Annotated in this window: 110 protein-coding genes and 2 tRNA genes (1 of these 112 only partly in view); 66 read left to right on the top strand and 46 right to left on the bottom strand. The window is 61.1% G+C overall.

What is annotated here, in order from left to right:
* On the bottom strand, nt 1-788 hold the 5' portion of the coding sequence (locus V7650_RS13695) for a putative DNA modification/repair radical SAM protein (RefSeq protein WP_335656793.1). It extends 454 nt beyond the left edge of the window; the window shows 788 of its 1,242 coding nt (coding positions 1-788); the start codon lies at nt 786-788; its stop codon lies beyond the left edge, outside the window.
* 160 nt (nt 789-948) lie between these two features.
* Between V7650_RS13695 and V7650_RS13690 the strand changes: the two genes are divergently transcribed.
* Complete coding sequence (locus V7650_RS13690) at nt 949-2,175, top strand: DUF3419 family protein (protein ID WP_335656792.1); 1,227 nt, start codon at nt 949-951, stop codon at nt 2,173-2,175.
* Nucleotides 2,176-2,180: 5 nt separating this feature from the next.
* Entirely contained in the window at nt 2,181-2,855 is a 675-nt protein-coding gene (locus V7650_RS13685; protein WP_335656791.1) for a class I SAM-dependent methyltransferase, read from the top strand.
* An 18-nt stretch (nt 2,856-2,873) separates the two neighbouring features.
* Here V7650_RS13685 and V7650_RS13680 read toward each other — a convergent pair whose 3' ends face one another.
* Nucleotides 2,874-4,322: a M20/M25/M40 family metallo-hydrolase gene (locus V7650_RS13680; RefSeq protein WP_335656790.1), complete on the bottom strand. Its 1,449-nt coding sequence runs from the start codon at nt 4,320-4,322 to the stop codon at nt 2,874-2,876.
* A 284-nt stretch (nt 4,323-4,606) separates the two neighbouring features.
* On the opposite strand from V7650_RS13680, the gene V7650_RS13675 reads away from it, so the two are divergent.
* Together V7650_RS13675 and V7650_RS13670 are read left to right on the top strand one after the other, a co-directional pair.
* Nucleotides 4,607-5,362 carry an OmpA family protein gene (locus V7650_RS13675; protein ID WP_335656789.1) on the top strand — a complete coding sequence of 252 codons (756 nt, stop codon included), beginning with the start codon at nt 4,607-4,609 and terminating at the stop codon, nt 5,360-5,362.
* Between the two features lie 149 nt (nt 5,363-5,511).
* Nucleotides 5,512-6,105: a hypothetical protein gene (locus V7650_RS13670; protein WP_335656788.1), complete on the top strand. Its 594-nt coding sequence runs from the start codon at nt 5,512-5,514 to the stop codon at nt 6,103-6,105.
* A gap of 6 nt (nt 6,106-6,111) precedes the next feature.
* Here V7650_RS13670 and V7650_RS13665 read toward each other — a convergent pair whose 3' ends face one another.
* Complete coding sequence (locus V7650_RS13665) at nt 6,112-7,428, bottom strand: hemolysin family protein (RefSeq protein WP_335656787.1); 1,317 nt, start codon at nt 7,426-7,428, stop codon at nt 6,112-6,114.
* Nucleotides 7,429-7,584: 156 nt separating this feature from the next.
* Here V7650_RS13665 and V7650_RS13660 point away from each other — a divergent pair, with 156 nt between their 5' ends.
* Together V7650_RS13660 and V7650_RS13655 are read left to right on the top strand one after the other, a co-directional pair.
* Nucleotides 7,585-8,262 (top strand): OmpA family protein, encoded by a 678-nt coding sequence (locus V7650_RS13660; protein ID WP_335656786.1) that lies wholly within the window; start codon nt 7,585-7,587, stop codon nt 8,260-8,262.
* Nucleotides 8,263-8,329: 67 nt separating this feature from the next.
* The gene (locus V7650_RS13655; RefSeq protein WP_335656785.1) at nt 8,330-9,097 is read left to right on the top strand and encodes an SDR family NAD(P)-dependent oxidoreductase; all 768 of its coding nucleotides are present in this window, start codon (nt 8,330-8,332) and stop codon (nt 9,095-9,097) included.
* Between the two features lie 3 nt (nt 9,098-9,100).
* Here the strand turns inward: V7650_RS13655 and V7650_RS13650 are convergent, their stop codons facing one another.
* Complete coding sequence (locus V7650_RS13650) at nt 9,101-10,333, bottom strand: UbiH/UbiF/VisC/COQ6 family ubiquinone biosynthesis hydroxylase (RefSeq protein ID WP_335656784.1); 1,233 nt, start codon at nt 10,331-10,333, stop codon at nt 9,101-9,103.
* A gap of 174 nt (nt 10,334-10,507) precedes the next feature.
* Between V7650_RS13650 and V7650_RS13645 the strand changes: the two genes are divergently transcribed.
* From V7650_RS13645 to V7650_RS13625, 5 genes are all read left to right on the top strand, one after another.
* Entirely contained in the window at nt 10,508-12,817 is a 2,310-nt protein-coding gene (locus V7650_RS13645) for an FtsK/SpoIIIE family DNA translocase (protein ID WP_335656783.1), read from the top strand.
* 92 nt (nt 12,818-12,909) lie between these two features.
* On the top strand, nt 12,910-13,539 hold the full coding sequence (locus V7650_RS13640; protein ID WP_335656782.1) for a LolA family protein: 630 nt from the start codon (nt 12,910-12,912) through the stop codon (nt 13,537-13,539).
* 289 nt (nt 13,540-13,828) lie between these two features.
* The gene (gene xth, locus V7650_RS13635; RefSeq protein WP_335656781.1) at nt 13,829-14,623 is read left to right on the top strand and encodes an exodeoxyribonuclease III; all 795 of its coding nucleotides are present in this window, start codon (nt 13,829-13,831) and stop codon (nt 14,621-14,623) included.
* Entirely contained in the window at nt 14,620-15,699 is a 1,080-nt protein-coding gene (gene ribA, locus V7650_RS13630) for a GTP cyclohydrolase II (protein WP_335656780.1), read from the top strand. The genes xth and ribA overlap by 4 nt, the downstream gene beginning before the upstream one ends.
* Nucleotides 15,700-15,703: 4 nt before the next feature.
* The gene (locus V7650_RS13625; RefSeq protein ID WP_335656779.1) at nt 15,704-16,177 is read left to right on the top strand and encodes an SRPBCC family protein; all 474 of its coding nucleotides are present in this window, start codon (nt 15,704-15,706) and stop codon (nt 16,175-16,177) included.
* An 82-nt stretch (nt 16,178-16,259) separates the two neighbouring features.
* Here the strand turns inward: V7650_RS13625 and ssb are convergent, their stop codons facing one another.
* From ssb to V7650_RS13605, 4 genes are all read right to left on the bottom strand, one after another.
* Nucleotides 16,260-16,772: a single-stranded DNA-binding protein gene (gene ssb, locus V7650_RS13620; RefSeq protein ID WP_335656778.1), complete on the bottom strand. Its 513-nt coding sequence runs from the start codon at nt 16,770-16,772 to the stop codon at nt 16,260-16,262.
* 45 nt (nt 16,773-16,817) lie between these two features.
* On the bottom strand, nt 16,818-18,677 hold the full coding sequence (feoB, locus tag V7650_RS13615) for a ferrous iron transporter B (RefSeq protein ID WP_335656777.1): 1,860 nt from the start codon (nt 18,675-18,677) through the stop codon (nt 16,818-16,820).
* A gap of 3 nt (nt 18,678-18,680) precedes the next feature.
* Nucleotides 18,681-18,950 carry a FeoA family protein gene (locus V7650_RS13610; protein WP_335656776.1) on the bottom strand — a complete coding sequence of 90 codons (270 nt, stop codon included), beginning with the start codon at nt 18,948-18,950 and terminating at the stop codon, nt 18,681-18,683.
* A gap of 123 nt (nt 18,951-19,073) precedes the next feature.
* Nucleotides 19,074-19,739 carry a COQ9 family protein gene (locus V7650_RS13605; protein WP_335656775.1) on the bottom strand — a complete coding sequence of 222 codons (666 nt, stop codon included), beginning with the start codon at nt 19,737-19,739 and terminating at the stop codon, nt 19,074-19,076.
* A gap of 130 nt (nt 19,740-19,869) precedes the next feature.
* Between V7650_RS13605 and V7650_RS13600 the strand changes: the two genes are divergently transcribed.
* Nucleotides 19,870-20,970 carry an alkene reductase gene (locus V7650_RS13600; RefSeq protein WP_335656774.1) on the top strand — a complete coding sequence of 367 codons (1,101 nt, stop codon included), beginning with the start codon at nt 19,870-19,872 and terminating at the stop codon, nt 20,968-20,970.
* A gap of 12 nt (nt 20,971-20,982) precedes the next feature.
* On the opposite strand, the gene V7650_RS13595 is transcribed toward V7650_RS13600, so the two are convergent.
* Both V7650_RS13595 and V7650_RS13590 read right to left on the bottom strand, forming a co-directional pair.
* Nucleotides 20,983-21,438 carry a DUF1465 family protein gene (locus V7650_RS13595; RefSeq protein WP_335656773.1) on the bottom strand — a complete coding sequence of 152 codons (456 nt, stop codon included), beginning with the start codon at nt 21,436-21,438 and terminating at the stop codon, nt 20,983-20,985.
* A 158-nt stretch (nt 21,439-21,596) separates the two neighbouring features.
* On the bottom strand, nt 21,597-21,794 hold the full coding sequence (locus V7650_RS13590) for a YdcH family protein (RefSeq protein WP_335656772.1): 198 nt from the start codon (nt 21,792-21,794) through the stop codon (nt 21,597-21,599).
* Nucleotides 21,795-21,912: 118 nt separating this feature from the next.
* Between V7650_RS13590 and V7650_RS13585 the strand changes: the two genes are divergently transcribed.
* The 6 genes from V7650_RS13585 to ftsH all read left to right on the top strand — a co-directional run bounded on the left by V7650_RS13585 (nt 21,913) and on the right by ftsH (nt 29,613).
* The gene (locus V7650_RS13585) at nt 21,913-22,137 is read left to right on the top strand and encodes a YdcH family protein (protein ID WP_335656771.1); all 225 of its coding nucleotides are present in this window, start codon (nt 21,913-21,915) and stop codon (nt 22,135-22,137) included.
* A gap of 111 nt (nt 22,138-22,248) precedes the next feature.
* The gene (ptsP, locus tag V7650_RS13580; RefSeq protein ID WP_335656770.1) at nt 22,249-24,531 is read left to right on the top strand and encodes a phosphoenolpyruvate--protein phosphotransferase; all 2,283 of its coding nucleotides are present in this window, start codon (nt 22,249-22,251) and stop codon (nt 24,529-24,531) included.
* Between the two features lie 173 nt (nt 24,532-24,704).
* Complete coding sequence (locus V7650_RS13575) at nt 24,705-25,541, top strand: helix-turn-helix domain-containing protein (RefSeq protein ID WP_335656769.1); 837 nt, start codon at nt 24,705-24,707, stop codon at nt 25,539-25,541.
* Between the two features lie 122 nt (nt 25,542-25,663).
* Entirely contained in the window at nt 25,664-26,539 is an 876-nt protein-coding gene (locus V7650_RS13570; RefSeq protein ID WP_335656768.1) for a hypothetical protein, read from the top strand.
* Nucleotides 26,540-26,542: 3 nt separating this feature from the next.
* Nucleotides 26,543-27,496 (top strand): tRNA lysidine(34) synthetase TilS, encoded by a 954-nt coding sequence (gene tilS / locus V7650_RS13565; RefSeq protein ID WP_335656767.1) that lies wholly within the window; start codon nt 26,543-26,545, stop codon nt 27,494-27,496.
* 164 nt (nt 27,497-27,660) lie between these two features.
* Nucleotides 27,661-29,613, top strand: coding sequence for an ATP-dependent zinc metalloprotease FtsH (gene ftsH / locus V7650_RS13560; RefSeq protein WP_335656766.1), 1,953 nt, complete (start codon nt 27,661-27,663; stop codon nt 29,611-29,613).
* A 99-nt stretch (nt 29,614-29,712) separates the two neighbouring features.
* Here the strand turns inward: ftsH and rpoZ are convergent, their stop codons facing one another.
* A complete protein-coding gene (rpoZ, locus tag V7650_RS13555) occupies nt 29,713-30,060 on the bottom strand; it encodes a DNA-directed RNA polymerase subunit omega (protein ID WP_335656765.1) in 348 nt (115 codons plus the stop codon).
* Nucleotides 30,061-30,206: 146 nt separating this feature from the next.
* On the opposite strand from rpoZ, the gene V7650_RS13550 reads away from it, so the two are divergent.
* The gene (locus tag V7650_RS13550; protein ID WP_335656764.1) at nt 30,207-31,445 is read left to right on the top strand and encodes a phospholipase D-like domain-containing protein; all 1,239 of its coding nucleotides are present in this window, start codon (nt 30,207-30,209) and stop codon (nt 31,443-31,445) included.
* 132 nt (nt 31,446-31,577) lie between these two features.
* Entirely contained in the window at nt 31,578-32,669 is a 1,092-nt protein-coding gene (locus tag V7650_RS13545; protein ID WP_335656763.1) for a serine hydrolase, read from the top strand.
* A gap of 3 nt (nt 32,670-32,672) precedes the next feature.
* On the opposite strand, the gene V7650_RS13540 is transcribed toward V7650_RS13545, so the two are convergent.
* Nucleotides 32,673-32,867 (bottom strand): hypothetical protein, encoded by a 195-nt coding sequence (locus V7650_RS13540; RefSeq protein WP_335656762.1) that lies wholly within the window; start codon nt 32,865-32,867, stop codon nt 32,673-32,675.
* Nucleotides 32,868-32,951: 84 nt separating this feature from the next.
* Nucleotides 32,952-33,230 carry a hypothetical protein gene (locus tag V7650_RS13535; RefSeq protein ID WP_335656761.1) on the bottom strand — a complete coding sequence of 93 codons (279 nt, stop codon included), beginning with the start codon at nt 33,228-33,230 and terminating at the stop codon, nt 32,952-32,954.
* Nucleotides 33,231-33,474: 244 nt separating this feature from the next.
* Here V7650_RS13535 and V7650_RS13530 point away from each other — a divergent pair, with 244 nt between their 5' ends.
* From V7650_RS13530 to V7650_RS13505, 6 genes are all read left to right on the top strand, one after another.
* Nucleotides 33,475-34,494 carry an ArsR/SmtB family transcription factor gene (locus V7650_RS13530; protein WP_335656760.1) on the top strand — a complete coding sequence of 340 codons (1,020 nt, stop codon included), beginning with the start codon at nt 33,475-33,477 and terminating at the stop codon, nt 34,492-34,494.
* Nucleotides 34,491-35,447 (top strand): methylenetetrahydrofolate reductase [NAD(P)H], encoded by a 957-nt coding sequence (gene metF / locus V7650_RS13525; RefSeq protein ID WP_335656759.1) that lies wholly within the window; start codon nt 34,491-34,493, stop codon nt 35,445-35,447. The genes V7650_RS13530 and metF overlap by 4 nt, the downstream gene beginning before the upstream one ends.
* Entirely contained in the window at nt 35,444-36,493 is a 1,050-nt protein-coding gene (locus V7650_RS13520) for a homocysteine S-methyltransferase family protein (RefSeq protein WP_335656758.1), read from the top strand. The genes metF and V7650_RS13520 overlap by 4 nt, the downstream gene beginning before the upstream one ends.
* Nucleotides 36,490-36,771: a hypothetical protein gene (locus V7650_RS13515; protein ID WP_335656757.1), complete on the top strand. Its 282-nt coding sequence runs from the start codon at nt 36,490-36,492 to the stop codon at nt 36,769-36,771. Before V7650_RS13520 ends, V7650_RS13515 begins: the two co-directional genes overlap by 4 nt.
* Before the next feature lie 16 nt (nt 36,772-36,787).
* Nucleotides 36,788-39,403 (top strand): methionine synthase, encoded by a 2,616-nt coding sequence (metH, locus tag V7650_RS13510; protein WP_335656756.1) that lies wholly within the window; start codon nt 36,788-36,790, stop codon nt 39,401-39,403.
* 133 nt (nt 39,404-39,536) lie between these two features.
* Nucleotides 39,537-40,481, top strand: coding sequence for a right-handed parallel beta-helix repeat-containing protein (locus tag V7650_RS13505; RefSeq protein ID WP_335656755.1), 945 nt, complete (start codon nt 39,537-39,539; stop codon nt 40,479-40,481).
* Between the two features lie 12 nt (nt 40,482-40,493).
* On the opposite strand, the gene V7650_RS13500 is transcribed toward V7650_RS13505, so the two are convergent.
* Nucleotides 40,494-42,167 (bottom strand): alkaline phosphatase family protein, encoded by a 1,674-nt coding sequence (locus tag V7650_RS13500; RefSeq protein WP_335656754.1) that lies wholly within the window; start codon nt 42,165-42,167, stop codon nt 40,494-40,496.
* Nucleotides 42,168-42,250: 83 nt separating this feature from the next.
* On the opposite strand from V7650_RS13500, the gene V7650_RS13495 reads away from it, so the two are divergent.
* Both V7650_RS13495 and V7650_RS13490 read left to right on the top strand, forming a co-directional pair.
* Nucleotides 42,251-44,368 carry a protein-disulfide reductase DsbD family protein gene (locus V7650_RS13495; RefSeq protein ID WP_335656753.1) on the top strand — a complete coding sequence of 706 codons (2,118 nt, stop codon included), beginning with the start codon at nt 42,251-42,253 and terminating at the stop codon, nt 44,366-44,368.
* A 14-nt stretch (nt 44,369-44,382) separates the two neighbouring features.
* Nucleotides 44,383-44,997: a thioredoxin family protein gene (locus V7650_RS13490; RefSeq protein WP_335656752.1), complete on the top strand. Its 615-nt coding sequence runs from the start codon at nt 44,383-44,385 to the stop codon at nt 44,995-44,997.
* A gap of 544 nt (nt 44,998-45,541) precedes the next feature.
* On the opposite strand, the gene V7650_RS13485 is transcribed toward V7650_RS13490, so the two are convergent.
* Together V7650_RS13485 and uvrB are read right to left on the bottom strand one after the other, a co-directional pair.
* Complete coding sequence (locus V7650_RS13485; RefSeq protein WP_335656751.1) at nt 45,542-46,339, bottom strand: class I SAM-dependent methyltransferase; 798 nt, start codon at nt 46,337-46,339, stop codon at nt 45,542-45,544.
* 113 nt (nt 46,340-46,452) lie between these two features.
* Entirely contained in the window at nt 46,453-48,630 is a 2,178-nt protein-coding gene (uvrB, locus tag V7650_RS13480; RefSeq protein ID WP_335656750.1) for an excinuclease ABC subunit UvrB, read from the bottom strand.
* A gap of 139 nt (nt 48,631-48,769) precedes the next feature.
* Between uvrB and V7650_RS13475 the strand changes: the two genes are divergently transcribed.
* From V7650_RS13475 to pal, 11 genes are all read left to right on the top strand, one after another.
* A complete protein-coding gene (locus tag V7650_RS13475) occupies nt 48,770-49,312 on the top strand; it encodes a DUF3617 domain-containing protein (RefSeq protein WP_335656749.1) in 543 nt (180 codons plus the stop codon).
* Between the two features lie 176 nt (nt 49,313-49,488).
* A complete protein-coding gene (locus tag V7650_RS13470; protein WP_335656748.1) occupies nt 49,489-49,902 on the top strand; it encodes a VOC family protein in 414 nt (137 codons plus the stop codon).
* On the top strand, nt 49,899-50,291 hold the full coding sequence (locus tag V7650_RS13465; RefSeq protein ID WP_335656747.1) for a VOC family protein: 393 nt from the start codon (nt 49,899-49,901) through the stop codon (nt 50,289-50,291). Before V7650_RS13470 ends, V7650_RS13465 begins: the two co-directional genes overlap by 4 nt.
* A 23-nt stretch (nt 50,292-50,314) precedes the next feature.
* Nucleotides 50,315-51,658 carry an amidohydrolase gene (locus tag V7650_RS13460; protein ID WP_335656746.1) on the top strand — a complete coding sequence of 448 codons (1,344 nt, stop codon included), beginning with the start codon at nt 50,315-50,317 and terminating at the stop codon, nt 51,656-51,658.
* Nucleotides 51,651-53,393: an N-acyl-D-amino-acid deacylase family protein gene (locus tag V7650_RS13455; protein WP_335656745.1), complete on the top strand. Its 1,743-nt coding sequence runs from the start codon at nt 51,651-51,653 to the stop codon at nt 53,391-53,393. Before V7650_RS13460 ends, V7650_RS13455 begins: the two co-directional genes overlap by 8 nt.
* Before the next feature lie 186 nt (nt 53,394-53,579).
* Entirely contained in the window at nt 53,580-54,056 is a 477-nt protein-coding gene (locus tag V7650_RS13450; protein ID WP_335656744.1) for a YbgC/FadM family acyl-CoA thioesterase, read from the top strand.
* A gap of 64 nt (nt 54,057-54,120) precedes the next feature.
* A complete protein-coding gene (gene tolQ / locus V7650_RS13445; protein WP_335656849.1) occupies nt 54,121-54,768 on the top strand; it encodes a protein TolQ in 648 nt (215 codons plus the stop codon).
* 2 nt (nt 54,769-54,770) lie between these two features.
* Entirely contained in the window at nt 54,771-55,223 is a 453-nt protein-coding gene (gene tolR / locus V7650_RS13440; RefSeq protein ID WP_335656743.1) for a protein TolR, read from the top strand.
* A 15-nt stretch (nt 55,224-55,238) separates the two neighbouring features.
* Complete coding sequence (locus tag V7650_RS13435) at nt 55,239-56,027, top strand: cell envelope biogenesis protein TolA (RefSeq protein ID WP_335656742.1); 789 nt, start codon at nt 55,239-55,241, stop codon at nt 56,025-56,027.
* A gap of 10 nt (nt 56,028-56,037) precedes the next feature.
* Nucleotides 56,038-57,378: a Tol-Pal system beta propeller repeat protein TolB gene (gene tolB / locus V7650_RS13430; RefSeq protein WP_335656741.1), complete on the top strand. Its 1,341-nt coding sequence runs from the start codon at nt 56,038-56,040 to the stop codon at nt 57,376-57,378.
* A gap of 76 nt (nt 57,379-57,454) precedes the next feature.
* Complete coding sequence (gene pal, locus V7650_RS13425; RefSeq protein ID WP_335656848.1) at nt 57,455-57,961, top strand: peptidoglycan-associated lipoprotein Pal; 507 nt, start codon at nt 57,455-57,457, stop codon at nt 57,959-57,961.
* A gap of 75 nt (nt 57,962-58,036) precedes the next feature.
* Here the strand turns inward: pal and V7650_RS13420 are convergent, their stop codons facing one another.
* The 3 genes from V7650_RS13420 to V7650_RS13410 form a co-directional block, all read right to left on the bottom strand.
* Nucleotides 58,037-58,333 carry a hypothetical protein gene (locus tag V7650_RS13420; protein ID WP_335656740.1) on the bottom strand — a complete coding sequence of 99 codons (297 nt, stop codon included), beginning with the start codon at nt 58,331-58,333 and terminating at the stop codon, nt 58,037-58,039.
* Between the two features lie 47 nt (nt 58,334-58,380).
* A complete protein-coding gene (locus V7650_RS13415) occupies nt 58,381-61,290 on the bottom strand; it encodes a M16 family metallopeptidase (RefSeq protein ID WP_335656739.1) in 2,910 nt (969 codons plus the stop codon).
* Between the two features lie 108 nt (nt 61,291-61,398).
* Nucleotides 61,399-61,998, bottom strand: coding sequence for a class I SAM-dependent methyltransferase (locus V7650_RS13410; RefSeq protein WP_335656847.1), 600 nt, complete (start codon nt 61,996-61,998; stop codon nt 61,399-61,401).
* 132 nt (nt 61,999-62,130) lie between these two features.
* Here V7650_RS13410 and V7650_RS13405 point away from each other — a divergent pair, with 132 nt between their 5' ends.
* The gene (locus tag V7650_RS13405; protein WP_335656738.1) at nt 62,131-62,451 is read left to right on the top strand and encodes an antibiotic biosynthesis monooxygenase family protein; all 321 of its coding nucleotides are present in this window, start codon (nt 62,131-62,133) and stop codon (nt 62,449-62,451) included.
* Nucleotides 62,452-62,468: 17 nt separating this feature from the next.
* The gene (locus V7650_RS13400; RefSeq protein WP_335656737.1) at nt 62,469-63,830 is read left to right on the top strand and encodes an MFS transporter; all 1,362 of its coding nucleotides are present in this window, start codon (nt 62,469-62,471) and stop codon (nt 63,828-63,830) included.
* Nucleotides 63,831-63,837: 7 nt separating this feature from the next.
* On the opposite strand, the gene V7650_RS13395 is transcribed toward V7650_RS13400, so the two are convergent.
* Nucleotides 63,838-66,165: a CDC48 family AAA ATPase gene (locus V7650_RS13395; RefSeq protein ID WP_442955297.1), complete on the bottom strand. Its 2,328-nt coding sequence runs from the start codon at nt 66,163-66,165 to the stop codon at nt 63,838-63,840.
* A 343-nt stretch (nt 66,166-66,508) separates the two neighbouring features.
* Between V7650_RS13395 and V7650_RS13390 the strand changes: the two genes are divergently transcribed.
* Nucleotides 66,509-67,387 carry a LysR substrate-binding domain-containing protein gene (locus tag V7650_RS13390; protein ID WP_335656736.1) on the top strand — a complete coding sequence of 293 codons (879 nt, stop codon included), beginning with the start codon at nt 66,509-66,511 and terminating at the stop codon, nt 67,385-67,387.
* Here the strand turns inward: V7650_RS13390 and V7650_RS13385 are convergent.
* Nucleotides 67,384-67,947 (bottom strand): carboxymuconolactone decarboxylase family protein, encoded by a 564-nt coding sequence (locus tag V7650_RS13385; protein ID WP_335656735.1) that lies wholly within the window; start codon nt 67,945-67,947, stop codon nt 67,384-67,386. The genes V7650_RS13390 and V7650_RS13385 overlap by 4 nt on opposite strands.
* A gap of 9 nt (nt 67,948-67,956) precedes the next feature.
* Nucleotides 67,957-68,406: a peptidylprolyl isomerase gene (locus tag V7650_RS13380; protein ID WP_335656734.1), complete on the bottom strand. Its 450-nt coding sequence runs from the start codon at nt 68,404-68,406 to the stop codon at nt 67,957-67,959.
* Between the two features lie 161 nt (nt 68,407-68,567).
* Between V7650_RS13380 and mgtE the strand changes: the two genes are divergently transcribed.
* Nucleotides 68,568-69,977 carry a magnesium transporter gene (gene mgtE / locus V7650_RS13375; protein WP_335656733.1) on the top strand — a complete coding sequence of 470 codons (1,410 nt, stop codon included), beginning with the start codon at nt 68,568-68,570 and terminating at the stop codon, nt 69,975-69,977.
* A gap of 9 nt (nt 69,978-69,986) precedes the next feature.
* Nucleotides 69,987-70,502 carry a GNAT family N-acetyltransferase gene (locus V7650_RS13370; RefSeq protein ID WP_335656732.1) on the top strand — a complete coding sequence of 172 codons (516 nt, stop codon included), beginning with the start codon at nt 69,987-69,989 and terminating at the stop codon, nt 70,500-70,502.
* Between the two features lie 60 nt (nt 70,503-70,562).
* Here V7650_RS13370 and V7650_RS13365 read toward each other — a convergent pair whose 3' ends face one another.
* Nucleotides 70,563-70,979: a hypothetical protein gene (locus tag V7650_RS13365; protein ID WP_335656731.1), complete on the bottom strand. Its 417-nt coding sequence runs from the start codon at nt 70,977-70,979 to the stop codon at nt 70,563-70,565.
* A 155-nt stretch (nt 70,980-71,134) separates the two neighbouring features.
* On the opposite strand from V7650_RS13365, the gene V7650_RS13360 reads away from it, so the two are divergent.
* Nucleotides 71,135-71,548 carry a DUF1489 family protein gene (locus V7650_RS13360; protein ID WP_335656730.1) on the top strand — a complete coding sequence of 138 codons (414 nt, stop codon included), beginning with the start codon at nt 71,135-71,137 and terminating at the stop codon, nt 71,546-71,548.
* A gap of 282 nt (nt 71,549-71,830) precedes the next feature.
* On the top strand, nt 71,831-73,933 hold the full coding sequence (locus V7650_RS13355; RefSeq protein WP_335656729.1) for a hypothetical protein: 2,103 nt from the start codon (nt 71,831-71,833) through the stop codon (nt 73,931-73,933).
* Between the two features lie 50 nt (nt 73,934-73,983).
* Here V7650_RS13355 and nudC read toward each other — a convergent pair whose 3' ends face one another.
* From nudC to V7650_RS13340, 3 genes are all read right to left on the bottom strand, one after another.
* The gene (gene nudC / locus V7650_RS13350; RefSeq protein ID WP_335656728.1) at nt 73,984-74,892 is read right to left on the bottom strand and encodes an NAD(+) diphosphatase; all 909 of its coding nucleotides are present in this window, start codon (nt 74,890-74,892) and stop codon (nt 73,984-73,986) included.
* Nucleotides 74,893-74,953: 61 nt separating this feature from the next.
* Entirely contained in the window at nt 74,954-76,297 is a 1,344-nt protein-coding gene (locus V7650_RS13345) for a serine hydrolase domain-containing protein (RefSeq protein ID WP_335656727.1), read from the bottom strand.
* A complete protein-coding gene (locus V7650_RS13340; protein WP_335656726.1) occupies nt 76,294-77,361 on the bottom strand; it encodes an A/G-specific adenine glycosylase in 1,068 nt (355 codons plus the stop codon). The genes V7650_RS13345 and V7650_RS13340 overlap by 4 nt, the downstream gene beginning before the upstream one ends.
* A 27-nt stretch (nt 77,362-77,388) precedes the next feature.
* Between V7650_RS13340 and V7650_RS13335 the strand changes: the two genes are divergently transcribed.
* From V7650_RS13335 to V7650_RS13320, 4 genes are all read left to right on the top strand, one after another.
* Entirely contained in the window at nt 77,389-78,060 is a 672-nt protein-coding gene (locus V7650_RS13335; protein ID WP_335656725.1) for a DUF721 domain-containing protein, read from the top strand.
* Complete coding sequence (locus V7650_RS13330; protein ID WP_335656724.1) at nt 78,057-78,752, top strand: thioredoxin domain-containing protein; 696 nt, start codon at nt 78,057-78,059, stop codon at nt 78,750-78,752. Before V7650_RS13335 ends, V7650_RS13330 begins: the two co-directional genes overlap by 4 nt.
* Nucleotides 78,753-78,778: 26 nt before the next feature.
* Nucleotides 78,779-79,522, top strand: coding sequence for a thioredoxin domain-containing protein (locus V7650_RS13325; protein WP_335656723.1), 744 nt, complete (start codon nt 78,779-78,781; stop codon nt 79,520-79,522).
* Between the two features lie 72 nt (nt 79,523-79,594).
* The gene (locus tag V7650_RS13320) at nt 79,595-83,032 is read left to right on the top strand and encodes an AAA family ATPase (RefSeq protein ID WP_335656722.1); all 3,438 of its coding nucleotides are present in this window, start codon (nt 79,595-79,597) and stop codon (nt 83,030-83,032) included.
* Nucleotides 83,033-83,134: 102 nt separating this feature from the next.
* Here V7650_RS13320 and V7650_RS13315 read toward each other — a convergent pair whose 3' ends face one another.
* A complete protein-coding gene (locus V7650_RS13315) occupies nt 83,135-83,425 on the bottom strand; it encodes a GIY-YIG nuclease family protein (protein WP_335656721.1) in 291 nt (96 codons plus the stop codon).
* 463 nt (nt 83,426-83,888) lie between these two features.
* Here V7650_RS13315 and V7650_RS13310 point away from each other — a divergent pair, with 463 nt between their 5' ends.
* Nucleotides 83,889-84,167 (top strand): BrnT family toxin, encoded by a 279-nt coding sequence (locus tag V7650_RS13310; RefSeq protein WP_335656720.1) that lies wholly within the window; start codon nt 83,889-83,891, stop codon nt 84,165-84,167.
* A complete protein-coding gene (locus V7650_RS13305; protein WP_335656719.1) occupies nt 84,121-84,402 on the top strand; it encodes a BrnA antitoxin family protein in 282 nt (93 codons plus the stop codon). Before V7650_RS13310 ends, V7650_RS13305 begins: the two co-directional genes overlap by 47 nt.
* Before the next feature lie 20 nt (nt 84,403-84,422).
* Here the strand turns inward: V7650_RS13305 and V7650_RS13300 are convergent, their stop codons facing one another.
* The 4 genes from V7650_RS13300 to soxR all read right to left on the bottom strand — a co-directional run bounded on the left by V7650_RS13300 (nt 84,423) and on the right by soxR (nt 87,675).
* Nucleotides 84,423-85,661: an MFS transporter gene (locus V7650_RS13300; RefSeq protein ID WP_335656718.1), complete on the bottom strand. Its 1,239-nt coding sequence runs from the start codon at nt 85,659-85,661 to the stop codon at nt 84,423-84,425.
* A gap of 146 nt (nt 85,662-85,807) precedes the next feature.
* Complete coding sequence (locus tag V7650_RS13295; RefSeq protein ID WP_335656717.1) at nt 85,808-86,413, bottom strand: urea carboxylase-associated family protein; 606 nt, start codon at nt 86,411-86,413, stop codon at nt 85,808-85,810.
* A complete protein-coding gene (gene gntA, locus V7650_RS13290; protein ID WP_335656845.1) occupies nt 86,410-87,039 on the bottom strand; it encodes a guanitoxin biosynthesis heme-dependent pre-guanitoxin N-hydroxylase GntA in 630 nt (209 codons plus the stop codon). Before gntA ends, V7650_RS13295 begins: the two co-directional genes overlap by 4 nt.
* A 192-nt stretch (nt 87,040-87,231) precedes the next feature.
* Nucleotides 87,232-87,675, bottom strand: coding sequence for a redox-sensitive transcriptional activator SoxR (soxR, locus tag V7650_RS13285; RefSeq protein ID WP_335656716.1), 444 nt, complete (start codon nt 87,673-87,675; stop codon nt 87,232-87,234).
* A 331-nt stretch (nt 87,676-88,006) separates the two neighbouring features.
* Between soxR and V7650_RS13280 the strand changes: the two genes are divergently transcribed.
* Nucleotides 88,007-88,387 (top strand): VOC family protein, encoded by a 381-nt coding sequence (locus V7650_RS13280; protein WP_335656715.1) that lies wholly within the window; start codon nt 88,007-88,009, stop codon nt 88,385-88,387.
* 318 nt (nt 88,388-88,705) lie between these two features.
* Here the strand turns inward: V7650_RS13280 and V7650_RS13275 are convergent, their stop codons facing one another.
* The 4 genes from V7650_RS13275 to ubiA form a co-directional block, all read right to left on the bottom strand.
* Nucleotides 88,706-89,839, bottom strand: a complete 1,134-nt coding sequence (locus V7650_RS13275; protein ID WP_335656714.1) for an NADH oxidase — start codon at nt 89,837-89,839, stop codon at nt 88,706-88,708.
* Between the two features lie 24 nt (nt 89,840-89,863).
* Nucleotides 89,864-90,799: an NAD(P)H-dependent flavin oxidoreductase gene (locus V7650_RS13270; protein ID WP_335656713.1), complete on the bottom strand. Its 936-nt coding sequence runs from the start codon at nt 90,797-90,799 to the stop codon at nt 89,864-89,866.
* A gap of 22 nt (nt 90,800-90,821) precedes the next feature.
* The gene (locus V7650_RS13265; protein WP_335656712.1) at nt 90,822-91,838 is read right to left on the bottom strand and encodes an aldo/keto reductase; all 1,017 of its coding nucleotides are present in this window, start codon (nt 91,836-91,838) and stop codon (nt 90,822-90,824) included.
* A 92-nt stretch (nt 91,839-91,930) separates the two neighbouring features.
* A complete protein-coding gene (gene ubiA, locus V7650_RS13260; protein ID WP_335656711.1) occupies nt 91,931-92,848 on the bottom strand; it encodes a 4-hydroxybenzoate octaprenyltransferase in 918 nt (305 codons plus the stop codon).
* Nucleotides 92,849-92,988: 140 nt separating this feature from the next.
* On the opposite strand from ubiA, the gene V7650_RS13255 reads away from it, so the two are divergent.
* Both V7650_RS13255 and V7650_RS13250 read left to right on the top strand, forming a co-directional pair.
* Nucleotides 92,989-93,768, top strand: a complete 780-nt coding sequence (locus V7650_RS13255; protein ID WP_335656710.1) for a 16S rRNA (uracil(1498)-N(3))-methyltransferase — start codon at nt 92,989-92,991, stop codon at nt 93,766-93,768.
* 200 nt (nt 93,769-93,968) lie between these two features.
* The gene (locus V7650_RS13250) at nt 93,969-95,822 is read left to right on the top strand and encodes a proprotein convertase P-domain-containing protein (protein ID WP_335656709.1); all 1,854 of its coding nucleotides are present in this window, start codon (nt 93,969-93,971) and stop codon (nt 95,820-95,822) included.
* Here V7650_RS13250 and V7650_RS13245 read toward each other — a convergent pair.
* From V7650_RS13245 to V7650_RS13225, 5 genes are all read right to left on the bottom strand, one after another.
* Complete coding sequence (locus tag V7650_RS13245; protein WP_335656844.1) at nt 95,819-96,274, bottom strand: YaiI/YqxD family protein; 456 nt, start codon at nt 96,272-96,274, stop codon at nt 95,819-95,821. The genes V7650_RS13250 and V7650_RS13245 overlap by 4 nt on opposite strands.
* Before the next feature lie 20 nt (nt 96,275-96,294).
* A complete protein-coding gene (locus V7650_RS13240; protein ID WP_335656708.1) occupies nt 96,295-98,268 on the bottom strand; it encodes a DEAD/DEAH box helicase in 1,974 nt (657 codons plus the stop codon).
* Nucleotides 98,269-98,369: 101 nt separating this feature from the next.
* Nucleotides 98,370-99,554: an NAD(P)/FAD-dependent oxidoreductase gene (locus V7650_RS13235; RefSeq protein ID WP_335656707.1), complete on the bottom strand. Its 1,185-nt coding sequence runs from the start codon at nt 99,552-99,554 to the stop codon at nt 98,370-98,372.
* Between the two features lie 124 nt (nt 99,555-99,678).
* Nucleotides 99,679-99,754 (bottom strand) — tRNA-Ala (locus V7650_RS13230).
* Between the two features lie 50 nt (nt 99,755-99,804).
* Entirely contained in the window at nt 99,805-100,131 is a 327-nt protein-coding gene (locus tag V7650_RS13225; protein WP_335656706.1) for a TIGR02300 family protein, read from the bottom strand.
* Between the two features lie 210 nt (nt 100,132-100,341).
* Here V7650_RS13225 and aroA point away from each other — a divergent pair, with 210 nt between their 5' ends.
* The 9 genes from aroA to V7650_RS13185 all read left to right on the top strand — a co-directional run bounded on the left by aroA (nt 100,342) and on the right by V7650_RS13185 (nt 108,585).
* A complete protein-coding gene (gene aroA / locus V7650_RS13220) occupies nt 100,342-101,664 on the top strand; it encodes a 3-phosphoshikimate 1-carboxyvinyltransferase (protein ID WP_335656705.1) in 1,323 nt (440 codons plus the stop codon).
* Nucleotides 101,661-101,921, top strand: coding sequence for a CBU_0592 family membrane protein (locus V7650_RS13215; RefSeq protein WP_335656704.1), 261 nt, complete (start codon nt 101,661-101,663; stop codon nt 101,919-101,921). Before aroA ends, V7650_RS13215 begins: the two co-directional genes overlap by 4 nt.
* Nucleotides 101,918-102,562 carry a (d)CMP kinase gene (locus V7650_RS13210; RefSeq protein ID WP_335656703.1) on the top strand — a complete coding sequence of 215 codons (645 nt, stop codon included), beginning with the start codon at nt 101,918-101,920 and terminating at the stop codon, nt 102,560-102,562. Before V7650_RS13215 ends, V7650_RS13210 begins: the two co-directional genes overlap by 4 nt.
* A 208-nt stretch (nt 102,563-102,770) precedes the next feature.
* Nucleotides 102,771-104,474, top strand: a complete 1,704-nt coding sequence (rpsA, locus tag V7650_RS13205) for a 30S ribosomal protein S1 (protein WP_335656702.1) — start codon at nt 102,771-102,773, stop codon at nt 104,472-104,474.
* 228 nt (nt 104,475-104,702) lie between these two features.
* Entirely contained in the window at nt 104,703-104,984 is a 282-nt protein-coding gene (locus V7650_RS13200; protein WP_335656843.1) for an integration host factor subunit beta, read from the top strand.
* A gap of 97 nt (nt 104,985-105,081) precedes the next feature.
* Nucleotides 105,082-105,168: transfer RNA gene (locus tag V7650_RS13195), tRNA-Leu, on the top strand.
* A 217-nt stretch (nt 105,169-105,385) separates the two neighbouring features.
* Nucleotides 105,386-105,565: a helix-turn-helix transcriptional regulator gene (locus V7650_RS18245; RefSeq protein ID WP_442955301.1), complete on the top strand. Its 180-nt coding sequence runs from the start codon at nt 105,386-105,388 to the stop codon at nt 105,563-105,565.
* A gap of 383 nt (nt 105,566-105,948) precedes the next feature.
* Nucleotides 105,949-106,461: a hypothetical protein gene (locus V7650_RS13190; protein ID WP_335656701.1), complete on the top strand. Its 513-nt coding sequence runs from the start codon at nt 105,949-105,951 to the stop codon at nt 106,459-106,461.
* Entirely contained in the window at nt 106,462-108,585 is a 2,124-nt protein-coding gene (locus V7650_RS13185; RefSeq protein WP_335656700.1) for a hypothetical protein, read from the top strand.
* A gap of 288 nt (nt 108,586-108,873) precedes the next feature.
* On the opposite strand, the gene V7650_RS13180 is transcribed toward V7650_RS13185, so the two are convergent.
* The 5 genes from V7650_RS13180 to V7650_RS18235 form a co-directional block, all read right to left on the bottom strand.
* Complete coding sequence (locus V7650_RS13180; RefSeq protein WP_335656854.1) at nt 108,874-109,053, bottom strand: hypothetical protein; 180 nt, start codon at nt 109,051-109,053, stop codon at nt 108,874-108,876.
* A 166-nt stretch (nt 109,054-109,219) separates the two neighbouring features.
* Complete coding sequence (locus V7650_RS18240) at nt 109,220-109,477, bottom strand: transposase (protein ID WP_442955296.1); 258 nt, start codon at nt 109,475-109,477, stop codon at nt 109,220-109,222.
* Between the two features lie 153 nt (nt 109,478-109,630).
* Nucleotides 109,631-110,719, bottom strand: coding sequence for a thiolase family protein (locus V7650_RS13170; protein ID WP_335656699.1), 1,089 nt, complete (start codon nt 110,717-110,719; stop codon nt 109,631-109,633).
* A gap of 104 nt (nt 110,720-110,823) precedes the next feature.
* Nucleotides 110,824-111,033, bottom strand: coding sequence for a Zn-ribbon domain-containing OB-fold protein (locus tag V7650_RS13165; protein ID WP_335656698.1), 210 nt, complete (start codon nt 111,031-111,033; stop codon nt 110,824-110,826).
* Nucleotides 110,951-111,154, bottom strand: coding sequence for a zinc ribbon domain-containing protein (locus V7650_RS18235; RefSeq protein WP_442955300.1), 204 nt, complete (start codon nt 111,152-111,154; stop codon nt 110,951-110,953). Before V7650_RS18235 ends, V7650_RS13165 begins: the two co-directional genes overlap by 83 nt.
* A gap of 626 nt (nt 111,155-111,780) precedes the next feature.
* Between V7650_RS18235 and V7650_RS13160 the strand changes: the two genes are divergently transcribed.
* Together V7650_RS13160 and V7650_RS13155 are read left to right on the top strand one after the other, a co-directional pair.
* The gene (locus V7650_RS13160) at nt 111,781-112,527 is read left to right on the top strand and encodes an electron transfer flavoprotein subunit beta/FixA family protein (RefSeq protein ID WP_335656697.1); all 747 of its coding nucleotides are present in this window, start codon (nt 111,781-111,783) and stop codon (nt 112,525-112,527) included.
* A 90-nt stretch (nt 112,528-112,617) separates the two neighbouring features.
* On the top strand, nt 112,618-113,547 hold the full coding sequence (locus tag V7650_RS13155; RefSeq protein ID WP_335656696.1) for an electron transfer flavoprotein subunit alpha/FixB family protein: 930 nt from the start codon (nt 112,618-112,620) through the stop codon (nt 113,545-113,547).
* A 249-nt stretch (nt 113,548-113,796) separates the two neighbouring features.
* Here the strand turns inward: V7650_RS13155 and V7650_RS13150 are convergent.
* A partial coding sequence (locus tag V7650_RS13150; RefSeq protein WP_335656695.1) for a transposase occupies nt 113,797-114,228 on the bottom strand: 432 nt, incomplete at its 5' end.

Here is a 114,228-nt window from a genome sequence, read left to right as displayed (position 1 = left end):
ATCGGGCTGAAGGCGGAATAATAGACGCGCTTGAGGCCATAGCTGCCGTAGAGGCCATTGCTGGTGGTCAGGATTTTCGTGTCGTCAGAGGCGTCGGCGCCGATGATCATCTGGGTGCTGTGGCCGGCGGGCGAGAACAAGGGCGCCTTGCGCGAGCTCTTGCGCTCCGCCTTCGCCTCGCGCACCTGCTTGCCGAGATTGTCCATGGTCTTGCGGATCAGCTTGCCGTCCTTTTCCGGAGCCAGGCGGGTGATCGAGGCGTCGTCGGGCAGCTCGATGTTGATCGACAGCCGGTCGGCGTAGAGCCCGGCGCGCTTCAGCAGCTCGGGATCGGCCTCGGGAATGGTCTTCAGGTGGATATAGCCGCCGAAGCGGTGCACGACCCGCAGCCGGCGCGCGACCTCGACCAGCTGCTCCATGGTATAGTCGGGGCTGCGGATGATCCCGGAGGAGAGGAACAGGCCCTCGATATAGTTGCGCTTGTAGAAATCCAGCGTCAGGTCGACGATTTCCTGCACGGTGAAGGCGGCGCGGCGGACGTTGCTCGACGAGCGGTTGATGCAATAGAGGCAGTCGAACATGCAATAGTTGGTCATCAGGATCTTGAGCAGCGAGATGCAGCGGCCGTCCGGCGCGTAGCTGTGGCAGATGCCCATGCCGCCGGTCGAGCCGATACCGCCGGATTTCAGCGAATTGCGCTTCACCGACCCGCTCGACGCGCAGGAGGCGTCATATTTGGCGGCGTCGGCCAGAATCGCCAGTTTTTCGGATCGGTCGAGCTTGGACATCGGTCATGCCTAAGCGATGTTCCCGATTTGTTCAATAACCTAGGTTAGGAATCGAACGATCGGGAGCGACGCCCGTCGCAAAGCTGTCACACGCCGGTCATGGCGGCGTCACCGCCGCCGCCTAGGTCGGGCGGAATCATTGGAGTGATCGGGAGGTTTCATGGGCGTGCACGCGGGTTCGGTTAAACAGTCGGTTATCCTGAACGATGCCATATTGCAAAATCGGTCCAGCAAGGCGGGGCTGCTCGAACGGGCCTTCGCGCTGGCCTTTCGCGGGCTGGTCTATCCGCAGATCTGGGAAGATCCGGTCGCCGACATGGAGGCGCTGGATATCGGTCCGGGCCATCATATCGTCACCATCGCCAGCGGCGGCTGCAATGCGCTGTCCTATCTCAGCGCCAATCCGGCAAAGATCACCGCGGTCGATCTCAACGCGGCGCACATCGCTCTCAACCGGCTGAAGTCGGTGGCGGCGCAACAGCTGGACAGCCACGAGCAATTCTTCCGCTTTTTCGGCGAGGCCAAGAGCACGGAAAATCCGGCGGTCTACCGCGACCGGCTGCGGCCGCATCTCGACGCGGCCAGCCGCAAATATTGGGACGGCCGCGACCATTTCGGGCGGCGGCGGATCAACGGCTTTGCCAAGGGTTTCTATCGCAAGGGCCTGCTCGGCAATTTCATCGGCCTGATGCACGTCATCGGCCGGATCGGTGGGGTGAAGCTGTCGCGGCTGGCGGCAGCGGAAACGCAGGACGAGCAGATGGCCCTGTTCGAGCGGCATATCGGTCCGTTGTTCCAGCGAAAGAGCATGCGCTTCCTGTGTTCCAACCCGATGGCGCTGTTCGGGCTCGGCATCCCGCCGGCGCAATATCGCGCGCTCGCCGGCAACCGCCATATGGCCGACGTGCTGTGCGAACGCACCCGCAAGCTGGCCTGCGACTTTCCGATCAGCGAGAATTATTTCGCGCAGCAGGCGTTCGGCCGGGCGTACCGCAGCGCGGACGCGGGATCGGTGCCGCCCTATCTGGAGGAACCGAGCTTCGCCTGGCTGGGCGAACGCAGCAAGAGGCTGGAGATACGACACCAAAATTTCATCGAGTTCCTGGCCAGCCAGGATGCCGGATCGGTGGATCGCTATGTGCTGCTCGACGCCCAGGACTGGATGACCGACCAGCAGCTCAACCGGCTGTGGAGCGAGATCGGCAGGACCGCGGCGCCCGGCGCGCGGGTGCTGTTCCGCACCGCGGCCGAAGAGACGCTGCTGCCCGGGCGGGTCGCCGACGAACTGCTCGCCGCCTGGGACTATGACAGCGAGCTGTCGCAGGCGCTGACCCGCAAGGACCGCTCGGCGATCTACGGGGCGATGCATCTCTACCGGCTGAGATGAGCCTGATGGACGATATTTTGCGCAAGCGCGCCAGCGATCGCCACGCCGACCTGATGGACCGCGTCTATCGCAGCCAGAGCGGCATTTATGACCTGACCCGCAAATATTATCTGCTCGGCCGGGACGAGCTGATCGCGGCGCTGCGGCCACCACCGGGCGGGCGGGTGCTGGAAATCGGCTGCGGCACCGCACGCAATCTGGTGCAGGCGGCAAAGGCATGGCCGGAGGCGGAGTTTTACGGGTTCGACATCAGCTCGGAGATGCTGAAGGCGGCGCGCCGGAACCTGGCGCGCAGCGGGATGGCCGGGCGGATCACCCTGTTCCACGGCGACGCCGAAAATCCGGCGCTGGCGATGCCGCTGGCGGTGCAGAGCTATGACCGGATATTCCTGTCCTTCTGCCTGTCGATGATCCCCGACTGGCAGGGCGCGGTCCGGCAGGCGCTGAGCCTGCTGGCGCCGGGCGGGGAGCTGCACATCGTCGATTTCGGCCAGAGCGAGGGATTGCCGTCGCCGTTCCGCGCGCTGCTGAAGCGGTGGCTGGCGCTGTTCCATGTCGAGCCGCGCCGGCACCTCAGGACCTTCGTCAAGGAACTGGACGCCGAGCTGGGCACTCGCACCGAATTTGTGCCGCTCTATCGCGGCTACAGCTGGCGCTTCGTGGTCCGGCCGCGCGCCTGACCGGCGACCCGATCCCTCCTATTCGGCCAGATCCTTCAGGATCCAGTACCAGTGGTCGAGCCCGCCGTAGAAGGAATCGACCGGGAGCCGCTCGTTGAGGCCGTGGGCGAACATGTCGGACGCCTTGAGCGCCGCCCCGGACAGTGCCACCGTGTCATAGCCAAGCGTGCGATAGTGCATGCCGTCGGTGCCGCCCGATTCCATATAGGGCAATATGGTGAGGCCGGGATAGCGCTTGTCGAGACTGTTGCGCAGGGCGGCCTTCACATCGTCGCGCAACCGGGATGCCGGACTTTCCGTGACGTCGGTGACCAGCTTGAACGATATCGTGTCATTGCCGAGAGCCTCTTTCAGCTTTGCCTCGGTGGCAGCCGCGCCCTCGCCGGGGAAAATCCGGCAATTGACGGTCGCGGTTGCCGACTGCGGCAAGGCATTTTCGGCGTGGCCGGCGCTGAGCATCGTCGCGACGCAGGTGGTGCCCAGCGTGCCGACGGTCTCCGGATCGGCTTGCAACGTGGCTATCGCTTCGGCATCCGAAGGGTCTTCCGCGAAGCGCAGCATGGCCTGCCCCAGATCACCCGGGGTCAGCTTGCCGGCGGTGGCGAAATAGCTTCTGGTCAGGTCGGTGGCGCGCACCGGGAACTGGTAGGCAGCAATCTTGCCCAGGGCTTCCGCCAGTTCATAGATGGCATTGTCGGAGCGCGGTCGCGAACTGTGGCCACCGGGATTGGTCACGGTCATCTCGTAGGTGGCAAAGGTTTTTTCCGCCGACTGGACCCGGAACGCCACCGGCGTGCCGTCTTCAGCCAGCGCGATGCCGCCAGCATCGCTGTTGAGGACGAAAGCGGGGTCGATATTTTCCGCCACATATCGGGCCTGCGCGACGGTTGAGACCATGCCGGTTTCCTCGTCGCCCGAGAAGACCAGAACAAGGTCGCGCGAAGGCTGCCAGCCCTCTGCCTTGAGCCGCAGGAAGGTAGCGGTCAGGTTGGTGATGCCGTATTTGTTGTCGTCGGTGCCGCGGCCGAAAAAATAGCCGTCTTCCTCGGTCAGCGTGAACGGCGGGCGAACCCAGTCCTTGGCCAGCGCATCGACCACGTCCATGTGGCCGAGCAGAACGATCGGCTTGTCCGTGCTGCCAGGTTTTGCGCGATAGGTGACCATCAGCCCTTGGGTTTTCTCCCCTTCGCTGTCATAGTCGGTGACCTGGATATCTTCGTCGCTGAATCCGGCCTTTTTGAACCGGTCGACGAGATAGGCGACCATCGCTGGGACCTGCTGCTGGCCGCGAGCGGTGCGGAAGGCGATGACATCGCGGTAGATGTCGCGGGCCAATTGCTGGTGCGGGGTCAGTGCAGCACTCGGCTGCGCGAGCACCGGCTGCGCCACGAAGGCCCCTGCCAGCAGGGCAAGAACGAGCCTGCCCGACCCTCTGCGTCCTGCACCCGGAATTACCTTCAGGACCATCACCAGTCTCCCCCCAAAAAGCCAAGTCTATCCGAGAGATAGATAAAGTAAATCCCTTTGTCCGCCGGGCCAGTTGCAGCGGAGCGCCAATCGTCAGGCGGGCCCCGGAACATGGTCAAATAATTAACCAATTTTGCTTACCAATTGTTTCAATTAAGGACAGTTCCTGTCCAAAACCGGTTGATCGGGCGATCAGCCAACTGGACTCGCATGCATTAATCCGCCATTTTAGACTGTCGTTTTGCCAACAGGCCGCCGGCCGAACAAGGGACTGAGGATACCGGATGGAAATCGGAAGCAAGCTACTAACCGGCGCAGCGGCCACGGTGATCCTGGCACTGGTCGGCCATGCCGCGTCGGGCGAGAAATTCATTTCCGGCCTGGAGCAGAAGGCACAGACCGAACTGGCCGCGCGCGGCCTGGGTGCAGCAACGGTGCGGTTTGATCGCGACCCCCTGTCGCGCGACGCTGTGCTTGAGGGCGATCTCACCGAGAGCCAGAAACAGGAAGCACTGAGCGTGGCCGTCGGCATTGCCGGCGTGTCGAGCGCCAGCTGGAAGGGCGATGCGGCAACTAAAGCTGCGGAAGCCCCTGCTGCAGCGGTGGCGAGCGGCGCCGGACAAGGCAAGGCCGGCAAATGCCAGAGCGACGTTGACGCGATTGTCGCAGCGAAGAATATCAGCTTCCGCTCCGGCAGCGCCTATGTCTCGCCGGAGTCAAACCGGATACTCGACGCGCTGGCCGACGCGCTCAAGGGCTGTGACGGCCTGTCCATCGCGGTCGAAGGCCACACCGACGACAATGGCGACAGCGAGGTCAACCGCGTGATGTCGCAGGAGCGGGCCGATCGCATCAAGGCCGGCCTCGTCGAACGGGGAATAACCGAGAGCCTGATCAGCGCCAAGGGTTTCGGCTCTGCAAGGCCGCGGGCAAAGGGTTCGGATGCCGCTGCCGATGCAAAAAACCGGCGGATCGAATTCCGCATCGGCACCGAAAACGGTTCGCCGCAAAATGATGCCAAAGCGCAACAGGAGAAATGATCCATGCCGCTATTGCTTGAAAATCTGTTGCTCCTGCTGGCGACTTTTGCAATTGGGCTCGCTATTGGCTGGCTCATCTGGGGCCGCACCACGCACGATCATTAGCCGAAAACGGCGGTGACCAAGATTCAGAACGGGGTTTTGAAACAATGATAACGCTGATTTCGGCCAACTGGCTACTGTATCTGATAGCGCTGCTGATCGGTGTGGTCACGGCATTCTGGATCTGGGCCGCCACCGGCCGCGAAGGATCCGCTGCGGACCATTTCTCCGCCGACGACGGCCTGCTGGAAAAGGCCGGTGAGCCGGTCCGTCCGGCGGACCCGGCGCCGGTCCCGGCCGCGCCAGCCGCGGTGTCGCCACCGCCTCCCCCGCCGGTCAAGAAAGTCGTCACCCCATCGCCTGCCCCTGCTCCCGCCGAGCCGGTCGCCGAGGCGAAGCCGGTTCCCGCTCCTGTCGCACCCGTGGCCGCCGGCAAGCCGAATATTCCTGCGGCGGTTGGCGAGCCCGACAATCTGCGGCTGATCAAGGGCGTTGGCCCCAAGCTCAACACGCTGCTCAACAGTCTCGGCGTGACCCGCTTTGACCAGATTGCAGAGTGGAAAGAGGCTGAAATAGTCGAGGTCGATCAGTATCTGGAAACGTTCAGCGGACGGATCACCCGGGATGCGTGGATCGATCAGGCCAAGTTTCTGGCCAAGGATGATATCGCCGGATTTGAAAAGAAATACGGCAAGCTCTGATCGCGGTCAGTCGATTTCCGGATTGCTGGCGCGGACGATTAGCTTGTCGATCTTGCGTCCATCCATGTCGACAATCTCGAATATCCAGTCCTGATCCTCGAAGCTCTCGCCCTCCTCGGGCAGATGCCGCAATTGCGCCAGCGCGTGGCCGGCAACGGTCGCATAGTCCCGGTCTTCCGACAGCCGCATGCCGAGCTTTTCCGCCAGCGCGTCGATCGCCATCGCGCCGGAGACGAGATAGCTGCCATCGGCGCGCTCGATCAGGCTGCGCTGGGTCTTCTCGTCCTGGTCGGAGACAAATTCGCCGGCGATTGAACTGAGCAGGTCATTGGGCGTCACGATCCCTTCGAAATGGCCATATTCGTCGTGGACAAGGATCATCGGAACTTCGGTTTCGCGCAGGATTTCCAGCACATCGAGCGCGTCGAGCTGGTCCGGGACCTTTTCCAGCGGCCGCATCAGCTTGCGCAGGTCCAGTTCCTCGCCGCCCAACTGCGCGGCGACGATATCACGGGCCTGGACGACACCGCGGATCTCGTCGACGGAATGCTCCGCCACCGGGAAGCGGCTGTGCTGCGATTCCATCAACAGCTTGTGGATATCCTCGCGCTTCGCGTCGATATCGAGCCAGTCGATCTCGGTCCGGGGCGTCATCACCTCGCGAATCGGGCGGTCGGCAAGACGCACGACCCCGGCCATCACGGCCCGTTCATGCTCCTCGATCACGCCGGACCGCGTCGCGTCGGCAAACACCATCTGCAATTCTTCGGCGGTGACATGGTTGATCTGTTCCCGCTTGATCCGCATCAGCCGGAAAATCAGGGCGCTGCTGTTGTCGAGCAGCCAGACCAGCGGTGCCGAAATGCGCGCCAGCATCTCCATGGGCTGGGCCATGACCAGCGCGATCCGCTCGGCCGAGCGCAGGGCGATCTGCTTGGGCACCAGTTCGCCCACCACCAATGATGCATAGGTGGTCAGGCCGATCACCAGCACGAAGCCGGTCGTTCCCGCCAGTTCCCGGCCCATCCCGAGCGCCTGCAGGCGCTCTGCCATCGGCCCGCCCAGGCTGGCGCCGGAAAAGGCACCGGCAAGGATGCCGATCAGGGTGATGCCGATTTGCACGGTCGAGAGAAACTTGCCCGGGTCCGCAGCGAGGCGGAGCGCGGCCTTGGCGGGCCGGCTGCCCTGGTCCGCCAGACCGTGCAGCTGTGCCTTGCGGGCAGAGACGATTGCCAGTTCCGACATGGCGAAGACGCCATTGATCAGTATCAGCACGATTATTATTGCGACATCAAACCAGGGAAAGGGTGTCATATTGTCCATTGAAAGGGCGAAATGCCATCAGGCCCTTTAGCAGCAAGTTTTACAAAATCTCAAGTTTGCTGTCAGTTAACATTCATTTATCTTGCGATAAACGGAACCTTCTGAACGATAGGGGGTTACCCTGATCGAAGAAGAATACCGAAAAGGGAAATCAACATGCGGATGAATAAATCAATGATGGCAGCAGCTTCGCTGAGTGCCGTTGCACTGACCAGTGGTTGCGTTACCAATCCGGAAACCGGAAACCGGACCATTTCCAAGGCAGCGATCGGCGGCATCGGCGGCGTTGTCGGCGGCTATCTGCTTGGCGACGTCCTGGGCGGACGCAATGACCGCACCGCCAAGATTGTCGGCGCTGGCCTCGGCGGACTCGCCGGCGCGGGCATCGGCTATTACATGGACGAGCAGGAAAAGAAGCTGCGCCAGCAAACCGCGGGCACCGGCATCGATGTCACCCGCGAAGGCGACAATCTGATCCTCAACATGCCGTCGAACGTCACCTTCGGCGTCGACAGCAGCGCGATCCAGCCAGCCTTTCAGACCACGCTCGGCAACGTCGCCAACACGCTTTCGCAATATGAAAAGAGCTATGTCGACGTGCTCGGCCATACCGACAGCACCGGCAGCGAAGCCTATAACCAAAGCCTGTCCGAGCGGCGGGCCGAGGCCGTTGCCAATTTCCTGGCCAACAGCGGCGTCCAGCGTGCGCGTCTGGCTACCCGCGGCTATGGTGAAAGCCAGCCGATCGCGACGAACACCACCGAAGAGGGCCGCGCGGCCAACCGCCGGGTCGAAATCAAGATCGTTCCGATCTCGCAAGATGATCTGAACTAATTTAGCGCTTGCGCCAATCCAGACATTCCGGGCATCCCCTGCAAAAATAGCAGAGGATGCCCGAATTATGACAACCCCCAATTTTTCCATCGACCTGACAGGCCATACGGCTCTTGTAACCGGTGCGTCTGCCGGACTGGGCCACCGTTTTGCCAAGGTCCTCGCCGCGTGCGGCGCCAAGGTTGCCTGCACCGCAAGGCGCAAGGACAAGCTCGACGACCTGGTCGCCGCCATCCGCGCCGAGGGTGGCACGGCTGAGGCCTTTGCGCTGGATGTGCGTGACGCCAGCCAGCTGAAGGCGATCGTCCCCGCGATCGCCGATCGGCTGGGCCAGCCCGACATATTGGTCAACAACGCCGGGATCGTCGATGCCGAACATGCCACGCGGATGTCGATCGAGCTGATCGACGATGTGCTGGATACCAATCTGCGCAGCGTGTTCGTCCTGTCGAACGAATTTGCCCGCCCGCTGATCGCCGAGAAAAAGCCTGGCCGGATCGTCAATGTCGCGTCGATCGCGGCGACCAGCTACAGCGGTGGCGGGGCAGCGCTCTATTCGACGACCAAGGCCGGCGTCGTCCGCATCACCGAAACGCTGGCGGTGGAATGGTCAAAATTTCATATCAACGTGAACGGCATAGCGCCGGGCCTGTTCGCCACCGACATGGCCGACGGCATGATCGAACGCGCCGGCGACTTTTCGGTCCATTTCCCGCGCAAGCGGCTGGGCCAGCCGGAACAGATGGACAGCACCCTGCTCTACCTGGTGTCGCCCTCGTCCGACGCGGTGACCGGAACCGTGATCAAGATCGACGACGGCCAGGGGTCGCGCTAGACCCTAGACCAGTTCGCCGCGCAGCAGTTTCGGCAGATCGCCGGTCTCGCCCTTGGCTTCGGCCATGAAGCGCGCCTTGAGCGGCGGAATCCGCTGGACCAGGCCGATGCCCATGCGCCGGATCGCCGACGACGTCTCTCCGGGCAGGCCGAACAGGCGGGTCAGGATATCGGTTGCCGCCGACACCGTCATATTGTCGAGGCTGCGCCAGCGGTCGTAGCGGGCGAGTATCTGGGCATCGCCCAGATCGAGCCCGGTGCGCGCGCCCTCGACCAGACATTCGGTCAGTGCCGCGACATCGCGCAGGCCGAGGTTGAGCCCCTGCCCGGCGATCGGATGGATGCCGTGACCGGCGTCACCGATCAGCACCAGCCGATCGGCGGTCAGATGCGAGCTGTGGTGGAAGCCGAGCGGATAGGTCGGGCGGTCGGTGAGCAGTTCGATCGCGCCGAGAAAGCCGCCGGTCTTCTTCATCATTTCCGCAACGAAGGCGCGCTGGTTGATCCTGGCAAAGGCGGGCCCGTCCTTGCGCGATACCGTCCAGACCACGGCCGAGCGGTGCCGGCCGTCGGCATCATCGAGCATCGGCAGGATCGCGAACGGACCGGAGGGAAAGAAGAGTTCATAGGCGGCGTTGCCGTGCGGTTTTTCATGCGCGATCTTGCAGACGATCGCGCTGTGGTCATATTGCCAGTGCGCCATGATGATCCCCGCGTCCTCGCGCATCCGGCTGCCGCGCCCGTCGGCAGCAACCAGCAGCGGAGCGGACAGCTCTTCGCCATTGTCGAGCACGACCTCGACCCGATGCTCGCCGCGCTCGTAGGACTCAACCTGGGCGGGCATGTGCAGCGTGATATGGTCATGGTCGCGGACCGCCTCGAACAGCAGCTGCCGCAGAACGGCATTTTCGACCATGATGCCCATCGGCCCCTCCGCCTCGCCGGGGACGAAATCCAGCGTGCCGGGCTTGAGCCCGTCATTGACTAGGATTTTCTCGATATCGCAGCCGTGCGGCCGCAGCTTGTCGGCGAGACCGATGGCATCGAACATCTTCCAGCTGGCGCTGTTGATCGCCGACACCCGGGCATCACCCAAGGGGTTGAGCAGATCCGCAGGTTCGGCGCGATCAATGATCGCCACCTGCAGGCCATGCGCGGCCAGCGCCAGCGCCTGGGTGAGCCCGATCATGCCCGCGCCCAGGATGATGATGTCGCTATTCCGAGAATCCAACCCCATGAAGACCGCCTTTCCGAGCCCTGATATCATCCTCTAACTAGGCATCGTCGGCGGCGAAAGAAAGGCAATTCCGGTAAAATATCGCCAAGAAACTTGACGGCGAGTCCCCGATTCGCGCAAAGGAGAGCGCAGAAAACGCGCGTCTTCGGCTGGGGCGTCGCCCGGGAGTATATTATGGCGGAAAAAGCCAATGAAGCGAACTGGCGCGAGATCATGCGTCTCAGCCTGATGCGCAGCGGTGCCCTGATCGGGGCGATCACGATTTTTCTGGCAACGCTTTTCCTGCTGCTGGCGCTTGCCAGCTATTCTCCCAGCGACCCGTCGTTCAATACCTCTGCGGGCGGCGTCGAATATAACTGGATGGGGATTTTCGGTTCCTATCTGGCCGACCTGCTGCTGGTGCTGATCGGACTGCCCGTCATCCTGTTCCTGCCGCTGATGCTGCTGCTCGCCAACCGGCTGTGGCACGATATCCCGCAGCCCGGCTGGAAGCGGCAACTGTTGTGGTGCCTGCTTGCCGCGCTGCTGCTGGGAATCGGGCTGGCGCTTTGGTTTCCGGAGCCGGAGATGGAATTGCCGTCCGGCCTCGGCGGGCTGGCTGGCATGCTTCTGGCCAACGGCATCACCGCCGGCCTCAATGCGCTGTCCGCCAGCTGGAGCGGGCTGGTGTCGGGCGTGCTGATCGCGCTGACCCTGACCAGCGGGCTGGTGCTGGGCTATCGCAGCCTGCAACTGGACCGCCCGCTGTTTTCGGGTGCCTCGCTGAAGATCCCGGCGATGAAAATGCCCCTGCGCCGCAAGGATGATGACCTGGTGATCGAACCGGAACGATCCGCTGCCGTTCCGGCTGCGAAGGAGCCGGCGCCGCGCAAGTCCGTCCAGCCCGACACGCGCCCGCCGCCGGAGATCAGCGACCGCGCGCTGCCGCCGAAAAAGGCCGGGGCGAACAAGGCCAAGCAAGGCGATTTCTTCGGGCCCTATGTGCTGCCCTCGGTGGACCTGCTGACCCCCGCGCCGGAGCAGAACAACAACGTGATCGACAAGGCCGGGCTGGAACGCAACGCGCGACTGCTGGAATCGGTACTCGACGATTTCCACGTCAAGGGCACGATCAACGCGGTCCGCCCCGGGCCGGTGGTCACGATGTACGAGCTGGAGCCGGCACCGGGCATCAAGGCAAGCCGCGTCATCCAGCTGGCCGAGGATATTGCCCGCAACATGTCGGCGCTGTCGGCCCGCGTCGCCGCCATTCCGGGACGCACGGTGATGGGAATCGAGCTTCCCAACGCCAACCGCGAGATGGTGGTGCTGCACGAAATGGTCGGCAGCGACAGCTTCGCCGAGCAGACCGGCAAGCTGCCGATCATCCTCGGCAAGAATATTTCCGGCGATCCGGTGATTGCCGATCTGGCGCCGATGCCGCACCTGCTGGTCGCCGGTACCACCGGTTCCGGCAAGTCCGTCGGCCTCAACTGCATGATCCTCTCCTTGCTCTATCGGCTGACGCCGGACGAGTGCAAGATGATCATGATCGATCCGAAGATGCTGGAGCTCAGCACCTATGACGATATTCCGCATCTGCTGTCGCCGGTGGTCACCGAGCCGGCCAAGGCGATCCGGGCGCTGAAATGGGCGGTCGAGCAGATGGAGGAACGCTACCGGATGATGTCGTCGATCTCGGTCCGCAACCTCGCCAACTATAACGAGAAGGTGAAAGCCGCCAAGGCCAAGGGCCAGCCGCTCGGCCGCCGGGTGCAGACCGGCTATGACCCGGAAACATCGCGCCCGATCTACGAGGAAGAGCAGCTCGACTTCGAAGTGCTGCCGCAGATCGTGATCATCGTCGACGAGCTGGCCGACCTGATGATGACCGCCGGCAAGGAGGTCGAGTTCCTGATCCAGCGGCTGGCGCAGAAGGCACGCGCCGCGGGCATCCACCTGATCATGGCGACGCAGCGGCCCTCGGTCGACGTCATCACCGGCGTGATCAAGGCCAACCTGCCAACGCGGATCAGTTTCCATGTCACCTCGAAGATCGATTCCCGGACCATCCTCGGAGAGCAGGGCGCCGAGCAATTGCTCGGCAAGGGCGACATGCTGTACATGCCGGGCGGCAAGCAGCTGACCCGCGTGCACGGCCCGTTCGTATCCGATGACGAGGTGCGCCGGGTCGCCGACCACTGGCGTTCGCAGGGCGCGCCGGACTATATCCAGGCGGTGACCGAAGAACCGGAAGACGGCAGCTTCGCCCTCGACGGCGCGGACCTGAGCGACAACAAGGAAGACCGGCAATATACCCAGGCCTGCCAGATCGTGTTCGAGAGCCAGAAGGTCTCGACCAGCTGGCTGCAGCGGCAGCTCCGGATCGGCTACAACACCGCCGCCCGGATCATCGACCGGATGGAAGAGGACGGCTTCATCACGCCGCCCAACCATATCGGACGCCGCGAGGTGCTGCGCGACCAGCATGGCGAGCCGCTTTAGCGCCAGAAGCGCGCCGCTTTCCTGACAGACTGATTAAGCCATCGTTCAATCGCCACAGGCTAGGCCTGCATCTTGATAATCTGGAGTTTTATATGTTGAAATATGGTTTCGCCCTGATCGCCGCGCCGCTGGCCCTGACCGCCAGTCTGCCCGCGACCGCGCAGCAAAGTCCGACCGACAGCCTGTCGAAAATTTCGACGCACTTGCGTTCGATGTCGACGATGACCGCAAATTTCAGCCAGACCGACCGCGGCGGCCAGATGCTGACCGGGAAGCTGACGCTGAAACAGCCCGGGAAGATCCGTTTCCAGTATCAGAAGGACGCGAACCTGCTGATCGTCGGCGACGGCAAGGCGCTGACCATGATCGACTATGAGGTCAACCAGGTCCAGCGCTGGCCGATCAGCAACAGCCCGCTGGGCGCGCTGCTGAACCCGGACCGTGACCTGTCCAAATATGGCAAGATCGTTCCGACTCGCAATCCCAACGTGCTGAGCGTGGAAGTCCGCGATCCGAAACGGCCGGAATATGGCGTTATCACGATGGTCTTCACCAAGAAGGCCGGCGCCCCGGGCGGACTGAGCCTGGATGGCTGGGTATCACTCGATTCCAAGAACAACCGGACCTCGATCCGCCTTTCGAACCAGAAATTCGGCGTTCCGGTGTCCAACAGCACGTTTAACTGGGACGATCCGCGCAGAAAAGTTCGCGGCAAGCGGTGAACCGAGGCGGGCTGCCGATCAGCAGAAAAGGATCGATAATCCGTTCATATTCCCGACAGAAACACGGGCGTATAACCAAATACAGGATGAAGAGAGACAGTCAGGTTTTCCCCCTGTTACCTGACACCAAAGAGCTCATTTCATCTTTTGCGTGACGAACGCGAGTTAGCCCCCACCTCCTTAATGCCCCCGGAGGTGGGGGTTTTTCTTTCCCGGCCCCTCAAATTACCACATCGCGCCCTTCCCTTTGCGCTTGGGTTTCCGGGCGAGCGTGGCTATCAGACTCGGCATGAGTGATACCCTGAAAATCGTCAGCTGGAATATTAACAGCATCCGCGCCCGACTCGACATCGTCGAGCGTTTCCTGACCGAGGAAGCGCCGGATATCCTGTGCCTGCAGGAAACCAAGGTGCGCGACGACCAATTCCCCGAAGGCATGTTCCGCCGGCTCGGCTACAACCACCAGATCCTGCACGGCCAGCCGATGCACCATGGGGTCGCGATCATCAGCCGCGTGCCGCTGCACAAGGACGAACGGTTCAACTGGCAGGACAATGGCGAAGCCCGCCATGTCGGCGCGGTGCTGCAAAACGGCGTCCGCATCGAGAATGTCTATATCCCGGCCGGCGGCGAAATTCCCGATCGCGAACTCAATCCCAAGTTCGGCCAGAAGCTCGACTTCTTCGGGCGGATGACCGAATGGTCGACCAATCTCAAGGAACCGACGATCCTGATGGGCGACTTCAACGTCGCGCCGCTCGAATCGGACGTCTGGAGCCACAAGGCGCTGGTCAACGTCGTCAGCCACACGCAGATCGAGATCGACCATCTCTACGCGATGCGCGATGCGCACGGCTGGGTCGATATCGGCCGCAAGCTGATCCCGGATCCCGAGCGGCTCTACACCTGGTGGAGCTATCGCGCCAAGGACTGGCGCCTGTCCGACAAGGGGCGGCGGCTCGACCATGTCTGGGTCAGCCCGGAGCTGGAAGACAAGGCGAAGAGCCATGTCGTGCTGGAGGACGCGCGCAGCTGGGGCAAGCCGTCGGATCACGCGCCGCTGATCACGGAATTCGAATTTTGAGTGCAGCGCCTCTTGACGGGGGCCAGAAGTCTGCAGCCCGCCGCGCAGCGCGCGCCATTGATGCGCTGCGCCGCGGCTGGCCGATTGGCGTCGAGGCGGAGGGCCAGCGGCTCGAGCTGCTGCCGGTCGAGACCGGTGCGCTGGACGCGATATTGCCGCAATCGGGAAGCGTGTCGCTGATCATTTCGGCGACGCGCGCCGACACCCTGAAACTGCTCAACCAGCTGTCCGCGGCCGACCCCAGCCTGCCGATCCAGATTCGCCTGCCCGCGCCGGTGACCGCAGCCGAGATACTCGCCATTGTCGATCCGGTTCTGGACATGCGCTATCCGATGAAGGGGCCGTTTCAGAGCGAGCCGCTGGCCAACCCCGCAGCCGCCAAGGCGGCGATGGAACTGGCGCGCCATGCGGCGCTGCTGCCCGCCTTTCTGATCGTCGAGGAGGCCGAGGACAGCGTCGAGGCGGAGGATGTCGCGGCCTATGCCGATGCCAGCGCCCTGACGATCAGCGCGCACGCGCGGCTGCCGGTCGCGGCCAATGCCGAGGCGCATATCTACGGCTTCCGCAGCGACGCCGATGCCACCGACCATATCGCGCTGGTGGTCGGCAAGCGCGACGAGAGCATACCGGTGGTGCGGCTGCACAGCGAATGCCTGACCGGAGATGTCCTTGGCAGCCTGAAATGCGACTGCGGCCCGCAGCTGCACGCGGCGCTGGAGCAGATCAGCGCGGCGACTTGGGGGGTGCTGCTCTATCTGCGGCAAGAGGGCCGCGGCATCGGCCTGATCAACAAGCTGCGCGCCTATGCGCTGCAGGACCAGGGGTTCGACACGGTCGACGCCAACCAGCGGCTGGGCTTCGCCATCGATGCCCGGGACTTTTCGACGGCGGCGCGGATGCTGGAATTGCTCAACGTGCCGAAGGTCCGATTGATGACCAACAATCCCGAGAAAGTGGAAGGATTGGAAGCTTGCGGCGTGACCGTCGAAGAGCGGTTGCCGGTCAGGATTGCTGCCAATCCGCACAATGAATTTTATCTGGATACGAAGCGAGACCGCACGGGGCATCAGCTGTAGGACCATGGCCACGAAACCATATATCCAGCTCGCAGACCATCGGGTGCTGATCGAAGCGCCGATAACAAGCGTTTTCGACTTTCTGGCCAACCACGAAAATTATGCCCTTTGGTACCCGAATGTGATTTCCATCATATCCGCCAATCCGTTGCCGCACGGACATGTCGGCAAAATCTATCAGGAAGATATTCGCTTGCCGACCCGGCGCGTGCAGCAGATCAACATCACGGTGGTCGAAAGCCGGTCCCCGAACCTGTTCGTGACCGAAGGCGATTTCGTGCCGCTGCATCCGCGGATGGAGGTTCATCTGTCCGAGCAGGCCAGCGGGGAGACAATGCTGCACTGGCGATTCTACAGTCGCAGCCAATCCACCATCGGGCGATGGCTGATCCCGCTACTGCTCGGCAAAACCCTGCAACGCGATAGCGGTATCGGCCTCGCGCGCATGAAGGCGATCGTTGAGTCGGAGGCCGAATAGCCGGGCCATTGGCAAACGAAAAACCGGCTACAGCCCGCGAAGGATGTGCCGGTTTTCCAAAACTCAGATGCCTTGAAAAATCCTAGAACGGAACGTCGTCGTCCAGATCGCTGTCAAAGGCACCGCCGCCCTGGCCGCCGCCGGTCTGGCCCCAGCCGTCGTTGGAGCCGCCGCCGGAAGACCCGCCGCTCTGGCCGCCGCCCCAGCCGTCGTTGCTGCCGCCGCCCTGGCCGCCGCCGCCGGGCTTGCCGTCGAGCATTTCCATTTTCGCGTCAAAACCCTGCAGGACGACATCGGTGCTGTAGCGGTCGTTGCCGGACTGGTCTTGCCACTTGCGGGTCTGCAGCTTGCCCTCGAGATAGACCTTGCTGCCCTTGCGCAGATATTTTTCGGCGACGCCGGCGAGGCCCTCGTTATAGATCGAGATATTGTGCCACTCGGTCTTTTCCTTGCGCTCGCCGGTCTGCTTGTCCTTCCAGCTTTCCGAGGTGGCGACGCTGAAATTGCAGACCTTGCCGCCGTTGGCGAAGGAGCGGACTTCCGGATCCTTGCCCAGATTGCCTACGATGATGACTTTGTTGATGCCGCCGGCCATTTCAAATTCCCTATAAAATATCGCGATTGTCGATTCTTGGGGACTCTATAGACCGAGCGCGACGGCACTCCAATATGTAATACCGGCTGCCACGTAAGCGAGCGCAAATAGATAGACGACCATGAACGTCGGCCAGCGCCAGCCGTTGGTTTCGCGGCGGGTGACGGCGATCGTCGAGATGCATTGCGGGGCGAAGACGAACCAGGCGAGGAAGGCGAGCGCGGTCGGCAGCGACCAGCGGCTCTGCAACCGCTCGGTCAGCGACTTGGCTTCCGCTTCCTCGTCCGGCGCATCGATGGCATAGGTGGTGGCGAGCGCCGCCACCGCGACTTCGCGCGCGGCCATTGCCGGGATCAGCGCGAGCGCGATGTCGCGGTCGAAGCCGACCGGCTTGACGATCGGCGCGATGACATTGGCGATGCGTCCGGCGGCGCTGTAGTCGACCTGGCTCATCGCGCTGTCTTCCGGCACTTTCGGGAAGGTCAGCAGCAGCCACAGGACGACGGTGGCGGCGAAGATGATCGTGCCGGCGCGGCGCAGGAATATCCAGGCGCGCTGCCACAGGCCGATCAGGATGTCCTTCATCAGCGGCAGCTGATATTTCGGCATTTCCATCAGGAAGCCGCTGTTCGGTCCCTTGGTCACCGTGCTGCGCAACACCAGCGCGACGATCATCGCGCCGATGATGCCGAATACATAGAGCCCGAACAGCACCAGCCCCTGGAGTCCGATGCCGGGACCAACCTGGGTCGGCGGAATGAAGGCGCCGATGATGATCGCATAGACCGGCAGCCGCGCCGAGCAGGTCATCAGCGGTGCGACCAGAATCGTGGTCAGCCGGTCCCGCGGATCGGAAATGCTGCGCGTCGCCATGATGCCGGGAATGGCGCAGGCGAAGGAGGACAGCAGCGGGATGAAGCTGCGGCCGGAGAGGCCGACGCTGGCCATCATCCGGTCCATGATATAGGCGGCGCGGGTCATGTAGCCGCTCGCCTCGAGCAGCAGGATGAACAGGAACAGGATCAGGATCTGCGGCAGGAAGACGACGACCGAGCCGACGCCGCCGATCGCCCCCTCGATGATGAAGTCGCGGATGAAGCCGGCTGGCAGGTTGGTTTCGACTGCTGCCGCGACCCATTCGCTGGCGCCCTCGATCCAGCCGATCGGCGCCTCCGACCAGGCAAAGACCGCCTGGAACATCACGAACAGCACGCCGAACAGGATCAGCGGTCCGACAAAGGGATGCAGGAACACCGCGTCGGCGCGTTCCGACCAGCGCCGGCCGGCGGTTTCGGAGACAATCGCCAGTTTGGCAATCCGCTTTGCCTGCTTGCCGAGACCGTGATCGCGATCCTTGGCGACCACCGGTTCGATATTGTCCGGCTTGTGCTGGAGACGGCTTTCGACCGCGGCGGACAAGTCCTGCAGGCCGCGGCGGCGGACCGCGACCGTGGGCACGACCGGAACGCCGAGCGCCTGTTCCAGCTTGGCCGGATCGAGTGTCAGGCCGTCGCGTTCGGCCAGATCCATCATGTTGAGCGCCACCACCACCGGACTGCCGAGGGCAATGACTTCCAGCGCGAAGCGCAGGTGATTGTCGAGATTGGCGGCATCGAGCACGAGGATGATCGCATCGGGACGGCGTTCGCCCTTCTGCAGGCCCATGATGACACCGCGGGTCACTTCCTCGTCGGGGCTGGTCGGATCGAGGCTGTAGCTGCCCGGCAGGTCGACCAGCTCGGCCGGCCGGCCGTCGGCGAAACTGAAATGACCGGATTTGCGCTCCACGGTCACGCCGGGATAGTTGGCGATTTTCTGGCGTGCGCCGGTGAGCGCGTTGAACAGGGCGCTCTTGCCGGAATTGGGGTTGCCCGCGAGGACAATCAGAGGTGCGATTTCAGACATCAATCAGGCGGGTATCGTTTCCGCCACCGGGGAAACCGATATCGCCCGGGCATGAGACTTGCGGACCGCAATCATCATCCGGCCCACCTTCAGAGCGATCGGATCATTCATCCCGAACATGCCCTTGTAGAGCTTTTCCACCGGCGCGCCGACATCAATGCCGAGCGCGCGCAGGCGCCGGCCCTCGTTGTCGGAAATCGCCGTCCAGTCGATTGCCACGACTTCGGCGCTTTGCCGAATGGACAGCAGGTCCAGGGTGGTGGATGATGGCATGATGTCGGAACCTGATTTTTTCTAGTTGCGAGTGATTATCAATATTGATTGGCTTTGGCGAGTCTTTTGTGAGATTTCGCTGCGCCGGCAAGGCGGAAGCAAATGCGATGGCGTGATGTCGGGTCAGGCACCCCGATAGCGCAACCGGCCAATGAAGCGCGCCATGCTGAACCGGTCGCCGCTGCCGCGCGTCACCCTGGCCTTCACCTTCTCGAACTGCATGACATTCCCGATCCGACGATCAAGAAAGGCGCGGGTGTCGGTAAAATCTTCGCTCTCGTCGTCGAGAAACACGCTGATCGTGCTGCCATAGACACCCAACAGCAGCGTTCTCTTGGTATAGTGATTATAGTCGGTGGCGGTGTCGCCGGCCAGCCGCCACATCTTGTCGGCCGCGCGCCAGCCCATATTCGCGGCGCGGCGGAGATGCGGCGGAGCCGCGAGGATCGCCAGCGCCCGCCGCAGGCCTTCGCGATCCGCTGCCAGCGCCTCCAGCCGCGCCTCGACCAGCGCCTTGATCCGGTCGCGGATCTTCATCGCTGCCAGTTCGTCCGCATCATATTTCGCGGCCATCCGCGCATCGATCGCCTGGAACCAGGCGTCGATCAGGTCTATCGGCCCGCCGCCGAACGCCAGCCTGGCAAGGTCGGGATCGATACCGGCCAGCTCGGCCGCGGCCAGCACCGCCTTCTCGTTCCAGCCATCAAAGGCGGCCTGCGCTGCCAGTTGCGGAGCAAGGAAGGCGCGCACCTCGTCGAGGGTTGGATCTGCGGGAAGCGGTGCCGGCATGGGAGTTCCTTTGAAATCAGAGCTATTGATATAGACAGAAATTGCTTGGTTTCAAACCATTGCATTTAACCCTTCGGCGTCTTAGCTGTCTGATTAACAATCCACGCCTTTTCATCCAGGGAATTCCATCTTGACCACATTGTTTGATCCGATCACCGTTGGCGCCATCGAGGCATCGAACCGCATGTTCATGGCGCCCCTTACCCGCTGCCGGTCGACGATGGACCATGTGCCTACGCCGATCATGGGCGCATATTATGCGCAGCGCGCCGGGGCCGGCCTGATCATTTCGGAAGCGACCGGAATCAGCCAGCAGGGCCTTGGCACCCCGTTTGCGCCGGGCATCTGGAACGAGGCGCAGACCGAAGCCTGGAAGCCGGTGATCGAACAGGTCCACCAGGCCGGCGGCCGGATCATCTGCCAGCTGTGGCACATGGGCCGGATCGTCCATCCCGATTTCCTCGACGGCGAAAAGCCGGTCTCGGCATCGGCGACCACGGCGCCGGGCAGCGTCCGCACCTATGCCGGCAAGCGCGACTATGTCGAAGCTCGCCCCCTGGAAATCAGCGAGATTCCCGGACTGCTCGACGATTACCAGAATGCCGCGGAAAATGCCAAGAAGGCCGGCTTTGACGGCGTGCAACTGCACGCCGCCAACGGCTATCTGATCGACCAGTTCATCCGTTCGGGCACCAATTTGCGGACCGACGAATATGGCGGATCGGCAGAGAATCGCGTGCGGCTGCTGGGCGAAGTGACTCGCCGGCTGGTCGAGGTCTGGGGCAGCGACCGCGTCTCCGTGCGGCTGTCGCCCAATGGCGATTCCCATGGTGCGAATGACGCGACCCCGGTCGAGACCTTCACCACCGCCGCGAAGCTGCTCGACGATATCGGCATCGCCTTTCTCGAACTGCGCGAGCCCCCTGCCCACGGCACCTACGGCAATACCGATGTGCCCCCCGTCAGCCCGGACATCCGCCCGGTGTTCAAGGGCCCGCTGGTCCTCAACAGCGACTATTTCTATGACAATGCGACTGAAGCGCTGGCGCAAAACAAGGCCGACGCGATCAGTTTCGGCCGAACCTTCATGACCAACCCCGACCTGCCGGAACGTTTCCGGAGCGGGGCGGAACTCAACCCGATCGACTTCACGCCCACCTGGTACAGCCAGGGCGCCGAAGGCTATACCGATTATCCGTTTCTGGAGGAAAGCGCAGAGGTCAGCGCCTGATCCCCAGGGGGATCAGAACGCACCCTGCAGCCGGCGGAACATGTCCTGGACCGCTGACTCGGCCTGCATTTCCCGTTCCATGAGCGACGCAAGGCGCTGCAGACGTTCAAACAGCTCGTCGCTGGCCATGATGATCTGCCGCGCCTCTGCCGGGAACCGATCAACCGTGGGTTGATCGGTGGCCGCGGCGCAGCCGAGACTGCGGTCGTGGTTCCACGCTTCCCCCTCGGACAGGTCGCCGCTGTGCAAGGCTTTCTGGTTCAGCAGCCAGGCAATGCAGTGCATCAGCCGGGTCGTCACCTTGAGCGATTCACAGGAAAAGGATACGGCCAGAAGATCCGCCGGATCGGACTCTTCGCTGAACCGCCCGGATTCGAAATAGGATCGCGCCTCGTCGGCCAATACCATCGCTTCGGTATAAAGTGCGTCGAGCAATTTAATCGTTAAAAGGGATTCACGAACTGCCATTTTTCCGTTCTAGCAATATTTCAGACGGCGTTGACAGGGAATTTTCGGGCCGGAATCACCGCCGATGACGGCTGTTTCAAACTGACACGCCGGGCCGGTCGAAGTTAACTGGTGGACCGAAAGGGTTAACACGGAGCAAAGCCGCAGAAGCGCTAGCCTCAGGCAATGATGTCGGGAATGAGCTGATTCTCGAGCACGACAATCCGGTCGCGAAGCTGCAGCTTTCTTTTCTTGAGTCGCGCCGCGCGCAATTGATCCGGATTGCCTGCCTCGACCAGCGCGGCAATCGCCTCGTCGAGATCGCGATGTTCGATTCTCAGCAGTTCGAGCCGCGTTTGCAACTCTTCATCGCTCATCCCCATTCTGGATCAATCTCTCCCTTGCGTCGGTGCAACATTTTTGTAATCTTAACCCTATTCATGGTTCATGTCGAAACCAAGACAATTTAATCATGAAACTTGGAACTGCGCCCTGTTGGCCAGCACATCAGAGAAGGAAGCCTTGACCCTCTTTCATTTTCAAAACAGCATTTTTGAGGAGACTTTAATGATTCAGAATCACCTGTCAGCTCTGCGCGAAAAGCACGAAGCACTCGAACGCAAGATCAACGAAGAAGAGACCCGCCCCCTCCCCGACACGATTCGAATCCACAGTCTGAAGAAAGAGAAGCTCCGGCTCAAAGAAGAATTGATGAATTAGCCCGGGTTCGGGGGTAGCACCCCCGGCCGGCCGGGCGGCGATGACGTCCGTTTTAGCCGACGTGCGGTTTTCAATATCGCGCTATCATAGCCTTTCTGCTAAGCGGACATCATGCCAACAACAGAACCTTCGAGTACCAGCACCGCGCGCAACATCCTGACCGGTCTGCGATCGATCATGGCGTCGCGCGGCAACGCCCAGACGAAGCTGAACAAGGTTGTCGACACGATCGCCGATGCGGTCAGCAGCGAGGTCTGTTCCATATATCTGCGCCGCGAGGGCGTGCTCGAACTGTTCGCCACCCGCGGCCTCAATGCCGAAGCGGTGCACGTCACCAAGCTGGCCATGGGCGAAGGGCTGACCGGCTATATCGCCAAGAATGTCGAGACGCTCAATCTCGACGAAGCGGCCAGCCATCCTGATTTCCAGTACCGACCGGAAACCGGCGAGGAGAAATTTCACAGCTTTGCCGGGGTGCCGATCATTCGCAACCAGCAGGCGATCGGGGTGCTGTGCGCCCAGCATGTCGAACCGCGTCGCTATTCCGAAGTGGAAATCGAGGCGTTTCAAACCGCGGCGATGGTGCTCTCCGAACTGATCAGCAGCGCCGAATTCGTGGACGACAATGTCGCGGAAGAGGCGGCATCCCTCGACAATGGCGCCAACCGCCTGAGCGGACTGCAACTGGTCAAGGGCAAGGCCAGCGGTCACGCCGTCTTCCATCAGCCCCGGGTCAAGATCGAGCATACCGTGGCCGAGGACACCGAGGCCGAGCGGCACCGCGTCTATTCGGCCTTCGACAAGATGCGGGCGCAGATCGACCAGATGACCAGCCAGGCGGAATTCGGGGTCGGCGGCGAGCATGAGGAAGTCCTGCAGACCTACAAGATGTTCGCTTATGACGAAGGCTGGAGCCGCCGCATCAACGAAGCGATCGACAGCGGCCTGACCGCGGAAGCGGCGATCGAGAGGGTCCAGCAGCATACAAGGATGCGGATGCGGCAGATTGACGATCCGCTGCTGGCCGAACGGATGCACGATCTGGAGGATCTCGCCAACCGCCTGCTGCGCATCGTGTCCGGGCAGATGGGGACGGCGGCAAAAATGGGTCTGCGCCAGGACACGATCCTGATTGCCCGCAATCTCGGCCCGGCCGAGCTGCTCGAATATGACCGGCGCAGACTGAAGGGCGTTGTTCTCGAAGAGGGATCGCTGACCGCGCATGTGACGATCATCGCGCGGGCGATGGGCATTCCGATCCTCGGACAGGTCAAGAATATCCGGCAGGTGGTGCGGGAAGACGACCATCTGCTGCTCAACGTCGACGACAATGTCGTGTTTGTGCGGCCGGGCCCCTCGGTCGAGGAAGCCTTCGACGCGCAGCTGGAGCTCAGCCAGAAAAAGCGCGCTGCCTATTCCGAATTGCGGGACAAGGAGGCGATCACCAAGGATGGCGTGCGGATCACCGTCAATATCAATGCCGGCCTGCGGGACGACCTCGCCCTGCTCAACCTCACCGGTGCGGACGGCATCGGGCTGTTCCGCACAGAATTTCAGTTCCTGGTCGCGGCGACCATGCCGGGCCGGGCGGGGCAGACCCGCTTCTATCGCGACGTGCTGGATGCGGCCGGCGACAAGCCGGTGATCTTCCGCACGATCGATATCGGCGGCGACAAGCCGCTGCCCTATTTCCAGACGAGCGATGCGAAGGAAGACAATCCGGCGATGGGCTGGCGAGCGATCCGCATTGGCCTGGAGCGCGATGCGCTGATGAAGGTTCAGGCCCGGGCGCTGATCGAGGCAGCGGCGGGCCGAAAACTCAACGTCATGTTCCCGATGGTCGCGGAGCCCTGGGAGTTCGATCAGGCGCGAGCGGTGTTCGAAGGCCAGCGCGCCTATCTGGCGACCCAGAAGAAGCGCTTGCCGTCGCAGATCCGCTATGGGGCGATGCTCGAGGTTCCGGCGCTGGCCGAATGTCTGGACCTGATGGCCGACCGGCTCGATTTTCTGTCGATCGGCACCAATGACCTGACCCAGTTCCTGTTTGCCGCAGACCGCAGCAACCCGAAACTGGCCGAGCGTTTCGACTGGATGAGCCCCGCCATCCTGCGATTTTTGCGACGGGCCGCCGACAATGCCGCGCGGTTCGAGATTCCCCTGGGGGTTTGCGGGGAAATGGGCGGCCGGCCCCTTGATGCGCTGGCGCTGCTCGGGCTGGGCATTCGCAGCCTGTCGATCACTCCCGCTTCCGTCGGACCGATCAAGGCAATGGTCCGGTCGCTTGACCTGGGGCAGGCCCAGCTCGAAATCGATACCATTTTGAGAGAAGCACCGGCTGAACCGCGCGCGCGTCTCGAGCAATGGGCCCAGCAGCAGGCTATCGATCTCGACTGATCGGGTGCCTGCTGATCCACCGCCGGAATTTTCGCCGAATGGACGAAAAACGAAAAATCGGGTAACAGAGCCATGATAGGCATTGACTTTTGCCGCCCAAACTGGCTTTTTTCCTAGCAATATCCGGGGAGTGCGAAAAGGGTCGCAAACTGATCCGGCCAAGGGAGTATTGAGTGGCCGAAGATACCAATGACGACGAGAACGTAGAGCCAAATCTACGCAGTACCGGTGAATTGTTGCGCCGCGCGCGTGAGCAGAAGAACCTTTCGCTGGAAGATATTGCCAAAAAAACCCGAATTCCGCACCGTCATCTGGCTTCGATCGAAAGCGGCGATTTCGATGCCCTGCCCGGCCGGACCTATGCGATCGGCTTCGCCAAATCCTATGCCCGCAGCGTCGGCCTGGTCGATGCGTCGATCGGCACGCAGCTGCGCGCGGAGATGGATGAACAGGGTCACGGCGCCTATGAACCGGAATCGAGCGGATATGCACCCGCCAGCCGATCCAGCGTCCCGCCTTCCTATCTCGCCTGGACAGCGGCCGGCATTGGCGTGCTGGTATTGGTCGGATATCTGATATGGCGAACGCTGATCCTCAATCCGAGCGACATTGCGCCAATGGCTGATGGTGAAACCGCGGCTGCGGTCGAACCGGCAGGCGGAACCCCCGAAAGCCAGAATCCGGTGGCCGGCACCGCTGCCCCATCGAGCGAAGGCACCGTGGTGCTGACAGCGACCGAGCCGGTGTGGATGAAAATCTACGACGCGGAGGGCGAACGGCTGTTCGAGAATGAAATGGCCCCGGGGGACACGTTCACGGTGCCCGCGGATGCGAATGATCCGCAGATCCTGACCGGACGCCCCGACGCGCTGACCGTGACCATCGATGGCCAGGTCGTGCCGCAACTGGGGACCGCCGAGCGGACCATCAAGGATGTCGGGGTTAGCGCGAAAGCGCTGCTCGCCCGGGAAAGCGAGAGCAATCCGGCGGCGGATTTGTCATCTGAATAAGGCATTTCCCGGTCTGAAACCGATGCTGCAGGGCAGCGGGTTTTGGCCTATTCGCTGATATAATTGTCTTTACCTTTCAGACCGGTATATGGTTAACATACGAGAAATCAGCGGAGGCCTTGATGAACATATTGGGTAAGACAGTCCTGCTCACCGGCTTGCTTTTCAGCATGCCGGTTTCGGCCCAGAGCGGAAATGTGGACCAGCGGGTGGATCGGCTCGAACAGGAACTGCGCGCGGTTCAGCGCAAGGTGTTCCCTGGTGGTTCGTCGCGTTATTTCGAGCCAGAGATAAGCGCGCCGACCGGTCCCGCATCGCCGGCGACATCCATCACCACCTCGGCTGTCAGCGACCTGATTTCCCGCGTCGATGCGCTGGAGGCCAGCCTGGCGAACCTCACCGGCCAGGTCGAGGAAAATGGTTTTCGCCTGAGAAAGCTGGAAGACCGGCTGGCCGCCGCTGAAGCGGCCACCGCAGGTGGTGCCGTTGCGGGCGCCGGTCCAGTGGCGACGACCACGCCGAAACCGGCGCAACCGGCCCCGTCGGCCGCCGCGCCAGACCCCGAGCGGGTCGCCGCGGTCGCGGCGATCGTCATGCCGGAAACCGGCGATGCCGCGGAAGATTCCTATATTTACGGATATCGGCTCTGGGACGCCAAATTCTATCCCGAGGCGCAGGCACAGCTCAAGAAAATGGTCGCCGATCACCCGGGCCATCCGCGCGCCAGCTTTGCGCAGAATCTGCTGGGCCGCGCCTATATCGACGATGGCAAGCCGGCGCTGGCCTCGGTCGCCCTCTATGAAAATTACCAGAAAAGGCCGCGCGGCGATCGCGCGCCGGACAGCCTCTATTTTCTGAGTACGGCGCTGGTGCAGCTCGGCAAGAAGGATGACGCTTGCCGCGTGCTTGCCGAGATGCAGGACGTCTATCCGGATGTCGCCAGTGGCCGCCTTGCCGACCGCGTTACATCGGCGAAGGCTGCCGCCAACTGCAAATAGATCATGGAAGACCAGGCCGCCTCGCTCGATAGCAGATTTGCGGAGGCGCTTGATCGGCTGGTTCCCGACCTGCAATCGAAGGACCAGACACTGGGCCTGGCCGTTTCCGGCGGTCCGGACAGCCTTGCCCTGCTCCTCCTCGCCATCAACGCCTGCCCCGGGCGGATCGCCGCTGCAACGGTTGACCACGGCTTGCGCCCGGCCGCCCGGCAAGAAGCGGAATTTGTCGCTGCGCTGTGCCGCGAGCACGGCGTTCCCCACCAGATCCTGCGCCCCGGGGTTCCGATCCGCGGCAGCATCCAGAGCGCGGCAAGACGCGCCCGCTATGCCTTGCTGGCGGGCTGGATGAAGGAGAATGACATTCGGTGGCTGGCAACCGCGCACCACGCCGACGACCAGCTGGAAACGATGATCATGCGCATCCTGCGGGGCAGCGGTATCGACGGGATGTCGGGCATTCGGGAAAGACGGACGAATATCGTGCGGCCGCTGCTGCATTTCCGCAAGAGCGAACTGGAAACCTTCGTCGCGCGGCGCGGCCTGGATGCGGTGGACGATCCGTCCAACCGCGATCAGGGCTTTGACCGGGTCCGGGTGCGCAACGCGCTGGAGGATCTGGAAGGGTTCGACACGAGGCTCGCCAGCCAGAGTGCCGCTGCGCTGGGTGCGGCGCGCGAGGCGATCGAATGGATGGTCGAGCGGCTGGCCGCGGACCATATCGCGGTGTCCGAGACCGGCTGCACGCTTCTGCGAAGCGAATTTCCCGCCGAGATCCAGCGGCGCTTGCTGCTCAAATGCCTGCATGTCTGCGAGCCCGCCCTTTCGCCGCGCGGCAACCAGATCGACCAGACGATCATCGCGCTGGAACGGGGCGAGACCGTCACCCTGGGCGACATATTGTGCCGAGGCGGCGAAACCTGGCGCTTTCAAATGGCCCCGAAGCGGCGGCACAGCTGAATTTTGCCGGCCCGGGCCCGGGGTAGCCGCCGATAACTGTGATCGGGAAAAACATCGGCCTGTATATTGTCATCCGCGGCAAAAGGACTATCTTGAGAGGACTGATAAAATCGCAGCGAGATGCCGGTCATCCGCAGCGACCATGATGACAGGACAGACGCGCGATGAATGACGAACAGGATCCCAAAGAAAATCCCTGGATGAAGAGCATGTTCATCTGGGCCGGCATCATCGTCGCCCTGCTGCTGACCGTGTCGATGTTCGGTGCCGGCGCCGCTTCCGATGCCGGAACCGGGATCAGCTACTCCTCGTTCCGCAACAAGGTCGAAGAAGGCAGCGTGAAAAGCGTGGCCATCGCCCCCGACAAGATCACCGGCGAGCTGACCAACGGCGACATGTTCACCACCACCCCGGTCGGCAGCGATCCGTCGCTGGTCACCCTGCTCGATGAAAAGGGCGTAGAATATAGCGGCAAGGCACAGGAACAGGCGAGCATCTGGCAGATCATCCTGGTCCAGTCGCTTCCCTTCCTGCTCATCCTCGGCATCGCCTTTTTCGTGCTGCGCCAGATGCAGAAGGGCAGCGGCTCCGGCGCCATGGGATTTGGCAAGTCGAAGGCCAAGCTGCTCACCGAAAAGCAGGGCAAGGTCACCTTTCAGGATGTCGCCGGCATCGACGAAGCCCGCGAAGAGCTGGAAGAGATTGTCGAATTCCTCAAAAACCCCGGTCGCTTTGCCAAGCTGGGCGGCCAGATACCGAAGGGCGCGCTGCTGGTCGGCTCGCCTGGTACCGGCAAGACGCTGCTCGCCCGCGCGATTGCGGGTGAAGCGGGCGTGCCGTTTTTCTCCATCTCCGGTTCCGACTTTGTCGAAATGTTTGTCGGCGTCGGCGCCAGCCGCGTCCGCGACATGTTCGAACAGGCGAAGAAGAACGCGCCGTGCATCGTCTTCATCGACGAAATCGATGCGGTCGGTCGCCATCGCGGTGCCGGTCTCGGCAACGGCAATGACGAGCGCGAGCAGACGCTGAACCAGTTGCTGGTCGAGATGGACGGTTTCGAGGCCAATGAAGGCATCATCATCATCGCCGCGACCAACCGTCCCGACGTGCTCGACCCTGCCCTGCTGCGTCCGGGCCGGTTTGACCGCCAGGTCGTTGTTCCCCGCCCCGATATCGAGGGCCGCGAGAAGATCCTGGCCGTGCACATGAAGAAGGTGCCGCTGGCCCCCGATGTCGACGCGCGCACGATTGCCCGCGGCACGCCCGGCTTTTCCGGCGCCGATCTTGCCAACCTGGTCAACGAGGCCGCGCTGATGGCGGCTCGCCGCGGCAAGCGGATGGTCGCGATGAGCGAGTTCGAGGATGCCAAGGACAAGGTCATGATGGGCACCGAGCGCAAGTCGATGGTGATGACCGACGACGAGAAGAAGATGACCGCCTATCACGAGGCTGGCCACGCGATCGTTTCGGTCCACGAAGAGGCATCCGATCCGATCCACAAGGCAACGATCATTCCGCGCGGCCGCGCTCTCGGCATGGTCATGCGCCTGCCCGAGCGGGACAATTACAGCTATCACCGCGACAAGATGCACGCCAATCTGGCGGTCTCGATGGGCGGCCGCGTCGCCGAGGAAATCATCTTCGGCTATGACAAGGTCTCCTCAGGTGCGTCCAGCGACATCCAGTACGCGACCAAGCTGGCCCGCGACATGGTCACCCAGTGGGGCATGTCGGACGAGATGGGGCCGCTGCAATATGAAGAGGAACAGGGCGAGACCTTCCTCGGCTATTCGCAGTCCCAGCGGGTCCACATGTCCGACGAGACCGCGAAGAAGATCGACGTCGAAATCCGCAAGCTGATCGACGACAGCTATGCCCGCGCGAAGCACTTGCTGACCAAGCATAATGACCAGCTGCACGCCCTGGCCAATGCGCTGCTAGAATATGAGACGCTGTCGGGTGAGGAAATCGACGAACTGGTCAAGAACGGCAAGTTCCACCGGCCGGACGGCGGCGTCGTCAAGCCGGCGGCGGTGCCGACGATCGGCGCGTCCATTCCGAAGGCGGGCCGTAAGAAGAAGGGCCCGTTCACCGATCCCAAGCCGCAGGGCGCCTGAGTCAGAGGCGATTGCCCCAAGGAAGTAAAAGAAAAGGCCGCTCGGGATTGATCCCGGCGGCCTTTTTCTTTTGTCTCGGTAGAGAGTGGTGCCTGCCGTCTAGCGGCGGCCGTAGTCCCCGGCGACACCGGCGCTGCGCGGCGGTGCGGCTGCGGTGAGGCGAAGCGCCTCTGCCGACTGGCTGATCGAACCGATTTCATCCGGCGTGTCATCGTCATCGATGAGGACCTTCTGCAGCGACTGCACCAGGCTTTCTTCCAGGTCATTCGGCTTGACTGTTTCTTCCGCGATCTCGCGAAGCGCGACGACCGGGTTTTTATCGCGGTCGCGATCAACGGTCAGCTCTGCGCCACCGGAAATTTCGCGGGCACGCTGCGCGGCAAACAACACCAGATCAAACCGGTTTGTGACTTTATCGACGCAATCTTCAACCGTAACGCGAGCCATAAGGCGCTCCTGATTCTGCAAACTTTGGGAAAGAGCCTGTCATTTAGGACGGCAGGCAGGATTTGTCAACAAAACCGCGCGCGCTGCCGCCGGGCCACCAATCTAAGGGTTTGTCGGTTTGCCGATGATAATCTATGCCCCGAACCATGAAAAGCACCAATGCGCGCGCACCGCGATCACGACCCGATGTTCCGCAATGGATTGCAGTTGGCGACAACCGGTTGCGGCTCGTCCGCGAGCCGGCAGACCGCCGTTCAGCCCTGGTGGACACCCTGGAAGGGGCGACGACAAGCCTCAAGCTGTTCTTCTACATGTTCGAGGATGACCGCATCGGCCGGATGATTCTCGACAAGCTGGTCGCAGCCTGCGAGCGCGGGGTTGCGGTGGAAATGATGGTCGACAGCTTCGGGTCCAACGGTGCGCCCCGCAAGTTCTTTGATCCGCTCGTCGACGCGGGCGGGAAGTTCAAGATATTCAGCCCCCGCTTTTCGACCAGCTATTTTGTCCGCAATCACCAGAAAATGGTGATCGCCGACGACCAGTGCGCCCTGATTGGCGGCTTTAACATCGCCGACGCCTATTTCGACATGCAGTCACAGGACGAGGATGATCCGCTGGCCGACGACAGCTGGGAGGATCTCGGTCTGGTGATGGAAGGTCCGGAGGTCGCAAATCTGGCGCGCTACTATCAGCGTCTGTCCGACTGGGTGTATCGCAACAACGGCAACATGCGCTCGCTGCGCAAGCTGGTGCGTGAGTGGGATGCGGGTAATGGTCCGTTTCAGTGGCTGCTCGGGGGGCCGAGCAACCGCATGAGCCGCTGGGCATCGGCGATCAAGAAGGATCTGGAAAGCGGCAGCCGGCTGGACCTGGTCACCGCCTATTTTTCGCCCGGCCAGGGGCTGTTGCGGCGCATGGGGGGTCTGTCCAAGCGCGGTGGCGACAGCCGGCTGATACTGGCTGGAAAGACCGACAATGTCGCGACGATCGGCGCCAGCAGGCTGTTGTACGGATATCTGCTGAAGCGAAACGCCAGGATATTCGAGTTCCAGCCCCGTCGGCTCCACACCAAATTGGTGATCGTCGATGACGCCGTCTATATCGGATCGGCCAATTTTGATCTGCGCAGCCTGTTCATCAACGTCGAAATGATGGTGCGGATCGACGACGCCGCATTTGCCGATCATGCGCGCGGACTGGTCGACCTATTGCAACAGAAAACGGAAGCCATCACGCCCGAATTGCACAAGTCCCGCCGGTCGATACTCAGCCGGCTGCGCTGGGCGCTGTCCTATTTTCTGGTCAATACGCTCGACTATCGGCTCACCCGCCGGTTCAATTTCGTTGCCGGCAACCAGGATTCCGTCAGCCGCCTCGATCAATAGCCGGGCCAGGGCCAAGCATTTGGTCGCAGATGGAGAATCGTTCGTCGCAATCGGCGGTTCTGCCCCTGTTCACAAAGAAACGCTCAGTTACAAGGATCCATGAACATGAGAGAAACAGGTGGGCGACCAGGCATGAAATATTTTCAGCATATCGGCGTGGTGATGCTTTCCGTCGCCCTGACCGCGTGCGTATCCGCGTCCAGACCCCCGCCCAGCCAGCCACCGGGCTTGCCGCCCCTAGTATATCAGAACCCCGCACCGTCGACTCCCACCCGTCCGGCCGTTACAAGGGAGCAGCCCAATCCCGCACTAGTCCGCGAGATCGAAGATTTGTGGCGCACATTTCCGGGAAAGACCGGAATTGCGATCAAGCGCATCGATGGCAAATGGGAATTTGGCCACCGCGAGGACGAATATTTCCCGCAGCAAAGCGTCTCCAAGCTGTGGGTCGCGATGACCATGCTCGACGAGATCGACCGCGGACGCGCATCGCTTTCGGATTCGATCCGGATCACCAGGGACGATCTGACCGTATTTTACCAGCCGATGGCCGAGGAAGTGGAACGCGAGGGCGCGGTGGTCAAAAGCGTCTATACCCTGCTGGAAAAGGCGCTGGCCAGCAGCGACAATACCGCCAATGACGCCCTGCTTCGTCATGCCGGCGGCCCCGACGCGGTGCGCCGGTTCATCGCGAAAAATGACCTCGGAAAGATCCGCTTCGGTCCCGGCGAGCGGCTGCTGCAGAGCGGCATCGCGGGGATGGAATGGCGCCAGAATCTCTCCTATCGGCGCACATTTTATGCCGAACGGGCAAAAATCCCCGTGGAGCAGCGACGGCAATCACTGGAGGCCTATCTGGCCGATCCGGTCGACGGAGCCAGCCCGCTTGCGATTGTCCGCGCGCTCGACAAGCTGGCCCGCGGAGAGCTGCTTTCGGAAAATTCGACCCAGTTGCTCCAGTCGATACTGAAGCGCACCCGCAGCGGCCCGAACCGGCTGAAGGCGGGCGTACCGGCGGGTTGGGAATTCCTGCACAAGACCGGGACCGGACAGGTCCTTGGCGCCACCGCAACGGGCTATAACGATATCGGAATCATGACCGCGCCAGACGGCACCCGCTATGCCGTGGTCGTCATGCTGGGCGACACCACCGCCTCCATTCCCGAAAGAATGCGGCTGATGCAGTCGGTGACACGCGCGGTCGGCCGCTATCACCCCGGCTAGAATTCAGTCGGTGGTGGGCGCGCCAGCGCCGCTCTTTTCGACCTGTTCCGGAGCGGTGTTGCGCTCGTCCAGCATTTCTGCGGCTTCATCCAGCGCCTTGGCCTCGCCAACGGTGACGCCGCCGGGGCCGGGATCATTCTGTGCCGGCCCGCAAGCGGCTATACCGCTGCACAGCAGGAGGGTGACAAGCTTTTTCATACCCTTTCCATAACCCTTGTTGGGTCCGTGCCCAATAAAAAAGGCCGTCCGAAGACAGCCTTTTCCGGTTAAAGATGAAAAAGCCTAGTTGGCTTCGTTCTCGGCAGCGTCCATCTTTTCTTCGGCGGTCGCCGCAGCGTCGTCAACCGCAGCCGCAGCATCTTCGGTGGCCTCGACGGTTGCGTCGCCCATCGCATCGGCCTTGCCTTCAGCAGCATCCATGGCGTTGTCCGCAGCTTCCTCCGCGGTCATTTCGTTGCCTGCGGCGGTTTCTTCCGTGCTCGATGCCGTTTCCTCGACGCCGGAACAGGCAACCAGGCCAAATGCGGCGGCCATGATGATCGAAGTGGTAATTTTCTTCATTGGGCTAACCCTCTTTCATTATCCTCAGAAATCAGACAGGATGCAGGGTCTTCAACAGCCCTCCATCTGCCGCGGGCAACCTAACGATATGCCGGAATGAACGCAATGCCGAACGACTTTCGGCGGTTTTCCGGGCCGGAGCGCCGAGCGGGAGGGTTCCGGATCGGCCGATCAGGAGAAAAATCCGTTCCCGAAATCATGCCGATTGACCAGATATAAAGATTCCTTTATATATACTTCCGAAATGGACCAGATCTTGAACATCTTCAGGGCGCTTGCTGACCCTACGCGGCTGCGAATCATCTTGCTGCTGCAGAAAATGGAGCTGGCTGTCGGCGAGCTTGCCCAGATTCTGGACCAGAGCCAGCCCCGCATTTCCCGGCATATCCGGATACTCGATGAAGCCGGGCTGGCGGAACGGCGCAAGGAGGGCAGCTGGGTCTTTCTGAAACCGGGCCCGGCTTCCGAACTCGAGATATTGGGTCGCATCTTTCGCTCCGACAAGGTCGCCAAATCCGAACAGGCGCTGCACGATCAGGCGCAGCTGTCGCTGGTTCGCAATGCCCGGGCGGAAATGGCGGAACGCTATTTTGCGGCTCATGCAGCGGAATGGGATGCAATCCGGTCGCTGCATCTTCCCGAAGCCGAAGTTGAGCGAGCGATGCTCGACCTGTTGCAGGATGTCCCGCTGGGCAACATGCTGGACATTGGCACCGGTACGGGCCGCATGGTCGAACTGTTCGGGGAATCGGCAAATTCCATCATCGCGATCGACAACAGTCCGGAGATGCTGCGGCTGGCGCGCGCGAAACTGCTGGAGAGCGAAACCGCGAGCGGGTCCGACCTGGTCGGGAAGACCAATTTGAAGCAGGGCGACTTCAACAGCCTGCCGCTGGACAGCGGCGCGGTCGACAGCGTGATCCTGCACCAGGTGCTGCATTTCGCGCAGCACCCGGAAGCCGTGTTGCTGGAAGTGTCGCGGGTATTGAAATCGGGCGGCATCGTGCTGATCGCCGACTTTGCGGCGCATGACCGGGAAGATTTGCGAACCGAACACGCCCATGCACGCCTCGGGTTCAGCGACGACAGCATGGAGCACTGGCTCGCGGCGTCTCGACTGGAGCTGCTGGAGACCCGGACCCTTGATGGTGGCGAACTGACGGTAAAAATCTGGGTCGCCCGGAAATCTGGCATTTCTGCGCTCCACACCGATTCCGGCGCAATCACATCCCGCACCCGAAACTTGAAGAGAGCATCAGCATGAACAATCCCACCCGTCCAATGGGGCTCGTCGAACTGGAAGAGGCCAAGCGGGCGCTCGATCTGCCGCTGTTCGCCGGGCTGAGCGGCGATGCCGACGTTTCGTTCGAATTCTTTCCGCCGAAGTCCGAAAAGATGGAAAAAACCCTCTGGGACAGCGTCGTGACGCTGGAACCGCTGAACCCCCGCTTTGTTTCGGTCACTTATGGCGCCGGCGGAACGACGCGCGAGCGCACCCATGCCACGGTCGCCCGGATTGCGAGGGAAACCGATATCCCCGCCGCCGCCCATCTGACCTGCGTCGGCGCCAGCAAGGCGGAGATCGCGGAGGTGGCCCGATCCTACTGGGAAGCGGGCGTTCGCCATATTGTCGCTCTGCGCGGCGACCCGCCGACGGAAGGCCAGGCCTTTGAACCCCATCCGCAAGGCTATGCCAGCGCCGCGGAACTGGTGAAGGGGCTGACCGATATCGCGCCGTTCGAGATTTCGGTCGCCGCCTACCCCGAAACCCATCCCGAAGCCGACTGTCCGCAGACCGATCTCGACAATCTGAAGCGCAAGCTGGACGCCGGAGCCACACGGGCGATCACGCAGTTTTTCTTTACCGCCGAAGCCTTTTTCCGGTTCCGCGATGCGGCAACCGCTGCCGGTATTGATGCGGAACTGGTGCCGGGCGTCCTGCCGGTGTCGAATGTCGCCCAGACGCGCAAGTTCGCGGGCATGTGCGGCGCCGAAATCCCTGCGTGGATGAACGATCTGTTCGAAGGCCTGGATGACCATCCCTCGGCCCGGCAACTGATCGCAGCGACGGTGGCGGCGGAACTGTGCCGCAAGCTTTATGCCGGCGGTGTGCGCCAGTTTCATTTCTACACCCTCAACCGGGCCGAGCTCAGCTACGCCATCTGCCACTTGCTCGGCAAGCGGCCCGCCGGCCAACGTCAGGAGAAAGCGGCATGACCAGTCCGCGCGAAAAATTGCAGGAAATCGCCGGCGAACGCATAATGGTGTTCGATGGCGGCTATGGCACGGCGATCCAGAATTACCGGCTGGGCGAAGATGATTATCGCGGCAGCCTGGACCTGACCGATGACCAGAAGGGCAACAACGACCTGCTCAGCCTGACCCGGCCGGATATCATCGAAGCCATTCATATGTCCTATCTCGAGGCAGGGGCCGATATCATCGAGACCAACACCTTCAGCTCCACGGTGATCAGCCAGGCCGATTATGGCTGCGAGCACCTGGTCCGCGACCTCAACGTCAAGTCGGCGGAGCTCGCGCGGGCAGCCTGTGACAAGGCGGAAGCCAAGGATGGCCGACCGCGCTTTGTCGCCGGGTCGATCGGCCCGACGAACAAGACGCTGTCGCTGTCGCCCGATGTCAACGATCCGGGATTTCGCGAGATTGACTATGATTATCTGAAAGGCGTCTATCGCGAGCAGTGCGACGCGCTGATCGACGGCGGCGTCGACTTTCTGCTGATCGAGACGATTTTCGACACGCTCAATGCCAAATGTGCAGGCATGGCGGCGATGGAAGCCGCCGAGGCGAGCGGCCGCGACGTACCCCTGATGATCTCGATGACACTGACCGACCTGTCGGGCCGGAACCTGTCCGGCCATACGGTCGAGGCCTTCTGGCACGCCGTTCGCCATCTCAAGCCGCTGACCATCGGTCTCAATTGCTCGTTCGGCGCCGACCAGCTGCGCCCGCATCTGGCGATGCTGGCGAAGGAAGCGGACTGCCTGATCATGGCCTATCCCAACGCCGGCCTGCCCAATGATCTCGGCGAATATGACGAGATGCCTCAGGAGACAGCGGAGCTGATCGGCGACTGGCTGAAAGCGGGACTGGTCAATATTGTCGGCGGCTGCTGCGGTACCACGCCGGATCATATCCGCGCGATCGCCGATGCCGTGGCCGACCAGGATCCGCGCAAGATACCGGCCGTCGCGGTCCGAACCCGGCTTTCAGGTCTCGAGCCGTTCACGATGGCAGCATGAAAATAAAAACGGGCTACGAAACAATCTATTTGAAAATTGCGGCAGCAAGAAAAGCCCTCGCAACTTCGGATGAACAGCAATGGACGGAGAGTCGGCGTGGAGACTGGGCCGATTGTCTCGATGAAATAGAGCGGTTTCTCGAAGGCACTCCAAATTCTCGCGGCTTTAGTATCGTGAGATCGCTCGATGCAACGGCAGGCACAGGAGGGCCGACCAGTCTGACCCTCCTTGAGGTAGCCGAGGAACTATACTCGAGCGGCATTGACCGCTTTCGATGAACCAAGAACGGATCTTATGACCACATCTTCCTCCACCAATTTCGTCAATATCGGCGAGCGCACCAATGTTACCGGCTCGGCGCGCTTCAAGAAGCTGATCCTCAACGATGATTATGAAGCCGCGGTCGAGGTCGCCCGCCAGCAGGTCGAGAACGGCGCGCAGGTGATCGATGTCAACATGGACGAGGGCCTGCTCGATGCCCATCATGCGATGACCACCTTCCTCAAGCTGATCTCCGCCGAACCCGATATCGCGCGCGTGCCGGTGATGATCGACAGTTCCAAATGGTCGGTGATCGAGGCGGGACTGAAATGCGTGTCGGGGAAGCCGATCGTCAATTCGATCTCGATGAAGGAAGGCGAGGAGCAGTTTCTCGAGCAGGCGCGCAAGTGCATGGCTTATGGCGCCGCGGTCGTGGTCATGGCCTTTGACGAGACCGGCCAGGCCGACACCATGGACCGCAAGGTCGAGATTTGCGAGCGGGCCTACAAGCTGCTGACCGGTATCGGCTTCCCGCCGGAGGACATTATCTTCGATCCAAATGTGTTCGCGATCGCCACCGGCATCGACGAGCATCGCCGCTACGGGATCGACTTCATCGAGGCGACGCGCGAGATCCGCAAGCGCTGCCCGCATGTCCATATCTCGGGCGGGCTGTCGAACCTGTCGTTCAGCTTCCGCGGCAACGAGCCGGTGCGCAAGGCGATGCACAGCGTCTTTCTCTACCACGCGATTCCCGCGGGCATGGACATGGCGATCGTCAACGCCGGCCAGCTCGACATTTACGACGACATCGAGGCCGAACTGCGCGAACTGTGCGAAGATGTGATATTCGACCGCCGCGAGGATGCCACCGACCGGCTGATCACGCTGGCGGAGAAATTCCGCGGCACCGACGAGGTCGCCGAAAAGGCGGCGGCGGAATGGCGCGGTTATGAAGTGCACAAGCGGCTGGAACATGCGCTGGTCAAGGGGATTGATGCGCATATCGTTGACGATACCGAGGAAATGCGCGTTGCGGTCAAGGATCGCGGCGGCCGGCCGATCGAGGTCATCGAAGGCCCGCTGATGGATGGCATGAACATCGTCGGAGACCTGTTCGGCTCGGGCAAGATGTTCCTGCCGCAGGTGGTGAAGTCGGCGCGCGTGATGAAGAAGGCGGTTGCGCATCTCTTCCCCTATATCGAGGCGGAAAAGGACGAGAAGGCAAAGGGCAAGGGCAAGATCATCATGGCCACGGTCAAGGGCGACGTGCACGATATCGGCAAGAATATCGTCGGCGTCGTGCTGCAGTGCAACGGCTTCGAGGTGATCGATCTCGGGGTGATGGTGTCGTGGACCGACATCCTGAAGGCCGCCAATGAAAATGAGGCGGACATCATCGGTCTGTCCGGGCTGATCACGCCGTCGCTGGATGAAATGGTCACCGTCGCCGAAGAAATGGAGCGGGCGAAGATGCAGATGCCGCTGCTGATCGGCGGCGCCACCACCTCGAAGACGCACACCGCGCTGCGGATCGAGCCTGCCTATACCGGCCCGACCATCCATGTGCTGGATGCGAGCCGAGCGGTCGGCGTGGCTTCGCAGCTGGTCAGCGCGACCCAAGCCGACGGCTTCATCGCCAGGACCCGCGACGACTATGAACAGGTGCGCATCGCCCGCGCCGGGAAGACCGGCAAGAAACTTTCGACGCTGGCAGAAGCGCGCGCCAATGCCGCGAAAATCGATAAGGCGCTGAAAGCGCCCGCGCCTGCCAAACCGGGGCTGCACATTTATGAAGACTGGGATCTGGCAGACCTGCGCGACTATATCGACTGGACGCCCTTCTTCCGCGCCTGGGAGCTGGCCGGCAATTATCCGGCGATCCTGACCGACAAGATCGTCGGCGAAAGCGCCAGCGACCTGTTCCGCGACGCGCAGGCGATGCTCAACCAGATCATCGAGGAGAAATGGCTGACCGCCAAGGGCGTGGCCGGTATCTGGCGGGCGCGGCGCGACGGCGACGACATTCTGGTTTCGCCGGAAAACGAGGAAATTTCCCTGCCGATGCTCCGGCAGCAGGTGGTCAAGCGCGGCGGCAAGCCGAACCATTGCCTTGCCGATTTCATCGACAGCGAGGATGACTGGGTCGGCGGCTTCGCCGTGACCGCCGGCCATGGTATCGAGGAACATGTCCAGCGCTTCGAAATGGACAAGGACGACTATAACAGCATCCTGCTGAAGGCGCTGGCCGACCGGCTGGCCGAAGCCTTTGCCGAGCGCATGCACGCGCATGTCCGCCAGGACCTGTGGGGCTATGCCGCCGACGAGAAGCTCAACAACCAGGACCTGATCCGGGAAAAATATCAGGGCATCCGCCCTGCCCCCGGCTATCCGGCCTGCCCCGACCACAGCCTGAAACCGATCCTGTTCGATATGCTCGATGCCACGGCCAATACCGGCATCGAGCTGACCAGCGGTTTCGCGATGACGCCGACCGCCGCGGTTTCGGGCTTCTATCTTGCCCATCCGCAGGCCGAATATTTCGGCGTGGCGCGGATCGGCGAGGACCAGGTCGAGGAATATGCGGACCGGCGCGGGGTCTCCATGGACCAGGCGCGCCAGTGGCTGCGACCCAATCTGAACGAATAATCCTGTCGGATTAACCGTTTAACTTCTGTCACTCAGCCTGAATTCATCTGGGACAGCTATAGCTTTTGGATTGTTTGCCATCGCCGTGCGCGATAAGGAAACTGCCCTATTCTCCCGAGTCAGGATGACCGAAATGATCTTCAAGTCCCCGCTGATAGCTGCGCTCCTCTTGACAACCGTCGGCGGGACCGCAGCCCAGGCCCAGCGCGCCGCACCGTTCACGGTCAGCGAAACCGGGTCCACTTATGCACGGTTGGCAGACGCAGTGAAGGCGGTCGGCGGCAACAATGCGACGATCGTCATCGCCCCCGGGTCCTACGGCGATTGTGCGGTGCAGACCGCAGGCCGGATCACCTACAAGGCCGCTATCCCGGGCAAGACAATCTTCGACGGCGGCGTCTGCGAGCAGAAGGCGACGCTGGTGCTGCGCGGCAAGGCGGCGACGATCGACGGCATCATCTTCCAGAACCAGCGCGTGCCGGACGGCAATGGTGCCGGCATCCGGATCGAGCGCGGCGATCTATACGTCTACAATGCGATGTTTCGCAATGCCGAGGAAGGTATCTTGAGCGCCGATGACCCGAGCGCGGAAATCGTCATCGACCGGTCGACCTTCCAGCGGCTGGGCCGCTGCGATCGCGGCCTGTCCTGCGCGCACAGCATCTATATCGGCGATTTCGGATCGCTGAAGGTGACCAACAGCCGGTTCGAGAAAGGAAGCGGCGGCCATTATGTCAAGAGCCGCGCGCCCAGAGCAACGATCACCAACAACAGCTTCGACGATACCCAGGGCCGCACCACCAATTACATGATCGACCTGCCCGCCGGCGCGACCGGAGTGATCAGCGGCAATGTCTTCGTCCAGGGCCAGAACAAGGAAAACTGGAGTGCCTTCATCGCCATCGCGGCGGAAGACAAGGTGCACAGTTCCAATGGCCTCAACATCCATTCCAACAGCGCGTCGCTGGCCAAGGGCGTGCAGCGCAACACCTGGTTCGTCGCCGACTGGAGCGGCGACCAGCTCAGGATCGCCAACAACAGCCTCGGCCAGGGCCTGACCCGCTTCCAGCGACGCTAGGCGCGCTCGGATCTAATCGCAGCTGTTCGCAGGACCGCCGTCGATATCAAGGCATTTTCCGTCGGTTTCCTCCGCCGCAATGTCGACGCCGATCAGCGCGCCGAGGGTTGGTGCGATATCGACCGTCATCACCGGCAGCGGCTGCTCGAAATGCTGCAGGCCGTCCCGCCAGAAGAGGATCGGCACGCGGCGGTCATAATCCCAAGGGCTGCCATGCGTCGCGACATAGCCGCGTCCGGTGGTGGCAATCGGGGTAACCGCTTTCTTGAGCAGGACGATGAAATCGCCCGACCGGTCGGGGTGAAAGGACGCCCGCGCCCGCTCAAGCAAGGTCCATTCTTCCGGCGAGCCGCTGGGCACCGATGCCGAGAGGATATCCTCGCGGTCAAGCACCGCTTCGACCTGGTTATGCGCGGCGATCGGCGCCATGGCCCCGTCCTTGACGCGCTTCCGCTGCTCTTCCGAAAGGTCCCGGCTGACATAATAGTCGCCAAACGGGCCATCGGCGTAGAGCACGGGCTTGTCGTCGGAAATACCAAGATCCCTGGCAAGCGCCTTGCCGATCGTCTTGGCATTGAGCGCGGGATCGACCCGCTGCGCTGCCGGCACCCCCTGGAGGCTCATCCGCTCTGGCAGGTCGAGGCCGCCGTGATCGGCCGTCAGCATCACGACATAGTCGATTGCCTCGCGGTCCAATATCTCAAAAAACTGCCCGAGTGACCGATCAAGCTGCTCCATCTGGATGCACATTTCGAGGCCTTCGGTGCCGAATGCATGGCCGATATAGTCGGTCGCCGACAGACCGACGGAAATCACGTCCGTGGCCGCGCCCTTGCCGAGCTGCATCTCCTTGATCACGGCGGTTGCCGCCGCGATCACCGATCCGTCGAAATCCGGCGAACCGCGATATATGCTCGCGCCACCCTCCGGGCGCTGAAACGCATAATCGCCAACCGACTGGCCGTCCCCGTGCATGATCTTCGCGCTATGGGCGATGCATTGCGCGGGTACCGGATAGGCCGGACGGGCCTTGTCGATCGTGCTGCCGATGCTCTCGTTCAGCGCGGCCATGGCCGGCGACACCTTCCGCCCCTGCAGCGTGGTGAAGCCCTTGTCCTTCCACCAGTAAATGGCGTCCGGTTGCTGGCCGCCCATCATCAGCGCGGCGCGGTCCTTGCCGGCGACGGCGACATTGCGGGACTCCGGTGATATTTTCTTGAGCCGCTCGCCGAGCGTGGGGACCAGCAGATGCCAGGCCGAGGCGATATAATCGCCCTGGGTCGCCGCGGTGATGTCGCCAAAGCTCGTTCCTGCGATCCGTTCGTCTTCAGCGCAATAGACGGTCTTGTCTTCGCGGTCGATCGACAGGTCGATCCAGTTGTTGGCGATAATCCCCGCACGACCGGAATGCACACCGGTCATGATGGTCGAATGGCCGGGGCAGGTCTCGGTCGCTGCATGCGACTGGTAGCCGGACGGGAAGACCACGCCATTCGCAAGGCGCTTGAGGCCGCCGGTAAAGCTGCTGCGATATTCAGCAAAGAGGTTGGCCGAAAACTGGTCGACCGAAATGGCGACGACCAGTTTCGGCTGCGCTTTGTCTTCACCGACATCATCCTGGGCATTTGCTGCGCCCGAAAACAGGATGGATGCCGCCAGGGCTGTAACTAGGTTCAATTTCTGCACGAATGGTCCTCGCTGATAAACACGGCTATAGAAAGCGCTCTGCCAATAGCTTAATGCGACTAAACAGGAAATGGTGAGTTTTTATGACATTTGATTTTCGCATTTTTTTGACCCTGCTGGCATTCGTTGCCCTGGCTTTTTCGCCGGCGGCCGATGCCCAGAATCGGCTGGGTGCGACAGAATTGAATGTCCCCGCCACGCTGCTGGCGGAATCGCGCGAGGTTCGTCCGGGACAGAATGTCACCCTCGCCTTCCTCATGGAGCCAAAGCCCACCTGGCATGGCTATTGGGAAAATCCCGGGGATGCGGGAATCGGCATGAGTTTCGACTGGAAGCTGCCGTCCGGGGTCACCGCCGGGCAGGCGCAGTTTCCGGTCCCCGACAGGCTGCTGATCGCGGGGATCATGAACTATGTCTACAAGGGCGATTACGCGGTTCTGGTGAACCTCAGCCTGCCGAAAAACCTCCGTCCGGGGCCGTTGCCGATATCCGTCAAGTCGGAATGGCTGTCCTGCACCGACGAGATTTGTGTCCCCGAACAGGATGAAATGGCGATCACCCTGCAGGTGGTCGCAAGCGACAGCGCGATTCAGCGCGACAAGCGATTCGACGATTTCCGCCAGGCGCTCCCTCGCCCGCTGGGCAGCGAAGCGCGCTTCTCCGTCAACCAGAATCTTTTCCGCCTGTCCGTGCCGCTCCCGGCTGATGTCGCGATGGACGATCCCTATTTCTTCATCAAGGAAGACGGCATCGTCGATTATGCCGCGCCGCAACGGTTTAACCGGGACGGCGACCGGCTGATACTCGAGACCGCGGCGCGAGGCGACGATCTCGACACGATCACCGGCATATTGAAAATCGGCGATCATGACGGATTTCTGCTGACGGCAACAAAGGGCGAGGTTGCCATGACCGGGGTGCCGCTGGCGACCGAAAGTGGCACGTCGGACGGCAACGGGACGCTGCTTTTCCTTGCTCTGGGCGGCGCCTTGCTCGGCGGTTTGCTGCTCAACCTGATGCCCTGCGTCTTTCCGATCCTCAGCCTCAAGGCGATCAGTCTCGCGAAGGCCGGTGGCAACGAAGCGGAGGTGCGGCGCGACGCGCTGGCCTATACCGCGGGCGTCGTGCTGGTCGCGACGGCGCTTGGCGCAATCCTGCTGGGCCTGCGGGCCAGCGGTGCGGCGGTGGGCTGGGCGTTTCAGCTGCAGGACCCGCGCATCATCTTTGTCCTCCTTGCCCTGGTAACCGCTATCGGCCTGAATCTGGCCGGCCTGTTCGAATTAGCAAATGTTAATTTTGGCGACAAGCTGACCCGCAAGGGCGGCGCCGCGGGATCCTTTTGGACCGGCGCGCTGGCCGCCTTTGTCGCAACCCCCTGCACCGGTCCGTTCATGGCCGCCGCCCTTGGCGCGACGATCGTGCTGCCACCGGTGGCTGCCCTGGTGATTTTCGCCGGTCTCGGCGTCGGCCTTGCCCTGCCCTTTCTGCTGATCGCCTTCGTCCCCGCAATCCGCAGCCGTCTGCCCAAACCCGGCCCGTGGCTCGACGGCTTTCGCAAGGCCATGGCCATTCCGATGTTTCTTACCAGCATCGGCCTGATCTGGCTGCTCGGTCGCCAGATCGGCACCGACGCGCTTGGCCTGGCGCTGGTTTTCCTGCTCGGCGTGGCACTGCTGCTGTGGTGGTTCGGCGGCGGACAGGTCAAGGGGCGGTCGCGCGGCGCGCTGGCCAGCGCCGCGATCGTGGCCGCGATCGCTGGCGGCATATTGATGCTGCCCGGCGAGGAAGCGATGGAAAATCGCCAGCTGGCCAATACAGCGACAGCGACATTGCCAAGCGAGCCATTCAGCGAAACGCGCCTCTCAGAACTGCGGGCGTCGGGCCAGCCGGTATTTGCCTATTTTACGGCTGACTGGTGCATCACCTGCAAGGCCAATGAAGCGGCCGCCATCCAGCGCACCGAAACCGCGGACGCCTTTGCCGCGGCCAACGTCTCCGTCCTGATGGGCGACTGGACACGGCCCGATCCCGATATCAGCCGATTCCTGGAAAAGCACGGGCGCGCCGGCGTCCCGCTTTATCTCTATTATGCCCCGGGCAAGGACCCGGTGGTTCTGCCGCAGGTTCTGACCGTGGCCACACTGACCGATCTCGTGACCGGACCGGTTCAGAGCGCCCGACTTGCAACAACCCCCCAGTGAAAGGAACGAATGACATGCGACACCTTCCTTCTTTGGCCCTTGTTGCCATTGCGGCGATCGCGCTCGCGGCGCCACTCGCCGCGGCACAAAGCAACGGCGCGATTGCCCAGGATTTCAAACTGACCGACGTGGACGGAAAAACCGTGCAACTGTCGCAATTTCGCGGCAAGCCGGTCGTGCTCGAATGGCACAACCCGGGTTGCCCGTTCGTCGCCAAACATTATGACAGCGGCAATATGCAGGCGACCCAGAAAAGCGCACGGCAGCAGGGCGCCGTCTGGCTGACCATCAACAGCGGCGCCAAGGGGAAGCAGGGCCACATGACCGGGCCGGAAGCAAAGGCGCTGATCGCCAGGCAGAAGGGTCAGGCGAGCAACTATCTGCTCGATACAAAGGGACTGGTCGGCAAAGCCTATGGCGCAAAGACCACACCCCATATGTACGTCATCGATAGCGCGGGAACCTTGGTCTATCAGGGCGGCATCGATGACAAGCCGACAGCGAACCAGGCCGATATCAAGGGCGCCCGCAATCACGTCCTGGCCGCGCTCAAGGATATCAAATCGGGAAACAAGGTCCGTGTCGCGCAGTCGCGGCCCTATGGCTGTTCCGTCAAATATGCGTCCTGACCGGAAGCGGCAGGACTGGCTTGCGAAACCTGCGCACGTCAAACCTGTCTGACTGGCACCGAGAAATAATGGCGGGATGGGAGCCTTCAGGCACTGGTGCGGCTGGCCAAGGGGCAGATCCGATACACAACCCGGATCTGCCCCCGCTTTGTTCCGACAGCGTGCGACCCTGATTAAAGGCGCCGCCGGTCAAACTCGTGTCATCCGGTAGGCGAACACCGCAACCGGATGAATGCCTCTATTCTATAGCTTGCTGAAAACAGCGCCGCGGATCGGCGCCTTTATTGGAACAATTCTTCATGTCGGGATGAACTATCGCGCGCCTCTAGCTAACTGGACCTGAACGGTCACGTAAACTTATGCAAAATGCGATAAGTCGTTGCATTAATAGTGTATTTTTACTGAGATTCGCTGCCTGGCGAGTCCGGTCCGATCCAGATTTTATCCACACCATCCCAATGGCGCAGCAAATGCGCGCTATTTCAGATAGTTACGACTGATACCGATTCGCTGCGCAAATCCGGTGCTGAAACGGGAAGGCCCGCTATGCCGGTTTGCGAAACCGCATCACGAAACGGCTTGTTTTGCCCCGGACAGCCGGCTCAAAGACATTCGTTTCCAGGTCGTCCTCGGGATTGAGGAACATGTCGCTTTCCCCGTCGAGCACAAATCCGGCGTCGAGAAAGTCTGAACGAACTGTGGCGGGATCGATGCGATGGGTCTTCTCGACCACTGCCCTCGTGTCGCCCGCGGCCCCGACGTGATCGATGACCGCGACCACACCGCCCGGCTTCATGCCTTGAAACAAGTTGGCCAGCACCACGGCGGGATCCATTTTCTCGAACTTATACTGTTCACTTTCCCAGTAAAAATCATGGTAGATCAGGTGCAGCATGGCAAAATCGATGCTGGCGGCAGCGGGGGCATATTCCGGCAGCTGCGACGGGACCATCGTGACATTGGGCTGCCGCGCGGTGATGCCCGCCCATTTTTCCCTGGACTGATCGCTGGTCGTAAACTGTGGCGGATTGATCGCAACGACCGATCCATCGGGACCGACGGCCCGCCCCAGGATTTCGCTATAATAGCCGCCGCCGGCAAATATATCGAGCACGCTGTCGCCCGCTTCCAGCCCCATGAAGGCCAGAACCTCGGCCGGCTTGCGGCTCTCGTCCAGCTTGGTATCGGCTTCCGCGCGACCGGGAGCGGACACTGCGGCCTTGAGGTCCGGTGCCATTGCGCCCGCATCGGATCGATCGTGGGAAGGCGCGGCGCTGACCGAAGCAGGGGACGAGAGGGCCATGGCGGAGGCGGCCAAGGCGAAAAAAGCGGATGCACGCATGATATGTTCTCCCCGATAGATTGAGAGAGAATGAACCCATGGCGGGCCTTGTACAAGCGGCCCGCAGGTCGTTGGTCTATGCCGGTCCGCTGTTTGTCGAAACTACCGCCCGCCTACATCTTCCGCTGAACCTTGCCATAACCCATTTTCCGTGTCCCCGGTCGCCCTTCGGTCGACCTGCCCTTCGGCTGGGCAAGCTGCAGATCTGCGGGCAAGCCCAGTTCTTCCGCTTCCAGCTTGCGGATTTCGTCGCGCAGGCGGCCTGCGGTTTCGAACTCGAGATCAGCGGCGGCGTCCCGCATCTGCTTTTCGAGGCTTTCGATATGGGCGCGCAGATTATGGCCAGCCATGGGAGTGCCCCCTTCATCAACCGCGCCGGTGACCATGTCCTTGGCGGTGGCATGAGCAACGATATCGCCGATATTCTTCTTGATCGATTGCGGCGTGATATTGTGCTCGAGATTATATTCGACCTGTTTCTCGCGGCGGCGATCGGTCTCGCTGATCGCGCGCTCCATCGATCCAGTCATCCGGTCGGCGTAGAGAATGACCCGGCCGTCGACGTTGCGCGCGGCGCGGCCAATGGTCTGGATCAGCGAGGTTTCGCTGCGCAGGAAGCCTTCCTTGTCGGCGTCGAGGATCGCGACCAGCCCGCATTCCGGAATGTCCAGACCTTCGCGGAGCAGGTTGATCCCGACCAGCACGTCATAAACGCCGAGCCGAAGGTCGCGGATCAGCTCGATCCGTTCCAGCGTCTCGACGTCACTGTGCATGTAGCGGACCTTGATGCCGGCCTCGTGCATGAACTCGGTCAAATCCTCCGCCATCCGCTTGGTCAGCGTCGTGATCAGCGTCCGATAGCCCTGCGCCGCGACCTTGCGGCATTCGTTGATCACGTCGTCGACCTGGTCCTCGACCGGCTTGATCTCGACCGGCGGATCGATCAGCCCGGTGGGACGAATGACCTGCTCGCTGAACACGCCGCCGGTCTGTTCCATCTCCCAGGAGCCGGGGGTTGCCGAGACGCTGACCGTCTGCGGCCGCATCGCGTCCCATTCGTTGAAGCGCAGCGGCCGGTTGTCGATGCAACTCGGCAACCGGAAGCCATATTCGGCCAGCGTGATCTTGCGGCGGTGATCGCCCTTGGACATGGCACCGATCTGCGGAATGGTCTGGTGGCTTTCATCGACGAACAACAAGGCATTGTCCGGCAGATATTCGAACAGGGTCGGGGGCGGTTCGCCCGGCAACCGTCCGGTCAGGAAGCGGGAATAATTCTCGATGCCGGCGCAGCTGCCGGTGGCGGCGATCATCTCGAGGTCGAAATTGGTGCGCTGTTCCAGCCGCTGATGCTCGATCAGCTTGCCTTCGGCTTCGAGTTCTTTGAGCCGCTCCGCCAGTTCGAAGCGGATCGCCTCGGTCGCCTGTTTCATCGTCGGCCCCGGCGTCACATAGTGCGAATTGGCAAAGACCCGCACGCGGTCAAGGTGCACGCCCTTCTTGCCGGTCAGCGGGTCGAATTCGACGATATCCTCGATCTCGTCGCCAAAAAAGCTGATCCGCCAGGCCATGTCCTCATAGTGCGACGGGAAAATCTCGAGATTGTCGCCGCGCACGCGGAAATTGCCGCGTGCGAAAGCCTGGTCGTTGCGCTTGTACTGCAACGCGACCAGCTTGCGGATGATGTCGCGCTGGTCGACCGACTGTTCCTTCTTGAGATCGAAGATCATCGCCGAATAGGTCTCGACCGAACCGATACCGTAGAGGCAGGACACCGACGCCACGATGATAACATCATCGCGCTCGAGCAGCGATCGGGTAGCGCTGTGGCGCATCCGGTCGATCGCCTCGTTCACCGAGCTTTCCTTCTCGATATAGGTGTCGGACCGCGCGACATAGGCTTCGGGCTGGTAATAGTCGTAATAGGACACGAAATATTCAACGGCATTGTCCGGAAAAAAACTCTTGAACTCGCCATAGAGCTGCGCCGCCAGGATCTTGTTCGGCGCCAGGATGAGGGCCGGCCTTTGCAGTTCGTCAATTATCTTGGCCATGGTGAAGGTCTTGCCCGATCCGGTGACGCCGAGCAGCACCTGGTCCCGTTCCTCCTCGCGCATCCCGGCGACCAGTTCGCGGATCGCATCCGGCTGATCGCCCGCGGGCTCGAAATCGCTGACCAGCTTGAAGCGTTTTCCACCTTCCGACTTGTCGGGGCGGTTGGGCTTGTGGGGGACGAAATCCTTGCCGGTTTCGGGTTCGGCCAGGCCTCTTCTGATTACCAGTTCTGTCATAGCCGTGATATGGAACAAAAAGGGTCCAATGTCATCCCCGGATTAGCGATTGACGATCCTTGCTTCATAGTAATTTTACTTCGATCGATGATCGGTTTAAGGTTCGCGCAGGGAGTATCAAAAGTGAGGAATTGTTGACGTGAGAAAATTACTAGTTTCAGTGGCCGTGGTCACGCTGATTGCCGGCTGCTCGGACAAGGGTGCGGATCACGACGGTGACGGCAAGATTACCGCGGAAGAAGTGGCCGAGGAAATGAATCGGGTGACACTGGAACCCGGTGAATGGGAAAATACCGTAACCATCGTCGATGTGGACATCGAAGGCCTTCCGGAAGGCGCACCGGCCGGAATCATGGACAGCATGAAGGGCAAAGTGACAACGTCGAAATCCTGCATCACCAAGGAACAGGCCGAGAATCCCGGCGCAGAATTTTTTGCAGCCCAGGAAGAGACCAATTGCGAGGTCAAGAAATTCAACATGAGTGGCGGTGCGGTCTCGTCCGAAATGTCATGCAGCAACATGGGCGGCGCGCCTGGCAGCATGACCATGGCGATGGACGGCCAATATGGGCCCAGCAGCTATGACATGACCATGAAGATGGATGGCGGTGCTGGAGGAATGAAGATGAATATTTCTGCGAAGAGCAGCGGCAAGCGGATCGGCGACTGCCCTGCAGGATGAGTGCAGCACCATCATGAAGACGATAAAAAGGCAGGATTGTAGTTCCTGCCTTTTTTTTGGCCCCATCCGCTTCGGTCCAAATTCCGAAACTGACGCCGCAGGTCATTGCATCTATTATTGCGGCTGATAGCGTTCATCGCGCAACCGAGTCGCACCAGAAAAATCAGGAGAGAAACATGATCGCGTACACCATGCTGGGCACCAACGACAAAGACCGGGCCTTTGCCTTTTACGATGCCCTGTTCGCGGACAGCGGCATCCGGCGCCTGTTCAAGACACCGGCAGGCGGCCAGTTCTATGGCAAGACGCCGGGAGAACCGATGCTGTGCATAACCGCCCCCTATGACCAGGGCGAGGCCTGTCACGGCAATGGCACGATGGTGGCGCTGCAATGCGACTCGACCGAAGAGGTCGACCGATTCCATGCCCGCGCCCTTGCCCAGGGTGCGGCCAATGAGGGTGATCCCGGCTGGCGCGCGCCGGACATGTTCTACGGCGCCTATTTCCGCGACCAGGACCAGAACAAGATTTGCGTGTGCAAAACCAATTTCGCCGCAATCCCTGTAAAGGATCAAGGAGCGTCCTCATGATCGGATATGTCACACTCGGAACCAACGATCTCGACAAGGCGCGCGCCTATTATGACGCTCTTCTGGGAGAACTGGGCGCAAAGCGGCTGATGGAACTGGAAGAAAATGGCTTCACCCTTTACGGCGTCGACCTGACCACCCCCTCGATCGCGATAACCCGACCCTTTAACGGTGAGGCCGCGCAGCCGGGCAACGGCAACATGATCGCGCTGCAGATGCAGGAACGCGAGCAGGTCGACCGTTTTTACCAAAAGGGGCTGGCGCTGGGCGGAACCGACGAGGGCGAGCCGGGCGTTCGCGGCGACGACGGACCAATTGCATTCTATGCAGCCTATTTTCGCGATCCGGAAGGCAACAAGCTTTGCGCTTTTCGTCTTGGTCCTGCATAGTTCGGAAAAATAAAGGGGAAATCATGAAACATCTATTGGCGCTTGCTGCCTCAACCGCGCTGCTGTGGACCGCACCCGTATTGGCCCAGAACAGCTCGACCTCACCAGACCTGGCGGCTGCAATTGCGGCGGATTATGACAAAGAGCTGAAAGCCCTGTTTCTCGATTTCCATCAGAATCCCGAACTGTCCTACAAGGAAACCCGCACCGCTGCGATCATGGCCAAGAAATGGCGCGAAGCGGGGTTCACGGTAACCGAGAAAGTCGGTGGCACCGGTGTCGTCGCGGTGATGAAGAATGGCGAGGGCCCGACGCTGATGCTGCGCGCCGACATGGACGGTCTGCCGCTGGTCGAGGACAGCGGGCTCGACTATATGTCGACCGCAAGGCAGGTCAGCGTCGACGGCGAGGAAAAGCCGGTCATGCATGCCTGCGGCCATGATGTTCACATCACCTCGCTCATCGGCACGGCGAACCAGATGGCGGCGCGCAAGGACCAGTGGGCCGGCACCCTGGTGCTGATCGCGCAACCGGCCGAGGAGCGCATCGGCGGCGCCAAGCTGATGATGGACGATGGTCTCTATACACGCTTTCCCAAGCCCGATTTTGCGATGGCCTTCCATGTTTCTGCCGACACGCCGACGGGTCAGCTTTCGCTTGGTGAAGGCATTGCCAGCAGTTCGTCGGACAGCGTCGACATCATCGTCCACGGTGTCGGCGCGCACGGCGCGTCACCGCACCGCGGCAAGGATCCGATCGTGATGGGCGCCGAAATAATCATGGCGCTGCAAACCATTGTCAGCCGGGAAATCGCGCCGCTCAAGCCGGCGGTGGTGACGGTCGGCTCCTTCCACAGCGGGCTCAAGCACAATATCATCTCCGACCGGGCGGTAATGCAGCTGACAGTCCGCTCGGACGACAATGAAACGAGGGCAAAGCTGCTCGAAGGGATCAAGCGCATCGCCACCAATGTCGGGCGAATGAATGGTCTGCCGGAGGACAAGCTGCCCGAAGTCCGGGTGTCGCAGGAATCGACGCCGGCCAATTATAATGACGCGGCGCTGACCAAGCGGGTCAAGGCCGTGTTTGCCGAGCGGTTCGGCGATGGCATTTTTCACGACAAGCCGCGCGAAGGCATGGGGGCCGAAGATTTCGCCTATTTCGTCGAACCCAACACCGACGTGCCCGGCGTCTATTTTTCGGTTGGCGGCACGCCCCAGGCGGATTTTGACCGCGAAAAGGCGGGAGGGCCACCGGTACCTTCCCATCACTCACCCTTCTTCAAGATCGCGCCGCGCGAGTCGGTGACGCTCGGAACCGAAGCTATGACCGCGGCGGCTCTGGAATTGTTGGCAGCCGATGAATAGTCCCGCAACCCGCCAGCGCGCGCTGCGGACCGCGCTGCTCTCGACGGCCCTGATTCTGGCCACATCCTGCACCACGCTATCGGACGCCGACGCCGGTCCAGTGGCCGCGGCGCAAGGCTATGACATCCTGATCGACAACGGCATGATCGTCGATGGCAGCGGCGCTGCCCCCTATGTCGGTGATGTCGCGATCCGCGATGACCGGATCGTTGCGGTGGCACCGGAAATATCCGGCGCGGCCAAGCGGGTGATCGACGCGCGCGGACTGGCTGTTGCCCCCGGCTTCATCAATATGCTGAGCTGGGCCCCGGACACCCTGATCGCCGATGGCGCAGGCGAGAGCGATATCCGTCAGGGCGTGACGCTGGAAGTGTTCGGCGAGGGCACATCCGAAGGCCCGCTGACCGACAAGATGGCGAAGGAAGACGAGGGCCGCCAGGGCGATATCCGCTTCCCAATCAGCTGGCGCACGATTGACGACTATTTCAACTTCATCGAAAAGCGCGGCATTGCGCCGAACGTTGCTACATTTGTCGGCGCGGCGACCGTGCGGATCAACGAACTCGACTATGCCGATGTCGATCCGGACCCTGCCCAGCTCGACAGGACGCGCGCGCTGGTCCGCGAGGCGATGGATGATGGCGCGATGGGCGTCGGCAGCTCGCTGATCTACGCCCCGGCCAGCTATGCGGAAACGCCGGAACTGATCGCGCTGGCGACCGAATCGGCGCGCTGCGGCGGCATGTATATCAGCCATATGCGCAACGAGAGCGACACGGTGCTCGAAGCGATCGACGAACTGATCGAGATCGCGGAAAAATCCGGCGGGCCCGCCGAAATCTACCATCTGAAGCAGGCCGGCAAGGACAATTGGGGCAAACTGGACGCGATCATCGCCAAGGTCGAGGCGGCGCGCGCGCGTGGCCTGCGGATCACCGCCGACATGTACACCTATACAGCCGGCTCCACCGGCCTCGATGCGGCCATGCCGACCTGGGTGCAGGAAGGCGGCTATGACGAGTGGAAGAAGCGGCTGCAGGATCCCGAAATCCGCAAGCGGGTTCTGGCCGAGATGCGCGGCCGGCCCAAGGGATGGGAAAGCCTGTACTATCATGCCGGCCCGGAAAAGATGATGCTGGTCGGCTTCAAGAACGACGAGCTGAAGCCGCTGACCGGAAAGACGCTTGCGGAAGTGGCCGCCATGCGCGGCACCAGTCCGGAGGACACCGCGATCGATCTGGTGATCGAGGATGGCAGCCGGGTGCAGGTGGTCTATTTCCTGATGGACGAGGAAAATGTCGCCCGGCAGACCGCTCTCCCCTGGATGGCCTTCGGCTCCGACGCAGCGGCCCTCGCGCCGCGCGGCGTGTTCCTGAAATCCTCCACCCATCCCCGTGCCTATGGCAATTTTGCCCGGCTGCTCGGCAAATATGTGCGCGAGGAACAGCGCACCAGCCTGGCCGACGCGGTGCGGCGGCTGACCAGCTTCCCGGCCGGCAATCTCGGCCTGAAGGATCGCGGCAGCCTGGCGGCCGGCCATTTCGCGGACGTGGTGATCTTCGATCCGGCGACCATTGCCGACAAGGCGACCTATGCCGACCCGCAGCAATTTGCCGTCGGCATGCATCATGTACTGGTCAATGGCGAACCGGTGCTGAGCAACGGCAAGATGACCGGCGCCCGTCCGGGCCGCGCGGTGCGAGGCCCCGGCTGGAAAAACTGCCCTCCCGGCTGACGGGATGGTCGCAGCCGGTCGCGCGCAGCAAGTTCGCCCGCTCACCAGCGCGGCTTGCGCTTCGCGGCAATAGCCGCCCGCATTGCGCTTGTCGCCACCGGCAAACGGACTCATAATTGCGTCCAGATGCGCATCGATTCCACATTCCCTCTTCCACCGGCGAATCCAACCGCCTACTGTCCCGAAATGGCTGTTCCCTCCCCCGTTCCTGCCGATATCAAACCGCACGACGGCCGGTTTGTCGACGGCCGGCATTATTTCGCCTGCCGGGTCTATTTCGAGGACACCGACTTTTCCGGCATCGTCTATCACGCCAATTATCTGCGCTATATGGAACGGGCGCGTTCGGACATGCTGCGCCAACTCGATATGAACCAGCATGACGCCTATGCAAGCGGCGAAGGCGTCTATGCGGTGGTCGACCTGACGATGAAATATCTGCGCCCGGCGAAACTGGACGACGATCTGCTGGTTATCAGCACGGTGACGGCGCTGCGCGCGGCCAGCGTGGTGATCGACCAGTCCATCGTCCGCGGTACGGACCGGATTACGTCAGCCTCTGTTCACGCGGCCTTTCTTACCCCCGCGGGACGGCCGCGCCGGCAACCGAAAGCGTGGACAAAGGCATTTGCCGGCGTCATGGAACAGACGGACAAGAAATGAAGGACATCAGAACTTGCTAGACCAACTTTCTGCAGGCGCCACCAGCGGCACTTTTTCCCCATTCATGCTGTTCATGGAGGCTGATATTGTCGTCAAGGCGGTGATGATCGGCCTGTTGCTCGCCAGCATCTGGACATGGGCAATCATCGTCAGTTTTGGCATGACCATCGGTCAGACGACGCGCAAGTCGGAGAAATTTGAAAAGGCATTTGCCAAGACCGAAAACATGGACCGCTTCTATGACGAATATGGCAAGTCCAGCCTGCCGAGCGCGAAGGTCATGGCCGCAGGGGTCAAGGAATGGCGGCGGTCGACGGCCAAGGGGCCGGTGGACCGGGAAGGCACGCGGCAGCGGCTGGCAACGGCGATGAACATCGTCATCGCGGATGAAGTCGACCGTATCGCCGACCGGCTTAATTTTCTCGCCACGGTCGGCAGCGTCGCGCCTTTCGTCGGTCTGTTCGGAACGGTCTGGGGCATCATGCGCAGCTTTTCCGCAATTGCCGCCGAACAGAACAGTTCCCTGGCAGTGGTTGCACCGGGCATTGCCGAAGCCCTGTTCGCCACGGCAATCGGCTTGTTTGCGGCGATACCGGCCGTCATCGCCTATAACCGCTTTTCCCATCGCCTCAACAAGCTCGAGGCCCGCATGGGCCGCTTTGCCGACGGGTTCCACGCGACGCTCAGCCGCGAGCTGGAATTCGGAGACTGAGCATGGGCATGAATATGGGCTCGGGTATCGGCAGACGACGCGGCGGCCGCGGCCGCGCGCCGATGGCAGAGATCAATGTCACCCCCTTCGTCGACGTGATGCTGGTGCTGCTGATCATTTTCATGGTGACGGCCCCGTTACTGGTCACCGGAGTACCCGTCGACCTGCCGGAAAGCCGGGCCAACGCCCTGGAGCAGGAGCAGGAGCCGGTACAGATCTCGATCGACACCGAAGGCCGCGTCTTTGTCGGCGAGGAGGAGCTGAGCCGCGACGCGCTCGCCACCCGGCTGCGCGAGATTGCCGCCGACCAGGACCCGGCCGACCCGCGCCAGATCATGCTGCGCGGCGACAAGGCGCTCGACTATGGGCTGATCATGGGTGTCATGGGCGAACTCAACCGGGCCGGACTGAACCGGGTGTCGCTGGTCACTACAGGTTCATCAGAGACGCCATAAGAGTGGACAGCTGATATGGAGAAAGCTGAAAAAATTGGCTTGGGAATAGCGGCTGTGGGTCATGTGGCCCTGTTCGGCGCGCTCTCCTTCAGCATTCTCAGCGATACCAGCGATGCCTTCCGCAACAAGCCGATCGAGGTGATGATCGCCGACGAGGTCGGTCTGGAAAGCGCCGCCCCCAATCCCGCGATGGTCACCCCGGCGACTAGCGTTGCCCCGGAACTGGGCGCACCGGAAGAAAGCAGCTTTGTCGAACCGGAGCCGTTGCCGGAACCACCGAAAGCGGAGGCCAAGCCGAAACCGGCGGCGGCACCGGCGCCAGTGTCGCGCGAACCGCGACGCCGCCCCGACAAGCCGGCCAGCGCTGCACCGAAGGCCTCACCCAAACCAAAGCCGAAGCCGCGAGGATCGCGCCTGGGCGACGATTTCCTGAAAGGCGTGACCGATGCGCCCTCGGTCAGCAAGAATCAGAATATTGCGGCCGAAAAAGCGTCGGCCGCGACCGTCGCGTCTCTGGAGCGTGAACTGTACCGGCTGGTGAAACAGAAATGGCGTCCGCCGACCGGCGCCGATGCCGAGCTGTTGCGGACCACCGTCACGGCGCGGCTCGACACCGACGGTCGAATCGTCGGCAGACCGACCGCGACAACCACCGGAATCACGCCGAGCAACCGTTCTCAGGTCGAAATCCATCAGGAGCGGGCGATTGCCGCGGTTCAGCTTGCCGCGCCCTTTACCACATTTCCGGAAAAATATTATGATGAGTGGAAGGTAATAGAACCTGTCCTCTATCTTGGTGTCTAGGAGACCAGCCATGCAACCCAACATCCCGCACATACGCACGCTCATTCTTGCCTTGGTCGCCTGCTTCGGGCTGACCGCGACCGCTCAAGCCCAGCTCACCGTCGACGTCGACAATAGCGCGGGTGAAGAACTGGTCATCGCGGTTCCCGGCCTGCCGACGCCGCAAAGCGTCGATACGCCGGCCGGCAACACCGCCGACCTTGGCGGCAAGATCAGCGACGTCATCGTCAGCGACCTGCGCTCCAGTGGCCTGTTCAAGCCGATCGGGCGCAACCAGGTGCGCGGCATCAGCTATACCGAGGTCACCGCCCCGCAATTTCCCTATTGGAGCGGCACCAATGCCTCGGCGCTGATCCAGGGCTTCATCCGCACCAATCCGGACGGCAAGCTGACGGTGGGTTGCTATCTCTATGACGTGGCTCTGGAAACCGAACTGACCCGGCAGGGCTTCGTGGTCGAGCCGCGCGACTGGCGCCGCGCCGCGCACAAGTGCGCCGACTCCATCTATTCCCGGCTGAGCGGGGAATCGCCCTTTTTCGACAGCCGCATCGCCTATATTGCCGAGACCGGCCCCAAGGGGAACCGGGTCAAGCGGCTGGCGATCATGGACAGCGACGGTGCCAACCACCGGTTCATCACCAACGGCCAGGCGACTGCCCTCACTCCGCGCTTTTCGCCCGACTACAAGAGCATCGTCTATCTGAGTTTTCTCGACGGCAACCCGCGCATCTATATCTATGATATTGGCACCGGGAGGCAGCGGCTGATCACCCAGAGCACCAACCCGACCTTTGCCCCGCGCTGGTCACCCGACGGCAAGTGGATTCTCTATTCCATGGCCATTGCCGGCAACACCGACATTTACAAGATTTCGGCGACAGGCGGCAGCAAGCCGCAACAGCTGACTTTCTCACCCGGCATCGATATCGGCGGCAGCTTCTCTCCCGACGGCAGCCGGATCGTCTTCGAAAGCGACCGGTCGGGCAGCCAGCAGCTCTATGTCATGAGCGCCGACGGCGGCAACGAGCGGCGAATCAGCTTTGGCGGCGGCCGCTATGCCACGCCGGAATGGAGCCCGCGCGGCGATCTGATTGCCTTCACCAAGATCGTCGGCAATTTCCGCATCGGCGTGATGACGCCCAGCGGCGGCGGCGAACGCCTGCTGACCGACAGCTGGCAGGACGAGGCGCCGACCTGGGCACCCAATGGCCGTGTGATCCAGTTTTTCCGCACCACTCGGGGCAGCGGCGGTACCGGAATCTGGCAGGTGGACCTCACCGGCCGCAACGAGCGACAGCTGCCGACGCCGGTCAACGGCTCGGATCCCGCATGGGGCCCGTTGCTGCCCTGAATAGAAAGCGCGACAAGTCCCTGAAAAAACGCTATATCTGGCGGAAGGGCTAAAATTAAATAGGAGCAGAATGATGATCAAATATGCGACCCCCCTCCTGATAACCGCGAGCCTGGTTGTGGCTGGCTGTTCGAAAAAAGCGCCGGAAGAATTGCCGCCGGCTCCCGTTGGCACCGCGCCGACACCGGCACCGACCCCACCATCTGGCCCGGGCTATGCGCCGGGTTCGCAAGGTGATTTCGTGGCCAATACGATGTCCGACCGGATTTTGTTCGACACCGATCGTTTCAATGTCGATTCGCAGGATCAGCTGATCCTTCAGAGCCAGGCGCAGTGGCTGGCGCAAAATGCCAATGCGCGGATCACCATCGAAGGCCATGCCGACGAACGCGGCACCCGCGACTATAACCTGGCGCTCGGCGAACGCCGTGCCAATGCGGCGAAAAACTATCTCGCCTCGCTCGGCGTCAGCCCGGCGCGGATGACCACGGTCAGCTACGGCAAGGAACGGCCGGAAGCGCTTGGGTCCAATGAAAGCGCCTGGGCGCAGAACCGCCGCGCGGTGAGCGTCGTGGTTCGCTAGACCAGACGGACAACAGACAAAAAAAGGGCCGCTGCCTCACCGGGTAGCGGCCCTTTTTCGTCTCTCGGTAAGCGCTTACTTCTTGGTGCCGGTCATCGCCATTTCACCAAAGGCACCCGCCTTAACCGAACCGGCCAGCTGGCCATCGGTGATCGTCGCGTCGCCTTCGAGCTTCATCGGCATGGGAACGGTCATGTTCATTTCCCAAGTAATGTGATTGCCATCGACCTTGCCATTTTCAACATCCATCGAGCCCATCGCACCGGCGTTGGTGCCGGTGAACGTGTCACCGTCGGTGACAATCGTGAATTCCGAAGTCTGGTCGCCCATCGGCGATTTCGTTACACAAGCGTAGGTTCCATCAATAGACATTCCATTCTCCTTTTATGTCAAAGCCCTGACTCGGCCGGATGTGGCAATCACTCGCCATTGTCCGCCGAATCGTCCGAACTGCCCTCACTATTAACAGCAGTGTCACTAGCTTCATAGCCGCGATATTCTACGGGCATGCCCAGCGCGTCGAGCTGGCTTTTGATCTTGTCGACATCGCCGACGATCACCCATGTGAATTTCTCGGGATCGACGGCGTCCGCCATTGCCGCGTTCACGTCGGCGACGGTCAGTGCCTGGTAGCGATCCGCCACGGTTTCGGCATAGTCGGAGGGTCGGCCAAACATCACGTCACCCTGCATCTGGCCCAATATGCTGGGGGTGCGTTCGAATTGCCCAGGCAATTGCCGGACATTGCCGTTGACCGTGCGCTCCAGCTCGGCGGGGGTGACGCCGCTTTCACCAAGAAAATCGCGGACCTGAGCATCAATGGCCGCCACCGCCGGACCGGTCTGGTTGGTCTGCACCGGTGCCCGCATCGTATACAGAACCCGGTCCTCTCCGCGCAGCACGGTATTGCGCGTGCCATAGCTCCAGCCCTTGGTTTCGCGCAGATCCATGTTGATCCGAGAGAGGAAGTTTCCGCCCAATATCTCGTTGGCGGCGTTCAGCGTCAGCAGATCGTCCGACCCCTTGTAGGGCAGAACCTGACCCGCCAGGATCATCGACTGCGGCGAGTTCGGCCGGTGCACGACAATGATCCGGCCTTCCGCTTCCGGAATGGCCGCATCGAAATTCTTCGCCGGTGCAGCCTTGCCGCTGCCTTTCCAGCGACCGAACCGCAACTCCAGCTTGTCGACCAGCTCCTGCTGGCTGATATCGCCCGCCGCAAAGATCGTGGCCTTTGCCGGATGCATCCATTGCTGATGGAAGGCCGAGAGATCAGACCGGGTGATGGTCGACACCGTTTCCTTGGTGCCATTGCCCGACAGGCCGCGTCCGTAAGGATGGGCCGTTCCGAAAACCAGCGGCGGCAACAGGTTGCTGGCGATGCTCAGCGGATCGCTTTCCTCGCGATCGATCGCAGTCAGTTGCTGGACGCGGATGCGTTCGATGTCATCGGCGTTGAATGCCGGATTTTTGACGATGTCCGCCATCAGGTCGAGTGCCGCATCAAGATTGGGATTGACCGTGCTGAGATCGACATCGGTGCGGTCGCGCCCGCCGCCGATGCTGATATTGGCGCCCAGACGTTCCTGCTGCTCGGCAATCTCGACCGAGCTCAGGCTGGTCGTGCCCTCCGGCAGAACGCCGGTCACGAAGTTCTGCAAGCCCAGCTTCTCTGCGGAATCCGCGCTAGTGCCAGCGTTGAAGGACAGCGTTACCCATGTCATCGGAACCGCATCCCGGTGCGCGAAATAGACCTTGATGCCATTGGACAGGGTCGCGGTTTCGACATCGGGAAAATCAACATTGGGGATTTCGCCGACTGGAGGCAGCGCCGACCGGTCGGCGGCCGTCACGGTGCCGGCCTGGCCATCCTGCGTGTAGAAAGCCGGCGCGGTCAGCACGCCGGTGCGGGCACCCTGGCCAGCACCGACTTCCTGATATGCTTCACGCTCGCCTGGCACCACGCGGATACCGACGACAGGCCGGGTCAGCCATTTCTGCATCGCCGCGGTTACCGATTCCGGCGTGGTTGATGCCAGGCGCTGCAGCTCCTTCTTGTAGAATTCGGGGTCGTCGGAATAGAGCTTGCCCTCGGCAAGCGCCACGGCCTTGCCGCTGAAGCCGCCCACCTGTTCCAGACCCGCAATCCGCGCCGCCGCGTCGCGGGTCGCGACCCGCTGCACCTCGTCGGCCGTCGGACCATTGGCGATGAAGTCGGCAACAATCTCGTCGAGCCGCTTGGCGACGGCGTCGGCATCCTCACTGGGTTTCACGTCGACCTGAATATTGACCAGGCTGCCATGGACAAAGGGGATGACAAAGGCGGATACCGCGACCGCGTTTTTCTCTTCGCGGACCATGATATTGTCGAGCCGCGAACTGGCCAGGCCGCCGAGCACGGTCATCCCGACATCAAGCGGGGTATATTCGGGATCGTTCAGCCCGGGCACCACCCAGTTTCGGTAGATGCGGGTGGTCGCGACCTTGTCCTTCATCACCTCGTAAACTGGAGCCTCGAGCGTCGGCAACGCGGGATCAAGCTTTTCGATCGCCTTGCCGCTCGGGATCGCGCCGAACCATTTGTTGACCTTCGCCCTGGCCGTCGCCACGTCGATATCGCCGGCCAGCACGAGGATCGAATTGTTCGGGCCGTAATGGTCGGTGAACCACTGTCTCATGTCGTCGAGCGAGGCCGCTTCCAGATCGGCCAGCGACCCGATGGTGTCGTGTCCGTAGGGATGTGCTTCGGGAAACAGCAATTCGGTCTGGCGATAGCCGACCAGGCCGTAAGGCTGGTTGTCGCCCTGCCGCTTTTCGTTCGATACGACGCCAATCTGGTTGTCGAGCTTCTCCTGCGTCACCGCGCCGAGCAAATGGCCCATGCGGTCGCTTTCGAGGAACAGCGCGACGTCGAGAGCCGAGGTTGGCACCGTCTGGAAATAGTTGGTCCGGTCGAGCCAGGTCGTGCCGTTCAGGTCGGTCGCGCCGATCTGGCGGAGCGGATCGAAATAGTCACCTGGCGCATTCTCGGATCCGTTGAACATGATATGTTCAAACAGGTGGGCATAGCCGGTCTTGCCTTCCGGCTCGTGGGCAGAGCCAACCCCGTACCAGATCGAGACCGCAACGATCGGGGCCTTGCGATCGGTATGGACCAGAACCTTCAGGCCGTTGTCGAGCGTGAACTCCTCATAGGGGATATCGACCGCGGCAACCAGTTCACTGACCGGGGCCGGCTTGGCGGCTGGCTGCTTGGCCAGCGCGGGGGCGGTGACGGTCAGGGCCGTGGTGGTCAGGGCCAGCAACAGCGAACGAGACAAACGGTTCATCGGGATATTCCTCTCAGACAAATCTAATCAATATTGTTGAACATGGCGGATGACAGCGCTTGACCCACGGTCGGGTTCGACCAACAGCCAATGATCATCGACCAACGTCTATTTTGACTTCCAGCCCCAGAACAGATGACAGGGCAGGATATTCCAGAAGGAATAGCCGCTGTCGATGCGCTCGAAATGCGGTGTCATGTAGTCGCGTGCCTTCTTGACGAACTGGTAAACCAGAAAAGCGCCGCCGGGCCGGATAACGTCATAGGTTTCTTTCGCGATTTTCGGGCCGAGCTGGTTTGGCAGCGTGGAAAATGGCAGGCCGGACAGGATATAGTCCGCCTTCTCGTGGCCCAGTTCGCGGATGATCTTCTGCACATCGGCGGCAGAACCGTGGATCGGATAAAAGCGGCTGTCGCGGATCGACTTGCCGAGATAGTCGATAAAATCCTCGTTCAGGTCAATCACGATCAGGGTCGCGCCCGGCTTCATCCGTTCGAGCACCGGGCGGCAGAATGTGCCGACGCCGGGGCCATATTCGACGAACAGGTCGCACTCCTCCCATTTCACCGGCTCGAGCATCTTTCGGATGGTCACATCGGACGACGGCATGATCGAACCGACCATCACGGGATGCTTCAGAAAGCCCTTGAAAAAAACGCCCCACGGACCAAGGCGTCGTTCCACACCTGTCCTGATGCGGTCCATCATTTTGGTTTTGGCAATAATATTCGGCAACGCATATCTCCGGTACTAACTCACGCTGTTTTACTAGGGCATTACAGCGGCAGTTACAATGAGATTACGGGTTGCCAGTTGCAACCCAACCGCTAGAACCATGCCATGCTGCTCCACCCCAAAGCCTCGATTGCGGTCATTTTTTGCGCCCGCCGCACCGACGAGGATGAAGCCGGCTACCAGGCTGCCGCGACAGCCATGGGTGAACTGGCCGCCAGCCAACCCGGCTATCTCGGACAGGATCATGCCCGCTCCGCGGACGGGCTGGGGATCACCGTCAGCTACTGGCAGGATGACGCGAGCGCGAAGGCCTGGCGTGATCATCCGGACCATGCGCGGATCCGCGACGAGGGCCGGGACCACTGGTACAGCGAATATAGCCTGCATGTCGCGCGCGTCGAACGGGCCTATGACTGGCGCAAATAGAGTGGCATAGAACGGCCATGGCCGATTCTCCCGATTTCGAACCGCTGGACGGGAAAGTCTCGTCCTTTCCTGACGCCAAGCCGATCGACAGCACCCGGATGGCCGTGCTGTTTTCGGTCATGCTGGTGACCGCATCCGGCAACACCGCCATGCAATCGATCCTGCCCACGATCGGCACGCAGCTGGATATTCCCGATTTCTGGGTAAGCGCGGCGTTCAGCTGGTCGGCCCTGCTCTGGGTATATACCGCACCGAAATGGGCGCGCCAGTCCGACCATCGCGGCCGCAAGGCGCTGATGCGCCTGGGCATGATCGGCTTCACCACATCCTTCGCGCTGGCCGGCCTTGCGCTGTTTCTGGGCCTGCTGGGCTGGTATAGCGCACTGTGGACATTCATTCTCTTTGCCCTGTTCCGCAGCCTGTACGGCGGCCTGGGCTCTGCCGCCCCGCCCGCTGTCCAGGCCTACGTCGCCTCGCGCACGGCGCGCGCCAACCGGACCAAGGCGCTGTCGCTGATTTCCTCCTCCTTCGGTCTCGGGACGATCGTCGGACCCGCCATCGCGCCGTTGCTGATCCTGCCGTTCCTGGGCCTGTCGAGTCCGATGTTCGCCTTTGCCGCGATCGGCCTGCTGGTGATGGTCGCGCTGGCGCTGAAACTGCCCAACGACAATCCCGGCTATCAGGCGCGCGGAGTGGTCACGTCCGAACCCTATAGTTCGGCGCCCTCGTCCAACAGCCTCAAGGAACGCGACGAGGAGGATGACGACGAAGCCATCCTGCCACCGCAATTGCGCTGGGGCGACGAGCGGATCAAACCCTGGCTAATCACCGGGATATTGGGCGGCAACGCCCATGCGCTGATCCTCGGGGTTGTCGGCTTCCTGGTGCTCGACCGGCTTGGACTGCGCAGCGACCCGGAAATGGGCATCCAGATGACCGGCATCGTGCTTATGGCGGGAGCGGCGGCGACGCTGCTGGCGCAATGGGGGCTGATTCCGCTGCTGCAAATGGGTCCGCGATCGTCGATATTATGGGGCATGGTCCTCGGCGCATCCGGCTGCCTGCTGATCGGTTTTTCGCACGACCTGCACGGGATCATCATCGGCTTTGCCGTCGCCTCCCTTGGGTTCGGCCTGTTTCGCCCGGGCTTCACCGCCGGGGCATCGCTCGCGGTGAAACGGTCGGAACAGAATGGCGTTGCCGGCATCGTCGCATCGGTCAACGGCATGGCCTTCATCATCTCGCCAGCCTTCGGTGTCCTGCTCTACACCTATGCCGGTCCCTTGCCCTTCTGGCTCGCGACCGGCATCTGCGTTTTCCTGTTCGGCTGGGGGTTCAAGACCCTCACCCTGGATGACGGAATGGACGGCGGATCCTAGACGGGGTCTAGTGCTTGCTGCCGTTCACCGGCGTCAGCATGCCTGGAGCGACAAAGCCGATCGGCTCGACGCGCATCGCATTCTGCTTCAGCTGCGATTCCATCTTGGCATATTCCTCCTCCATCTCCGGCGTCACCGAAGCCCGACTGTCCTCCAGCGCCTTCTCGAAATGCTTCATCTGGACGGTTTCGACCAGCCCGCCATATTCACGCAGCGCATGCAGGCCGGCCCGGCGCACCAGATCCTCGAGATCGGCCCCCGAATAGCGATCGGTGCGTTCCGCCATGTCGTCGAGATCGACATCCTTGGCGAGCGGCATTTTCGACGTGTGGATCGCGAGAATTCGGCGACGGCCGGCCTTGCCCGGAACCGGCACATAGATCAGCTCGTCGAACCGGCCGGGGCGCAGCAATGCAGGATCGACCAGACCGGGGCGGTTGGTCGCGCCGATCAGGATCACCGACTGCATTTCCTCCAGCCCGTCCATCTCCGCGAGAATCGTGTTGACCACCCGCTCGGTCACCTGCGGCTCGCCCATGCCGCCGCCACGGGCGGGGACCAGGCTGTCAATCTCGTCGATGAAGATGATGGTCGGCGCCACTTGCCGGGCCCGCGCAAACAGGCGCGCAATCTGCTGTTCGCTCTCGCCATACCATTTGGAGAGCAGGTCGCTGGACTTGGTGGCAATGAAATTGGCCTCGGCTTCGCGCGCAACCGCCTTGGCCAGCAGCGTCTTGCCGGTTCCTGGCGGTCCGTACAGCAGGAACCCCTTGGCCGGACGGATGCCGAGCCGTGTAAAGGCCTCCGGGTTCTTCATCGGCAGCTCGATGCCCTCTTTCAGGCGCAACTGCGCGTCGTCGAGACCGCCAATATCCTCCCAGCGCACGTCCGGTGCCTGGACCATGACCTCGCGCATCGCCGACGGCTGCACGCGTTTCAGCGCCTCGACAAAGTCATGCCGCTGGACGACCAGTTCCTCCAGCACCTCGGGCGGCACTGTTTCCGATTCGAGATCGAGCTTCGGCATGATCCGGCGCACGGCTTCAATCGCCGCCTCCCGGGTCAGCGCCGCCAGGTCGGCTCCGACAAAGCCATAGGTGGTTCGCGCAAGCTCCATCAGGTCGACGGCCTTGTCGAGCGGCATGCCGCGGGTATGGATGCCCAGTATTTCGCGGCGACCGGCCACATCGGGCACGCCGACGACGATTTCCCGGTCAAAGCGGCCGGGACGACGCAGCGCCTCGTCGATCGCTTCGGGGCGGTTGGTTGCGGCAATCACCACCAGGTTGACCCGCGATTCGAGCCCGTCCATCAGCGTCAGCAACTGGGCTACCAGCCGTTTCTCGGCTTCGCCCTGTACCTGCCCGCGCTTCGGAGCGATCGAATCGATCTCGTCGATGAACAGGATCGAGGGAGCCGCCTGGGTCGCCGCTTCAAATATCTCGCGCAGCTTCTTCTCGGATTCGCCATAGGCCGAACCCATGATTTCGGGGCCGTTGATCAGGAAGAATTCGGCTTCGCTTTCATTGGCCACCGCGCGGGCGAGTCGGGTCTTGCCGGTGCCCGGAGGGCCGTGCAACAGCACCCCGCGTGGCGGATCGACGCCGAGTCGGGTAAACAGCTGCGGATAGCGCAGCGGCAATTCGACCATCTCGCGGAGCTGGTCGATCGTTTCCTGCAGGCCGCCGATATCGTCATAGGTCACGTCCGCGCGGCGATGCTCGGTGGATTCCTCATATTCCGGCCGCAGCTCGACCTCGGTTTCCTCGTCGATATGGACAATACCCTTGGGCAGCGTCGAAACGACGTTCAGCCTGATCTGGGTCAGCGAAAAGGCCGGAGCGGCCAGCATCTGCCGCAGCTGCGGCGGCATGTCGCCGCGATCGACCTGCTGCTGGCCATGGGTTGCAACAAAATCACCCGCCTTGAGCGGCCGCCCCATGAAACTGCGCTTCAGACCGCCGCCATTGCCCTGCAACCGCAGGTCCTTCTGGGCCGGGGCGAACACCACCTTCTTGGCCGGCCTTGATTCGACCTTGCGAATTTCCACGAAGTCGCCAGCACCCGCACCGGAATTGGCCCGCTGCAGGCCATCGAGTCGGACAAAGTCGAGGCCTTCGTCCTCGGGATAGGGCAGCACCGCCCGCGCCGGGGTCGCCTGCTTGCCCAGAATTTCGACGACATCACCCTCGATCAGTCCAAGCTTGCCGAGATTTTCCCGCGACAGCCGCGCCAGCCCGCGGCCGCTGTCTTCCGGTCGGGCATTGGCCACCTGCAGTTTCAGGCGCTTGCTATCGTCTTCGGGCTTGTCGTTGGCGGACGCTGGATCGGACACGGGGGAGTATCTCCTCTAAATCGTTTCGGTTGTTTCCAACAAGATAGGGATCAGAATGGCGATATACGACTCCGATTTTGCAATTGCAGCGGCACCCGAGCAATTTGGCCAAAAAAAAAGGCCAGTTCCGAAGAACTGGCCTGAAAAGTTTTTAGGAGAGGATGCCTGAAAGGCCCATCCTGAATGCATCGAAACCACTTATTGTGCAAGTGCGAAAAGAACATTAAAGGTTGCACATATTGCAACTTATCTATATTAGTAGTGCCTGTTTTCCGGCACTTTCTCGATTAGAGCCTTATTTTGCGTTGCACAAAGCTGATTCAAATATGAAATTGATAACATTATGCGCCGTCTCCCTCCCCTTCGCGCCCTAGAGGCTTTCATTCGCGTAGCCCGTCTGGGCTCCTCCAAAGCGGCGGCCGCGGAACTGGCACTGTCGGCCCCGGCCCTGAGTCGCAGAATCAAGTCGCTGGAAGACCATATCGGCAAGCCGCTGTTCGAACGGCGCAACCAGTCCATGATCCTTAACGGAGACGGGCACGCGTTGCTGAAAGCGGTTGCGCCGGCCATGGAAACCATCGGCGAGGCCGTGGACCAGATGACGGTGACCGGCGGCGACATGCGCCTGCGCCTGGGCGTCCTTCCCCTCTTCGGCGCCACGCGCCTGCTGCCGCGCCTGCCGGAACTGAAGAAGCTCTACCCCAAGCTGCATATTGACGTTGATACGTCTGCCCATGCTGAAAATATGCTGGGGGACGCCGTCGATGCCGCGATCATCATCAGCGACGACGTCGATCCCAATCTCTATGCGGTCAAGCTCGACAGCAACAAGGTCTATGCGATTGCATCGGCAGAGCTGGTCAAGGGTCCAAACTCCGTCAAGCATCCGGAAGACCTCAAGAATCACAATATTCTGATTCACAGCAACATGAATCGGGCATTCGACCAGTGGAAGGAAGTTGTCGGCCTGCCCGACCTCCAGCCGGCCGGTATCGACCATCTCGACAGCGGTCCGCTGATGCTGGAAGCTGCAGCTCAGGGTCTCGGCATCGCGATCATGCACGGCGGCCATTTTTCGGATGCCAACGACTCACGGCTGGTGCGCCTGTTCGATCATGAGGTCGACAGTCCGTACAGCTACTGGTTCGTGTCGCGCAAACGGGACATGAAGAACCGCGCCGTTCGCATTTTCCATGACTGGGTTGTGCAAGCGGGCCTTTAGCCGCGCAGATCCGGGTCCAGTTTCAGATCGTCGTCGAGCTGCACGCCGAAACTGTTCAGCATCATCGACACCTGGCTATACTGGCCCACCGTCATCACCAGATCCATGCGCTGCTTTTCGGTCAGGTCGGCCAGCGCCGTCCAGGTTGCATCCGCGACATGACCGTCTCCGGTCAACTCGTCGGTTGCCTTCAGCATCGCGCGTTCCAGCGGCGTCCAGCCCGGCGCGTCCGGCCCGGCCTTGATCCGCTCGATTTCCTGATCGGTCAGACCGCAGTCCTTGCCGATCCGGACGTGCTGCGCCCATTCATAGCCCGACTTCCAGTTGAAGCCGGTGCGCAGGATGATGATCTCGCGTTCGCGCGCGGGCAGGTCATTATGGTCGGACAGGATATAGCCGCCCCACCACATGAACGCCTTATAGGCCTTGGGCGCCTTGATCAGCGTCCGGAAGATATTGAGAATCTTGCCGGACTTGAAACGCTCGCCCAGCATCGCCCGGCTCTTCTCGTCGAGTTCGGACTCGGCGAGCGGGGCGATCCTGGGTTTGTCGAGACGCATATTGGTCAATCAGCCGAGGGTGACGGACTTGATCGCGCCCGGCTTCGCTGGCGGTTCGCCCTTGGGCAGCGCGTGCACCGCTTCCATGCCGGAGGTTACTTCGCCCCAGACCGTATACTGGCCATCGAGGAAGCCGGCGTCATCGAGGCAGATGAAGAACTGGCTGTTGGCGCTGTTCGGGTCCATCGTCCGGGCCATCGAGCAGGTGCCCTCGACATGCGGTTCCTTGGAAAATTCCTGGGCGATATCGGGCTTGTCGCTGCCGGACATGCCGGTGCCGGTCGGATCGCCGCCCTGCGCCATGAAACCGTTGATGACACGATGAAAAACGACGCCGTCATAAAAGCCTTCGGCCGCCAGCTCGGTGATCCGGGCGACGTGATTGGGCGCCAGATCGGGCCGCAGCTTGATCTCGACGTCGCCGGTGTCGAGGTGGAAAGTCATTTTTTCGTGGGCCATCAGGCATATTCCTTTTCGTTCATTGAATCATTCTTGGGGCGCATATAGGCAAGCCGCTCGGAAAAATCACCCTGCCTTGCGATAATTGTCACAAAAGATTGCAATTGCCGGGTCGCAATGACTAGTAAGCAGCCCAACGCACGCAGAAAGGGAGCATCGCGATGACCGAGATCAACGACGCTCCGGACGCCGTCATCGAACGCGAAGACGTGCTCGACGAAGACAACCGGTTGACCGACGAATTCGTCCGCTCGGTATCCGAGGCGGTCGAGGATAATGATAGCGCGCTGGCCCAGGAACTGGTCAACCCGCTTCACAACGCCGACATCGCCGATCTGTTCGAGCTGATCGGCGCCGACGAGCGCGCGCCGCTGGCCGATGCGCTCGGCGACCTGGTCAGCGCCGACGTGCTCGCCGAAATGAACGAGCACGTCCGTGAAGACGTGATCGAGGCGCTCGACGCCGGCCAGATCGCCGGCCTGACCGAGCAGCTCGACACCGATGACGCGGTCGCGATCATCGAGGATCTCGAAAAGGGCGAGCAGCAGGCGGTTCTCGCCGAACTGGACGCCGAGGACCGCGCCGCGATCGAGAGCGCCCTCACCTACGAGGAGGAAACCGCCGGCCGCATCATGCAGCGCGAATTTGTCGCGGTGCCCGAACATATGATGGTCGGCGACCTGATCGACTATCTGCGCAAGAATGACGACCTGACCACCGAATTCTGGGAAATCTATGTCGTCGACCCGGCCTTCCGCCCGATCGGCACCTGCCAGCTCAGCTGGATCCTGCGCACCCCGCGCGACATCGCCATTGCCGACGTGATGAAGCGCGAGCAGTCGCTGATCCCGGTCACCATGGACCAGGAAGAGGTCGCGCTGCGCTTCCAGAAATATAATCTGATCTCCGCCGCGGTGATCAACGACGACGGCCGGCTGATCGGCATGATCACCGTCGATGACATTCTGCACATCGTCGAGGACGAGGCCAGCGAAGACGTGCTGCTGCTCTCCGGTGCCGGCGACGGCGACATCAACGAGCCGATCCGCGACAGCTACAAGGCGCGCGTCCGCTGGCTGATCGCCAATCTGGCGACGGCGCTGGTCGCCAGCTTTGTCATCTCGATTTTCGGTGCCGCGATCGAGCAGATGGTGGCCCTCGCCATTCTCATGCCGATTGTTGCCTCGATCGGCGGCAATGCCGGCACCCAGACGATGGCGGTCTCGGTCCGCGCCCTGGCGATGAACGAGCTGACCCGCTCCAACACGCGGCGGATCATCGGCCGCGAGTTCCGGATAGCGCTGCTTAACGGCGGCACCATTGCCGTGCTTGTTGGCATCGGCGTCAGCTTGGTGTTCGCCAATCCCGTGCTCGGTGGGGTTATCGCGCTGGCGATGCTGATCAATATCGTGATCGCCGGTTTCGCCGGGATATTCGTGCCGGTCATGCTCGACCGGATGGATCAGGATCCGGCGCTGGCCTCGTCGGTGTTCGTGACCATGATAACCGACACCATGGGCTTCCTCGCCTTCCTCAGCCTCGCGGTCGGCAGCGGCCTCGTGAGCCTCTAGGTCACGCCCGTGATCGAAACGCCCCGGCTGTTGCTGCGCCCGCATGTCGCCGAGGATTTCGAGGCGTGCCGCGCGATGTGGCAGGACCCGGACGTGGTCCGACATATCAGTGGCACACCCTCGACCGAGACCGAGGCATGGTCCCGCTTTCTCGGCTATTTCGGACACTGGCAGGTCAAGGGTTACGGCATGTTTTCGCTTGTCGACAAAAGCTCCGGACAATTTCTTGGCAACGTCGGATATAGTGATTTCCGGCGCGGACTTGGTGCAGATTTCGATCCCTTCCATGAAGCCGCATGGGTTCTCGCCGCGGCCGGCCATGGCAAAGGCTATGCGCTGGAGGCCATGACGGCCGTGCAACAATGGCTTGATGACAGCTTCCGTCCTGAAAAAACCGTATGCATCATCAGCCCCGACAATAGCCCCTCTCTCCGGCTGGCCGAGAAGCTTGGCTTCCGGGCAATGCGGCAAGCCGAATATAACCAGAAAGAGGTCACGGTATTTGAGCGGTCGCTTCCGCTGTAGGCCGCACCGGCCGATGTCCGGTCCGGCCGGTCACCTCGCCCGTCACCGCTGCCAGGATGATCAGCCCGCGCCATCCCTATAGGCTGCCACAAAATTCCGCAGGTCGATGAAAATCCGTTCGCGTTCGCTGTCGCCGATCATCTCGCAGCTGAGCAGGTCGAAGGCGGGCCGGTTGCCGCCGGCAGCGAGCCGGATCGCTGCAGCCAGCCATATTTCGTCCGGGGTGGTCCGCGAGCAGCAGGGGCGACCGATCTGGAAGGCCTCGGGCCAGGCAAAGCCGATCGTCTCCGCCAGTATCAGCATCCGGGTCGCGGCCAGCTTGCCGCCCAGCCGGTCGGACAATTGCTCGCGGCAGTCATAGTCGTTTTTCAGCGCCACCACCGCCAGCCGAAAGGCGATGATCAATCTTGCCTCGACCGCTGGCATCGTCCGGATATCCGGCAACGGCAGCAACAGTTTCTCCAGAATCTCGCCCAATCTCTCTCTCCTCGTTCTTCGAATCCGGAGCCATAGTATGATATTGATAATCATTTGCAATAAATATCTTCGGATAATCCGGGTGCGTCGATGCGCGGCGCGATTTCTGCCCAAATGCGCTTGACTAAAGCGGTCTCCCCCCACAGATCATGTCCATGCCCCTCAACATGACCAAAATTGCCTATCGCAGCGAAAGCCCCGCGACGCTGCGCCAGTGGCTCGAATCGCATCGGGACCACCCGGCCACCGGCGGCGAGGCCCGGCTGACCACCCGCTACCTGCCCAAGCGACACGAGGAGATGGTCGGCGGCTCGCTCTACTGGATCCACGCCAAGAAGATCGTCGGCCGCTCGCCGATCATCGGCTTCATGGACAATGGCCAGGGCCGGCAATGGATCCGGCTGGAACCGCGGCTGATCGCGGTCCAACCGATTCCCAAGCGCGCCCATCAGGGCTGGCGCTATCTCGAGGAGAAGGACGCCCCCGCCGATCTGGCAGAGGGTGCGGAAGGCGCGGAAGAAATGCCCGCCGAGATGCTGGGCGAACTGGCCAGTCTGGGGCTGGTCTAGGGGCCGGGCCCGGAGCAATTTTTGCGTATTTTATTTTTATCGCAATACCAACCGCTTAGCCATTTTGATCGACAAAAGCCTTGTCGATATAATCCAAGCATATTCATCCGCTTAGATGATAAATAGGATATAAACGACAGTTTTCTGCGGGATACGTGTCCATTTTGTCCAATCACGATCGAGCGATCCGGCCATATTCTGGAACCGGAAGCGACGACCCTCTCCCCCGAGAATGAGGGCATCGTTCCGGTCGCATTTTCTTGAAACGAAGGAGATGTTAAAATGAAACTGCCCCATAATGTACCCTGTCCCAACGGCACCGAACGTGCGCGCAAGGCCAAGGAGCTTCGCAACAAGGCTACCGAAATATCCCGAACCCGTCCCCATGCCGCTTCCCGCAACAATGGCGAGGAACTCGACTATGCCGGCGCAAAATTCCCCTCGAACTTCACCAAGGGCCTGCATCATGACGAGTTTGGCATCCTGAGCTTTGGCGACGACTACCGCACCTTTGTCGAGGCGATAAACAGCAGCGATTCCAGCCTGTTCGAAAATCATGTCAAGGACGCGACGGACCGTGCGACCGAAGCCGGCTCACCCACCTATCAATGCACCATCAATGGCAATGTGCCGCAATGGCGGGGATGGGAAAGCCCGCGGGCCGGTCATGTCTATGAACTGCAGGGGCCGGATGCGGACAGCGTCGGCATGGCCCCGGCACCGCGTGTGGGATCGTCCGAAAAAACGGCAGAGGTTGCGGAAGTCTACGCGCTGGCGATTTTGCGCGATGTCCCGTTTACGGCAATTTGCGCCGGCAACAGCGCGAAACAGCTGTGCGATGGCAACGGAAACGCAAAGCTCAACGGACAGCAAGTTGTCGATGCCCTCAACTCCATGCCCTTCTTCAGCGGCAGCGGCGCCACATCCTCGACCCCGCCCTACGTCGATTCAACCGGTCTCAACGGCTTCGAGCGCAATCGCCGCTATGCCCGTACCCAGGACCCCAGCGACCCTTTTGCTGCGCCTTTGACGACTGAGACCATATTCAGGGGTTCAACCAAGGGCGCCTTGAACGGGCCCTATCTTTCCCAGTTCATGCTTGTCGGCAACACCGCGCTGGCTGGACCCGGCGGCGGCGCGGCAAGCTATCCCGGCAAGGCCGCGGAATATGATCTGCAGGACGGATTCGTCCGCTATGGCAGCCTGTCGATCGACCAGCGGTCGACGGTGCACAAAACCTGTCTCGACCACATGACCGACTGGCCAAGCTGGCTCGACGTTCAGAACGGCGCCAATTTCAGAGGCGCCGACCTGTTCGAGGACAAGCGCCGATTCATCACAACGCCCCGCGATCTGGCCACCTACGTCCATTACGACGCCTTGTACGAAGCCTATCTCAACGCCGTACTGATCATCGACGCCATGGGCGTTCCGGCGTCCAAGGGCTTTCCGGAACCCGGCTTCCGCGAAGGCGGCCTCGGATCGCCCCGGCGGACGGCCTTCGCCACCTTCGGAGGGCCCCACATACTTTCGCTGGTCACCGAGGTGGCCACGCGCTGCCTGAAGGCCGTGCGCCGCGAAAAGTTCAACTATCACCGCCGGGCGCGCCCGGAATTGATGGGCGGACGCATGGCCCTTGTCGAATGCGGCGAAGCGGGCAAGCTGGGGGATGCACGCGATGCGTTTGAAGCAATGCATGCCGAAATTCCCACGGCGATCAAGAAGGCGATTATCGCGCACAACAAGGACCAGAACAAGACAGCGATGGTCAATATGCGAAAGGTCGACTGCACCGGCGGCAGCACCCCGTTCGGCAATTTCAAGGACTGCAATCTGCTGCTGCCGATGGCCTTTCCGGAAGGATCGCCGATGCACCCTGCTTATGGTGCCGGCCACGCCACGGTCGCCGGCGGCTGCGTGACCATGATCAAGGCTTTCTTCGAAATGTTTGAACGCAATGACGGCGGTGTCGAGCGCCCGCTGTTCGATCCTGGCCAGGCCTATGTGCCCAATGCCGATGGCAGCCGGCTTGTACAGGATAGCAAATTTTCCGGCCGGCTGACGATCCAGGGCGAACTGGACAAGCTGGCCGCGAACATTTCGATTGGCCGCAACATGGCCGGGGTGCACTATTACTCCGACTATTTTGACAGCATCCGCATGGGCGAACGGGTTGCGGTGGGGATATTGCTCGAACAGGCCCCGACCTATGGCGATCCCGTCGAAACGACCTTCACCAGCTTTGACGGCGATTTCATATCGATCAGCGGCCAGGCCGACGCCGCGCCGACGCTGACGGTGATTGACCGGGACGGGAAGCCATCATCCAATGCGCAATGGTGGTTGCGGCACGTGCCGGGTGAACAGATGATCCTCGGAATATAGGATCATCGCCGTGAAACAGGGCAGGCCGGAGCGATCCGGCCTGCTTTTGTCTATTCTTCCTTGCCGTCCAGCCAGTGCCGGAGCAGATCATGGGCAATGGCAAAGGGTGGCGGGGCGATGAACGGAGCATCCGGATCCCCCGCCATCGCCGCCCTGACCTCGTCGAGCGAGAACCAGGCCGCTTCCTCGATTTCCTCCTCGTCGAGGGTCAGCGTCGGATCGTCGGTGATGCTGGTGCAGGCAATCATCAGCGACGACGGAAACGGCCACGGCTGGCTGGCAACATAGCGCACGTCGCGGACCTTGATCCCGGCTTCCTCGAACAATTCCCGTTTCACGCAGCCTTCGATGCTTTCACCTGGCTCCAGGAAACCGGCGAGCGCCGAAAAGCGCTTGGGCGGGAAGCGCGGTTGCCGTCCGAGCAGGACCTTGCCCTCGCATTCCGACAGCATGATTGCCACCGGATCGGTGCGCGGGAAATGTTCCGCTCCGCAACCGCCGCTGTCCCGATCACACAGCCGCGCCCAGCCGCCCTTGCGCGACTGCGTCGGCTGACCGCATTGCGCGCAGAACTGGTGCCGCGCGTGCCAGTCGACGAGGCTGCGCGCGGTCGCGTAGATCGCGGCCTGGTCGGCAGGCAATGAGCCCAGCGACTGCCACAGGGCTGGATTTGCCACCGGGACCGAATCCCCTGCCCCGTTCAGCTCTGCGAAGAAAGACGTGTCGTTGTCGATGCCGAGCAACAGCAGATCATTTTCCGGCGAGGCCTCATAGGCGGCGCCCCAGGCGAGATCGCCGTAATCGTCGAACACCGGGTTGAGGCCGTCGAGCTTGAGCAGCCTGGCCCGTGGGTTCATCATCGCCGCGCGCAGCTTGTCCGGGTTGACCCGCACCTGATCGGCGCGGTCCAGGGTCCCGCCGGAAAAGGTCGGAACGATCGTTTTTCGGTCTGTCAGCATATTCTCTCCGGCGCGGGTCTATTGCTCTGCTCTGCTCTTCCGGCAGACGATATCATTCGGCTCAGGGGCTGGTCTTGCCGACGCCCGCCTGATCCGCGCCGATCAGGTCGGCATAGACATATTTCGGGAAATCCGACTGGAAGGGATAGCTGTTCGATGGGATATATTGCGTATAGCCGCCGGCCCGCAACCCGCGGACGGTATCGACGAAGGCCGATGTCCCGGCGGCGCCGCCCCAGCCGAACGAACCAGCGGGGCTGACCTCGGTGCCGAGGCCGGCGCGGCCGCCGGCGCCAAAACCGTGGTTGGCCACCCAGGTGCCCTTGGTGCTGGCGGTTTCCGGCAGCAGGTTGGAGATCGCCAGTTTTACCGTCTCGGGCTTCATCACCTGCACCTTGCCGACCGTGCCGAAGCCCAGCAGCATCTGCAGGAACTTGTCATAATCGCCCGCGGTCCCGACAAGTCCGGTGCTGCCGAAGGCAAAAGGAGGCTTGTCGAGAAAGACGCTGGTCGCGCCCGGATCGATCGGGATCAGAGTGCCGGCGAACGGCGCATAATTGTCGGCAAGGTCGACGGCGCGCTCGGCCGGGACCTTGTAAAAGATATCGGTCATGCCAAGCGGTCCGAACATCCGTTCCTGCAGGAACTGGTCGAGCGGCTTGCCGGACACTTTCTCGATCACCGCGCTCAGCACGTCGTGGCTCAGCGAATAGCTCCACTGGGTGCCGGGCTGGTAGACCAGCGGCAATTCCGAAAGCCGCTTCATGAAGGTCATGATATCCGGTGTCGGCGCGCCTGCCTCGACGCCGGGAAGCGGGTTGCGGCTGATCCGGCCGGGGGTCAGTCCTGCTGCCAGATAGGCCTTCTGGATCGGGCCTTTCGAGATGATCGTATAGCCCAGGCCAGCGGTATGGGTCTGCAGCTGGCGGATGGTGATCGGCATCTTGGCCGGTTCGACCTGGTCGAGCGCGCCTTCCGGATCGACCAGCACCTGCATGTCGGCAAATTCGGGGAAGATGTCGGAGAGCGGCTGGTCCAGCGAAAGCAGGCCATCCTCGATCAGCATCATCGTCGCCATGCCGGTGACCGGCTTGGTCTGCGAATACATCCGCCACAAGGTATTGCTGTCGACCGGCTTTGCACCGCCGAGGCTGAGCGAACCGGCGGCAATCACCTGTGGCGGGGCCTGTCCGAAGCCGATCATCGCCAGCATACCAGCGACCTTCTTCTCGGCAACATATTCGTTGATGATCCGGGTCAGTCCCGGAAACGGCGTTGCCATGTCCTTTGCCAGGGCAAGACCGGGCATGCCGGCAAGAACCGCGCCGGTGCCGATCCCGCCAAGCACCGAACGCCTGGAAAAAGAGGGTCCGGCCAATGATGTAGCAATTTTTTCAGCGATCATATTTCTTCCTTCAGTTTCCACTCCACCACCTTGGTATAAAGGGTCGGCAAGCCCGCGTCCGCGATATCGGCCAGTGGCCACCACAGATCGGAAGTCATATCAGTAACGATTTTTCTGTCCTGATAAACTGCCAAATCGACCTCGAGCGAAAAATGGGTGAAGCTGTGCTGGACGATATTGTCATGGACCTGCCACGCGCCCGGAAAGGGCGGCCGGGCATGGCCATCATTGCCCGCCGCCCAGCCATCATCGGGCAGCGCCCGCATGCCGCCAAGCATGCCGCTGGGGGGCCGCGTCGCCAGCAGGATCCGGTCCTGCCGCTCAATCCAGAAGAAGCGGGCCCGGCGAACCGGCTTCGCCTTTTTTGGTTGCTTCACCGGATAGGATTCCATCGCGCCGCTGGCATAGGCTGCGCATTGGTTCTGCACCGGACAGATATCGCATTTGGGATTTTTCGACGTGCAGATGGTCGCGCCCATATCCATGCAGGCCTGGGCAAAGTCCCCGGCACCCCGTGAAGGCGTGATCGCGTCCATCGCTGCGCGGATTTCTGCCTTTCCCCCGGGCAGCGGCGTGCCAATCGCAAACAGCCGTGCCACCAGCCGCTCGATATTGGCATCCACGACCACCGCCCGTTCGCCAAAGGCGATGGCGGCGATGGCGGCTGCGGTATAGGCGCCGACGCCGGGCAGCTTCAGCAGTTCAGACTCATTGCGAGGAAAATTTCCCCCCAGTCTTTCAGTGACATGGACGGCACATTTATGAAGATTGCGCGCGCGGGCATAATAGCCCAGCCCGGCCCAGGCCGCCAGCACGTCCGCTTCCTTCGCGCGCGCCAGACTTTCCACCGTGGGCCAGCGCCGCGTGAACAGCTCGAAATAGCTTTTGACCGCACCGACCGTGGTTTGCTGCAGCATGATTTCCGACAGCCAGACGTGATAGGGGTCGGGCAAATCACCGCCAGGGGGTGCCCGCCACGGCAATTTTCTGGCGTTATCCACATAATGTGCACCAATATTGGCGGAAATTTTGCCTGCTCTGGCGGAGAAACTATCGACGGCCATGGCCGCGCCATGCCATAAACAGTCGCTATGGCGAAGAAAATTGGCACAAGTGGCGATACAACGCCCAAAACCATCCCCGAGGGCACGCCTGCGCCCAGAAAATCGCCGGCAAAGTCGCAGGTCCGCAAATATCAGAAATACCAGCGCCCGCGCGGCGGCCCGGCAAAAAATATATCCGACCTGGTGCCGGAAATCGGTCGCGCTGCCTTTCGGCGCTATGGTTTCATCCAGTCCTCCGTCGTCAGCCGCTGGCCGGAAATCGTCGGCGAACGCTATGCCGCGGTGTCGCTGCCCGAATCGATTCGCTTTCCACGGGGCGAAAAAGAAGGCGGGACGCTGCATCTGGTGGTGAGCGGCGCCTTTGCCACCATGATGCAGCATATATCCCCGGACATCATCGAGCGGGTGAACCGCTTTTTCGGCTATGGCGCGGTCAGTCAGATTCGATTCAGACAGGGTGTCGTAACGCCGCGGAAAGACAGGGAAAAAAGGGTACCCCTGCCCGCTTCGCTGAAGCCCGCCCCGATCCAGTTGGGCGAAAATTTGCGGGATATCGGCGACGCGGAGCTGAACCGGGTGCTCGAATCGCTGGCATCGGCGGTTGCAAAGGCGGAAGCGGCCCCTAAGAACGATGCAAAGTTGAGCATAAGGGTCGTCGGCAAGATCGGTAGCGGCGACAAGAAGAAGGACCAGACATGAAATTGAGAAGCGCGTATCTTGCTTCGGCAATATTGACAGCAGCGGCGATGTCTGCACCGGCTTCGGCGCAGCAGACCGACTGGACCAAGCGGGTGACAATGTCGCCCATGGGCGGCCATGTCCTGGGCAACCCGCTGGCGAAAAATCGGCTGGTGGAATATGTCAGCTACACCTGCAACCATTGCGCGGCCTTCGAAGTCGCCTCCAAGACCCCGCTGAAATCCGGATTTATTGCCAAGGGCCACGTCAGCACCGAGGTGCGCAACTATGTTCGCGATGCGGTCGATTTCACCGCGGCAACGCTCGCTCGATGCGGCGGTCCGACAAAGTTTTTTGGCAATCACAATGCGCTGATGGCCTCGCAGGGAAAATGGCTGAACACCGTCATGGCAGCGTCGCCGGAAGTGCAGAAGACCTGGTATGAAGGCGAACCCAACACGCGGCTGAAAAAAATTGCTGCCGACGTGGGCTTTTACGGCATCATGGCCAAGCGCGGGTTCAGCAAGGCACAGACCAATGCCTGCCTCGTCGACAAGAAGGCTCAGGACCAGATTCTGGCGATGACCAAATATGGCACGGAAACCGTCAAGATCACGGGAACGCCAAGCTTCACCATCAACGATAAGCTGATCGCCAAGGTGCACAGCTGGCCAGCCCTGCAGCCGGTTCTCGCCGCGCTCCCGAAACAATAGACATCATTTGGAACAGGAACCCTATCATGCGTAATTCCCTTGTACTTCTTCCGATTTCCCTTGCTCTGGCCCTGACCGCGTGCGGCGACGCAACCGAAGGCGAAAGCGGAGCCAGCGCGTCCGGTACCGTTGAAGCGGTCGAGGCCCCTGCTGGACAGAAATGGTCGGAAACCGTGTCGAAGACCGACGCCGGCGGCATTGTCATGGGCAACCCCGATGCACCGATCAAGCTGGTCGAATATATGTCCATCACCTGCTCGCACTGCAAGGATTTCGGCGAGCAGGCCTTTGCGCCGCTGCGCGACACCTATGTCGAAAGCGGCAAGGTCAGCTTCGAGATCCGCAATTTCGTCCGCGATCCGCTCGACCTGTCTGCCGCCATCCTGTCGCGCTGCGGTGGTGCGAGCCCCTATTTCCCACTGACCGAACAGGCGCTGGGCTATCAGGGCACGATGTTCGAAAAGGCCCAGGCCATGGGTGAGGCAACCTATAGCGACATTTTGAAGGCAGCACCCGACTCGCGCTTTGTCCGGCTCGCCGAGCAACTGGGCCTGATCAGCTTCTTCCAGCAGCGCGGCATTTCCGAGGACCAGGCCAAGGCCTGCCTCTCCGATCCGGCAGCCGCCGACGCCCTGATGGAGGGCACCCAGAAAGCCGCCGAGGAATATAATATCGAGGGCACGCCGACATTCCTGATCAATGGCCAGAAGGTCGAAGGCACCAACTGGGCGATGATCGAAACCAAGCTGAAGGAGGCTGGCGCCCGTTAGGCGCCGGTCCAATCGCCAGGGGGGGCGCGATTTGATCCGGGGGACTGACAGAGACAGCACGGGACATAGTCCGTGCAGATAAAGAAGCTCAGACTCTCGGGCTTCAAAAGCTTTGTCGACCCGACCGAGCTGCGCATCGAAAAAGGACTGACCGGCGTGGTCGGGCCCAATGGCTGCGGCAAGTCCAACCTGCTCGAGGCGATCCGCTGGGTGATGGGCGAAAACAGCGCCAAGTCGATGCGCGGCGGCGGCATGGAAGACGTGATCTTCGCCGGCACCGAGGATCGGCCGGAGCGGCAGTTTGCCGAAGTCACGCTGACCGCGGAACGGGAAACCGACGACGTCACCTCGCTGCACGTCGGCGACAATGACAGTGAACTGGAAATCGTCCGCCGGATCGAGCGCGGCGCCGGCTCGGCCTATCGCGCCAATGGCACCGACGTCCGGGCCAAGGATATCGCGCTGATCTTCGCCGACGCCGCCACCGGCGCGCACAGCCCGGCGCTGGTCAGCCAGGGCAAGATTTCCAACATCATCTCGTCCAAGCCCGAGGCGCGGCGGGAAATGCTGGAGGAAGCCGCAGGCATCTCTGGCCTGCACGTCCGCCGCCGCGATGCCGAACAGAAACTGCGCGCGGCGGAAAAGAACCTGTCCCGGCTCGACGACATATTGGGCGACATGGAGCAGCGCGCCGCCAACCTCCGGCGGCAGGCCAAGCAGGCCGAGCGCTACCGCAAGCTCAGCGCGGAAATCACCACCGTCGAGGGCCGGCTGATCTATGCCCGCTGGCGCGAGGCCGCCGCTGCCGCCGATCTTGCCCGGGCCGAGGCGGAAGCCGCGGAAGCCAGCGTCAGCGCAGCCCAGGCCGAACAGCAGGCAGCGGTCACCGCCCAGAATGAAAGCGCCAGGGCGCTCGGCATCCTGCGCGCCGAGGTCCAGCGCACGCGCGAGCAGGCCAGCGAGTCCAGCCACCGGCTGCTGACCCTGACCAACGAGCGCGACAATCTCAAATCCCGCCTGCTCGACCTGCAGGCGCAGGCCCAGCGCATCCATGACGACAACGCCCGCGAGGACCAGCTGACCCGCGACGCGATGGAGGCGCTCGACCGCCTCGAACAAGACGAGAAACGGCTGGCGACCGAATTGTCCGAGCTCAACAAGGAGCGCCCCGATCTGGAGCGCGGCGCGGAACGCGCCGAGCGCGCCGCCAGCGAAGCGGAGGTCGAGCTGGCCAAGGCGGTCGCCGAGGAAGCGCGGATCCAGGCCGAGATCAAGGTCGCCAACGCCGCCGTCGACGCGGCGCAGGTCCGCCACGACCGGCTCGCCGTCGAGCTGGACCGGCTGAAGGCGGAACGCGCCGAAATGGGCGACGAAGGCGAACTTGAAACGGCCCTTGCCGAAGCGGTTGCCGCGCGCGAGGCCGCCCAGAAAACCGCCGATGGCAGCGGCGGCAGGATTGCATCTCTGGAAGAACAGCGGATAGAGGCCACGGCGGCCCGCGATGCCGCGCAGTCCGGCCTCGCCGGGCTGAAGGCGGAACTGGCGGGACTGAAATCCGAACATGACGCGCTCGACCGGGAATTGTCGAAGGCCGAAAGCACCAGCAAGGCGATCGACCGGGTCAAGCCGGCGGCGGGCTTCGAACGGGCGCTGGCTGCGGCGCTGGGCGACGACCTGCTCGCCTCCGTCGGCGAAGCGGGCGACCGCTTCTGGGGCGGCGGCCAGCCCGTTGCCACCGGCGAAGCACCGGCAGGAACCGAAAGCCTGCTGGGCCAAGTCGAGGCCCCGGCCGAACTGCACGCACGCCTTTCGCAGATATTTGTCGCCGACAGCGACGAGGACCAGGCCCTCACCGTTGGCCAGCGGCTGGTGACGAAAGCGGGATCGCTGCGCCGCTGGGACGGCTTTGTTGCCCGCGACGACGGCAATGCCAGCGCCGAACGGCTGGTCCGCGCCAATCGCCTGCGCCAGCTGCAGGAGCTGCTGGTGCCCGCCGGGGCGAAGGTTGCCGAGGCGGAGACAGCGCTGGAAACGCAGCGCGAGGCGATCGCCACCATTGAAACGCAGCTGGCTGAAGCTCGGACGGCCCGGCGCGAAGCGGAGGAAGCCCTGCGCCGCACGCTGCGCGAAGCCGACCAGGCGGAAGAGGCGCTGGCCTGGCTGCGCAAGCGCACCGCCAGCCTCGCCGAACGGGATGCCGCGCTGCAGGCGGAAAGCGCGACCGCGCGCGCCGAGCTGGAAGCGGCGCAAAAGGAACGGGCCAGCCAGCCCGATGGCGCCGCGCAGGAACAGGCCCGATCCGCACTCCAGGACCAGCGCGATGCCGCCCGCGGCCGGGTGATGGCGGCGCAGGCGGCGCTCTCCGCGATCGACCAGAAGCTGGCGCAGGTGAAGGAACAGAAGGCCGTCGCCAGCGCACAGATCCGCTCCTGGCAGGACCGTTCCGGCGAGGCCGAGGCGCGGATGAAGGAAATGGCCCGGCGCGGCGCGCTGATCGAGGCCGAGGTCGAAGGTCTCGCCGACCGCCCCCGGGTGATCGAGGTCGAAGTGACGAAACTGGCGGAGCAGCAGGATGCGCTGAACGACAAGGTCGCGGAAAAGGACGCAGCGCTGCAGGCCGCCGAACTGGCCCAGCGTGACCATGAGGACCGGCTCGCCCAGGCTAGCGAAGCGCTCAGCCAGGCCCGTGAAACCCGAGCCGGTGCCAAGGCGCGGGCGGAGAACCAGGACCTGCGCCGGATGGAGATGGGCCGGATTTCGGCGGAGAAATTCGAATGCCCGGCGCCGGTGCTGCCGAAGAAGCTGGAATTTGACGAAAATACGGTCGGGGACGCCGCGCAGGAATCGGCGGAACTGGAACGGCTGTCGCTCAGCCGCGAGCGGATCGGCCCGGTCAATCTGGTCGCCGCCGACGAACTCGCCGAACTGGAAACCGAGTGGGAAAAATCCACCAAGGAAAGCGAGGAGCTGAACGAGGCGATCCACCAGCTCCGCGGCTCGATCGGTAGCCTCAACCGCGAAGGCCGCCAGCGCCTGCTCGCAGCCTTCGAGGAAGTCGACCGCCATTTCCAGCGGCTGTTCGCTACCCTGTTCGACGGCGGCAAGGCGCATCTCGAGATGATCAACAGCGACGATCCGCTGGAGGCCGGCCTCGAGATCATGGCCCAGCCGCCGGGCAAGAAACTGACCTCGCTGACCCTGCTGTCGGGCGGCGAACAGGCGCTGACCGCCGTCGCCCTGATCTTCGGCCTGTTCCTCACCAACCCCGCCCCGATCTGCGTCCTCGACGAGGTCGACGCGCCGCTCGACGACGCCAATATCGAGCGCTTCTGCGACCTGCTCGACAAGATGGTCGCCGAAACCAGCACCCGCTACCTGATCGTCACTCACAATGCCGTTACCATGAGCCGCATGCACCGCCTGTTCGGCGTGACCATGATAGAACGCGGCATTTCGCAGCTGGTGTCGGTGGACCTCAACGCCGCGGAAGAATTGCTGGCGGCGGAGTGAGGACGGTGGCTAGCCGACAGGCGCCCTTCGACAAGCTCAGGGCTAACGGTATTATTCGGATTCTGCCTTACTGCCGTTAGGGGTGAGCCTGTCGAACCCCGCCTATCGTCGATCACCAGAGTTCCGGGCCAGCTCGGACAGCAACGTCCAGTCCCCCGCAATCAGCGCCTGCTTTTTGGCCCTGGTCCAGCCCTTGATCCGCTTTTCTGCCTCCAGCGCTTCATAACGGGTCGCGAAATACTCGGACCAGGCCAGTTCGACAGGGCGCCGCTTGAAAGTATAGCCGGTGATATAGCCGCTCTGATGCTGCGCAAAACGCTGGTCGAGATTATCAGTGTGGCCGGTGTAGAAACTGCCATCGGAACATTCCAGGATATAGGTATAGAACGCCATAGCCTGTTCTTGACCGAGAGGCGTCCTTCGACAAGCTCAGGACTAACGGAAAGTCGCAATTGACCGCTTCTGTCAATTCCCAAACTCCACATCTGTTAGCAGTGAGCCTAGCGAAACCCGCCTCTTGTCTGCAAGCCTGGTCCGCTCCCAAAACAGAACCGCCCTTCGACCGACTCAGGGCTAACGGGATTATTATCCGTCCCTTCTTTTCCGTTAGGGGTGAGCCTGTCGAACCCCGACCCGCGTCGAAAGGTGCGGCCCGCTTTTGACCGCCAAGCGCCCTTCGACAAGCTCAGGGCTAACGGTATTTATAGTCTCCCCTCTTTTACCCGTGAGGGAAATCTTGCCCACTCGCATTGACTCTCGCTATAAACGTAACTACATTAATTGCAGCTTTTGTCTGTTTCGGTCAGAGCCACAAAATGGGACGACAAGCTCACGTCGGCTCGGCAAAATATGCTGAATGAGGATATCCTTCGATCCGGCGAAGCGGCAACAAACCCTGGAAGCCCGGGGACTGGACTTCGCGGATGCGGAAGAGATTTTTCGTTCGCGGCATATTTCGCAATTGGACGACCGACAGGAATATGGAGAAAAACGGTTCATAACTTACGGATATATCGGCGGCCGTACCGTCGTCCTGGTCTGGACCGAACGTGGAGCCACCCGAAGAATCATTTCACTGCGGAAAGCCAATGAACGAGAGCAACGAAAAGTCGAAGAAGCCCTGGGTCGATCCTGATGATGCGCCGGAATGGACAGACGATCAGTTTGAGCGCGCGGCCATCTGGCACGGAAGCAAACTGATCCGCCCCGCCGACGGCACCCTCACCAAACCCGGCCGCCCGAAACTGAAAAACCCCAAGCAGCAGGTCACCCTGCGGCTGGACCAGGCGGTGGTGGAAAGGTTCAGGGCCACCGGTGCCGGCTGGCAAACCCGCATCAACGATGCGCTCCGCAAGTCGCTCGGGCTGTAGCCGCCGGAAACCGCCGGCTCCTACTCCCGCTCCTGCCCACCGGCCAGCACCCCGGTTTCCGGCGTCGAATGGCGCGCCGGCGGGATATTCTGGAAGCTGCCCTTGTCCGCGCTGTCCAGCTTCTCGCGCCGCTGGATCCGCCAGATCGAGAACAGCAGGATCAGGACATGGGCCGCCATCATCGTCCAGAACAGCGCCAGCGGCCCCGACAGGGTGATCGCCAAGCCGCCGATGAACGGTCCGATGATCGAACCGATCCCGAACACCAGCAGCAGCCCGCCGCTGGTGCTGATATAGTCGCCCGGTCCGGCATGGTCATTGGCATGCGCAACGATGATCGGATACATGGCATAGATCATCGCGCCCAGCGCTCCGCCAAGCAGAAGATTGGCATGGGCCGTCTCCGGCTGCATGAACAGGAAGCCGCTGCTCGCCGCAATCGCGATCAGCGCCGTCAGCACCAGCACCTTGCGCCGGTCGAACCGGTCCGAGGCCCTGCCCACCGGAATCTGCGCGGCAGCACCCGCCAGGATCGGCAGGCTGCTGAACAGGACGATGGTGGTCAGGTCGAGGCCGATGCGCTCGGCATAGACCGGCGCCAGCGCGCCAAAGCCGCCGTTGGAAATCCCGATCATCAGCACCGCAAACACCGCCACCGGCGAGTTCTGCCAGAGCTGCAACAGCTTGAGCTTGACCTCGAACAGCGGCGCCGGCGCGCGCCGCGTGCTGATCGCCGTCGGGATCAGCGCCAGGCAATAGAAGATCGCGCCCAGCATGAAATACCAGGCGGTCGAGACATCCGCACCGATCAGCAGCAGCTGACCGCCGGTGGACCCTGCCAGGTTGATCATCGTATAGGTGCCGAAGACCTGGCCCCGGATCGACGAGTCGACCTCCTCGTTGAGCCAGCTTTCGACGATCATCGCCGCTCCGGCAAAGCAGAAGCCGGAAATGCCGCGCAGCGGTATCCAGACCCACGGACTCGGGAACATCGCCGACAACAGGATCACGATCGCCGCCGTCGCCGCCAGTACGCTGAACACCCGGATGTGCCCTGCACCCGCAACCAGCACCGGCGTATAGATGCAGCCCAGCACATAGCCCGCGGCCCAGCCGGTGCCGAGCAGACCCAGAGAAAAGGCGCTGAAACCCTCGCTCATACCGCGGATCGGCAGAATCAAGCCGTTGATTCCGCCCGCGATCAGCAGGAACAGGGAACCGAGCAGCAGCGCGCTGAGAGGAAAAAGTCTGCGGGTCATGTACGGCCCCGCTATAGCCGTGACGACGGCTCCTGTCGAACCCAGCCTGCCCTCTTCGGGCTCGGTCCACATCAGATAAGCGCCGCCTCAGCCAGCCGGGGACAGATCGACAGGCGCAAGCGACCGACGATCGGACAAGGTCCGGATCAAGTCTGCTCCGCTCCGCTCGGCAGCACCCGGTAGTCAATAGGCTTGAACGTCCCGCCGTTGGAGGCATAGGCCGAGCAGGCGGTAAGCCCGATCACCAGATCCATCTCCGCCCGCAGCCGCAGCCGGTCGCCGGCCTTGCTGGTCGGCGGCAGTACTTCCAGCCGGCCTGTTGCCTGATCGACCGGGACATTCATGAACACATTGAACGCGCACGGGATGGCGTCCCGTTCAATGCCGAAGGTGGCCAGCACCTCGGCGAGATTGCCGAAGCATCCGCGGTGGACGGGCTTGTCGGGATAGAAATGCCGGAACGTGTCCTCGCTGCACGGCGTCAGCAGAAAGTCGTGCGACCCGACCGTATCCTCGACAATCGTCAGCATCGCGTTGGAGCGATTGGACCACAGCCGGTTTCCCGCGCTTAGCCGGATCGTTTCCTCGTAATCAAAGGTCCGGCCATTGGACAATGCTTCTCTGACATCGCTGGCATTATAGGCCAGCAGATCGGACACCTGGCCGCCGTCCGGATCGATCACCTCGAGATATTCGCCGCGCCTGAGCCGGAATGCCGCGCCCGAGCGCGGCGGAATACGCCATTTGCTCATCGGCTGCGCCGGTCCTGGAACGGGCATTGCCAGTCGTCGCCGACCTTGCGGCCACTATATTGCCGGGCTTCGCTGGACTCGCCATATTTCGAAAGCATCGGGTTGATGTCGCCGGCCAGCTTCTCGTCGCGCGTCAGGATGGTTTCCCGCATCTTCTCGTAGGTGCCATGTTCGCGCAGCCGCTCGAACTGGTCGTGCAGGTTGAACACCAGCATTGGGTAGGCAAAGCGGCGCGCCGGGCGCGAGGCGTTGGGATGCAGACCGATAACAAAAAAGGCCTCTCCGCCAAAGCTGAGCGAGAAATGCGGATCCTTGGGGTCCGCGCTGACCCGGGGATCATAATCCTGGCCCAGCCAGGCATCCTTGTCCGCCAGCGACTGGATCCGCGTCCACAACAGCTTTTCAAATTCGGCTTCGGACAGATCCAGCGGCCCGTCAAAAATCACCGCCAGACTACGCAGGCCTTCGCTGGACCCGCGATATTCCTTGGCCCAGGCGAGCAGCTCGCGATGGATTTCCAGGTCGTCCCAGCTGCTGTCGAGACTATAGCCGGCTATCACCCGCAGATTGTCCCGGGCCAGCGCGGATTTGGCGCCGACGCACGGAAATTCCGGTTGCGATACCATCGCCTTCAGGGCGGTAGCGAAATCTTCGCGATGTTTGATTTTGATGCCGCGATCGAGCAATTTTGATTTTTCCATGGCTGTAACTACGCGTAAATTGAACATGCGTTCCCGCCTTTCAGTCGATCGGCTCGCTTTCCGAAATCAGCGCGGCTGGCCGGCCCATGGCATATCGCGATGAAAGCGTCGACCGGTTCAATCATTCAGCACGAGCTGCGGCCCCGGACCCTTGAGACCGGCCCGATCGTCCGGATTGTAAAGCGCGCATTTCTGCAGGCTGAGGCAGCCGCAGCCGATACAGCCGTCGAGCCGGTTGCGGGTCCGCTCCAGCTCGGCGATCCGGGCATCGATCACGCCGCGCATCGCCTTGCTGATCCGCGTCCAGTCGGACTGGGTCGGGGTACGGCCATGCGGCAGCTTGGCCAGCTGGCGCCCGATCTCGCCGATGCTCAGCCCCAGCTGCTGGGCGATCAGGACGAAGCTCAGCCGCCGGATATCCGACCGCAGGAAGCGCCGCTGACCGCCGCTGGAACGAAACGGCTCGACCAGCCCCTTGTCCTCGTAGAATCGTATGGCCGAGACCGACAGGCCGGTGCGAGCGGCCAGGGCGCCGATGGTCAGGGATTTGCTTTCGGGCATGGTTGGTTCCTTCACTATGTGCTCCGCACTTGCTGCGGAGCCCCGGAGGCAGGAGACACCGTTTGGGGCACAGGCCATCGCCGCAAGTGACGAGCAGGCCTGCCTTGTTCGTCATTGCGAGCGCAGCGAAGCAATCCAGGGCGTCACCCGCGGCTCTGGATTGCTTCGCTATGCTCGCAATGACGGCGCACCAAATAATCTCTTGACCTCAACTTAGCTTGAGGTTGTACGAATCGCAAGCACGGAGATTGGGGAACGGGAGATCCGAATTTTTTAGCGGCTTCCAAGCCTCCAAAGCTTCCATTGCACCAAAGGAGAAAGGAAATGAGAAATGACCAACGCCACATTGGAACACGTCAACATCACGGTCAGCGACCCGCAACGGAGCGCCGCCCTGCTGCGCGATCTGTTTGGCTGGCATATCCGGTGGGAGGGGCCGTCAATGTTGGGTGGCCACACGATCCATATCGGCACGGATGACAGCTACATCGCGCTCTACACCAATGCTGGGGTGGAGGCCGCTGATCCCGCATTCAACAAGGGCGAACCGATGAATCATATCGGCGTCACCGTCAATGATCTCGACGCGGTCGAGGCCGGGGTGGTCGCGGCAGGGCTGGAGCCCTTCGCCCACAGCGATTACGAGCCAGGACGCCGCTTCTACTTCTTCGACTGGAACAGGATCGAGTGGGAGGTGGTGAGCTACGCCTGAGCCCCCTTCTCCCTTGAGGGAGAAGGATACGAAGGCATACCAGCGCTGCTGGTTAGCCGCAGTTGGATGAGGGTGCTCGAGTGGTGACTGAGTGGACCAACCCACCGGCAGTACACCCTCACCCCGCTCCGACAAAATTCGCTTCGCTCATCAAGTCTGTGCATCCCTCTCCCTCACGGGAGAGGGAAAGTCAGCCTCAACGAACAGCCTTCGTCATCCCGAACTCGTTTCAGCACCCAGAGCGGTAATCGTACCACTGACGCATTGCCGCTCTGGGTAACGGATCATGTCCGGAGGGAAGGTTCTGACCCCGTTCTTCTAAAGGCTCGGATTGACCAGCACCTTCTCACCCGTGGCCTTCTTCTCATAACCCTTGGCAATCGCCGGATCGATCATGTCCATCAGGCTGATTTCGCTGGAATATTCGCTGTTGAAGATGCCGTTGCGCTCCTCGACCGTGTACATGCGCATTTCCATCATCCGTTCGCCGCCGACCTTTTCGAGATGCGGGGTGAGCAGCCAGCCGCCGACGCCCCAGTAGAGGCCAAGACCGCCGCCGAGGATGGTTTCGCCGGTGTCGAGCCGGCCATAGATATAGACCTGCTTGTTGGTGGTCGAACCGTAGACGCTGAATTCCGCCCCGCGCACTGCCGCTGCCTTTTCCATGGCAGTCAGGATATAGCTCGCCATCTTGCCGCCGCCGATCGCGTCGAAGCCGAGCGTTGCACCGGTTTCGGCCAGCGCCGCGATCAGCTTGTCCATGAAATCGTCCTTGCTGCTGTCGATGACATGGGTCAGGCCGATATCGGTCAGGATCTTCTTCTGCGCGTCCGACCGCACGATGGCGACCAGGTCGACGCCTTCCTTGAGGCACAGCTTCGCCAGCATCTGCCCGAGGTTGGACGCGGCAGCGGTATGGACCAGCGCTTCGTGGCCCTCGGCCCGCATCGTGTTGAGAAAGCCCTGCACGGTCATCGGATTGACGAACAGGGACGCGCCCTCCTTGGCCGGCGCGCCGTCCGGCAGCGGCACGCACATCATCGCCGGCATCACCCGGTGGGTGCGGTACATCTCGCCGCCCACTATCGTCACGACCTTGCCGATCATTGCCTGCGCCGCATCCGATGATCCGGCGGCGACCACGGTCCCGGCGCCTTCGTTGCCGGCCGCCAGTTTCTTGCCGGCGCGGCCCTTGAAGAAGGGTTGCATGGCAGGCTCCACGTCGGCGACCAGAGCGGGATGCCCGTCGACGGTTTCGCTGCGCACCGTCTCCATATTGGCAGCCGCGGTCAGCAGGCCGAGATCGGACGGGTTGATCGGCACCGCTTCCATCCGCACGACGACTTCATGCTCCTTCGGTTCGGGCACGTCATAGGGCTCGATCGACAGGATCGACCTGCCGTCCTCGGTGACGGTGGTAAACAATTGCTTGGCTTCGGGAAACTGGCTCATCGGAAATTCCTCTCTTGTGGTTTTCTAGAAACTCTGGGCCGCGCTCAGCGCGCCCAGTCTTGCGGTGATCTCGAAAAATTCGGTCACCGTCTCGTCGATAATCTGTCTGGCAGTTTTTACCTCGTCAATCAAACCGGAAGACTGCCCGGCGAGGCCGACCGACGCCTCCATATCGCCACCGAAATAGACGTCCATGATGCCCTTGAACGTATCCGGCGGCATCAGGCCGTCCTCGTAAATCTTGGCGGTCCGTTCGGTCTTCAGCGCGCGGATGCAGGGCGAGGCCTTCTTGTTCAGCACATAGGTGCCGGTCTCCTTGGCATCGATGATCGCCTGCTTGTAATTGTGGTGCACCGGGCTTTCGGCGCTCGAGACAAAGCGCGTGCCCATCTGGATGGCTTCCGCGCCCAGCGCAAAGGCCGCCGCCATGCCCTTGCCGTCGGCAATGCCGCCGGCCGCAACCATCGGGATATCGGTCTGCTTGCGAATCGCCTGCAGCAGCACCAGCGTCGACACTTCCTCGGGATTCTTGAAGCCGCCGCCTTCGGCACCCTCGACGATCAGGCCATCGACCCCCGCCTCGACGCAGCCCATCGCCGCGGCGACAGTGGGCACCGCGTGATAGACGATGATCCCGGCCTCCTGCAGCGGTCCGACAAATTTGCGCGGGCTGCCGGCCGAGGTGGTGACAAATTTAACGCCCGATCCGCAGATATGGTCCAGGATCGCCGGATTCTTCAGGAACATGATCGGCAGGTTCACCCCAAATGGGGCGTCGGTCAGTTTCTTCATCTTCTCGATCTCGGCCATGCAGGCTTCGGTTTCGCCTGAGCTGGTCTCGATGATTCCCAAGCCTCCGGCGTTGCACACGGCCGACGCCAGCTGCGACCGGGCGATCCAGCCCATCGGCGCCTGCACGATCGGATATTTCGCACCGGTATGTTCCAGAAAGCGGTTCATGATCTGTCCTTCTCCTTGGCGCTCAGCCCATCGGATACATGATTTCCCGGCTGATCTTGTAGATCCGCTTCATGATCTCGTCGCTCAGCACCAGATCGGCGGCGGCAAAAATATCCGGCAGCTGGTCGGTATGGGTTGCACCGACAATGGTCGAGGCGACAAAATCATGCTGCTTCGACCAGGCGGTCGCCAGCGTCACCGGCGCCACGCCCAGTTCATCGGCGATCGCCATGAAGCGCTTGGTTGATTCCTCCGACTTGGGATTGACGAACCGCTCGGCCATTTTCGCCTGCCGTCCACCCATTTTCAGATAGGAAGAGAAACGCGCACCCTCCGGCTGCGCTCCGTCATTATATTTGCCCGACAAGGCCCCGCCAGCAAGCGGAGAATAGGGAATCAGGCTGACCCCTTCCTGGTTGCAAACCTGCGCCAGCTCATCCTCGAACCGGCGATTGTTCATGCTGAAATTATTCTGGATCGTGCAATAGCGGGTGACACCAAGCCGTTCGGAGGCCTCGAGCGACTTCATCAGTCCCCAGCTGGTTTCGTTCGAACAACCGATCGCACGGATTTTCCCGGCCCTGATTTGCTCGTCGAGCACTTCCATGGTCTCGTCATAGGCGGTGCCATGGTCGGGCCAGTGGGTCTGGTAGAGATCGATATAGTCGGTCTGCAGCCGCTTCAGACTGGCATCCAGCGCGCGCACGATATTGTGCCGGTCCAGTGCCGTCATCCCCGCGCGCTGCGATGATGCGAGCCAGCCATGGCTGGGCCCGGAGACTTTGGTGGCGATGATCAGGCTGTCGCGATCCTTGCCCTTCAGCCAGCGCCCGACGATATTCTCGGTCTCGCCTGCCCATTCGCGCTTTGGTGGCACCGGGTAATTTTCCGCGGTGTCGAAGAAATTGATCCCCGCCTCCACCGATTCATCCATGATCCGGTGCGCCATTGCCTCGTCGGCACCGCTGCCGAAGGTCATCGTCCCCATGCAGATTTCGGAAACATAGATCGGGCTGCGGCCCAGGCGGCGTGTTTTCATGCAAAGGTCTCCGGGAATTGGCGTTGGCTTAACTATTCGGTTAAGCAGCATAACCCGCATGGGTTGCGAAACGCAATCCAATTGTCCGGCGGCTAGCCCGCCTGCCCGATCACCAGACAGGCGAGGAACATCAGCAGGCCGGCAAATCGGTTGGACCGAAACTTGGCGAGCGCGTCATCGCCATCGGCGCTATTCAGGGTCATCACCTGCCACAGGAGATGCAGTCCCACTGGCACGAGCGCGACCAGCGCCAGCCATTGCGGCCGCAGCATCCAGAAGGCAGCTGCCCAGCTTGCCAGTGCTGTCAGGTAAAAGGCCAGCACGCCGAAACGGACATTGTCGCCGAGGCGCAGCGCGCTGGACCGGATGCCGACCAAAGCGTCATCCTCGCGGTCCTGCAGCGCGTAGATCGTGTCATAGCCGATCACCCAGAAGATCGAACCGGTGTACAGAAGGACCGTCGGCCAGCGAAACCCGGGATCAATCGCCACCCAACCGACCAGCGCGCCCCAGCTGAACACCAGCCCGAGCCAAGCCTGCGGCCACCAGGTGATGCGCTTCATGAACGGATAGGCGGCAACCAGCGCCAGGCTGCCCAGCGCTACCAGCTTGGCCGTGCCGTTGATCTGCAGCCAGACGGTCAGCCCGATCAGGCAGAGCAGCCCCAGCCAGAGCCACGCGGCCCGGAGCGACACGGCGCCGCTGGCAAGCGGCCGCGAACGGGTCCGTGCCACCTGGCGGTCGAGATCGCGGTCGACGATATCATTATAGACGCAGCCTGCCCCCCGCATCGCGATCGCACCGAGCAGCAGCCAGAGCAGCAGCTCCCAGCGCTGAACCGCGCCGCCCGCAAGCGCCACGCCCCAGGCACATGGCCAGAACAGCAGCCACCAGCCGATCGGGCGATCAAATCGGGCAAGCAAGGCATAGGGCCGGGCCGCGGAAGGCAGCAGGCCGACAATGCCTCTATGCTCGGAATCGGGAACGATCTGATCGGAGTGGTTCGTCATGATAGCCGCTTATCGCCATTTCGTGAATTCGTCATCCTGAACTTGTTTCAGGACCTCCATCGGCGACAGGCAATCTGCCGAGCGAGATGCTGAAGTAAATTCAGCATGACGAGAACCCAACCCCGCGCTACACCACGCACATGCCCGCTACCCCTGCCTATCCTCCGCACAGCGCCCCGCGCCTGTTCGTCGATGCCGAACTGGCCGACGGCGCCGAAATCCGGCTTGAAGGCAGCCATGCCCATTATCTACTCAAGGTGATGCGGATCAAACAGGGCGATCCGGTCAAGCTGTTCGATGACCGCAGCGGAGAATATCTGGCCCACGTGAGCGCCCTGGGCAAGCGCGAAATGATGCTTGCGATCGACGGCAAGACCCGCGGCCGGGAAAATGTCCCCGACCTGTGGCTGTGCACCGCACCGATCAAGAAGGACCGTTTCAACTGGATCGTCGAAAAGGCCACCGAGCTGGGCGTCGACCGTATCCTGCCGGTGCAGACCGAGCGCACCCAGGGTCCCGGCATAAGGCCGGAAAAATTGCACGCCCACATCGTCGAGGCGGCGGAACAGTGCGAAAGGACCGCGCTTCCGTCGCTCGATCCGCTGACGAAACTGGCGACGATGCTCGAGCAATGGCCAGCGGACCGGCATCTGTTCTTTGCCGACGAGCGCATCCATGCGTCCGGAGAGGGCAGTTTCCGCAAGGCCCTGGTCGCCCATGCCGGTCCGGCCGCGATCCTGATCGGCCCGGAAGGCGGTTTCTCCGACGGCGAAAATGACTTGATCCGCGCCCTGCCCCAGTCCGTCCCCGTATCACTCGGCCCCCGAATATTGCGCGCCGACACCGCGGCGATCGCCGCGATCAGCCTGTGGATGGCAGGCCGCGGCGACTGGAATCCGGTCGAGCCGCCTGCGGCATAGTTCGATATTGCCAATTTCGAAGGCATGAACATATTGAAATAGTTGTAAAATGATACCCGTGCTTGGCGGTTATTAACCATTAATTAGCCAAACTTGCATAGACATGGCGGATGATTTTGGGGAAATCTTTCGGGGGCCAGATCCGACGGACGTTTCACACATTCCTTGCGGGATGGCTGTGTCTATGCATCGCCGCGCTGTTGCCGATTGAAACGGCGGACGCCCAAACCGTCACCACCTATTCCAACAGCAGCACCATCGCGATTCCCGACAATGCCTGCCCTGCCACGGTAAACCGCACCTTCAGCGTCGGAACAAGCTATCTGGTGGGGGATGTCGATATCGGCATATTGCTCGACCACACCTATCGCCGCGACCTCAGGATCACGCTAACCTCGCCAACCGGAACCGTCGTCACGCTGATGGATTTCCTAGGGGGCGCCGCAGACAATCTGAATGTCCGGTTTGACGACGAAGCCAGTGGCGGAACCATTGCATCGCACACGTCGAACGATCCGCTGACTCCCGTCTACAACAGCACCAAAATTCCGCAGGCCAGCCTGTCGGCCTTTGACGGGGAAAATGCGCAAGGCACCTGGACCTTGCGGATCTGCGACCAGCAAGGCGTCGATGTCGGGTCATTCCGGCGCGCAGATTTATATGTGACCCAGCTGCCGCCCTTTGCCGACCTTTCCTTGAGCAAGAGCTTCGGCGCAACCTCTTCGAATACCGGAAAATACACCTTGTCGGTTACCAATGCCGCCGCATCAACATTGACGGCCACCGGCGTCACGGTCAGCGACACGCTGCCTGCCGGCGTGACGCTTACCAGCACTTCGGGTACCGGCACGTTCAGCGGCGGAATCTGGACACTCGGAACCGCGATTGCGCCCGGTCAGACGGTTACGATCGAATTGAATGTCACGATCACCGCGACGTCCGGTACAATCACCAACAATGCCCAAATTCGAAGTTCTTCCGCATATGACTTTGATTCCACCCCGAACAACGGGGTCACCGGCGAAGATGACTATGCCACCGTCAGCTTTACCGCAGGCGGTCGACTGCCAGGTTACGTGCCGCCGCTGACCACGGTCTGTTCCATTACCAATCAGATCAATTTTAGCTGGGCCGCGCCGACGACATGGTCACCGGCCGCGGCGCTTGGCAACAGCTACTCCGTGCCCGGCCTCGGCAATATCGTCTTTGCGGTCACGCCGCCGCCGAGCGGATTTACCAACGGCACGCCTTCGATCACGACCGACAACAGCGGCGGCGGTCCTGCCGGCACCCAGGCGCTCTATTTCTACATGAACAACGGCAACGAGACCCATGTCTCCAGCACGACGCTGACCTTGCCGACCGCCGTTCCCGGTCTCCAGTTCAAGATTTTCGATATCGACTTTGCCGCCAGCCAGTTCACCGACAAGGTAACCGTAACCGGCACCTACAACGGAGCGACGGTGCTGCCGACGCTGTCGAACAACACCGCCAATTATGTCAGCGGCAACAGCGTGATCGGGGACGGCGCGTCGGGCGCTACGGACCCGTTTGGCAATGTCGTCGTGACCTTCACCTCGCCGGTGGATTCGGTAACCGTCATATATGGCAACCATTTGCCCACGACACCCACGGCCTCGGGCAACCAGGCGATGTCGATCCACGACTTCACATTCTGCCGTCCGTCGACAACCCTGAGCGTTACCAAGATCAGCTCGATCCTGAGCGATCCCGTGAATGGCACCACCAATCCCAAGCGCATCCCCGGGGCCGTCGTGCAATATTGCATCCTGATCAACAACAGCGGGTCGGCCACCGCCAATGCCGTTGCGGCTACCGACAATCTTGCCGGTCCCTTCACCTATGTTCCCGGCTCGATGAGAAGCGGCAGCAATTGCGGTTCTGCGGCATCGGTAGAGGACGACAATGCCTCGGGGGCAGACGAGAGTGATCCTTATGGTGCATCTCTTGCCGGATCGATCATCACCGCAACCGCTGCGGCCCTGGCACCGGTCAGCAGCTTTGCGCTGACCTTTCAGGTAACGATAAACTAGCCAGCGCGTTTCAGCCGCACCAGGATTTCATCTAGGGAAGACAGGAAACGGGAACGGTCGCTCTTGGAAAAGGGCGGCGGCCCGCCGATATTCTCGGTTCCCATGCCAGCGCGCAAGTCGGCCATGATCGCTCGCGTTGCAACAGCCGCACCGATCGAGTCCGGGGTAAACGGCTTTCCGTTGGGGGCAACCACCGCCGCACCGGCCTTCACGCACCGATCCGCCAGCAATATATCCGAAGTGACGACGACCGTGTCGCGCCCGGTCCGCTCGGCGATATGGTCATCGGCGGCGTCGAACGCGTCGCTGACTACCACCCGGCTGAAAAGCGGGTGATCGGGAACCCGGATCGGACTGTTGCTGACGATCACCACGGCCACCTCGTGGCGTTCCGCCACCCGGTAGATCTCGTCCTTCACCGGGCAGGCGTCGGCATCAACAAGAATGGTGATGGCGCTGGTCATCACTGGTCTCAGTCGGCTTTTGGGCCACCCGGCCTTGACCCTTCAAAAGGACGCTTGCCGCGATGTGGCTTCTTGTTGCCACCGGCAAAATTGCCTTTGCCACCCGGCTTGCGATCGCCCTTGAAGTCCGATTTCTTCTTGAAGCCGTCACCAAACTCCCGCTTTGGAGCGCCCGCGCCCGATCCGCCCTCGCCGTCCGGCTTGCGCTTCTGATAGGGCTTGTCGCCACCCGGCTTGTCACCGAATTTCTTCTCGCCGAATTTGTTCTTGCCAAATTTCTTGCCGCCGAATTTCTTGCTGGCGTTGCTATAGTCGCGCTTGCCTGCCGCATTGTCGCCGCGGCCGCTCTTGCGGTTGCGCTTGGCTTCGTCGCGCGGCTTGCCTTCAAACTGGGTGATCGTGATGTCGTCGGTATCGTCTCCCCCCGCTTCCCGCTTTTCCGCGATCGCGGCAGTGAACTTGTCGACCACCCGGCGCGGTATTTCGAACAGCGTATCGTCGCCGTTGATCCGGATCGCGCCAATTTCATTCTTGGTAATATGGCCGCGGCGGCACAATACCGGCAACAGCCAGCGGGCATCGGCACGCTGGTTGTGGCCGACGTTCATCTTGAACCAGACCGTATCTTCAAAGCCCGGGCGCGGACCACCGGGCGCGGCCTGCGACTGCGCACCCCGATCCAGCATCTGTTCCGGAGCCGGCATTTTCGCACGGTGCGACTGCACCAGCATCGCGGCGATTTCTTCCGGCGTCTTTTCCGCCATCAGGCGTTTCGCCAGCGCCATGTCATCCTCGTCGATCTCGACCGGTTGCAGCAGCGTCTCGATCAGCCGCTCGGCATCATTCTTGCGAATGTCGGCGCGCGTCGGCGCATCCTTCCATTCGGCATTGATATTCGCGCCGCGCAGCATCGATTCGACCCGCTTGCGCCGCTGGTAGGGAACGATGATGACCGCCGTACCCTTCTTGCCAGCGCGGCCGGTCCGTCCGGACCGGTGCTGCAGGGTTTCGGCATCACGCGGCATGTCGACATGCACGACGAGGCTAAGGGTCGGCAGGTCGAGACCGCGGGCCGCGACATCGGTCGCGACACAGACGCGTGCGCGCTTGCTGCGCAGGGCCTGCATCGCCTGATTGCGCTCGCTCTGCGTATGTTCGCCGGACAGCGCCACTGCGCTGAAGCCGCGATCAACCAGGCTGGTGTGCAGGCGGCGCACCGCTTCACGGGTGCCGCAGAACAGCATCGCCGATTCGGCTTCGTGGAAGCGCAACAGATTGACCACCGCATTTTCGGTGTCGGCAGGCGCTACGGTGATTGCCTGATAGGCGATATCGCCATGACCGCGATCTTCGCCAACCGTGGAAATGCGCAGCGCATCATTCTGGTAGCGCTTTGCCAGATTGATGATCGGTTTCGGGATGGTCGCCGAAAACATCAGGGTCCGGCGCTGTTCGCCGGTGGCGTCGAGAATTTCTTCCAGATCTTCGCGGAATCCCATGTCGAGCATTTCATCCGCTTCATCCAGCACCGCCGCGCGAAGGTTTTTCAGGTCAAGCGCGCCGCGCTCGAGATGGTCGCGAAGCCGGCCAGGTGTGCCGACGATGACATGTGCGCCATGCCGGAGAGCGCGTCGCTCTTTCGATGCATCCATACCGCCGACGCAAGTCGCGATCTGGGCACCGGCAGGCTGATAGAGCCAGGTCAGTTCCCGGCTCACCTGCAGGGCGAGTTCGCGAGTCGGCGCGATAACCAGCGCCAGCGGCTCAACCAGAAACGGGAAGCGCCCATTGTCATCGAGCAATTGCGGAGCCATTGCCAGACCGAAAGCGACGGTCTTGCCGGAACCGGTCTGCGCCGAAACGATCAGGTCGCGGCCTTCCGCTTCCGGTTCCAGAACGGCGGCCTGAACGGGGGTCGGCTTGTCATATTCGCGCGCGGTGAGCGCCTCGGCGAGAAGCGGTGAAATTTTCGAGAAAGGCATAATGTCTGATTCCGTGGCAAAAGTGAAAGCCGCGCGGAAATGCCAGTCGCCTGCGGTTTATGAAGATGATGTTGTTTTTATTAAGGGGCCTGCGCTGGGGATCATATTGCCTTACCGGCAGCATGGCCACTCGCCCAAGCCCATTGAAAATTATAGCCACCGAGCCAGCCGGTGACATCAACAGCCTCGCCAATAGCATAGAAATCGGGCACTTGCCTAGCTTCCATATTTTTGGAGGATAATTCGGCCGTGCTGACCCCGCCGGCGGTGACTTCCGCCTTGGCAAACCCTTCGGTACCATTGGGCATGAAGCACCAGCGCGACAGGCGCCGCGCGACGTCATCCAGCTTCTTGTCGGTCAGATTGCCCAGTTCGCCTTCCAGCGCGATGCGTTCGAGCAGCGTCTCGGCCAGACGGGCAGGCAAATGGGCGTTGATGGCTTTTTTCAGCGACAGCTTGGGCAATTGTCGCTTTGCCTGCGAAAGCCACGCGTCTGGCAGATCGGGGAGGAAATCGATTTCAACCGTTTGGCCATGCTGCCAGTAGGAGGATATCTGCAGGATCGCGGGTCCCGACAAGCCCTTGTGGGTGAACAGCGCGGCTTCCCGAAAAGCGGTTTTTCCACACCGCGCGACCACCGGTGCGGCAACGCCGGACAGCGACCGGAACAGGGTTTCCTCCCCGCCCAGGGTCAGCGGGACCAGAGCCGGCCTCGGCTCGACAATCTTCAATCCGAACTGACGGGCCAGATCATAGGCAAATCCTGTGGCGCCCATTTTCGGGATGGACGGCCCGCCCGTGGCCACCACCAGCGAAGGGGCGAAAGCGGTCTCGCCGCCATATTCCACCCGGTAGCGACCATCTGCGTGGCTGACAGCGGTAATCGCCTTGCCGAGCGACAGACTCACCGAATCGGCGGGACATTCTGCCATCAGCATCGCGACAATCTGCCGGGCGGATCCGTCGCAGAACAGCTGGCCCAGCGTTTTTTCGTGCCAGGCGATGCCATGGCGGTCGACCAGCGCGATGAAATCCGCGGCGGCGTAGCGACTCAGGGCCGATTTCGCGAAATGCCGATTCTGCGACAGATAGCGGTCCGGCACCGTGCCGATATTGGTGAAGTTGCAGCGGCCGCCGCCGGAGATCAGGATTTTCTTGCCTGGCTCGTCTGCATGATCGATCAACAGGACCTTGCGCCCCCGCTGCCCGGCAACGGCGGCACACATCAGCCCGGCGCCGCCTGCGCCGAGAATTATTGCGTCATGCTGGGAAGGGGGTTTGGGCATGGACAAGAGCTGGCTCACAAATTTGTTGAAAACAGATTGCGAGTTCCGCCCGCTTCGGGCCCGTCGCTTGCGCTCGGGAATTTCTCGGTCGCCCGTCCCCCGGACGGGCTATCTTCCGAAAAATTGGTGGAGCCTAGCGGGATCGAACCGCTGACCTCTTCGCTGCCAGCGAAGCGCTCTCCCAGCTGAGCTAAGGCCCCAATTGAAGAGCGCCTTTAGTCCAGACGCCCTCCATTAAGCAAATCAAAAATCAGGTATCTGCCGGATCGTCATCGCCTTTGCCCTTGGAGACACCCAGATCATCATCTCCGCCCAGATCAACTTCGTTGTCCGGGGACGGTTCGTCATCGTCGATGTTGATGTCCAGATCATCATCATCCACCGAGTCCGCATCCTTCTTGGCGTCCTTCTTCGGCGCGGATTCAAACGGCATGGGCTGCTTGGACTTCAGCACGGCTTCCGGCACAAAGCTTTCCCCGCATTCAACGCAGGTTGCCGGATCTTCCCGGCCGAGATCGTAAAAGCGCGTTCCACATTTCGGGCATGTGCGTTTTGTGCCCCATTCCGGTTTAACCATGGCTGGTATCCAAATCCTGTCTAAATCAGTTCGTTGATAGGTAAGTCCGCTCGGCGGCGATTCAAGACTTTCTCAAATCAGCCGCGAAATCCGGCGCGCCTTGCCATAGCTTTGCGGCGCTGTCAAAAGCCGTTTGAATTTCCTGCACGAATCATTCGTGCCTACCACAATCAAAGTTTTGTCATGATCAGCACCTCACCTAAGCCCGCAATGTTCAAACCGTGCGGCCCGCTTGCCGGGCAGATTTCGGTTCCCGGAGACAAGTCGATTTCCCACCGGGCATTGATCTTCTCTGCTCTGGCCGTTGGCAGGAGCCGCATTACCGGCCTGCTCGAGGGCGAAGATGTGCTCGCCACCGCTGATGCGCTGCGCGCCATGGGCGCGAGGATTGAGAAGAACGACGATGTCTGGACCGTTCACGGGGTTGGCGTTGGCGGCCTCATGCAACCGGATCAGGCCCTGGACATGGGCAACAGCGGCACATCGACCCGATTGCTGATGGGGCTGATCGCATCGCACGCCATCAGCGCCACCTTTGTTGGCGATGCCAGCCTGACCAAACGCCCCATGGGCCGGGTGATCGAGCCGCTGTCCGCGATGGGTGCCGATATTCAGGCCCGGGAGACCGCCGACCACAAATCCTGTCTGCCGCTGACGGTGCGCGGCATTTGTCCGGCCATTCCTCTTGAATATCGGCTGCCGGTCGCTTCTGCCCAGGTCAAGTCAGCGATTCTGCTGGCGGGGCTCAACACGCCGGGCATCACCCGCATTATCGAACCGGTGCTGACGCGCGATCACTCCGAGACCATGCTGCGGGGATTCGGCGCCCGGATCATGGTCGAAACCGATGCCGAGGGCAGCCGGGTGATATCCCTGACCGGCGAAGCGGAACTCCAGCCGCAACGGATCAAGGTGCCGGGCGACCCATCGTCCGCGGCCTTCCTTGTGGTCGCGGCGCTGATCGTGCCCGGATCGGATATCATCATCGAGAATATCGGCATCAATCCCACCCGATCCGGACTGTTTGGAATATTGCAGGAGATGGGCGGCGATATCAGTTTTCTGAAGCGGCGCACGGTCGGCGGGGAACCGGTGGCGGACATACAGGTTCGGCACAGCGCCCTCGTGGGCGTCGACGTGCCGGCCGATATCGCGCCCAGCATGATCGACGAATTTCCGATATTGTTCGTCGCCGCCGCTCTCGCCAGCGGGCAGACAACGACGTCGGGCCTGCACGAGCTGCGAGTCAAGGAATCCGACCGGCTGTCGCAGATGGCGAAGGGCCTGAGCCTGCTCGGCGTCGTGCTGACCGAGAAGGACGACGGACTGGTGATCGAGGGCAGCGGCGGCGCAGCGCTCTCGGGCGGGCGCGGCAAAGCGGTGATCGAGACCGCGCTGGACCACCGGATCGCGATGAGTTTCGCCGTTGCCGGGCTGGCGACCCGGTCGGGGCTGTCGATCGATGACATCAAGCCGGTCGAAACCAGCTTTCCCGGCTTTGACAATCTTCTCGCGAGCCTCGCGTCACGATGATCGACGGTTTTTCAGCCAATGTCATTGGCATCGCGGGCAGCATCCTGATCGTCTCCGCCTATGCCTATAATGTCTACGGCCGGACGGTGAATGCGTTTGTCTATAACGGAACCAACCTGCTTGGCGCGCTGCTTCTCACCCTTTCGCTGCTGGTCCATTTCAATCTGGCATCGCTGCTGCTAGAGATCGTCTGGATCATCATCGCCGTGGGCGGTCTGATCAAGGCGTGGCGCAACCGGGCGGACCAAATATCATGATCATCGCCGTCGACGGACCCACTGCCTCGGGCAAGGGAACGATTTCCAAGCAACTGGCGCGGCATTTCGCCCTGCCCTTCCTCGATACCGGCCTGCTCTACCGCGCGGTCGGATGGACGCTGGGTGAACAGGGCGGCGACGCCGACAACCCGGCGGATGCGCTCGCCGCCTGCGATTTTCCCGGAGCCCTGCTCGACAATCCGGGCCTGCGCAGCGAAGTGGTCGGCGGCCTGGCCAGCCGGGTATCGGTCCACCCGGCCGTCCGGCGCGCGCTGGACAAGCGGCAGAAGGATTTTGCCTATCAGCCGGCCGGTGCGGTCCTCGATGGCCGCGACATCGGTACCGTCATCGCACCGGATGCCGATGTGAAGCTGTTCGTGACGGCCTCGGCGGATGCCCGCGCGGTCCGGCGATACGAGGAAATGAAGCGGCGCGGCGAACAGGTCCGCTTCGACGATATCCTGGCCGACATATTGCGACGCGACGAGCGCGACCAGAGCCGGGCCACCGCACCGCTCAGGCCGGCAGAAGATGCCTACTTGCTTGACACCACCAATTTGACTATAGACGCCGCCATTCAGCAGGCAATTGCCCTGGTGGATGCGAAGATAAGCGGCCGGCGCGACAAAGATCCGGCATAGCAGACAAATGATGCGCTAGACGGGCTGGTCAGAAACCGGCTCGGCTTTGGCGCAGCTTTTGCTGTTCGTGCTCAGCCTTGCATCCACTCGATATTGGCGGTTTTCTGAAGGATGCGGCGGTCGCATGAGGTGGCCGCGGCAATTTTGGTCCAAGACCGGCGGAACCAACCGCCTGGCCAGAAAAATTGACTATCAAGGATTGAACCATATGGCCTCAACGGCATTTCCAACCCGCGACGATTTCGCGGCAATGTTAAACGAATCACTCGGTGGCGAAGACCAGGGCTTTGAAGGCCGCGTCGTCAAGGGCACCGTAACCGGCATCGAAAATGACATGGCTGTCATCGATGTGGGATTGAAATCCGAAGGCCGTGTAGCGCTGCGCGAATTCGCCGCTCCCGGTCAGAAAGCCGATATTTCCGTAGGCGACGAAGTTGAAGTCTTTGTTGACCGCATCGAAAATGTGAATGGCGAAGCCATGCTGTCCCGCGATCGCGCCCGCCGCGAAGCGAGTTGGGACAAGCTTGAGAAGGAATATGACGAAGGCAATCGCGTCGAAGGCGTGATCTTCGGCCGCGTTAAGGGTGGCTTCACCGTTGACCTCGACGGCGCCGTCGCCTTCCTGCCCGGCAGCCAGGTCGACGTCCGTCCGGTTCGCGATGTCGCTCCGCTGATGGATATCGCGCAGCCTTTCCAGATCCTCAAGATGGATCGCAAGCGCGGCAATATCGTGGTCTCGCGTCGCGCGATCCTCGAAGAAACCCGCGCCGAACAGCGTTCGGGCCTCATCGAGAGCCTGGCCGAAGGTCAGGTTACCGAAGGCGTGGTCAAGAACATCACCGATTATGGTGCGTTCGTTGACCTTGGCGGCATCGACGGCCTGCTGCACGTTACCGATCTTTCCTACAAGCGGGTCAATCACCCGAACGAAATGATCAACATCGGCGACACGCTGAAGGTCCAGATCATCAAGATCAACAAGGACACCCAGCGTATCTCGCTCGGCATGAAGCAGCTCGAGAGCGATCCATGGGACAGCGCAACCGAAAAATACGGCGTTGGCACCAAGCTTACCGGTTCGGTCACCAACATCACCGAATATGGCGCATTTGTCGAACTGGAACCAGGCATCGAAGGCCTTGTCCATGTTTCGGAAATGAGCTGGACCAAGAAGAACGTCCACCCTGGCAAGATCGTCTCCACCTCGCAGGAAGTGGAAGTCATCGTTCTCGAGGTCGACACCGAAAAGCGTCGCATCTCGCTGGGCCTCAAGCAGGCTCAGTCCAACCCGTGGACCGACTTTGCCGATACCCACCCAGTTGGCAGCACGGTTGAAGGCGAAGTCAAGAATGCGACCGAATTCGGTCTGTTCATCGGCCTTGAAGGCGACGTTGACGGCATGGTTCACATGTCCGACATCGCATGGGGCATTTCCGGCGAAGACGCGCTCAACCTCCACCACAAGGGTGAGCAGGTCAAGGCGATCGTTCTCGACATCGACGTCGAGAAGGAACGCATCTCGCTTGGCATGAAGCAGCTCGAAAAAGGCGCGCCCGCCATGGGCGGTGCCGATACCGGCGGCCTCAAGAAGGGTTCGGTTGCGACCGTCACCGTTCTCGAAGTCCGCGATGGCGGCCTCGAAGTCCAGATGGGCGACGATGGCGCAACCGGCTTCATCAAGCGCAACGATCTCGGCCGCGACCGCGACGAGCAGCGTCCGGACCGTTTCCAGGTCGGCCAGAAGCTCGATGCCATGATCACCGGCTTCGACCGTTCGAAGAAGCCGAATTTCTCGATCAAGGCGCATCAGCTGGCGGAAGAGAAGCAGGCTGTGGAACAGTTCGGTTCGACCGATTCCGGTGCCAGCCTGGGTGATATCCTCGGCGCTGCCCTGAAGAAGAAAGAAGAATAGTTCTTCTCACAGGATTGAATTGCAGAAAAGCCCGTCCCTTCTTCGGGGGCGGGCTTTTTCTTGACCATGTCCCATTTCACATCAGTTTTCTACAAAACTGCCAAGACCATTGAAAATAGACGCAATTTCTGGCATCTAACAAAGTCTGAAAGATTTCAGACCATTAGGTTCCCGGATGGACTGTCAGGGGAATTCACCGGTTTAGCTGGAAATCGGAAAGGCGCATCAATGATACGTTCTGAACTAATAGAAAAGCTCGCTGGAGAGAATCCGGAACTCAAACCGGACGAAATCGAGAAAATCGTTGACCTGTTTTTTAACCAGATCAGCCAGAAACTGGCGGAAGGCGGACGGGTGGAACTGCGCGGTTTCGGAGCTTTTTCGACCCGGCAACGAAAACCGCGCGTCGGCCGCAATCCGCGAACAGGGGAATCGGTTGAAGTGCCCGCCAAGCGGGTGCCCTATTTCAAGCCCGGCAAGGAAATCCGAGAGCGCCTGAACAAGGACTAGCCTCCGAAATATTCTGATCTTTCGCGACTGCGCACTTGACCGCACCCGCGCAATAATGCTTGTCGCTAGGATCCGACCCTTGGTCGGAACTGCCGGTGCGGACGTGGCGAAATGGTAGACGCAGCAGACTTAAAATCTGCTATCCGAAATGGGTGTGCGGGTTCGAGTCCCGCCGTCCGCACCAATATTTTTCTTATCATCATGAAAAAATAGGATGTTTTCCGTATCCATATTTCTGGACCACCATTTGGCCCACCATATCAAAGCTGCTGTTGTGGGCTAGTATGTTCAACAATGATTCTGACATTTTCATAACTCTACCTTCCTGCTAGTCTACATTCGCCTCGGGGTATTGTCGTAACCTTGAGCATCATGATGCTCTCTATCTTGGAGACATCGTGATGAGGATACTTAGCAAGCGTCAGCTTAAGGAGATGGTTCTATATTCACCACAACACATTGCCAGACTGGAAAAGGCCAACAAGTTCCCCAAGCGGGTACAACTTGGTCCTAACAGGGTGGGATGGGTCGAGGCTGAAATATTGGACTGGCTTCAGTTAAAGCTGGCAAACCGCGAATGACCTGACCGACACTCCAGTAATGGAGTGGGTGGCTGGATGTGCATAATTCAGTCACCCTTTTTTGCTTTCAACGGCAATAGCCCGTGGCTTCTGAGCTCCATTCGATGGGGATACACTGGAGTGTTCCTCTATCCCCATGTTCCGGTTTTCTGTGTCCCCATTCATAGCAATCCATCGCAGCGCATAGCTGTATAATATCGACAAACAAGCTGACGTGACTTCAGAATAATAGTCCGCATTATTCTGAATCCCAACCCACCCAGCACCATTCTTCCCAACCCAAAGTAAGCTCCTTCATTTCGTCCCCCTCTTGACGAGCGATTGTTTTTGCATTCAATGTAAAAGAAAAAATACGGGTCGTTTTCTAAACAGGGGGAAAACGAATGAAATTGCTACTGAAGAGAGAACAATCTCAAAAGAGCATTGGTCGAATCGCTTTCAAGCTCTGGTGCCAAATCGAACCGGAGGAAGAAGAGCAAAAGCTCATTGATAAATACCAATTCCACAATGCCGTTTTGACCGGTGAATTTCAGGAAGGCCTCTTCAAACAAACCGCAATAATGAGCGCAGGCATTTGGCTGGTGGTTACGCTGGCAGTTTCCATAATGGCGAACATGCAAGTCGGTGTATTTATTGGCCTGATTGCCGCTGGCGGTTTCGGCTATTGGTGGATCAACGAAAAGCGCGATGTGATCATGGTCAAAGATTTGCTCCATGGCCGGAACTTCAAGTGTGACGGCGTCATCGATTTGGCAAAACAGGAAGCCGAACTTGAAGGCATGACCGGATTGCTCAGACAAGTATTGGAAAGCTGCAAACATTGGGACGGCATGGAAACCATCGATATTGAGCCCTTGCCCAAAGAACAAGCCAAACAGTTAATCCAGAGCCTTTAAGTGCCTTTGCATCTCGGACCACGGCTGCATGCCTTCACCCATGGCTTGTTCAAATCAAGCGATGCGGTGGAGGCGCGCGAGCTGTTTGATGAAGTTGGGGCCATGCTTGCGGCGCGAGGCTTGCTCCTACCCTTTGGACGGCAATGGGCCGCCTATGCATTGTTGATAGACCTGACTGGCGTTTTTGAACTGCCCAATGTCGGTGACCGGCATTTGGCGATGTATAAAACCATCATGCGCATCATGGACTTTGAAGACTTGTTTCTGCTGCCAGATGTGGATTGGTCAGAGCGGCGCTCGATATCCCAATATTGGGAGATTCGCGATTATCTGGCGCGGCAAAAAAAGTTTATGAAGAATTTTGACCGGACTTATGAAATGTTGCGCGAAGCGCTGTTTCAATGGCTAAGCCCGATCTACGACAATTTTGAAGATGCTCCAATAGCAGAAGAACCGGACGGCATTACCGTTGCGTCACATCTTTTGCACAGTAACCCCAATATCGGTGAAACCGTCGAGCATCTGCTAGCTGTGCTCAATGACGAAGATTTGATGGAAATCGATATGTTTCCCCGACATGCCCGCAACCTCAATCGCAATATCATACGTGCATCCGGCGGCAATCCCGATGATCCAAAAAGCTATAGCCGGATGCCAAAGCTGCCCAGCCAATATGATGCTAAAGACCCGGCGCAATTGGTGACCGCCTATTTGGACGGAACGCCGCTGTTCGATATGTTCGACCAGACCATCGATTTCACCATTCCTACAAAATCGCGTTTCGAGCATCATCATCTGGTTGCCGGTACCGGTCACGGCAAAACACAGACGCTGCAATATTTGATCGCTCAAGATTTACAGGCCGTGATGGAAGGCAACCGCACGGTCATTGTCATCGATAGCCAGGGCGATTTGATCAAGAATATTTCCAATCTGGAAATATTTGGACCGGAAGGGCCATTGCACGACAAAATCACCATCATCGATCCGACCGATGTTGAATATCCTGTATCGCTCAACATGTTTGATGTCGGCGTCGAGCGTTTGAAAGATTACGACCCGTTGGAGCGCGAACGGCTGACCAACAGCATTTTGGAACTTTATGATTTTGTCCTGGGCACATTGCTTGATGCGGGGATGACCCAGAAACAAAATGTCATCTTTCGTTATGTGACCCGGCTCATGCTCCATATTCCCGATGCCACCATTCACACCTTGCGCGAATTGATGGAGCCGGGAGCAGAGAAGAAATTTGCGAGCGACATTGCCAAGCTTACCGGATCAGCGCGCCGGTTCTTTGATACCGAGTTTGCAGGCAAAGAATTTGTCCAAACCAAGCAGCAAGTGCTCAGGCGTTTGTGGGGCATCTTGGAAAACCAGACCTTTGAACGCATGTTCTCGCATCCCCGATCAAAGATTGATCTCTATTCTGAGATGAATGCAGGCCGGGTGATACTGATCAACACCGCCAAGGATTTATTGAAAGAACAGGGTACGCAAATTTTTGGGCGTTTCTTTATCGCGCTGATCGCGCAGTCCGCGCAGGAGCGGGCGACTTTGCCCGAACATAAGCGCATGCCAACCATGGTCTATGTCGATGAGGCGCAGGATTATTTTGACCGAAATATTGGGATTATCTTGGCGCAGGCGCGCAAATTTAACGTCGGCATGGTTCTGGCCCATCAATTCCTCGGCCAGCTTGATCCCAAATTGCAGGAAGCATTTGCTGCAAACACCAGCATTAAATTCGCAGGGGGCGTATCAGCGAAGGACGCGCGCAGTATGGCACCCATGCTCTATTGTGATGCCGGTCTGATAGAACGCCAGCCCAAGGGCAGTTTTGCGGCTCATATCAGGGGCGTGACCAAGGGCGCAGTGCCACTCCAATTTCCTTTTGGTGTGGTCGAAGGCTTGCCGCAGATGACCAAGGAGCAACGAATGGCGCTGCAAACGAAAATGCGGACTGACTATGCTGTGCATCATAGCGAGCTGGGTCAAGTTTTGCGGTCAGGTGAGGATAAGCCTGCGACGGAAGCCGCCGCTGATCAGGCAAAAACGGAAAATCCTGAACCCAGAAAGCCACCACCCGGCCAAGTGGACATTGAACCGAGCGATAAATGGTGACAATAGCGGCGAAATATTTTTGGCATTTCCATACCCGAACATTGTTTTCCACTTCGCTCCGCCACTGAACATACCGCACCGTTACAAACCCGTCCAGCTAGCATAAATGGTTCGTCCTCACATCGAACGACAAAGGATGGACCAAAAATTTGACGCGATTGGACGCCGTAATCGGTTGAAGCCAACATCAACCGGCAAGCGTGTATCGCCGACGGCACGTGAGCTGCTCTGAATAAAAACCTTAACTGTGATCATATCTACTGGAACCCTTGGCGATCCCAATTGTCGCTATGGGTATTCGAGTAAGTCTTTCAGACGACGATATTCGGGCATATCCTTGACGCGCGAATCGAGCTCGGCAAGCGCGTCGAGCGCACCCCCCAATTCGTAGGGCATGTCCCCAAGCATGCAGGTGGCATGTTCCGGCAGCGCGGGATATGTGAGCTTTGCACCGCTATGATCGCTCATCTGGCCTTCGCTTAAACACAGGACCAGCGGCCTGCCTACCCCGTCACACACGGCATGGAGTTTGCTGTTCAGGCCGCCCTTGGTACGTCCGATATATCTGGAAATAGTCCCTTTTTTAAAAGGCTGGCAGCGGTACGATGCGCTTTGAGATGTGTGGCATCGATCATCAGCACGTCATCGGCATCGCTAGTAGCAGCCAGAGCAGAGAATATTTTGTTGAACACACCCGGATAAAGCGATTATAGATCGTTTTGTGCGGACCATAAGCAGCGGGGGCATCGCGCCAGCGCAGACCACCCTGGATGACAAAGATGATCCCGCTTAGTATCCACCGGTCATCAACTCTGGGAACCCCGTGCGATAACGGAAAATACGGCTCTATCCGGCGCATCTGCGCTTTGGTCAGCAAAAATGGAACATCCATGACAGCACCTCCTTTGATGCCGACATTGCATCACAAAAATACCGCGCTGGGAATCCCTTTAATAGGTCCTGACCCTAAATAGACTTCGTTGTATGACACTGTCTTCTCTTTAGGGAACAATGTAGTTCCTTGCGCGTCGAATGGCCTTGTCACTTACGTGCGCACCAGCAAAAAGGCGCCAGCCAGCGGACCACCCGCTGTGGAAAGTGCCGCGACTCTGGGCTGGTCGGGGACTTGTCGAGCCTCTCCTCGTCCCCACAGCTGCACGCAAGCCTCATGCACCTGGCCATATGCATGCATCCGTCCGGCGGAGAGCGCCCCGCCATTTGTGTTGAGCGGAAGTTCGCCTTCAAGTGCGATACGCTTGCCGTCGCCGATAAACTCGCCGGCCTCGTTGCGCTTGCAAAAGCCAAAGCTTTCCAGCCAATTGATAGTGTGGAAGCTGAAGCCGTCGTAGAGCTCGGCGACGTCAACATCTTTGGGCTTGAGGTCAGTGCGGTTCCACATCATTTCTGCGACTCGCGGTTGCGCCTGCGTGGCGAGCGCATGATCATCGAGCTGAACCCAGCTGTTTCGATACCTCATCGATGTCCCGACCGCGTCGATCTGCAACACTGGATTGGGCATGTCCCGCGCAAAATCGAGACGTGAAATCACGATGGCTGTGGCACCGTCGATCGGCACGTCGCAATCGTACAACCGCAGCGGCGATGAAATGATCGGCGAACCGAGGTAATCATCGAGTGTGATCGGCTGACGATAGACTGCGGCCGGATTGAGCGAAGCATTGCGGCGCTGATTGATCGCGATCTGCGCAATCTGCTCTTCTCGGATGCCCGATTCATGCACATATCGGGCGAAGTAGAGCGCCTGCTGCACGGCCGCAGTGTAGGCATGGTAGGGAGAATACCATGCGGTATAGCCCTCGACCTTTTCTCCCGGTTGGAAGCTAGCGTTGGTCAACCCGGCCTTGCGCGCAGTGGCTTGGTACATGATCCGCCAGATCAGCACGTGACGGCAATAGCCAGCCGAGATCGCGCCGATCGCGTTGAAAATCGCGCCAAATTGACCTGCGGTCTCACTGCAATTGGAATACCAATCGACGTGGATACGCATTGCATCCTGGAGTTGCGGGATGCCGACAGGACCCATCCCGCCGTTGTCGCCCCGGTCTCCCGGCCAGCATGCCATGCCGTCGATATCGGCGCGCGTCAGGCCAGCATCCGTGATCGCATTTACCACAGCGTCGATGGTCAGGGACAGCGCGGAACTTGTTTGCGGTCCACGGCTGATCCGGGATTGGCCGATCCCGGTTATGGCGACGTTTTTCTCGGGATAGTCCCTACTCACGATTCAGATGGTCGGAACAGCGGAACCCACACGTCGGCGGTCTGCTCGAAGAACACCTCCACCTCCTGACCGATGAACACGTTTTCAACTGGCACGCCCTGAATGTTTGCAATAAGACGTATGTCATGCTGTTCCTCGATTGCCACTAGCGCAACCACGTATGGGACCTTCAGACCTGGCAGCCACTGCTTGTGGTTGACGGTCATACTGACAATCGTCCCGCGGCCGGATACTGCCTCGGAAAAAAACCGAACGACTTTCACATGCCGGGCAGAACGTTGTCGGCGGGTGAACCCGATAGCCGCAAGCTTGGCAGCGGTGAATCATCAGTCGACCGTTGCCACCGCCCATCCAGAATGGTGTGTTATCGATATCGAGCACCGGTGTCGACCGAGGCAAGTCTTGCGAATCGAGATTGGCGGTCACCTAGCAGGATTCCTTGTAATGTTACGGAAGTCGAACCGTATGATAGCCGCTTGCGCATCCGAAACTTAGGGGTACGGCTCCTTGAGCCGGCCAGGAAAGGCATAGACCTACGCTGCCCCGGGGTTCCGGGAGTATTAAAAAGTCGCCCTCGTCAAGCAGATATCCATCAGAAGCCCGCACAGTGCTGCGGACTTGGCCAGCAAATCGGCGATCGTTTGCGCATTGCATTAACACCAAAAACACTAGCGGCTGATAAATCCACTTCCTGCATTCCGGGTTCAATGGCAACTGATCCAGTAAAATGTGCAAAAGCGCCTTATTGAAATCAGCTCCGTCTAGCTAGCCTAAGCGCTGTAGATGCGACATGTTAGGGTGATAGAGAGCGCAGGATCGTACTTCGACCAGCTCAGCACCAGTGGAGACGAACCTTGCATCAGAATATAAAAAGGCTGCCCCGCAGCACGAGATTTTCACGTTTACGTGAACGTAAGCTAAGACGCTTGAGAAATTAGAAGAAGGAAACAGCAATGAAAATCCTGGTGCCCGTCAAGCGGGTGATAGATTATAACGTGAAACCGCGGGTCAAGTTCGACGGCAGTGGCGTCGATCTCGCCAATGTCAAAATGTCGATGAACCCCTTTGACGAGATTTCCGTCGAGGAAGCGATTCGCCTGAAAGAGGCGGGCAAGGCGGAAGAAATCATCGCCGTATCCGTTGGCCCGCAGAAGGCCCAGGAAACGCTGCGCACCGCGCTCGCCATGGGCGCCGACCGCGCGATCCTGGTGGTCACCGACGAGGAAGTCGAGCCGCTCGCGGTCGCCAAGATCCTCGCCAAGATCGTCGAGGAAGAACAGCCCAAGCTGGTGATCACCGGCAAGCAGGCGATCGATGACGATTCCAACCAGACCGGCCAGATGCTCGCCGCCTTGCTCGGCTGGGGCCAGGGCACGTTCGCCAATACCGTCGAGCTCGATAGCGACTCGATCACCGTCAAGCGCGAGATCGACGGCGGCCTGCAGACGGTCAAGCTGAACCTGCCCGCCGTGGTCACCACGGACCTCCGCCTCAACGAACCGCGCTACGCCTCGCTGCCGAACATCATGAAGGCGAAGAAAAAGCCGATGGATGAGAAGACGCCGGCCGATTACGGTGTCGACATCACCAAGCGCCTGACCACCACCAATGTCTCCGAACCGCCGGTTCGCCAGGCCGGTGAAAAGGTCGAGGATGTCGATGCGCTGGTCGCGAAACTCAAAGCCGTGGGAGCCATCTAAGGCCCTGCCGTTCGTGTCGAGCGCAGTCGAGACACATTTCTCGACGACGCTCGAAGCGGACGGATTGAACGAATTTTAAGGAGTTAAACCATGAAAACTCTAGTTTTGGTAGAACATGACAACAAGTCCATGAAGGACGCCACCCTGGCGGTGGTCACCGCTGCCTCGCAGCTCGGTGAAGTCCACGCGCTGGTGATCGGCTCCGGCTGCGCCAGCGTCGGCGAACAGGTGTCCAAGGTCGCCGGCGTCGCCACCGTCCATGTCGCCGACGACCCCGCCCTGGCCAACCAGCTGGCGGAAAATGCTGCGCCCTTGATCGCCAGCCTGATGGAAACGCACGACGCCTTCCTCGCGCCCGCCACCACCACCGGCAAGAATATCGCCCCGCGCGTCGCCGCCCTGCTCGACGTCATGCAGATCAGCGACATTCTCTCGGTCGAAAGCGAAGACACGTTCACCCGGCCGATCTACGCCGGCAACGCGATTGCCACGGTCACGACGAGCGACGCCAAGAAGGTCATCACCGTCCGCGGCACCGCCTTTGACAAGGCCGAAACCGAAGGCGGCTCGGCCAGCATCGAAGCCGTCAGCGGCGCAAGCGAATCCGGCCTGTCCAGCTTCGTCAGCGAGGAAATCGCCAAGTCCGAACGGCCCGAACTGACCAGCGCCAAGATCATCGTCTCCGGCGGCCGCGCTCTGGGCTCATCCGAGAAGTTCGAGGAAGTCATCACGCCGCTCGCCGACAAGCTCGGCGCCGGCATCGGCGCCAGCCGTGCTGCGGTCGATGCGGGCTATGTCCCCAACGACTATCAGGTCGGCCAGACCGGCAAGATCGTCGCGCCGGAAGTCTATATCGCGATCGGCATCTCCGGCGCGATCCAGCATCTCGCCGGCATGAAGGACAGCAAGATCATCGTCGCGATCAACAAGGACGAAGACGCGCCGATCTTCCAGGTTGCGGATATCGGGCTCGTGGCTGATCTGTTTGATGCGGTGCCGGAACTGACCGGCAAGATTTAGGCACTTTCCTCCACTCGTGCGGTGGAAGTCTTCTAAGTACACACTCATCGCTAAAGTGCCTCGTCAATGGCTGAAGATTGGGTTCCGCGGACAAAGGATAGCAACTTTAATTGAGTTTCGCACCGAGACCATGAATTGGTTATCAGTTGAGTATAGGGGCTCAATCCGACTATTTGTTGACCTAAATGTAGGGTAGTGCCGATACAAATAACCGATCCAGGATTGATCGCTTATACCAACCTGCAATGATCATGACCCACGGGCCCATTTGCGGTGCCCGATGGTCATAATGCGCCAAGGCTGATCGACGAGCTTGTTCCACGCCTCGCAGCAGTGGTCAACGATATTGTCGTGGGAGGTAAACACCCGATTGGATAGCCAGTTGTCGCGCATGAACTGCCAGATATTCTCGACCGGGTTGAGTTCAGGGCATTTGGCCGGGAGCGCAATGATGCTGATATTGCTGGGCACATCCAGCTTGCCGGTCATATGCCAACCGGCCTGATCCATCAGTACGACAGCGTGAGCGCCGGGGGCGATGGCGAGCGCTATCTCGGCCAGATGGAGCGTCATGGTTTGGGTATTGCAGAAGGGCAGCACCAGCCCCGCGCCCTTGCCGTGCTCGGGGCAGATCGCGCCGAAGATATAGGCCGATTTCGTCCGCTGGTCTTTGGGTGCCGA

The organism is Parasphingorhabdus sp., assembly GCF_036964565.1.
Taxonomy (GTDB): domain Bacteria; phylum Pseudomonadota; class Alphaproteobacteria; order Sphingomonadales; family Sphingomonadaceae; genus Parasphingorhabdus.
The sequence above is the reverse complement of the archived record's forward strand: the minus strand, read 5'-3'. Positions and strand labels throughout refer to the sequence as shown.

Bases quoted from the DNA above. Each gene is read 5' to 3' on its own strand.
- tilS (WP_335656767.1), top strand. From the start codon at position 26,543: ATGGAAGACCAGGCCGCCTCGCTCGATAGCAGATTTGCGGAGGCGCTT.
- V7650_RS13640 (WP_335656782.1), top strand. From the start codon at position 12,910: ATGTTGAAATATGGTTTCGCCCTGATCGCCGCGCCGCTGGCCCTGACC.
- V7650_RS13340 (WP_335656726.1), bottom strand. From the start codon at position 77,361: ATGGCCGTCGATAGTTTCTCCGCCAGAGCAGGCAAAATTTCCGCCAAT.
- V7650_RS13410 (WP_335656847.1), bottom strand. From the start codon at position 61,998: ATGATGGACCGCATCAGGACAGGTGTGGAACGACGCCTTGGTCCGTGG.
- V7650_RS13215 (WP_335656704.1), top strand. From the start codon at position 101,661: ATGATCGACGGTTTTTCAGCCAATGTCATTGGCATCGCGGGCAGCATC.
- V7650_RS13415 (WP_335656739.1), bottom strand. From the start codon at position 61,290: ATGAACCGTTTGTCTCGTTCGCTGTTGCTGGCCCTGACCACCACGGCC.
- V7650_RS13355 (WP_335656729.1), top strand. From the start codon at position 71,831: ATGAAACTGCCCCATAATGTACCCTGTCCCAACGGCACCGAACGTGCG.
- V7650_RS13330 (WP_335656724.1), top strand. From the start codon at position 78,057: ATGAAATTGAGAAGCGCGTATCTTGCTTCGGCAATATTGACAGCAGCG.
- V7650_RS13400 (WP_335656737.1), top strand. From the start codon at position 62,469: ATGGCCGATTCTCCCGATTTCGAACCGCTGGACGGGAAAGTCTCGTCC.
- V7650_RS13255 (WP_335656710.1), top strand. From the start codon at position 92,989: ATGCCCGCTACCCCTGCCTATCCTCCGCACAGCGCCCCGCGCCTGTTC.
- V7650_RS13305 (WP_335656719.1), top strand. From the start codon at position 84,121: ATGAACGAGAGCAACGAAAAGTCGAAGAAGCCCTGGGTCGATCCTGAT.
- rpsA (WP_335656702.1), top strand. From the start codon at position 102,771: ATGGCCTCAACGGCATTTCCAACCCGCGACGATTTCGCGGCAATGTTA.
- V7650_RS13360 (WP_335656730.1), top strand. From the start codon at position 71,135: ATGCCCCTCAACATGACCAAAATTGCCTATCGCAGCGAAAGCCCCGCG.
- V7650_RS13515 (WP_335656757.1), top strand. From the start codon at position 36,490: ATGAAAATAAAAACGGGCTACGAAACAATCTATTTGAAAATTGCGGCA.
- V7650_RS13225 (WP_335656706.1), bottom strand. From the start codon at position 100,131: ATGGTTAAACCGGAATGGGGCACAAAACGCACATGCCCGAAATGTGGA.
- V7650_RS13530 (WP_335656760.1), top strand. From the start codon at position 33,475: ATGGACCAGATCTTGAACATCTTCAGGGCGCTTGCTGACCCTACGCGG.
- nudC (WP_335656728.1), bottom strand. From the start codon at position 74,892: ATGCTGACAGACCGAAAAACGATCGTTCCGACCTTTTCCGGCGGGACC.
- V7650_RS13240 (WP_335656708.1), bottom strand. From the start codon at position 98,268: ATGCCTTTCTCGAAAATTTCACCGCTTCTCGCCGAGGCGCTCACCGCG.
- V7650_RS13610 (WP_335656776.1), bottom strand. From the start codon at position 18,950: ATGCCATCATCCACCACCCTGGACCTGCTGTCCATTCGGCAAAGCGCC.
- ptsP (WP_335656770.1), top strand. From the start codon at position 22,249: ATGCCAACAACAGAACCTTCGAGTACCAGCACCGCGCGCAACATCCTG.
- V7650_RS13685 (WP_335656791.1), top strand. From the start codon at position 2,181: ATGGACGATATTTTGCGCAAGCGCGCCAGCGATCGCCACGCCGACCTG.
- V7650_RS13280 (WP_335656715.1), top strand. From the start codon at position 88,007: ATGACCAACGCCACATTGGAACACGTCAACATCACGGTCAGCGACCCG.
- V7650_RS13335 (WP_335656725.1), top strand. From the start codon at position 77,389: ATGGCGAAGAAAATTGGCACAAGTGGCGATACAACGCCCAAAACCATC.
- V7650_RS13595 (WP_335656773.1), bottom strand. From the start codon at position 21,438: ATGGCAGTTCGTGAATCCCTTTTAACGATTAAATTGCTCGACGCACTT.
- ftsH (WP_335656766.1), top strand. From the start codon at position 27,661: ATGAATGACGAACAGGATCCCAAAGAAAATCCCTGGATGAAGAGCATG.
- V7650_RS13650 (WP_335656784.1), bottom strand. From the start codon at position 10,333: ATGGGGTTGGATTCTCGGAATAGCGACATCATCATCCTGGGCGCGGGC.
- tolQ (WP_335656849.1), top strand. From the start codon at position 54,121: ATGCTGTTCATGGAGGCTGATATTGTCGTCAAGGCGGTGATGATCGGC.
- V7650_RS13270 (WP_335656713.1), bottom strand. From the start codon at position 90,799: ATGAACCGCTTTCTGGAACATACCGGTGCGAAATATCCGATCGTGCAG.
- V7650_RS13535 (WP_335656761.1), bottom strand. From the start codon at position 33,230: ATGAAGAAAATTACCACTTCGATCATCATGGCCGCCGCATTTGGCCTG.
- V7650_RS13590 (WP_335656772.1), bottom strand. From the start codon at position 21,794: ATGAGCGATGAAGAGTTGCAAACGCGGCTCGAACTGCTGAGAATCGAA.
- V7650_RS13625 (WP_335656779.1), top strand. From the start codon at position 15,704: ATGGCCACGAAACCATATATCCAGCTCGCAGACCATCGGGTGCTGATC.
- V7650_RS13665 (WP_335656787.1), bottom strand. From the start codon at position 7,428: ATGGACAATATGACACCCTTTCCCTGGTTTGATGTCGCAATAATAATC.
- V7650_RS13675 (WP_335656789.1), top strand. From the start codon at position 4,607: ATGGAAATCGGAAGCAAGCTACTAACCGGCGCAGCGGCCACGGTGATC.
- ubiA (WP_335656711.1), bottom strand. From the start codon at position 92,848: ATGACGAACCACTCCGATCAGATCGTTCCCGATTCCGAGCATAGAGGC.
- V7650_RS13460 (WP_335656746.1), top strand. From the start codon at position 50,315: ATGAAACATCTATTGGCGCTTGCTGCCTCAACCGCGCTGCTGTGGACC.
- rpoZ (WP_335656765.1), bottom strand. From the start codon at position 30,060: ATGGCTCGCGTTACGGTTGAAGATTGCGTCGATAAAGTCACAAACCGG.
- ssb (WP_335656778.1), bottom strand. From the start codon at position 16,772: ATGGCCGGCGGCATCAACAAAGTCATCATCGTAGGCAATCTGGGCAAG.
- V7650_RS13450 (WP_335656744.1), top strand. From the start codon at position 53,580: ATGGCTGTTCCCTCCCCCGTTCCTGCCGATATCAAACCGCACGACGGC.
- V7650_RS13420 (WP_335656740.1), bottom strand. From the start codon at position 58,333: ATGTCTATTGATGGAACCTACGCTTGTGTAACGAAATCGCCGATGGGC.
- V7650_RS13300 (WP_335656718.1), bottom strand. From the start codon at position 85,661: ATGACCCGCAGACTTTTTCCTCTCAGCGCGCTGCTGCTCGGTTCCCTG.
- V7650_RS18235 (WP_442955300.1), bottom strand. From the start codon at position 111,154: ATGATTCACCGCTGCCAAGCTTGCGGCTATCGGGTTCACCCGCCGACA.
- tolB (WP_335656741.1), top strand. From the start codon at position 56,038: ATGCAACCCAACATCCCGCACATACGCACGCTCATTCTTGCCTTGGTC.
- V7650_RS18245 (WP_442955301.1), top strand. From the start codon at position 105,386: ATGAGGATACTTAGCAAGCGTCAGCTTAAGGAGATGGTTCTATATTCA.
- V7650_RS13275 (WP_335656714.1), bottom strand. From the start codon at position 89,839: ATGAGCCAGTTTCCCGAAGCCAAGCAATTGTTTACCACCGTCACCGAG.
- V7650_RS13570 (WP_335656768.1), top strand. From the start codon at position 25,664: ATGAACATATTGGGTAAGACAGTCCTGCTCACCGGCTTGCTTTTCAGC.
- V7650_RS13690 (WP_335656792.1), top strand. From the start codon at position 949: ATGGGCGTGCACGCGGGTTCGGTTAAACAGTCGGTTATCCTGAACGAT.
- V7650_RS18240 (WP_442955296.1), bottom strand. From the start codon at position 109,477: ATGGATGTTCCATTTTTGCTGACCAAAGCGCAGATGCGCCGGATAGAG.
- V7650_RS13405 (WP_335656738.1), top strand. From the start codon at position 62,131: ATGCTGCTCCACCCCAAAGCCTCGATTGCGGTCATTTTTTGCGCCCGC.
- soxR (WP_335656716.1), bottom strand. From the start codon at position 87,675: ATGCCCGAAAGCAAATCCCTGACCATCGGCGCCCTGGCCGCTCGCACC.
- V7650_RS13660 (WP_335656786.1), top strand. From the start codon at position 7,585: ATGCGGATGAATAAATCAATGATGGCAGCAGCTTCGCTGAGTGCCGTT.
- V7650_RS13505 (WP_335656755.1), top strand. From the start codon at position 39,537: ATGATCTTCAAGTCCCCGCTGATAGCTGCGCTCCTCTTGACAACCGTC.
- V7650_RS13295 (WP_335656717.1), bottom strand. From the start codon at position 86,413: ATGAGCAAATGGCGTATTCCGCCGCGCTCGGGCGCGGCATTCCGGCTC.
- aroA (WP_335656705.1), top strand. From the start codon at position 100,342: ATGTTCAAACCGTGCGGCCCGCTTGCCGGGCAGATTTCGGTTCCCGGA.
- V7650_RS13190 (WP_335656701.1), top strand. From the start codon at position 105,949: ATGAAATTGCTACTGAAGAGAGAACAATCTCAAAAGAGCATTGGTCGA.
- metH (WP_335656756.1), top strand. From the start codon at position 36,788: ATGACCACATCTTCCTCCACCAATTTCGTCAATATCGGCGAGCGCACC.
- V7650_RS13235 (WP_335656707.1), bottom strand. From the start codon at position 99,554: ATGCCCAAACCCCCTTCCCAGCATGACGCAATAATTCTCGGCGCAGGC.
- V7650_RS13605 (WP_335656775.1), bottom strand. From the start codon at position 19,739: ATGCCGGCACCGCTTCCCGCAGATCCAACCCTCGACGAGGTGCGCGCC.
- xth (WP_335656781.1), top strand. From the start codon at position 13,829: ATGAGTGATACCCTGAAAATCGTCAGCTGGAATATTAACAGCATCCGC.
- V7650_RS13520 (WP_335656758.1), top strand. From the start codon at position 35,444: ATGACCAGTCCGCGCGAAAAATTGCAGGAAATCGCCGGCGAACGCATA.
- V7650_RS13265 (WP_335656712.1), bottom strand. From the start codon at position 91,838: ATGAAAACACGCCGCCTGGGCCGCAGCCCGATCTATGTTTCCGAAATC.
- V7650_RS13380 (WP_335656734.1), bottom strand. From the start codon at position 68,406: ATGGCCCACGAAAAAATGACTTTCCACCTCGACACCGGCGACGTCGAG.
- V7650_RS13435 (WP_335656742.1), top strand. From the start codon at position 55,239: ATGGAGAAAGCTGAAAAAATTGGCTTGGGAATAGCGGCTGTGGGTCAT.
- V7650_RS13680 (WP_335656790.1), bottom strand. From the start codon at position 4,322: ATGGTCCTGAAGGTAATTCCGGGTGCAGGACGCAGAGGGTCGGGCAGG.
- V7650_RS13310 (WP_335656720.1), top strand. From the start codon at position 83,889: ATGAGGATATCCTTCGATCCGGCGAAGCGGCAACAAACCCTGGAAGCC.
- V7650_RS13465 (WP_335656747.1), top strand. From the start codon at position 49,899: ATGATCGGATATGTCACACTCGGAACCAACGATCTCGACAAGGCGCGC.
- tolR (WP_335656743.1), top strand. From the start codon at position 54,771: ATGGGCATGAATATGGGCTCGGGTATCGGCAGACGACGCGGCGGCCGC.
- V7650_RS13470 (WP_335656748.1), top strand. From the start codon at position 49,489: ATGATCGCGTACACCATGCTGGGCACCAACGACAAAGACCGGGCCTTT.
- gntA (WP_335656845.1), bottom strand. From the start codon at position 87,039: ATGGTATCGCAACCGGAATTTCCGTGCGTCGGCGCCAAATCCGCGCTG.
- V7650_RS13540 (WP_335656762.1), bottom strand. From the start codon at position 32,867: ATGAAAAAGCTTGTCACCCTCCTGCTGTGCAGCGGTATAGCCGCTTGC.
- V7650_RS13155 (WP_335656696.1), top strand. From the start codon at position 112,618: ATGAAAACTCTAGTTTTGGTAGAACATGACAACAAGTCCATGAAGGAC.
- V7650_RS13160 (WP_335656697.1), top strand. From the start codon at position 111,781: ATGAAAATCCTGGTGCCCGTCAAGCGGGTGATAGATTATAACGTGAAA.
- V7650_RS13490 (WP_335656752.1), top strand. From the start codon at position 44,383: ATGCGACACCTTCCTTCTTTGGCCCTTGTTGCCATTGCGGCGATCGCG.
- V7650_RS13200 (WP_335656843.1), top strand. From the start codon at position 104,703: ATGATACGTTCTGAACTAATAGAAAAGCTCGCTGGAGAGAATCCGGAA.
- V7650_RS13645 (WP_335656783.1), top strand. From the start codon at position 10,508: ATGGCGGAAAAAGCCAATGAAGCGAACTGGCGCGAGATCATGCGTCTC.
- V7650_RS13495 (WP_335656753.1), top strand. From the start codon at position 42,251: ATGACATTTGATTTTCGCATTTTTTTGACCCTGCTGGCATTCGTTGCC.
- V7650_RS13390 (WP_335656736.1), top strand. From the start codon at position 66,509: ATGCGCCGTCTCCCTCCCCTTCGCGCCCTAGAGGCTTTCATTCGCGTA.
- V7650_RS13315 (WP_335656721.1), bottom strand. From the start codon at position 83,425: ATGGCGTTCTATACCTATATCCTGGAATGTTCCGATGGCAGTTTCTAC.
- V7650_RS13180 (WP_335656854.1), bottom strand. From the start codon at position 109,053: ATGAGCGATCATAGCGGTGCAAAGCTCACATATCCCGCGCTGCCGGAA.
- V7650_RS13165 (WP_335656698.1), bottom strand. From the start codon at position 111,033: ATGACCGTCAACCACAAGCAGTGGCTGCCAGGTCTGAAGGTCCCATAC.
- V7650_RS13655 (WP_335656785.1), top strand. From the start codon at position 8,330: ATGACAACCCCCAATTTTTCCATCGACCTGACAGGCCATACGGCTCTT.
- uvrB (WP_335656750.1), bottom strand. From the start codon at position 48,630: ATGACAGAACTGGTAATCAGAAGAGGCCTGGCCGAACCCGAAACCGGC.
- metF (WP_335656759.1), top strand. From the start codon at position 34,491: ATGAACAATCCCACCCGTCCAATGGGGCTCGTCGAACTGGAAGAGGCC.
- feoB (WP_335656777.1), bottom strand. From the start codon at position 18,677: ATGTCTGAAATCGCACCTCTGATTGTCCTCGCGGGCAACCCCAATTCC.
- mgtE (WP_335656733.1), top strand. From the start codon at position 68,568: ATGACCGAGATCAACGACGCTCCGGACGCCGTCATCGAACGCGAAGAC.
- V7650_RS13325 (WP_335656723.1), top strand. From the start codon at position 78,779: ATGCGTAATTCCCTTGTACTTCTTCCGATTTCCCTTGCTCTGGCCCTG.
- V7650_RS13385 (WP_335656735.1), bottom strand. From the start codon at position 67,947: ATGCGTCTCGACAAACCCAGGATCGCCCCGCTCGCCGAGTCCGAACTC.
- V7650_RS13670 (WP_335656788.1), top strand. From the start codon at position 5,512: ATGATAACGCTGATTTCGGCCAACTGGCTACTGTATCTGATAGCGCTG.
- V7650_RS13210 (WP_335656703.1), top strand. From the start codon at position 101,918: ATGATCATCGCCGTCGACGGACCCACTGCCTCGGGCAAGGGAACGATT.
- V7650_RS13455 (WP_335656745.1), top strand. From the start codon at position 51,651: ATGAATAGTCCCGCAACCCGCCAGCGCGCGCTGCGGACCGCGCTGCTC.
- V7650_RS13550 (WP_335656764.1), top strand. From the start codon at position 30,207: ATGAAAAGCACCAATGCGCGCGCACCGCGATCACGACCCGATGTTCCG.
- V7650_RS13545 (WP_335656763.1), top strand. From the start codon at position 31,578: ATGAAATATTTTCAGCATATCGGCGTGGTGATGCTTTCCGTCGCCCTG.
- V7650_RS13345 (WP_335656727.1), bottom strand. From the start codon at position 76,297: ATGATCGCTGAAAAAATTGCTACATCATTGGCCGGACCCTCTTTTTCC.
- V7650_RS13485 (WP_335656751.1), bottom strand. From the start codon at position 46,339: ATGCGTGCATCCGCTTTTTTCGCCTTGGCCGCCTCCGCCATGGCCCTC.